Origin of the sequence: Neptunicella marina, from assembly GCF_014270035.1 — a bacterium.
GTDB lineage: Bacteria > Pseudomonadota > Gammaproteobacteria > Enterobacterales > Alteromonadaceae > Neptunicella > Neptunicella marina.
The window spans coordinates 1-115,343 of record NZ_JACNEP010000002.1; the positions used below are offsets into that span (position 1 = coordinate 1).

Genomic DNA, 115,343 nt, shown 5'->3' on the forward strand with positions numbered 1-115,343 from the left:
GCTAGTGCTCTTGTAGGTTTGGCGACTGATCAGATCGCTAAAAGCCATGAATGTTCAATTTTGTGGGGATTCTTCAGGTTCCAGACGAATTTGTCGAACCTCGAGGGTTCTCATCCGTCGTCCACCAAAAAAGAAAAGGCCCATGCAAATGCATGAGCCTTTTCTTTTATAATGGCGGTGAGGGAGGGATTCGAACCCTCGTTAGGGATTAACCTAAACACACTTTCCAGGCGTGCGCCTTCAGCCAGCTCAGCCACCTCACCAAATTCTGTAAGAACAACATCGAACTATGTTCTGAGGGCGCGTATCTTATGGAATTCACCCTTTTATATCAAGCACTAATATCCTTTTAGGTTTAGTTTGAACGATAATTCATCAAACAAGGTTATTAAGCGTTGCCCTTAACCTGCATTTTTAATTGTTGAGCGAAATCAAGCATACGATCTAACGGAATTAACGCTTTATGACGTAATGCTTCATCTACAAAAATCTCATGGCCTGAGCCATCCGTTAACGCACTCTCAATCGCTTGTAAGCCATTCATTGCCATCCAGGGACAATGTGCACAACTACGACAGGTTGCGCCATTACCGCCCGTTGGTGCCTCAATAAAGGTTTTCTCTGGAGCAAGTTGTTGCATCTTATAAAAAATACCGCGATCAGTGGCGACAATAAAAGTCTCGTTATCCATTTTCTGGGAAGCGGCAATCAACTGCGACGTTGAACCAACAGCATCGGCCATTTCAACAATATTTTGTGGCGATTCAGGGTGAACTAACACCGCAGCGTCAGGATATTGCTGTTTTAGATTAGCCAGGGCTTTAGCTTTAAATTCGTCATGCACCACACAAGCCCCCTGCCACATCAACATATCTGCGCCGGTTTGTTTCTGAATATAACTTCCTAAATGGCGATCGGGCCCCCAGATAATCTTTTTACCTTCAGAATCAAGATGCTCAACAATCTCCAGCGCGATACTCGAAGTCACTACCCAGTCAGCACGCGCTTTTACTGCAGCCGATGTATTGGCGTAGACCACCACAGTGTGATCTGGATGCGCATCGCAAAATTCACTAAATTCATCAACCGGACAGCCCAGATCCAAAGAACAAGTTGCCTCGAGTGTTGGCATTAATACTTTTTTATTAGGGCTTAAAATTTTAGAGGTTTCCCCCATAAACTTCACACCAGCGACTATTAACGTATCAGCTTGATGATCACGTCCAAATCTTGCCATTTCTAGAGAATCAGCCACACAACCATTGGTTTCTTCTGCTAACGCCTGAATTTCAGGGTCAGTATAATAATGCGCGACCAACACAGCATTTTTTTCACGTAATAAAACTTTAATACGTTCTTTATATGCTTGTTTTTCCGCATCAGTTAGCGGTTGTGGTTTAGGAGGAAATGGATAATCCAGCATATCCAGATTAACGGCCTGATTCATGGTACAACTCATATAATAACGGAACCTTGCATTATACAGCATTCGCTAAAGCTTGGAAATCAAAGGCTTTAAGGCACAATTATATGAGTTAGATTTCTTTAGAATTACAAAATACGTCCTGTATTTTGCCTTGCGGGCCGCACACAAATGAGTATGGAACTCATTTGAATAGCTTCAGCTAGCCTGCAAAGCAGGTGAGCTACATGGATGGTGCGAATAAAAGTGCGTTAAACAAATATTGTCTGGAACGATATATAACAGCTTTAGCTGGCCTGCGAAGCAGGTGAATGACAGGATGTCATGAATAAAATTGTTCCAGACAATTTTTTCGTATCAGCTTCGCTGATTCTCATCCAGATTAACATTGAAAATAAAATAAAGTGGTGGGTCGTGCTGGATTACAAAATACGTCCTGTATTTTGCCCTGCGGGCCGCACTCAAGTGCGTTAAAAATTGTTCCAGACAATTTTTTCGTACCAGCTTCGCTGATTCTCATCCAGATTAACATTGAAAATAAAAGAAAGTGGTGGGTCGTGCTGGATTCGAACCAGCGACCAATTGATTAAAAGTCAACTGCTCTACCAACTGAGCTAACGACCCACTTAAACAACTTGGAAAGAATGTTGTATTGTGATTGCAACTGATTACTAACAAATCAAATTGCTGAAAATTACTAAGAGTGGTGGGTCGTGCTGGATTCGAACCAGCGACCAATTGATTAAAAGTCAACTGCTCTACCAACTGAGCTAACGACCCATCTTAATTAATTTTACTGACGCGCGAAACTGAGGGAGTGGTGGGTCGTGCTGGATTCGAACCAGCGACCAATTGATTAAAAGTCAACTGCTCTACCAACTGAGCTAACGACCCGCTCTGTCTGTCTCGACGGCGGCATATAATACTTATTTATGCCCTCGACGCAACCTAAAACAAACAAAAATATCAGATAAGTGTTTAACTGCCGAAAATAGCATCAAAAAAGCCAGCTATTTGATATTTTTTAATCGACTCTCAGCAAGTTTAGCTGCGGTAGTGCCGGCATATTCGCTTACAACCTGATTAAATAATTGCTCTGCTTCAGACAGATTATTTTGTTTTTGCGCAATCATGCCCAATTTCAAAATAGAATCTGCACGCTTAGTTGAATCAGTGTAGGTTGCAACCAAATAAGAGAATTTATTCTTAGCTTCAGACCAGTTTTGCTTGTTAAACAACAACTGTCCTAACCAATAATATGCATTTGCAGCATAGGACGAGTCAGGATATTTTTGCAAAAAGGCTTCAAACATCGGAATAGCATCATCGTAACGCTTTTCCTTTAATATGAGGTTAACAGCCTGATCGTAAGCTTCGCTCTCACCTGCAACCGGATCAGGCGCAGCTGGCGTCGTAGACGCAGGAGAGCCATCAGGTACAGGTAACATTGGAGTTAAAGCAGGTTTTTTCTGCATAACAGACTCTATGCGCTTATCAATTTCCTGATAAAGCTCACGTTGCCGTTCCAGAATCTGCTCAAGTTTATGAGTGTGTAGTTCAACAGAACCTCGCAGCTCGTTTACTTCATTCTGCACAGAATCAAGCTGCTGCTGCATTTGCTGTTGCATTTGGGTTCGGGTACCAACCATTCTCTCTAAAGTAGAAAGACGCTGTTCCAGATTACCACCATTAACGTCCACAACGGGTGCAGGCCCTGCACTTATTGCAGAGCCTGAAACCAACAAGGACAACAAAACAAGGGTGTTTTTGCTCATCCTGTTATCTTAGTTTTGGTAAACCAAAACCCCACGACGGTTCTCAGCAAACGCTGCTTCAGTGTGAGCAGGATTCACTGGTTTTTCTTCACCGTAAGAAACAACAGAAATCTGACTTGGGCTTACACCAGCATTTTGCAGGTAAGTAGCAACAGATTTCGCACGACTTTCACCCAAAGAAATGTTGTATTCTGGTGTACCGCGCTCGTCACAGTGACCTTCAATTACAACATTTACATTGTGGTGCTTCACTAAAAATGCAGCGTGTTTATCCAAAATTGAATAAGCATCTGAACGCAACGTGGCACGGTCAAAATCAAAATAAACCACCTGTTCTTGTTGCATCAGCATATTTTTGTCTTCACGCAGCTGCTCTTCTGGGCTCATTGTTTTTTCAATTGCACCAACCTGAACACCTGAATCCTGTGATTGAGAAGAAGATTGTGCCGCAGCATCGGCATTAGTATCAGCTTGTTCCTGAACACCGGAATTAGAAGAACATGCCATCATGGTCATCACCGGTAACGCAATAATTAAGCCTTTTAACACTTTGTTAAGTTGCATCCTGTAGATCCTTATCGTTATTCAAGTTGTTTATTTAATTATCATTGCTATCCAGCTACGGATAATACTGAATAGTGTCATACGTTATCGTAAAAAGGGTGACCAGCTCGGTGACTTCACTTGCCCATTTGCCGCGGGGAGTCTCGCTTTGAAACGCCCATCAAGTGACACTAACGACAACACCTGCTTTCCACCATCTAACGTACTGTACATGATCATACTACCGTTTGGCGCAATGCTTGGCGACTCGTCCAATTCGGTTCTGGTTAGAACCTGCATTGCCCCAGACTGAATATCTAATCTAGCGATACGGTAATCGCCTCTTGTTCGATTAACCAATACCAGCTGACGACCATCCGGTGTAAAGGTCCCTCCCAGATTCATTTCGCCGTCAAAAGTCAGACGCCTGACTTGTCCTGATGCTAAATTTACTCGATAAATCTGTGGTTTACCACCCCGTTCCGAACTAAAAATGATGCTTTTACCATCAGGTGCCCAGGCTGGCTCTGTATCAATATTGCGGTTTTTAGTTAAACGGCGCATTTGTTTGCTGGCAAGGTCCATTACATACAATTCAGAATTACCATCTTTCGACAACACCATAGCCAGTTGTTTGCCATCTGGAGAGAAAGCGGGCGCACCGTTTATTCCAGGAAATGAGGTCAAGCGCTCACGCTGCATGGTATAGATATCCTGCATAAAAATTTCAGAGCGTTTATTTTCGAAACTGACATACGCCAGTTTATTACCATCGGGCGACCAGGCGGGTGACATTAATGGTTCACGCGAACGTAATAACACAGACTCATTAGCACCATCGTAGTCAGCAACGACTAATTGATAGGGATACTCATTTGTCGCACGATCCCGCACAATCACATAAGAAATACGAGTTAAGAAAGCCCCACGAATACCGGTTAATTTTTCAAAAATAATATCGCTGATACGGTGCGCATATTGACGAAACTGATTGCCGTTAATTACCGTTTTACGACTATCTAAAATATGATCATTTGATTTTACCAGACGACCATTACTTAACATTTGCGCCTGACCACCGGTGATCTGACCACGTAAAACATCAACCAGTTCAAAGCTCACGGCATAGCGGTCAATTGAAACTTCCTCAATTTTCCCCACCACCACGGCCTCCACCCCGGCAGATGCCCAGGCCGCATAATCGATATCACCATCTTCACCGGGGAATTGTGGCATATGTGCCGGATTCATCGGATTAAATTTACCACTGCGGCGTAAATCAGCAGACACCACATCGGCTAAGGTTCCGGGTAACTGGCCTTGCCCAACAAATTTAAAAGGGACAACCGCTATTGGCCGGGCTGAATCAACCCCTTCAGTGATCACAATTTCCAAGGCAGCAAAACTGCTTACACTAAATAAGCTCAGTATTAATACACTCAGTCTCACAAAGGGTTTGAACATCATAGCTCCGGTTCTACTGTTAAATTGATATTACGTAATTGTTCATATATATCCGGCTCTGATGATACCGGTAAGGTTTCCGATTTCAATACCGCTCGTCGTGCTGCTTCGCAAACGATTGGGTCACCGCCTAAAACTTGTACACTGGTTACGAAACCTGTTGTCGCTAAACGAATATTCAAACGACACTTTTTACCATTCATCGAGTCATCCACCAATAAATTGCGTTGAATGGTGGTGTAGATTAACGACTTATACTTCTCTACCTCTGACAACACTTGCTGACTACGCGCTCTTTGACGTGCGGCCATTTCTGCCTGTAATTGCTCAGCCATTATTTTTTCCTGCCGCGCTTGTTCCTCAGCCGCTTTTCTCTTGCGTTCAGCTTCTGCTTTTTCACGTTTTTTCTTTTCTTCTAATTCTTTTGCTTTACGCGCCTCTTCTTTATCACGTTTTATTTTTTCCTGACGCTCGCGTTCACGCTTTTCTGCAGCTTCTTTTTCTTTACGCTTTTTTTCCTTCGCCTGAGCCGCTATACGTTCCTTACGTTTTTGTTCTGCCACCCGACGACGTTCCGCTTCCTGAACTTTCCGCTGCGCTTCTTCCCTTGCTTCACGTTTGACATCCTCACGTTTTTGACGTTGTTGCTCGACCGTTTTTGCATCAACCACCACGGCTTTTACGATTGGCATGGATAATTCGGCTGGTTTTTGTGGTGTAGAGCTGATATCAACACTTAACATCAGCAGAGTCACAATCACAACATGTAATAAAGCCGATTTCCAAATCGAGCCTGATAATGCACTCATACTATTTTTTCTGTTCCGGAGAATCCGTCATTAAACCCACAGAAGGTACGCCCGCTCGCTGCAATAACACCATCAGTTGTACGACCTGATCGTATGCCACGGCCCCATCTCCCTTAACTACCACAGGTATTTCAGGATCTTTTTGCAATTGTCTGGCAACTAACGTAGCTAAATCTTCCGCAGACATGGGTTTATCCTGACTGTCACCCACACTCAAATAATACTGGCCTTCCGCATCAACAGTCGCGATAAGTGGCGGTTTACTCTCATCTTTTAATGGCTCCGCGGACGCCTTGGGTAAATCGACTTTGACCCCTTGAGTAACCAGTGGAGCCGTTACCATGAAAATAATCAACAACACCAACATCACATCGATGTATGGCACCACGTTAATTTCAGAAACAGGCTTGCGCTTTTTACGGATATACATTTATTACCCCTCGCGCACTGTGCCTTCAGATGACAAGGTCTGACGATGTAAAATGCTGGAGAATTCTTCCATAAAGTTACTGTAGTTGTTTTCCAGTTTTTCAACCTGATGGCTAAAGCGGTTATAAGCAATAACAGCCGGAATGGCTGCAAACAAGCCCATAGCGGTAGCAATCAATGCCTCGGCAATACCCGGAGCAACCATGGCCAACGTTGCCTGTTGCACTTCACCCAAAGCAATAAATGCCGTCATAATGCCCCAAACTGTGCCAAACAAACCAATGTATGGACTGATAGAACCAGCCGTAGCCAGAAACGCCAGATTTTTTTCCAGTTCATCAATTTCGCGCGAGAGCGCAACACGCATTGCCCGATAGGTACCATCCATAACTGCATTTGAGGGTGTTGTTGGGCTTTTACGTAAGCGGATAAACTCCTTAAACCCCGCACAGAATAAACTTTCCATACCCAAAATTACCTGGCGTGCGGAAATTTCCTGATACAAGCGATTGAGGTCAACACCGGACCAAAATTTATCTTCGAACTTACGCATTTCCCGTTGCGCATTACCTAGCGTTTTACTGCGCTGGAAAATAAATGCCCAGGATACAATCGAAGTAAGCAATAAAATTAACATTACCAGTTTTACCAGCAAACTGGCTTGCCAGAATAAATCAAAAAAAGATAATTCAGCAGACACGCAGGAGTTCCTCTCTTATATGGCTTGGTATCGCGATCGCTCGCATTTTGGCTAAATCAACACATGCGATATGAATGGTCGCATCCACCAAAAGTTCATTTTGTTGATTGAATATTTGCTGATGAAAAACAAGACTGGCTTTTTTTAACTGAACAATTCGGGAACGAATAACCAACTGCGCATTAAATACCGCAGCTCTGAGATTATCCATATTTACCTGCCTTACGACAAAGCCGATATGACGGGTTAATAGTTCGTCCTGCTCAATACCTAACTCCCTTAACCATTCTGTGCGAGCTCGCTCCAAAAACTTAAGGTAGTTGGCGTAATAAACTATGCCACCAGCATCCGTATCTTCATAATAGACCCGGACACTGAATTCGTGTTCATCCCTCATACAATCTGACGTCAACCATGTTAATTAACACAAGGTAACATATATTTATTCGCTTGTGAGTAGCCAGTTACCGATGATTTTATACTGATTAACTTGAATAAATTATGAATATTTATGCATATTCAATAGAAACGCCTAAAAAGCGATAAAAGTTTTTAATAAAAATTATGTAAAAAGAAAGGCTTAGTTAGATAATCATCCTCTTATGTTAGCGCTAACTTAATCAAATACCTCACATTTAGATACATTGCGTTAACAAGTTCATATAAAACATTTACAAAATCACAGATTTAGCAAAACTATTTCTAATGGAATAATAATTAACCACCCGTGCGGACTTGATCATAATAATGCATTTTTAAAGGGTTTAAATAAAACCAATAGACTTAAATAAAGCTTGATAAAATAATTATGGATTAGATTTTCTAATGACAAAAATGTAATTTTTCTCAATTGATGAGAATTTATTCGCCACTATAATGACACTCGTTTTCTGAGCTAGCGCAACGATGGGTAACCATCATAGCCAGATTCCCTGCTTTATCCTTCTTGCGATAAACAGACATGTTCCCTGGAATTGTAATTCCCTTATCAACTTTGTTGTTTTGCCCGCTCATTGAGCGGGCTTTTTTTTGCTTAAAATGACGCAGCGTATACCAATTTCTAGACAGTCAGCACTTTATTGACAGGTAGATCACGGATACGTTTTCCGCACGCGTGATAAATCGCATTAGTAAGGCTGGCCGCAACTGGCGGAACACCCGGCTCACCGACTCCACCAGGTGGATGATCATTTTCCAGAATATAAACTTGCATGGGAGGGGATTGAGGCATGCGCAAAACAGGGTAGTCATGGTAGTTAGATTGCACCACGGCTCCCTCTTTATAGGTGATTTCGCCCATCAAAGCCAGCGACAAACCAAATACCATCGCCCCTTCCATCTGCGATTTAACCCGGTCTGGATTAACAGCCAATCCACAATCGGTAGCCAGATGCATTTCTAATACGGTCAGTTTGTTATTTTCCACTCGTACTTTAGTGGCGACAGCACAGTAGGAGACAAAACTGCGATGCACACTAATGCCCCACGCTTCATTTTTAACAGTAGGTCCCGCTGTATTTGCTTCTTTACATACCCGATTTAACACCGCTTTTAGACGCTCACCATCGATAGGAAAGGTTTCCTGCGGATCACCATAATTGCCGTATTCATAACCTTGTTTGTTTGGATTGGTAATTTTGTTTTCACCCAGCAAAGTCAGCCACATTGACTGAGTATCCTGCTTTGACGCTGAGGCTAATTCGTCAACAAATGAACCCAGCGCAAATCCATGTTGAATATTGCATACCGAACGTAACCAGCCAATTCGGGTATGTCCTGTGGCCTTGTGAGTCTCACAAGATAGATTGGCTACATCGACCGGTACATCACCAAAACCTAAGCCCAGTTCGCCTCCAGATGGTTCGTCTGTGGTACTGGTAAAGGTCCAACTAATTGACGGGAAGCTAGTGCGCTGGATCCAGGCAGTGACTTTGCCACTTTCATCCATACCAGCTTCGAAAAACTGGCTGCTTATGGCGTGGTAATAACCATTTTGGATATCGTCTTCCCGCGTCCAGCATACCTTTACCGGTTTGCCTGTTTGCTGTGCCAGATATGCCGCTTCCACCGAAAAATCAGGTTTGGATTTACGCCCAAATCCGCCACCTAACAAAGTCACATGTACTTTCACCTTATTTTTATCCAGACCTAAGATGCTAGCGACGGTATTTTGCGTGCTCTGCGGTGTTTGAGTGCACGCCCAGATTTCCATCATCCCGTCTTTGAATTGAGCGGTAGCTGCTGGCGGCTCCATTGGCGCATGCACCAGATAAGGCACATTATATTGTGCACTAATCCGTTCACTGGCAGATTCCATTGCAGTATAAGCATCCCCCGCGTGCCGAAACACTTTGCCTTTAGACACAATGCGTTTTTGCATATCGGCATGAAAAGCAGCTGAATCGTGTTGTTTATTCGCACCGGTATCCCAGTCTAATTTTAGTTTTTTACGCCCTTGTATCGCAGCCCAGGTATTGGTTGCGATCACAGCCACACCGGGTAGCGGTTTAAACACTGCAGGCAAGGTTTGATCGGGCATTTTTATCGTTTTTAAAACGCCTTTTACTTTCAGGCATTCACTGTCATCAACACTAACCAACTTAGAACCTAACACTGGCGCACGTTCGATGCTGGCATACAACATTCCCGGTAACTGAACATCCTGGCCGTAGGTGGTATTACCCGTTACAAACGCTGACATATCCACACTGGATAAGCCTTTTCCGATATATTTAAAGTCAGCTGGTGATTTAAAGGTTAAATCCTGTTTTTTGGGTGCTTCGAGCAATGATGCAGCACGAGCCAGCTGTCCAAAGGATAAACTCTGACCATTGAGTTTATTCACCACCTGATGATCCAGTGCTTCAACCTGATCACTCGCAACGCCCCAGTTATTGGCCGCCGCTTGTTCTAACATAGCGCGAGCCGATGCGCCCATTTCTCGCATGACAGAATAAAAATGGCGCATGGAGCGAGAACCATCGGTGTTTTGACTACCGTATTCCTCGTTAGCCAAGCCTTGTATTACCTCAATTTTGCTCCAGTCAGCCATCAATTCATCGGCAAGCACCTGCGGCAATCCGGTGCGAATTCCCTGCCCCATTTCGCTGCGGTGACAAATAATTTCGACCGTATTGTCGGTGCGAATACTCACAAACAAATTTAATGCATTGGCGCTGCCGGTTGCTGCCCACGCTGGCGCCCAGCCCGGCATACTTGCCCCCAAGACTAAACCACCGCTAACAATCCCGGTTTGTTTTAAAAACTGACGACGCGATAAGTTATTGATATCACTCATGGCTAGGCTCCCATTTTTTGACGGCGCTGGCCGCAGATTTAATCGCAGCTTTTATACGCGGATAGGTGCCGCAACGACAAATATTGCCCTGCATGTGATTATCAATATCAGCGTCTGTTGGATTGGGATTACCTTCAAGCAAGGCAACCGCACTCATGATTTGACCAGACTGACAATAGCCGCATTGCGGTACGTTGTGCTCTGCCCAGGCTTGTTGCACAGGATGACTGCCATCCGCAGGCAACCCTTCGATGGTTGTTATATTTTTATTTGCCACTGCCGACACCGGCATAGTGCAGGCACGAATGGGCTGACCATCCAAATGCACGGTACAGGCACCACATAACGCCATACCACAGCCATATTTTGTGCCGGTCATATTGAGCATATCGCGGATAACCCATAGCAAGGGCATGTCCGCTTCTGCATCAACCGTCACAGGTTTATTATTGAGATTAAAACTAATCATGTTCTTGTCTCCTTTTGGCTGCTTAGCCAGTTTTGCAAATCAGTTTGAGTATCGATATCCAGCCAACCTTGTTGCAGCGCTACTGAACGAATTTGTTGTGGATATTGATCAATGATTTTTTTCGCGCCGTTATCACCTGATAAAGCTAATAACCCTTTAAAAAACTGCCGGGGGAAAATAGCCGGAACACCTTCAATACCTTCATACTGACTGACAATAATATGTGCTGGATATTGCTTTGCTGCATCACATAACTGCTGAATATGTGTTGCAGACACGCTGATGTGGTCAGCCAATCCAATTAACATATGTGTACACTTTTCAGGCAAATTATTAACACCTTCAACAATACTGGTACTTAAACCATGTTGCCAGTTTGAATTCTTAATCACTGGTAAGGAAATGTTGCACTGCTGCCGAATCTGTTCAGCATTTGCTCCCAGCACAAGACTGATATCTGGCATGTCAGCATATGCCTCAAGGCAATATTGCAACAAACATTTACCTGTTGAATTAACCTTTGCTAATTGCTTAATACCGTTAAAACGCTGACTTTGTCCTGCTGCAAGTATGACTGTACAAATATGAATCATGGCTCATTACCAGATATATCTTTTTGACTGGGTTTATCTCTGCCATTAAACATAACGCTATGAAGCTCGGCTAAAGTAGCCAGCGCAATCGACTCGGGCAACTCTCCACCTAACGCAAACCCCATTGGGTTAGATAACAGCACAGGCAATTGCGCTTCAGAAATGCCTGCTGTTGCTAATACTTTTTGTGTTCTATGGCCTGGGCCTAATAAACCTAAATAGTGCAAAGGAGCATTTTTAAGTAAGTTTAAAGCGTTAGCATCCAGTTCAATATGATGATTCATTACTATTGCAGCATCGACACTGCCGAACCATGGCTCGTCAGCAATATCAGACAAAGGTAAGCGCACAATGCGAGTTGCGTTTTTAAAACTCACGGCACGGGTATCCGTCATGCGCGAGTCACACAGAGTAATTTGCCAGCCAAATTCAGTGGCCATATTCACCAGTGGTAATGCATCAAGTCCGCCACCAAATATTGCTAAATGTACCGGTGGCTGTATCCGGTGCGATAAGATAACCGGTACTGTTTTTGCGCTTGTATCTGGTCGCTCTAAAACCTTGTTAACATAACCATGTGAATGCCTTTCAATTTGGTAATTCACAGCATTATGCGACAACATGTTTTCATGAAGTGTGATCAATTCAAGATGGTGATTTTCGGCGGTAATAGGTTGCAATAAAATAGTGACTTTCCCCCCGCAGCCCAAACCTAATTGCCAGGCGAAATCACCTTCATCAGAGCTGTCATATTCAATGATTCGGGCTTGATGACTATCCCAGCATTTTCGGGCCTGACGCAAAATATCAGCCTCTAAACAACCACCACTTAACAGACCATAATATTGCCCGCTGTCGTTTAACAGCATCATGGCACCGGGTTTACGATAACAACTGCCTTCAGTGGCAATAATAGTGCCTAACGCCCAGTTACATTCATTTTTACGCGGTGACCACTGATTTAACAGGTTGACAATATGATTCACGACTGACTCCTGTTATTCACAGGACTAAGAAGCATATTATGTAAACTGGCTGCACCGATGCCGTTTTCAGTTATTCCGGCTTCGATATCACGCACTAACTTAACCAATCTACGATTCACCGGCGTTGCAATATCAACCAATTCAGCCTGTTTTACCAATTGCGAATTCAAAAAATCAATTTCGGTGCGTTTATTATTTTTAATGTCCCACCACATAGAGGTATAAGCATCCTCATCTATTTGCAGCATTTGATTTGCCACTCTTTTGAATAACCAATCAGGCAAACTTAATATGCCCGGCAGCCAGCTGGCTTTAACGCGGGTAAGTTGCGGCAATGTAAGCTGTTTTTCGTTTGTAACGGCTAACAATTCGCGCATTAATTGCGCAATAATTTGGCGATATGGACGCTGTAATAACATTTGTTTAACTGGAATATCAGCCACAGCATTGACCGCATTGGCTAAATTTAATTGCAGCTTTGCCCATTGCATTGCTTCAATATTATCTATCGATTTCGCTAAAAACAAAGGATGATTAAACAGGGAAGCTAACTGCTCGCCTTCACGTTTATCACCTGTTTCAAGGTATAAATCACCTTCGGTTGATTTGTGCAATCCGCTATCCGTTTTAACCACATTAAAACCAACAATGGCTTTAAGTAATTTATTAGCTGGAAAAAATTGCTGAATAAGCACATCACTGCCCAGGCCATTTTGGCAGGCAACAATTGTTGTATCGGGATGAACAAAAGGAATAAGCTCATGCAATGCAGATTCAAGTCCGGTGCATTTAACAGTCAGCCATACGATATCCGCTTTTTTAAGTTCTTTGTTGCTCACTTGCTTACCGGCGAGATCTTGCCAGTTGGGCAACGCTGTTAATAACTGATGCTGCTGATAATCAGTTAATGAGAAAGTACTATCAAACTGCTCAAGCCATAACTGGCGCCCGATTAAGGACACTCTGCAGCCCATTTCATTTAGCATGCAGCCTATATAGGTGCCAATTAGACCTGCACCAAATACCAGATGTTGCTTCATCCATGTGCCTGTTGTTTTTTTATTTTTTATCACTCTAGCGTTAATGCCAAGTTCGCTGCAAGCCAAGTTGCATCACAGGCATAAAAAAAGCGCCCTGAGGCGCTTTTTCTAAGATAAATAAGGTTTAAGCTTTACGACGGCGCAAACGAACCAACCCCATTGCCGCAATCACAAATAGTGCAAGTAAAGAAGGCTCAGGTACCTGACCGTTTGTTGCATCTTTAATATTAAGACCGATTGAGGCGTTGCTAAATGAAATTGATTGAAAACCACTAAAACCTTCATTGGCATCACCCAATGTAGCACTGGTTAATAAATCAACTAAACCAGCCCCTAACGCCTTAAAAGTTAAGGTCGCCAGTAAAATATTAGAGCCCAATACAGGAGGTACACTTGGAAAACCAGCTAACAAACCACCCAGACCGTCGTCAGATACAAAAGGAGGAATAAAATTCGGTGCGATTAACATGCTTTCTAAACTTACTAATGCACTATCAAAATTAAGGTCTAAACCCCAACCTAAAAATGCATCGCCATCGAACTCAGTAGAGGCGACAAGATTAACGGTGATAGATTCGCCTACGTTTACATCTGTAGAAGTCGTAGGTTGAAAGGCTAATATCACATCAGCATTAGCGACGGTTGTTACTAAACTGGTTGCAGCCAGAATCGCTGCTGCAAATAAATTTTTAAGCTTTAACATTGTTATTTTCTCTCACAAAATTTTGTCATTGCGCTGCCACCATGGGCAGCGCGTTTCAATTAATTACCCGATAAAAACTTTTGATACCAAAGGCTGATATCTGCAAAAGAAATCAAACCATCGCCATCAAAATCAGCCGCTGGATTGAAACTCGCAGAACCTTCAGTTGCACCAAGGATCATGGCAATTGCCATGTAGTCATTCATATCAACATTGCCATCACCGTTAACATCTGCTGATTTTTCAGAGCTTTTCAGATTCAGTGAAATAACTACCGGATCATGGTCTGAAATACGGTAAGCATCGGCGGCATAGAAGTCGTTAATTTGCGCTTCGGTTTTATCTTCCATGTTGTAATCAAGCTTCGTTGGCTCATCGGCATTAATGTGCCATTCAACCGCATCAACCACTTGAGGCAACAATTTACTGTTAGCTAAACCGTGATCTAAGTAACCAAACTCACCACCATAGGTATATGAATAGGCTTCATTGCCGTTGAAGTGATGCATCAGATTGGTGTATCCGGCCTGCTCGATTTGGCGAATTGGGTCCTCTTTTGCATTAGAGTTCAAATCACCGATGATCAAAGCTGCGGTATCAGGGAATTCCTGCGCAATAAAGGTAGTTAAAGCTTGTGCCGCTCGTGTACGAGTTAAGTTACAGCTACCCTGACCATTCGTTGAGTCATCGCCTGCACCACAACCGCTGCCTTTAGATTTCAAATGGTTAACGCTAACCACCAGTTTTTCACCATTTTCATTCAGGCTAAATTGTTGGTTAAGAGACGGACGGTTACGATATTCAACTTCAAACAATGGACCATTAGCATCCTGAATCGAGTTTGACTCGTCCAATATTTTGACCGCACCGACTGGCGTCACCACAGCAGGTTTATACAGCATTGCGGTTGCAATAACATCGCTACCAAATTTACCTGCATCAATATAGGCGTAAGTGCCTGCACCTAACTCGGCATTCAGGCGTTCTGTTAATTGTGCGATGGTGCTGAATTGACCTTGATCTGCATCGTTCTCAATTTCCATTAAGCCAACAATATCTGCATTAATGGCTGAAATTGCAGCAACGGTTTTTGTAATCTGACGTTCAAATTCAACGTTAGTATCCGCACCGCGTGACGTAGGGAAACCGCCGCCTTGTCCATCACCATTAAACAGGTTCAGCACGTTTAGGCTCGCTACCTTTACATTACCTGGCATAATTTCCGGCTCAGGTGTGCGTGGATTGGTATTTAAGAAAGTCACATCAGAGGTTGGGTAAATACGGAACTTACTGAATGCGTAATCAAAAATACCATTCACAGAAGCAACTGAATCGCCAGTACGAACGGTATTGCTTGCAGATAATCCACCTGTTGGCCAAATGATATCCGCCGGGTTACGACCACTCATATTGTCATCAAGTGTGACTTTATTGAGTTGGTTGGTTGCCGCCAGGGCAATCGCTTCAGCAGAGCCGGGCAAATAAAGATTGGTTGGTGTGAAAATACGGCCATTCGATAGCGTCAAATCACCATATGTACCCAGATCGTAGCTATCGGTTACCATTAAATCCTGAATGGTAGTAACGTACATACCTTCAAGCGCTTCACGAGCTTGCTCAGAAGCAAAGGGTAAACTAATCTGCGTTGCTGCAATGGTGCCAGTACCACAATCAGTGATAACAGCATCTTCATTGATTTCGGTTTTTTCGTAATATTCTACAACTTCACCTTTAACACGAACAATTGATCCAGCAACCGGCAAACTAGCTGCATTGGAATAGACCAATACACCTTCTGATGTTAACGGATTGCCATCTTCATCTGATGCTTCTTCCTGTACATAATAACCTTTGCTTTGTGGGAAGCTTGCGGTAACTACCCCTTCGATAACCACAGTTTGATTTACTAATGGCGATTCAAAACCGTCACCTTGAACGGCACTGATTAAAGTGGCAGGGTCAAAACACGCACCTAACTCGGCAACAGGAGGATCGGTTGGGTCGGTAGGCTCAGAGCTGCCCGAACCAAAGGTTTGCTCAGCATTAATCAACCCATAACTTTTTGCTGCGTTTGCAACCCACGAGAAATCTGCAGATTTGTATCCGTTGCCGGTTAACTGCATTGACTGGCCTATTTGAGTAGCGCCACTTTCTGATACACCAATATCTGTAGACGTCATACCTTGCGCAGGTCCGTTTGCAGCAGTTAACACCCCTTCATAGCTGAGGAATTCAATAACGGAACCGTCGATATCAACCAGCGCTACGCCATCTTTACTGCCATTTTGTAAACCGTTACCAGGATAAATAAATGCAACTGCACCAAATCCATTACCTTCATCAGGAATAACTCCCGAAAGCGCTAATGTATTATAAGTAGAATTGTTGCTACCGTTGTATAGTACCAACGACATGCCCGCCAAATCGGTACCTGCAACACCAGCAATTTCAATTGCCTCATCTACATCAGTACTGTCATTGTCATAATGAATTTCATTAATAAAGGGTTTTGCTGCAACAAAGGTCTGATCGCTATTAATGCTGCCAAATGTGCTGTTTTTTGCTTCAGCCCACGTGAAATCACTCGACAACGCGCCTGTACCAACTAACTGAAGTGAATAACCCACAGGGGTGCTTCCCGGCTCTGAGACACCGATATCGGTGCTAGTCATGCCATCGGCAGGGCCGCCAACAGCAACCATCTCACCTTCATAGCTAATAAAGCTAATGACTGTGTCACCTTTTACCAATGCCAGTCCGTCAGGACTACCATTTTGGATACCTGCCACATCAAAACTCGCGGTACCGAATCCATTTAATTGGTCAGTCAGAACACCAGATAAGGCAACCGTTTTATAAGACGCCCCACCATTACCGTTGTAGAAAACAATAGAGTATTCAGCTAAATCAGTTCCTGCGGGACCTGCGACTTCAACTGCTTCACCGGCATCTGTACTGCTGTTGTCGTAATGCAATTCGTTGATGAAAACACGAGAACCTGTGCCGGAGTCTGGTGTTTGACCAGTATCTCCACCTGTATTACCCCCGGTGTCTCCGCCCGTATCGCCACCTGTATCACCGCCAGTGCTGTCATCGATGTCCGGACAATCCGTTGCAGTAAATAATTTACTTACCCACTCCGGGTGATCAATAAAGGGGTTACGGTTCCCTTGTAATTCATAAATACGGTTATTACGCGTTTGCTCGAAACTGTCTACCGGATCGGCATTGTTCCATTCAATCAAACGACATAGACGGCCTAATTCTGGCGCCGTGCTGCCTTTGGTAGAGTATTCAACCAGATTCAAATCAGGTGTTACATCAAACCCTTCATAACGCACATCCATGTACATCAGCATACGCGCAACGTCACCTTTCACCGCATCACGTGGCTCGAAGGAATTAGTATCTTTGAAATTTTCAGGCGCTTCGGTTACTGGATTGGCACTTTTATCAAAATCCAGGTTACTGCGCTCACCGTTGATTGAAACATCTGACGGACGTAAGTGATGGATATCGGTGTAAGCTTCATTGGCTTGTGAACTAAAACCATGACTTTTAGCCCAAACGTGTTCACGATTCCAACGATTTTCATCGTCAGATGCATTGCTACCTGTCGCATTCGACATCTTGGCGGCTGATACACCTTTATAAATCAGAATGAGATTATCTGAGTTGTTAGGATCTTCATCGGTATAAGTCAGTGCTGACCAAACTTCATTATATGTCAGTACTTTTTCATGTTTTATCGCATCACTGAGGGCTAATTTGATTTCAGCCTTAGAGTGTTCTGCATTAATTTCGCTGTACACATTAGCGTAGTAGCTGGCGTCATCAAACTGGCTACTGTCTTTTATTTTAGTCAGCTCATCACAATTAACACACACTGACGCCGGGACAGTATCCGAATTATCGCTTCCGCCTGTCTCACCACCGGTATCACCGCCAGTGTCTCCACCCGTTGCATCTGTTGCAAAACTATTTAAAGGAAAAGGGGTGGTTGCACTACTGTTTTTGCTTTCACCATCATTGACATTGATGCCGCTGAAAGTCCAGTCACTTAAAGTAAATAACGCACCAGAGGCATCGGTGTTCGCTTTACGATAAGCCCAACCATCAAGATATTCCCAATCTTTACCTGAGCCATCAACACCAACCTGACCATAAACATCAACAACCTGATTGTTACAGTAAAGTTCGATCGCATCATCACCATTTATATTGGCAACACTACTGCTGTAATCTGCCGCTTGATCAAAATAAGCCTGGAATTCATCAGCACCATAAACAATGTGGATATACTGACCGGCAGCCGCTGGTACAGCATCAAACACCAGTTTAGGACTTCCATTGGAAACAGCACCATTGTTTGAGTTGCTAACGCCACACTGACTCAAATCGGTGATATTATTTTTAACGTAAACTTCAATAACTTTGGGTTTACCGCCCGAAAGCGGGCCATCGAATACGCCACTGATAAGCATATCTGCAGCCTGTGACACAGGCGCACAAATAAGCCCAAGTAGCAACGGATACTTGAGTTTCATCTTCTCTCCTAACGTGTAATTTTATTGGGGTACGCCATTTTTTATGGCTTCTTATTGTCGTTTCTTCCGAGTTACAGAATAAAAGCGAAATATGACTCTAGGATGACAAGTCAGCTCACTATTTAAACTATTAATCGGCTGTTTTTATTTTGCACTGAATACTATCAAAAAACAGATGGAAAACAGTAAAATTAGTGACCAATTTTCAGGTATGAAAAATGTGAACAAATAAAACAATTGCCACTCGATTCAGTAATCTGATTGACAAAGGTGACACGCAAGCTGCACCATAAATAGCAACTGACCAAGAAATACAACAAAAAGACAGGTATCCCACATGGAGATGACACAAGAAGACGTGCAGCACTTAATGAGCGATAGTGCACAAAACGCCATAGAAACCACCCGGGAAGAATTCAATATTGAGCTGGATAACAGCGTGGAAAGTGTGGGCTTAGTTGATGATATTATTTTGAGCTGGGTAGCAAAGTACCGGGATCAGGTGTTGGAAGATCAAGCCGTTTTTACGCTATGTAATATTTATGGCGCTTATGTAGGGGAAATTTTCCGCCAAACTTTGGGTGGCCAGTGGCATTATGATAATTCCAACCCGGATGCACCTTATATCGTACTGGAATACGCCGGGCACTCCTATGCGTTTGCAGGAATCTGTTATCAGCGCTTAGTCAATGACAGCAATGTTAGCGTTAAAAACTATTTTGAAGCGGCTGTATCTAATAATACTCAATAATCTCATTCAGATTGGCTTTGCGGATTGGGAAGTCGCCAGTCCGCAAAAAGCCCTTTCAAATAACGGCTGTTAAGCAGATACAATACCCACAGTAAATCTCCCACCAAAACCAACGCCAATAGCCAACTAAATGCCCACTGCACACCTAGTGCCTGTTGAAGATGTATAAACAGATCAGCTATCAAACTTATAATAAGAAGAGGCTTACAACAATTGAAGGGCCAGTATAGGTTGTTTTTCCACAGCTTTTGGCGATAGCTAATAATGACCAAACTCAGCAATGGCGGGATACCTAACATTAGTCCCAGGTAGAAGTCACTTTTAAGTGGATACAGTAGTTTTAAAATATCGTTACCACTTTGGCGAGTTGCCAGCGCAATAACCAACACCAGGAAAGCACGTAATAAAAACAAATGACATATAATCAAAGCTTTGGGCGGTATTAGCCGCCCTTGCTCATCATAACACTCGAGCGGAAAAAGCAGTTTCACAAGCGCTTAGGCGAGATTATGTTCAGCAAATAATGCCAGTAACTGTTGCTCATCAAGAACCTGAACACCTAACTCCTGAGCTTTACTCAGCTTGGAACCCGCTTTTTCGCCAGCCGCTAAAGCATGGGTTTTCGCCGATACACTGCCTGCGACTTTAGCTCCCAGCTCCTGTAATTTCGCTTTCGCTTCGCTACGTCCCATCACGCTAAACGTGCCGGTAATCACCCAGGTCTGGCCGTCGAGAGGTAATGACTCTGCATCGCGTTTTTCAAGGGCAGGCCAATTAACGCCTGCATCTATCAGTCCGTTAATCACGTCCAGATTATGTTGCTCGGCAAAAAACGCTAATACATGTTTTGCGACCACTTCACCTACATCCGCTACTTCCTGTAACTGCTCCAATGACGCCTGCTGAATGGCTTCCAGAGTCAAAAAGTGGTTCGCCAAATTAGCCGCCGTCGCCTCACCCACTTCACGAATGCCCAGTGAATAAATAAAACGCGGCAAGGTCGTAGTTTTGGCTTTTTCCAACGCGTTAATTAAATTAACCGCAGATTTTTCACCCATGCGTTCCATAGACGCCAGCGCCGCCAGTTCAAGTGAGAAAAAATCAGCTGGAGTTTGTACTTTACCGGCATCAACCAGTTGTTCGATTAACTTGTCACCTAAGCCGTCAACGTCCATGGCTTTGCGTGAGGCAAAGTGTTTCATTGCTTCTTTACGCTGCGCGCCACAAAAAAGACCACCGCTGCAGCGTGCCACGGCTTCGGTTTCAATTTTTTCTACCGCAGAGCCACAAACCGGGCATTCGCCTGGAAACACAATATCTTTTGCATCAACTGGGCGACGCTCGGCCACCACCGCCACTACCTGCGGGATCACATCCCCTGCACGGCGAATGGTCACTGTATCACCTATTTTGATGCCTAAGCGTTCAATTTCATCCTGATTATGTAAAGTGGCATTTGAAACCGTCACTCCACCAACAAACACCGGCTCTAAACGCGCTACAGGTGTAATGGCGCCAGTTCTACCTACCTGAAATTCAACGTCCAACAGGCGGGTAAGTTCTTCCTGCGCCGGGAATTTATGCGCAATCGCCCAACGGGGTGCGCGTGCCACAAAACCTAAACGTTCTTGCAGGCGAATATCATCGACTTTAAACACCACCCCATCGATTTCATATTCCAGTTCAGAGCGGGTGTCCAGAATGTGCTGATAATAATCGATACATTCTTTGCCACCATGCGCAACGCCAACCGCTTTACTCAGTGGTAATCCCCAGTCTTTTAACTGCTGTAACCGACCAGAATGACTCGGTGCCAATTCAATATTATCGCCCTCCACTAACCCTAACGAATAAGCATAAAACATAAGTGGACGCGAGGCTGTAATGCGCGAATCAAGCTGACGTAAACTGCCAGCTGCCGCGTTACGCGGGTTAACAAAAACTTTTTTACCCTGCTCGGCCTGGCTTTTATTCATTTTTTCAAAGCCAGCCAATGGCATAAAGACTTCGCCACGTACTTCCAGACGCGTTGGGAAATTTTCACCACGTAGGGTCAGAGGCACATTTTTAATGGTTTTAACGTTTTGCGTAATGTTCTCACCGCTATAACCATCACCACGCGTTGCCGCTCTGACCAATTTGCCGTTTTCATACAGAATCGACACAGCCAGACCATCCAGCTTCGGCTCACAGCTAAAATCAAGTTTTTGGGTATTGCCTAATCTGTCATTGATGCGTTTTACAAAAGCATGAAACTCCTGCTCATCGAACGCGTTATCCAGCGACAACATGGGCACTTCATGAGTGACCTCATCAAATGCATCTAACGCTTTACCACCCACTTTTTGCGTTGGAGAATCGGCTGTCAGTAAATCAGGATGAGCCTGCTCAATCGACTTTAACTCATTGATTAACCTGTCGTATTCGGCATCAGGAATAGTTGGATTGTCATCCACGTAATACGCGTAATTATGTTGATTAATTTCATTTCGCAGCTGTTCGGCGCGTTGACTGGCTGACATAGTCATTGAGATTTACCTGAATAAAAGCAATACGCCCTGCAGTGCAGGGCGAGATGTAATGGACTTAACAAAGATGGATTATGACGATTTGCGCAACATGCGGCGGCGTTCAGATTCACGGATCTTTTCCATGTATTGTTGCAAACCTTGCTTGGTCAGGACTGAACGACGGCCATCAAGAATTTGCCCACCAAATTCGTCTGATATTTTACGTGCTGCATTATGCATCATATTAAATACCTGACGCGGATCACCTTCAATCGGCAATACCATAAATAACGATACGCCCTGGGTGGTGAAGTTTTCCATATTGTCGATATCAAATACGCCGGGACGGAACATATTGGCCATACTAAATAAAATAGGGCCTTTACCGTTACTGTTAACATGGCGATGGAAGATATCCTGATCACCAAACTTAAAACCAAGTGTAAGTAACAGTGGCAACAGTGCAGAACCCGGAATTTTTTGCCCTTCAGCTACTTTCACATTCAGAATCAATACTTCCTGTTCTTCTGCAGGTGCGGGCTGATTGGCCTCACCTTCGGTTTGTGGGCTTTCCTCGTCTTCAAAATCAATACGCAGCTGATCTTCAGCTAATTTGGGATCTTTACGGCGCCCGCGTTTAAGCGGCTTTTCTGCTTTAGCCACTTTAGGTTGTTCATCAACCTCGCCAAAACTGGGTTCGCGACGCCCTTGTGTATCTGTTGTGTCATCCAAAAACTGACTTTGCTGGATCACAGGTTCGACTTTTTGTGCAGGCTCTGACATATCGGATGAAGGTTTTAGCAAAGACGCTGGCGGTTCCGGATATTCCCCCTTATCGACACTCTGAAATGGCTCTTTTGAAGTATCTACAATAGGTTTTACATTAATTTGCTGTTCAGATGCGTCGATCTGACTAAAACGTTCGGGATTTACTTGTGGCTCAGGATTTTCCCGGACAGATTGAGATTGCTCTGATATCGGCATCTCATCAGCCGGCTCTTCAACATCAGGCTCAACCAACTCTTTCGGCACCACACGCACCTGACCAATGCCATCACTGTCGTATCCCTGATTGGCACGGCTGGGGGTGTTTTCATCGTCCAGTTGTTCGGGGTTATCACTGGCTTTTTTAACCGAGCCCCAATCAGCCGATTTATTCGAATTTTTACGGATGGTCCATAAGCCATGCACCAGTATCCCGGCAATGGCAAATCCCCCTAAAATAATTAACGCGAGCTGCAAATCCATTAATTTATCTTTTTATGCTTCAGCAAGAGCGACAGCTTCTTCTACATCAACGGCCACCATGCGTGATACGCCCGGCTCTGCCATTGTGACACCTGTTAGGTGGGTTGCCATCTCCATCGCTATTTTGTTATGAGTAATATAAATAAACTGTACGCTTTTCGACATTTCCGACACCAGTTTACAGAATCGCATTACGTTTGCATCATCCAAAGGTGCATCAACTTCGTCCAACATACAAAAAGGCGCCGGATTTAACCGGAAAATCGCAAAGACCAATGATAAAGCGGTCAGCGCTTTTTCTCCACCAGAAAGAAGATGAATTGTGCTATTTTTCTTGCCCGGTGGTTGCGCCATAATGGTCACACCGGTTTCCAGCAAGTCATCTTCGGTTAATTCAAGTGATGCGGCACCACCGCCAAACACTTTGGGAAACAGCATTTGCAAGTCTTCATTTACCTGCGTGAAGGTGTGCTTAAAGCGGCTGCGAGTTTCGCGATCTATTTTACGAATGGCGTCTTCCAGTGTTTCCATGGCACTGGTTAAATCTTCATGCTGGGTATCAAGATGGCGTTTGCGCTCTGATTGAATCTCAAATTCTTCCACCGCGGCTAAGTTTACAGCACCCAAACGGCTCACCGACTGCTGAACTTTATCTAAATCTTTTTGCCACTGACCTTCTTCGGCTTCGGCCGGTAAATCTTCCAGCAGCTGTTTTAGTCCCATATCAATTTCAGGTAGTTGTTCTAACACTGCGTTAGCACGAACACGATGACCTTCACTTTCCACGCGTAAGCTTTCTTGCTGCGAACGCAACTGGCTAATTTGCTCATTAATTGCCTGCTGACCTTTTTGACTATCGGCCAGAACCGCTTCCACTTCCGATAATTGCTGCGCGACTTCAATACGCTGGCTTTCAAGCCCGGCACGCTGTTCCAGCCAGATTTGCATTTGCTCTGCCTGTTCTTCCATTGGCAAATGCAGTTCCTGCTGTTCACTTTGCAATTGCTGGTGACGTTCACTTAACTGCATTACCAGTTTTTGCGCGCGTTGCATTCCTTCACGACGAGATTGCAATTGGCTGTTCACGGTTTGCCAGTTGAGCGCATGTTGATGTTGTTGCTGTTTGATTTGTTCAGCTTGTTGTTTGGCCAGTGTCAGGTTGTTTTCTGCCAACTCTTTTTGTTGCTCAAGTTCAGGTAATTGCATAGCCAGCTCTTCGGCTTGCATCGCAATTTCCTGCAACTGTTCAGACATGTCTTCCTGCTGCAATTGTTCCTGTTCAAGCTGCTCGTTGGTAAGCTCAATATCCTGATGTAACTTATCCAGCCTTTGCTGACTTTGTTGCTGTTGCTGACGTGCAACCTGCAATTCGGAACGTTTTTCAGTTAACTGGCTGTATGCCTGTTGCTGCGCATTTTGCTGTTGCTGACGCTGGCTTTGATTTTGTTGTTGCAGCTGCTCGTTTTGCGCTAACTGCTCATTGAGCTGCTCGATATCGCCATGCAATTTTGGCAAGGTATTTTCGAGTTCTTCAATTTTTGCAGCACGCTCTAACACGCCACTTTGATTATTTTTACTACCAAATAATGCCCAGTCCTGACCTCGCCAATAACCATTCTGGGTGATCACTGATTGTCCGGGCTGCAACACTTGCTGTTCTGCCTGCTCAATATCTGGAGCAAGCAGAATTTGAGTTAACAAGTTTGGCAGTTTGTCACTGGTGACCTTGGATGCCAGCGTATTGGCTGGTTTATCGGTTGTCATGCTGTGTTCAAACAGTAACTGGCTACCGGGGTTAGTGGGTAATCGCAAATACTCAGCTACTACCGGGCTGGCAATAACATGTTGCAAGGCTGTTTCCAGTGCGCTTTGCCATTGTGGTTCTACCTGCAATATTTCCCATAAAGGCCTGGATGCAAGTTGCTGTTGCTCCAGCCACTGATTAAAACTGTTATCCTGCGATGCAGCCTGCAAGGTTTTAAGTGATCGCAGTTCTGCGTTAAGTTCAGCCAACTGCGATTTTTGCTCATTTAACTGATTATTTAATTCGCGCTGTTGTTCGCCTAATTGCTGATGCTGCGCTTGTAATGCTTCACTGGCATGTTGCATCTCATTGTATTTGGCTTCTGCCTGCTCAACCGCCTCTTCCAGTTCAATGAAATGTTCATCACTATCAACCTGTTGCAGTAATTGCTGCTCTTGTTGCAATTCCATAAGACGCTGCGAGGTACGCTGCTGCATGGCGTTGAGTGAACTAAGCTGAGTTTCCAGTAGTTGTTTGCGTTGCTCACACTGCTGTTGCTGTTGCTGAGACTGACGCCAGTTAGCTTGTTTATCATCAAACTGCTGCTGTTTGCTTTCCAGTTCAGTTTCCAGTTGCTCCAGCTGCATTTCCAGCATTTCCGTTTGCGGCTCGAGCGATTCAGCCTGCATTTCCAGCTCTTCAAGCTGCGCTTCATCGGCTTGCTGATGGGCCTGTTGTTCACCAATATCAAAGGCTAACTTATCGATTTCCTGGCTAATTTGTTGGCGGCGCATTTTTTGATGCAGCTGATTTTGCTCAAGCCGGGTAATTTCGTTACTTAACTTAAATAACTGCTGCTGGATATCATCCTGCTGTTGTTTGAAATCAGCTTGTTGCTGCTGATATTCCAGCATGCCTTTTTCACTACCACGCTGCTTGGCCACAAAAGCCTGCAACTGGTTTTCCAGCTCTTCAATGCGTGTTTCAAGCCCTTCACACAAATCACTGTATTTAACCCAACGTATGGCGGCCAGTTGACCTTTCAGTGTGCGCTCTTGTGCTTTAAGTTCTTTATACCGCCTGGCAGCTGCGGCCTGGCGTTGCAGTTTATCGATTTGCTGACCCAGCTCATCCCGCACATCGGTGAGGCGTTCTAAATTATCTTTGGTGTGACGAATACGATTTTCGGTATCGCGGCGACGTTCTTTATATTTAGAAATACCGGCCGCTTCTTCGATAAAAATACGTAAATCCTGTGGCTTGGATTCGATTAAGCGGGAAATCATGCCCTGCTCGATAATGGCATAACTACGCGGACCCAACCCGGTGCCTAAAAACAGATCAGTTACATCACGGCGACGGCATTTATTGCCATTTAAATAATAGGTTGAAATGGCTTCGCGGGTGACAACACGTTTTATCGATAACTCATTGTATTGGGCATATTCACCCTCTATGCGATCACCTGCGTTCTCAAAAACCAGTTCCACACTAGATTGCGAAACAGGTTTACGCGCTGTCGAGCCGTTAAAAATAACGTCTGTCATGGCATCGCCACGCAGATTCTTTGCAGAGGACTCACCTAATACCCAACGCACCGCATCGATAACATTCGACTTGCCGCAGCCATTAGGGCCGACGATGGCAGTCATGTCATCCGGGAACGGAATGTTGGTGGGGTCGACAAAGGATTTAAAACCAGCCAACCGGATTTTTTTCAGGCGCATCTATTATTATTTTTAAGGCTTTAAAAAAGCTATGCCACATGTTTGTGACAAATAATGGGTTAATTGATGAAATGTATCAGAAGTCGTTATTTGTAACAATTGGTCAGTTGAGGCGAAACGCGCACTCATTATACTTAGCTTAATTTCTTATAAGATCATAAGGTTACTATGCAACCGACTCGACAACCCAATATCCCGCGCAGTGGTATCAGTTATTTTTTTCAGGGATTTGAGCTTATTCAGGTAAAAGGTTTAAAACGTTTTGTACTGGTTCCCCTGCTGGTTAATCTGATTTTATTTATCAGTGCATTTTACTATTTGTTTGGTGAAATCAAACGTTTGATGGACTGGATGACTGCCAGTATCCCCGATTGGCTTAGCTGGTTGTCCTATATCGCCTGGCCCGTATTATTAATTGCGGTATTAGTCTTATTTAGTTTCATTTTTACTACATTGGCCAATTGGCTGGCAGCCCCGTTTAATGGTTTACTGGCTGAGAAAGTAGAACGCCATTTGTCCGGTCAGGTAATGGGGAGTGACGGCCTAACTGCCATTATTAAAGATATCCCCAGAACACTGGCCCGCGAATGGCGTAAACTGGTTTATTACCTGCCAAGGGCGGTTGGTTTTCTGATTTTATTCTGGCTTTTACCGGTCGTTGGGCAAATTATCTGGTTTTTGTTTTGTAGCTGGATGATGGCAATACAGTATTGCGATTATGCCTTTGATAATCACAAAGTAGGTTTTAATCAAATGCGGGATGTTATTGGCCGTGACAAATCGAGTGCTTTTGGTTTTGGTGCTGTAACCTGTTTATTTGGCATGATCCCAATCGTTAATTTTATTGTCATGCCCGTGGCAATATGCGGTGCCACCGCCATGTGGGTTGACCGATATAAAGCACATTTTAAGTAACCAAAAACGTTAAGGAAACAAACATGCAACCCAACCACAGTAAATTACTGGACGCCAAAGAAAAAGATTTAGGTGAAATGACGGTAAGGCGAACCATTCCGGCTGTGGGTTGCAAAGCCATTGGTCCCTGGGTGTTTTTTGATCATATGGGTCCAGTCACTTTTAACGCAGGCAATGGTGTTAATGTGCGCCCTCATCCTCACATTAACCTCGCGACCGTAACCTATTTATTTGAAGGTGAAATTCTGCATCGCGATTCACTGGGCTCTTACCAACCCATTACACCAGGCGCGATAAATTTAATGGTGGCTGGCAAGGGCATTGTTCACTCTGAACGTGAGCGTGACGAAGTGAAAAACCAGCAACATTCATTACATGGACTACAACTTTGGATGGCATTACCTGAAGAAGACGAGCAAATGGAACCGCAATTTCACCATATCGATGCCGCTTCTATTCCACAATTTAACCATGAAGGAACTGACGTTAGACTGTTAATGGGCCACGCCTACAGCCAGCAATCACCAGTCAAAACATTCTCCCCAACGCTGTTTATGCAACTGGATATCCCACAGGGTAAAAGCCTGACCTTGCCATCGAATCAACAAACAGGAATTTATCTGATCAACGGCGACGTATTAATAAATCAACAACCCCTTGCCCAACACCAAATGTATGTTAGCGAAGAACAACAAATAGCCATACAGGCAGAAACACATTGCACAGTAATAGTGATAGGTGGCGATAATCTTGGAAAACGCTACCTTGACTGGAACTTTGTCTCAAGTAATCCCCAACGAATTGAGCAAGCCAGAAACAAGTGGAAAAATGGGGGCTTCCCTATTATTGAAGATGACAATGACGAATTTATCCCATTACCAGAATAAAAGCTGGCTACTATTTTAGTGCCCAGGGCATACCTGTGGACATGGCAGGTAACAGACTAAATTATATTAAATTCTGAGTTAGGCTAGAGCGTGTTGATCTTTGCTGTATATTTTTGCAACGAGTTGCGCGGTATTTAAACCATGAAGCACGAATGTGGTGTAGTTGTTCTACATAAATGCGTGCTGAAGCAGTAGAAATGCCGCACAAACGTTGCCCGAAGGGTTCGTCCTAAACACTTTTCACTCTTTGTTGCTTATTTTTGACTTAATCCATTAGGCCTGCAAATAAGCGTCGCGATTAAAAAGTGTTTAGTTAGAACAAAATTCATACCGCAAAGATCAACACGCTCTAGTTTTTAGCAAGTTTTATTTACAAGCGGATAAATTATAAGCTAGTGTTTGAATTAACAGGGAATTGTTTATCGATAAGTCATACCGCATACAGGGAGTTTGCAATGGAGTTAACACTGGATGAGTATCGTCGTGATTTAAAAAAACGCCGTTTTATGGCACTACCTACGGCAGGTGCTATTGTATGGCTAGTGGTAGCACTGTCCAGTGTATTTGCCACTGACGTTGTCACTTCTCTAATAATGGTAACCGGAACCTGTACTCTGGTGTATTTCGCTTCTGCCATTGCCCATTTCACCGGCGAACGTTTCATCACACTGCATTCCCCTACCAATCCATTTGAACAGTTACTGGTATATTGTTTTACCGGTTCACTTTGTGCCTACGCGCTAATTATTCCACTTTACATGCAGGACATCAGCACCCTTCCTCTCACAGTGGGAGTGCTCGCCAGCCTGATTTGGTTACCCTACTCATGGATTATTGAACATTGGGTGGGTGTGGTTCATGTTGCAACCCGCATGTTACTTTTACCTCTGGCCTGGTATTTCTTTCCCGAATATCGTTTTACACTTATTCCTATGCTTATTTTTGCGTTATACGTATTTACCGCCATGGTGCTGGAACACAGATGGCGATATTTAGAATACTTTGCCTAATGCCTGAAAATAACCAAGTCCCATGCAAACGGTACAAATTTATATAATATTTTAAGAAGTGAATAATATTTTCCCGCCGCTGTCTCTGACATTTGACAAATCAGCCACTACAATATTTGCACCAATATCAAAAAACAAATGATTTAGTTTTTTTTGTTATTTTTCATAACCTTAAATTAAATTTAAAAGAAACCAGCCATCACCAGCCACAAAACTAAGCCGATTTTATTATATTTTTTGCTAAACATTTTATAACCTATATTAGGCTTAAAGGCGTAGTCTCATTAACAAAATAATTACATTTATGTCCAACCTATTGCCAGGAGCAGAGATGGATAAAGTACGCTTAGGATTAATTGGCGGCGGACCAGAGGCTTTTATTGGTCAGGTCCACCGATATGCGGCCTTTATGGATAATCAATACCAGTTGGTGTGCGGGGTTTTTAGCCGTGACCAACAAAAAAACCATGAAGCCGGTGAGCAACTGCTGGATAATTCCAGCCGGGCTTATTCATCTATTCATGAACTCATAGAGAAAGAATCGGCCCTCCCAGAAGCACAAAGAGTGGAAGTCATAGCAATTGTCACGCCGAATATAAGCCATTTTGAATTTGCCAGTGCCGCCATACAAGCCGGTATTCATGTATTTTGTGAAAAACCTGCCACTTTCACACTGGCGCAGTCAAGACAACTGCAACAACAACTTGAACAATCGCCAGTATTATTTGGTCTGGCCCATACCTACATTGGTTATCCTCTGGTTCAGGAAGCGCGTCAACGTGTGATCGCAGGTGAGCTGGGTGACATTAAAAAAGTCGTGGTGGAATACTCACAGGACTGGCTGGCGGCCAAACTGAATAATCAGGATAGCAAACAAGGTAGCTGGCGACTTGATCCAAACATGGCTGGTGTAAGTTGCTGTGTGGGTGATATCGGTGTACATGCCGCTAATTTGGCAGAATTTATTTGCGATATGCCAATCACCCGCATTTTAGCAGATTTAGCCTCGGTTGAAGATAACCGACAACTCGATGACGACGCCGCTATATTAGTCCGCTTTAAAAATAATGCACGAGGCGTATTAATTGCCAGCCAAATTAGTGTCGGTGAAGAAAACAATCTCAGTATTCGTGTATACGGCAGCAAGGCCGGTCTACATTGGCAACAGCAGCAACCTAACTCATTACGGATTATGCCAGGCGACCAACCGGCACAGGAAATTCGTACAGGCTTTGATTATTTAAGCGATGAAGCAAAACGTTTTACTCGCACACCAGCGGGACACCCGGAAGGTTATATAGAAGCCTTCGCCAATTTGTACAGTGCTTTTGCCGATGCGGTAAAACGAGCGCGAACACATTCAGTTAAACATTCAAACGCCAATGGTGTGCCAGGCATCACAGAAGCGCTGGCAGGAATGCAATTTATAGAATCGAGCGTAAAAAGCAGTCAGTCAGGTAACCAGTGGTTAGCACTCGACACATTCGACCCAGGGAGTAATAAATAATGAAAGGACCAGCGATCTTTCTGGCACAGTTTTTAGGTGATAGTGAACCATTTAACACACTGGACGGCATTCTTCAATGGGCGGCATCACTGGGTTACAAAGGTGTTCAAATCCCTACCTGGGACAAACGTGTATTTGATTTAAAACAAGCTTCCAGCAGTCAGGCTTATTGTGACGAATATAAACAAAAAGTCGCCTCTTATGGTCTGGAAATCACTGAACTGTCTACTCACTTGCAAGGCCAGCTCGTTGCGGTACATCCAGCTTACGATTTAATGTTTGACGCATTTGCCCCTGAAGAACTGAGAAACAACCCGCAGGCCCGCACCGACTGGGCAGTAGAACAACTGTATTTTGCGGCTAAGGCCAGTCAGAATCTCGGCTTAAAAAATCATGCGACTTTCTCTGGCGCCTTGTTGTGGCATACCTTTTATCCGTGGCCACAGCGTCCACCGGGCCTGGTTGATGCAGGGTTTAAAGAACTTGCTGCGCGCTGGAAACCGATCTTAGACGAATTTGATCGCTGCGACGTTAATGCCTGTTACGAATTGCACCCGGGCGAAGATTTGCACGATGGTGTCACCTTCGACCGTTTTCTGGCAGAGCTGGATAATCACCCACGTGCCAATATTCTGTTTGATCCAAGCCATATGGTGTTACAACAATTGGATTATCTGGGTTTTATCGATATTTATCACGACCGTATCAAAGCCTTCCATGTAAAAGACGCAGAATTTAAACCCGATCCGCGTTGTGGTGTTTATGGAGGCTACCAAAGCTGGATAGACAGACCTGGGCGATTCCGGTCATTAGGCGATGGTCAGATCGATTTCGGCGGCATTTTTAGTCGCTTAGCAAAATACAACTTCGATGGATGGGCGGTACTGGAATGGGAATGCTGCCTCAAACATCCTGAAGATGGTGCCCGTGAAGGTGCACCTTTTATCCAGCAACATATGATTCGAAAGGCTGAGAAAGCCTTTGATGACTTTGCTGCGGTGGATACAAACGAGCAGTTAAATAAACGTATTCTGGGTCTTTAATTTTATAATAACCATAACGGGGATTTCCCATGGACAATACCGCTAAACTTTTCCGCGCCAGTTGCCTGGCTTTAATTGTCACCGCAATGACATTTGCCATCCGGGCCGGCATTTTAACCCAGCTTAGTCAGCAGTTTACCCTCAACGATACTGAGCTTGGCCTGATTAACAGCATGGCTTTTCTTGGTTTTCCGGTTGCCATGATGGTACTGGGATTACTGTACAACCTGATTGGTGCCAAACGTATTTTAACAATGGCGTTTATTTGCCATCTGGCCGGATTATTACTGACCATTTATGCACAAGGTTTCTGGGGATTACTTATTTCCACTTTCCTGATTGGTTTTGCCAATGGCGCGGTAGAGGCAGCATGCAATCCTTTAATTGCCGATATGTACCCGGATCGCAAAACCACTATGCTGAATCGCTTCCATGTATGGTTCCCAGGCGGGATCGTTATTGGAGCCTTAGTCTCTGAATTTATGACAATGGCGGGCTTGAGCTGGCAATTACAAATTGCGGTAATGTTAATTCCTACCGTGATTTATGGTTATCTGGTATTTAGCGAAAGCTTCCCCCCTACACGCCATATTGAATCGTCAACCCGCGTAAATATCACCAGCCTGTTATCACCTTTATATTTATTTATGATTGTTTGCATGACGCTGACTGCGACCACCGAGTTAGGCACTCAACAATGGGTTGGACGAATTCTGGCTGAAAGTGGTGCGTCACCCATGATCATTCTGGCACTGGGCACCGGCTTGATGGCTGTCGGTCGTCAGTTTGCCGGACCGGTTGTTCACGCACTCAATCCAAGCGGTGTATTGTTAGTGTCGGCAATTGTTGCGTCAGTGGGCATTTACCTGCTAAGCATTGCTACAGGTCCGATGGTTTATCTGGCCACTATCGTATTTGCCTGTGGTGTAATGTATTTCTGGCCAACCATGATTGGTTTTATCGGCGAATATCAGCCTAAAACCGGTGCTTTGGGTATGTCGTTAATTGGCGGAGCAGGCATGTTTGCCACCGGCATCTGGAATCCGGTTATTGGCAGCTGGATTGACCAACATCGCGCAGAAGCAATTAACAGTGGACTAACTGGCAGTGCAGCGGAACTTGCAGCCGGCCAGTCAACCTTAAGTAATATGCTGCTGTTCCCACTGACATTAGTGGTGCTGTTTACTGTTTTATATATATTCAGACAGCGTTTTGCCCATTTCCGTGTATCTCATCAAACTGGCGCACAGTAGTGCGCCGTGGAGACCCGCATGGAGATGCTGAATAACGTTTTCGAATTTTATCAAATACATGATCTGGAGCGTCCCAGTGCCTTGTTTGATTTAATTGATGACGCTTTCTATTTTGCCAAGGACAGACAGGGTCACTTTGTTTATGCGAATCGATTGTTGCACGAACATTACGATTTGGATGACCCTTCAGATGTTATTGGCAAAACCGACTATGACTTTTTTCGCTTTGATATTGCAGAACAAATCCATATGGATGACCTCAAAGTGATGAATGAAGGTTTGGTGATCAATAACAAACTGGAACTGGTTCAGGATGGCAAAGGAGATGTGCACTGGTTTTTAACCAGTAAAACAGCGCTTAAAAACAAAAAGGGCGAAGTGATCGGCGTTGAAGGTTTTAGCCGTGATGCCAACCGCTCACAGAGCAATTTTGAACCCTACAATGTTTTTCGCCATTGTATCGACTTTTTGCAGCATAACTATATGAATAGCATCAGTATTGATGAACTTGCCAAGTTGTCCTGCATGTCATTAAGTACCTTTGAACGTCGCTTTAAACGCCAGTTTGCCATGACACCCAATCAGTATCTTAAGCGACTGCGCATTCATAAAGCCTGCGAGTTTTTATCTGCAGGCTATAGCATTCAGCACGTCACCATGGCTTGTGGCTTTTGTGATCAGAGCTATTTTACCCGCGAATTTCGTGTCACTATGGGCATGACGCCACGTAAATACCAGCTAAAAGCCCGCGAAAATAACAAGCAAACCGTGCTTATTACTCAGTAAAAAGGACCATTTATGCAATCTAATAACAATAGTCGCCGTCAGTTTTTAAAAATGTCGCTGGCCGCTGGTATCGGTGCCAGTTTATTTCCGCAACTGGCTTTTGCCTCCCCAAATCGTGCCTTTAAAATTTCATTAGCTCAGTGGTCACTGCATCGTGCTTTTAAAAGCGGGAAAATGGACGCGCGTAATTTCGCCAGTATTACGCGTAAATTATTTAATCTGGATGCCATTGAATATGTTAACCAGTTTTATTTCGATAACCTGTCTGACAAATTAGTTGCTGGCTTAAAACAGCAAGCTAAAGACGAAGGTATCGAAAGTCGTCTGATCATGTGTGATGGCGAAGGGGCATTAGGCGATCAGGACAAAAATAAACGTCTGCAGGCGGTTAAAAACCATTATCGCTGGGCAGATGCAGCAGCTGAGTTAGGCTGTCATTCCATCCGCGTTAATGCACAAAGCAGTGGCAGCTACGATGAGCAACAAAAAGCCGCAGCAGATGGCCTGAATCAACTGGCAGAATACTGCGATAAGTTAAAGCTAAACGTAATTGTGGAAAACCACGGAGGATTGTCCTCTAACGGTAAGTGGTTATCAGGGGTGATGAAGCTGGCTGATAATCCACGTGTGGGTACCCTGCCCGATTTTGGTAACTTTGTGCTCAACTATCAAACGGGTGAACAATACGATAAATATCAGGGCGTTAAGGAACTAATGCCTTATGCCAAAGCGGTGAGTGCCAAAACAAATCGAATCGACGTGCATGGCAACGAACCAGACATTGATTACTTCAAAATGATGAAAATCGTAACCGATGCCGGATACCACGACTATGTAGGCATAGAGTACGAAGGTGATGACTGGCCCGAAATTGAAGGTATACATCAGACTATTGCATTGTTAGAACGCGTTAACCGCGCGTTAGTTGAAAAAGCTTAGTAATAAAACGGATTTATCAAAAAAGGGGCCAGTGGCCTAATGCCAGTCAGTTAAGCTGACTGGCATTTTTCTTTTTAGCTGGGTACTTGCCAGGCTTAGGTTTAACACATCTAGGATATGACCTGTCCTCTCGCCTTGTCGGGAGCACGTAGTAAGTCAGTTGATTAATGAGATTTTCATACAATACCGGCAGCTTGCCAGGGCTCGTAAGCCCTGTTGTAAGAAGGAATGCAACCACTGCGCTTGAGCATCCGCTAAAGCTTAGTTGGTTTGGCCAGATACCTTTGCGTGATGCGGCTTCAGTCATTGCCACTCGTATCAGATTATAGGCAAGCAGTAATCCCCATAACTCTTGCTCAACCATATCAGGTCGTTTACTTCGAAGCGTGTATTCACTGTTTAGTAACGTCTGCTTCATTTCACGATACCCTAATTCAATCTCCCAACGGTGACTGTATAAGTCCACAATCTCGTCACTGGGATAACGCATTGCATCGGTAAGCGATGTAAGAATTCGACATTCTTTTCCTTTAACTTTCTTCGTAATTAGTCGCGCTTCAATCTCATTGGGAAGCCTGGGGAACTTCTTTCTCGCTTGAGGTGTAGTTGTCAGTCTTACCCGTTTATCTACTCGGCTATAGCTTTCTAGTACATCAAACTGGAGCCCATTTCTGGCGGGTATCATCCAGTGCCTTTCTTCTCCCGCTTTTTGCCATTGATGGAGTAAGCCTAATGAGTAAAAACCGCGGTCAAACATGGTCAGTGAATGATTGGGCGTGTCTTCAATTAGCTGCTCTGCTAGCACCATTTCATTGGACTTATACTTATCGAACGCACTACTTATAAGCTGATGACTTGTCAGCTCCATCTGGCAGACCATGCGGATCTGAGGGAACGCTGTATCACCGTATTGTGTGCTACCTGACCCGTATTTTTCCCGGTTTTCAACGGTATCTACCGTTCGCCAAACGACGCCATCTACACCAAGTAAATTCAGGCCGTTCCATGTTTCGAATTTATTTTGCTGATACCAATGTTTAGCCATCTTTTTAAAAGACTGTTCGACGGCCTCGGTTCCTAGGCGCTGTCGCGCTTGAACCATCGCACTTGGCGCTACTAACGGTGCTTTACCAGGAAGTGCTATATCCATTTTAGCAGCAATGTTCCACACCGACTCTTGTCGGAAAAGGCTCATTCCCATGACACACCACATCACCGACTCAAGAGGTAATCGGCGCTTTCTGACAGTTGCTACACCCGCTTCAAAAAAAGCCTCATCTATAATTGATGGGTCTAAGAAGGTTGAGAGCTTTTCAAATGAGTGAAACTGAGTGCTGGCATTAAACGCGGTGTCTAAAGCTGTTTTAAAATCCATAAAAAAATCCGATGGCAAATTGCTCATCGGATTTTTACATCTATAAAAGATCGGTCAACCGATCGCTAAATTATTTCTTAACTGATCGGCATTAGCCAGTGGCCCCTTTTTAAGTATCTAAACCAGCAAAACCTACAGTGCTTTAAAACGAATGGCGGTTCCGCCACTGGTAGCTAAATGCAAATCCAGTTTATCTGTCGCTGTGACCTTTTTCTTTTCAATCACATAGTCGTACGGATTAGTCAGCCAGTCGGCATCTTTACCATCACGGTAAATTTGCGCTTCATAGGTTTTACCTGGCGCTAAGAAATCCAAAGCAACAGTCACGTTACGTGCTTTTTCATCGGTTAGAGCCCCCAAATACCAGTCGTCAGCATCACGCTGCTGACGAGCGAATACAACATAATCACCCACTTCACCAGCAATGGCTTTACTTTGCTCCCAGTCAGTTGGCACATCTTTAATAAACTGGAACGCATCCGGGTGTTTTTTATAATTACGTGGCAGATCCGCCGCCATCTGAATTGGGCTATAAATCACCACATACAAGGCTAACTGCTTGGCTAAGGTAGTACGTGGACGATTCATACCATCCAAACCATTAAAGCTCATATCAAAAATACCCGGGGTAAAATCCATTGGGCCGGATAACATGCGGGTAAAGGGCAAAATAGCAGTGTGCTCGGGGGGATTGGGCGGTGAACCCCAGGCGTTAAATTCCTGACCACGCGCACCTTCACGTGAGATCCAGTTTGGATAAGTACGACGTAAGCCTGTATCTTTCACTGGTTCATGGGTATTAATACTAATATGACGTTTGGCCGCTTCAGTAACAGAACGTAAATATTCCCCCACCATAAACTGACCATCATGCCACTCATGACGTACTAAGCCATTTTCATCCACACGTTTTATGTCACCATCATCTGCCACGTAACCGGTTTTGACCATGGTCACGCCATGTTTTTTATATAAATCAAAGGCATCGCCCATTTGATTTTTGTAATTCGTCACGCCGCCAGAGGTTTCATGGTGACCAATTAAACGCACGCCTTTTTTAAGCCCGTACTCGGTGACACCGGCTAAATCAAAATCAGGATAAGGTTGAGTAAAACTGAACACATCACCATTGCTGTACCAGTCACCATCCCAGCCTTCATTCCAGCCTTCAACTAATACACCGTCAAAGCCATTTTCGGCAGCAAAATCCATGTAACGTTTAGTTTCAGAGGTAGTGGCACCATGTTTAGGGCCACTGCCCCAGGTGTTTTCATTGAGGTGCATGCCCCACCAAATACCGACGTATTTACCCGGCTTGATCCAGGAAACATCGCCAAGTTTATTGGGTTCGTTAAGGTTTAAAATCAAATCAGAGTTAAGTAACCCTTTAGCATCAGGTGAAACCTGCACTGTGCGCCAGGATGATTTAAATGGCACCTGAGTTTTAACCAACACGCCATCAGACCAGGGGGTTAATTCTGCTTTAAATTCACCGTCATGCTCGGGCTCAAGGGTCATGGCCGCCCAATCAATCAGCGCCGCTTCATGAATACTCATGTGCACACCAGACGATAATTTAAAGGTGAAAGGCGTATGCAGTTTTTCCGCTTTGTGTAATGGTGTGGTGTTATACACGTATTCGTAACGATTGTGATGACGAGCCGGGATCCACCAAGCCGTGGCATTGTGGCTATCAGGCATACGGAATTCGGTGTCTTCGTCTATCACTTCAACTTTATCGAAACCTTTTTGTTTCGGGAACTCGTAGCGAAAGCCCAGGCCATCATCAAACATGCGAATGCGAATATTAAAATGACCACGCTTTTTATCGGCCAATACCACATTCAATTCGTTGTGTTTGTCTTCAATGGTTTTACGCTCACCCCACGGCTGCTGCCAGCTCTCTTGTACGCTAGTACGCTGACTATCGGTAATTTTAAAGCCATCACCAAATTGTCCTTGTTGTTTAAACTCAAGACCCAAAGGCGATGGCAAAATAATGCGCTGTCCTTGGTAATCCAGCCAATATTCGGTCTGGTCTTTATCATCCGACAAAGTAAAGGTTAATTTTCCATCAGGTGAACTTACTGCTACTTCGGTTGCACTGGCAGTACCAGCAACCAATAACAGGGGTAAACACCACGTTTTCAATCCTGCCATCCTAACCTCCGGGGTATATTGATGTATGTCAGCTCAAATTGTAGACAATTGTAACTTGTCTATTACACAATATTAACTTAAACGTTTCAGATAAGATTTTCAAAGGGTTTAACGCATTTTTATTACTTATTATTTTAGGGTTTTATGCTGCGGATATTTGCAAGCAGGAGTCGGGCTAACGTAAAGTCTTGATTTTATTAGTTACTCAGAACCTTCAAGATGAGTCTTCATCCGAATCCACAGCAAAAAAAGCGCATGCAAAAAGCCTGTTTGCGCTTTAATCAGGATCCAAACAAAAATCACCTTAATCAGCTATTGGCACAATTAGCGAACAAGGGTGATAAAACCTTAATTGAGCCGCCCATCTGGATTGAGTACGGTGAATACCTGCAACTGGGTGAAAACTTTTTTACCAATACCGGTCTGACGATTCTGGATGCCGGCGGCGTGACAATCGGTGATAACGTACTGATTGGACCCAATGTACAAATTTATACTAACAATCATCCGCTGGATGCCGTGCGTCGCTTAAGCGGTGAGCAACACTTATTGCCTGTAAGCATTGGCAATAATGTCTGGATTGGTGGTGCTGCGGTTATTTGTCCCGGCGTAAGCATAGGTGACAATGCGGTTATTGCCGCTGGCAGCGTGGTATGTAAAAACGTTGAAGCCAATACCTTAGTGGCTGGCAATCCGGCGAAGCCTGTTCGCCATTTATAAAAAAGCCGGCGCTAAGGCCGGCAAACTGAGGAGAAGTGGCAGTGAGAAAAGCGACGTTTAGGCCGCTTTCTCACTGGCATCATGTACCGGCAGGCGAATCAGATAATCAAATGCACCCAACGCAGCATTTGCTCCACCACCCATCGCGATAATGATTTGTTTATAAGGCACATTGGTCACATCACCTGCGGCAAAAATACCAGGAACTGAGGTTTCACCACGGGGACCTGTGACAATTTCACCACGGTTAGTCAGTTCAATTGTGTCTTTTAAAAACTCTGAGTTAGGCACTAAACCGATTTGTACAAAAATACCTGCCAGTTCAACTGCTTTGCTATCACCACTAACACGGTCGGTATAGGTTAAACCTGTGACCTTTTCGCCGTTACCAGTCACTTCTGTGGTTTGCGCATTAACAATAATGTCGATGTTCGGCATGGATTTGGCTTTACGGATCAACACTTCATCCGCACGTAACTTGCTGTCAAACTCCAGCACGGTTACATGAGACACGATACCCGCTAAATCAATTGCGGCTTCAATACCTGAGTTACCGCCACCAATTACCGCAACAGGTTTGCCTTTAAATAACGGACCATCACAGTGCGGGCAGTACGCTACGCCACGACCACGGTATTCTTTTTCACCCGGTACGTTCATTTCACGCCATCTTGCGCCAGTGGCCAGCAATAAGGTTTTGGTTTGGGCCTTGGCACCGTTTTCCAGTTCCACTTCAATATAACCACCTTCGACCGCTGCAGGTGTTACTTTTGCCACGCGCTGGTTATCCATAATATCCACGTCGTAATCTTTAACGTGCTCTTCTAATCCCTGAACCAGTTTTGGCCCCTGGGTGGCTTTTACCGAAATAAAGTTTTCAATCGCCATGGTGTCCATCACCTGGCCGCCAAAACGTTCAGCGATTAAACCGGTGCGAATGCCTTTACGTGCACTGTAAATCGCAGATGACGCGCCGGCAGGACCTCCACCGACCACCAGCAGGTCAAATGCTTGTTTATCGTTAATCGCCTTGGCATCACGTGCGTCCGCACCTTTATCCAGCTTCTTAAGGATTTCTTTTAAGGTAATTCGGCCTTGCGCAAACAATTCACCGTTTAAGTAAACCGATGGCACAGCCATGATTTTGCGCTCGTCCACTTCCTGCTGGAACAAGGCGCCGTCGATCATCACGTTTTTAATCGATGGGTTGATTGCCGCCATCATATTCAGTGCCTGAATCACATCCGGGCAGTTCTGGCAGCTCAGTGATACGTAAGTTTCAAAGTTAAATTCATCATCAAGGTTTTTAACCTGCTCAATTACCTCCGCATCAAGTTTTAACGGATGACCACCACTATGCAGCAAGGCTAAAACCAAAGAGGTAAATTCGTGACCTAAAGGCACACCGGCGAAGCGCATTTCTGAGCCCGAGGCAGCCGAACGAATTAACATAGAAGGCACACGTTCGTTACTATCACTGCCATCGGTTACAGTGATCAGCGTAGATAGTTCGCCAATTTGATCAATTAACTGATTGAGTTCCTGAGATTTCGCGCTGTCGTCAACAAATTTGACCAGTTCAACAGGCGTTTTTAAATTCTGTAAATAAGTCTGTAATTGGTTCTTTAAATTTTGGTCTAACATAACGTTTTTCCTGTTGTTTGATGACGGTTCAGCAGACGCAGTGATCTCTTACGGCTGACTGAATGCCCGCAAAATTTAATAAATTAGGTGTTGGGTTGGCACTGCCCGGGGGAAATAAGGCAGTGCCGTATCAAGTATGCAAAAAGCTTAGATTTTGCCTACCAGATCCAGTGAAGGTGCTAAGGTTTCTGCACCTGGCTGCCATGCAGCTGGGCAAACTTCGCCGTCGTGCTCAGCAACATATTGAGCTGCCTGAACTTTACGAACCATTTCTGATGCGCTACGGCCGATACCTAAATCGTGAACTTCAGCAACCTTGATTTCACCTTCAGGGTTGATAACAAAAGTACCACGTAGTGCCAGACCTTCTTCTTCGATCATCACACCGAAGTTACGTGAAATCACACCCGTTGGGTCACCAACCATTGGGAAAGTGATTTTACGGATAGTGTCTGACGCATCGTGCCATGCTTTGTGAGTGAAGTGAGTATCGGTAGATACAGAGTAAACTTCTACGCCCATTGCTTTTAACTGCTCGTAGTGATCAGCCATGTCACCTAATTCAGTAGGACATACGAAAGTGAAGTCCGCTGGGTAAAACATAACAACAGACCATTTACCTAATAAATCCTGGTCAGTTACTTCGATGAACTCACCGTTATGGAAAGCAGTTGATTTAAACGGAAGAATTTTGCTATTAATGATTGATTGGGTCATTTCTCATTTCCTTTAGTTGTTGGGTTAACGTTTTAAGTTGGTAGCTATACTAGACCCCACATCACAATTCGTATAATCGATAGTTTTAATTAATTTAATAGATAATACCTATCGTTTATTTTTCATTCTTATGCTGCTGATAAATAAGGAAAAATGTGAGCGTATTACGAGCGGAATTTCTTGAGTCCGGGCAAAACAATCAGGTTGTAATAGAAAATTCATATTGGCAGCAGCAAAAAGGACAACATTGGGCCTGGTTTGGAAACCAGCAATCACATAAGTCGCAACTCGCTGAAGTACTGGCCGGCGACAAACTAAATCACCACATTGAGATAACCTGTGATGGACAGGTACAGCTGGTATCAGCCGCTAAGTTGGAGAACTGGTTTGAACAGGAAAGACAAAAAGATTTAGCTGATATTTTAGATGTAGTGCCGAACCCAACCACGGTTGAACAGCTGATATGCATGGATATCAGCCAGCCCGATATGCCGCTTTATACCCAATTGCTTGAGTTATTTAACCTAAGCGCTTTGACTCAACAAGCCTTTACGACACTCTCCACCGGTCAGTTAAAAAAGATGCAGCTCATCAGAGCGTTATTGTTAAAGCCCGATATTTTAATTTTAGACGACCCCTATGCGGGTTTAGACACCGACAGTTGCCAGCAGGTAAATGGATTATTAGAACAGATATGTGATGAGACCAGCATTATTATGCTGCTGGACAGAATATCCGAACTGGCTGATTTTATTACCCATATAGCCTGGGTCAAAGATACACGCATCGAGCTTGCTGAGGATATAAATCGCGGATTGCCACATGTTGAGCAGCTCATGCATTTACAGCAAAGTGAATTATCCTTGCCACAGTCAGTGGGTGAACAACATGCCTTTGCGGTTGGCAGTTCACTGGTAAAACTAACTCAAGCTAAAGTGCAATTTTCCGATAAGGTCATTTTTGACCAGCTTGACTGGCATATTATTGCGGGACAACACTGGCAAATTCATGGCCCTAACGGTTCAGGCAAAAGCTGTTTGTTAAATTTAATAAGTGGCGATAATCCACAATGTTACCGCAACCAGATTGAACTGTTTGGCATTACCCGCGGGCAAGGTGAAAGCATCTGGCAAATCAAACAACACATAGGTTATTTAACCAATCAGTTTCACCGCGATTATCGGGTAAATTGTAAAGTGCTCGACTGTATTATTTCAGGCTTTTACGATTCCATCGGACTTTATCAAACTGCCACGTTTGCTCAGCAGAAAATCGCGCGGGAGTGGTTAAATGTGATTGGCCTGGCATCATTGGCCAATAAGGGGTTTAGGGAATTAGAAACCGGTGAACAACGCATGGTTTTGATCGCCCGTGCGATGGTCAAACATCCTCCATTGTTGATTTTGGATGAACCCTGTCAGGGACTTGATAGCATCAACCGTCAAAAAGTATTGGCGCTGGTTGAATTACTCTGCCAACAAAACACCACCACCTTACTTTATGTTAGTCATCATGGCGAAGACAAAATATCAGCCATTGAACATCACTTGTCTATGCCCGACTATCACCCCTAAACTAACTTTTGTGCATAAAGCTAAACATCTCTCCTGCGTAAAATCCCCGTAAATAAAGGGCTACAGACTCGACAAACTTATGATTAATCAGGTTCAATGGCTGATGCTTTGCAAGCAAACTACCTTAGTATGGTTGCTGCAAAATAATCATAATCACCATTAGAGCCTGTTGAGCGTTGCAAAAATATACATCAAAGATCAACAGCTCTCTAAATACATGGTGCACAAAACACAAAGGGGATAAGAGTGAAAAAATCACTACTTGCTGCCGTCGTAGGTAGCGCACTGGCGTTCAGCCAGTTTGCCAGCGCTGATATTCCAGCACCGGTTGATAAGCCATATTTTGGCACCGTAAAAGTTAATGTTGATGCCACTGATTTAGCGCACCGCATTTTTAAAGTAACCGAAACCGTACCGGTTAAACCGGGTGCGATGACCTTGCTTTATCCGCAGTGGATCCCGGGTCATCACTCCCCTACTGGCCCTATCGATAAAGTGGCAGGTATAACCATTACCGCTAAAGGCAAAACCATCAAGTGGGAACGTGATCCCGGTAATGTTTATGCGTTTCAATTTGATGTGCCCAAAGGTGTAAAAGAAATTGAAGTTAAATTCGATTATTTATCACCACAGAACGGTAACCGTGGCCGTGTGGTGATGACACCAGAAATGCTGAATATTCAGTGGGATGCGATGGCTATGTATCCGGCCGGTTACTACACCCGTCAAATTCCGTTTGAAGCAACGGTAACGCTGCCAGACCAGTGGAAATTCGCAACAGCCTTGGAAACCGATAAACAGCACGGTAATACCGTGACCTTTGACGACATCGACTTCGAGAATCTGGTCGATTCTCCTATGTTTGCCGGTAAATACTACAAACAATTTGATTTAGCCCCGGGCGCAGAAACCCCTGTTAAACTCAATGTATTTGCAGATAAAGCCAAATATTTAGAAGCCAGCGATGAAGCCATTGAAATCCACCGCAAGCTGGTTGAACAGGCTTACAAAGTCTATGGTGCTCACCACTACAATCATTATGACTTCCTGTTGGCACTAACCGATAAACTCGGTGGTATCGGTTTAGAGCATCACCGCAGCAGTGAAAACAGCCAAAAACCAGATTATTTCACCGAGTGGGATAAAAACTGGTTAGGTCGTGATTTGTTAGCACACGAATTCAACCATTCGTGGGATGGCAAATATCGTCGACCAGCCGGCATCTGGACACCAACTTATAATCAGGTCAAAAAAGACCATGGTCTTTGGGTGTATGAAGGACAAACACAATACTGGGGTTACGTATTCTCAGCGCGTTCAGGTTTAATTGACCATGATAAAACCATGGATATGCTGGCACGTTTAGGCGCTACTTACGATAAAGGTCGCCCTGGCATCAAATGGCGTACCATTTTAGATACCACTAATGATCCAACGATCGCACAGCGTGCCCCACTGGCTTATCGTAATTATCAGATGAGCGAAGATTATTACTCAGGTGGCCAGCTGATTTGGTTTGCGGTTGATGCTAAATTACGTGAACTGAGTAACAACAAAATTAATCTGGATAACTTTGCCAAAGCTTTCTTTGGGGTGAAACCAGGTGACTGGAAAGTGAATACTTATGAGTTTGATGATGTGATTAGTACCTTAAATCAGGTTCAAAAGTACAACTGGACGGACTTTATCAATCAGCGTTTACGCGGTCATGTTAACTTATCTGAATCATTAGCCGACCAAGGCTGGAAGCTGGTTTATAACGACAAACCATCTGATGCAGTTAAAGCGATTGAAGGCCGTTTCAAGGGCACTGACCTGACCTATTCATTAGGTATTTTTATCTCTGGCAAAGGCACCATGCGTGATGTGTTGTGGGATAGCCCGGCGTTTAACGCAGGTTTATCACCCAGCATGACGATTGTTGCCGTTAATGGTGAATCTTACTCGGGTGATGCGATTAAAGATGCCGTTACTGCCGCCAAAGACAGCAAAGCACCCATTGAATTGCTGGTAAAAGATTTTGATCAATACAGCACCATCAAAATCGACTATCACGGTGGCCTGCAATACCCGCATTTAGAGCGTATTGAAGGCAAACCTGACTATCTGTCGCAAGTACTGGAAGCACGCTAAACGTTTGAATTGTAGAAATTCCACCTACTACACGGGTGGGTTTTAGATCTAAAAAAGGAGCCGTCAGGCTCCTTTTTGCTAATTATCTAAGCTTAAAAATTAATGCCCTTCCGATACCTGATTAACTGTATATTTAGGGATTTCTACCACCAGGTCTTCATCTTTAATAATGGCCTGACAACCTAAGCGTGACTCAGGCTCCAAACCCCAGGCCTTGTCCAGCATATCGTCTTCCAGTTCATCACTTTCATCCAGTGAATCAAACCCTTCGCGTACGATCACATGACAGGTGGTGCAGGCACAGGATTTTTCACACGCGTGTTCGATATCAATGCCGTTGGCTAACGCAACATCCAGTACAGAGGTGCCTTCTTCGGCCTGAATCACTGCACCATCCGGGCATAATTCAGGATTCGGTAAAAATATAATTTGTGGCATAAATAGGATCCTGTTAAATGTCGTTTACTTTATGGCCCGCCAGAGCCTTTTTAATCGATTTATCCATGCGACGCTGGGCAAATTCCTGTGTTGCGGCATCAACGCCTTCAATGGCTTGTTTGATAGCTTGTGTGTCGTCACCCGCTGCAGCTTGCATCATGGCATCAATGGCTTGCGTAATCTGTGCAATTTCGTTTTCAGACAATAACTCGCTGCCATCTTCCTGCAGCGCACTCTGAATAGCTTCGCGCACACGATCCGCTTCAACCTGCTGCTCTTTTAACATACGCGCCTGCATATCGCCTTTGGCGTTTTGCATTGAGGCTTTTAGCATGTCGGTGACTTGTTCATCGGATAAACCGTATGACGGTTTTACTTCTACCGATGCTTGCACGCCACTGGATTTTTCCATAGCGGTCACACTAAGCAACCCGTCGGCATCTACCTGAAACGTCACTCGAATATGCGCCGCGCCCGCGGCCATTGGAGGAATGTCCTGCAATACAAAACGTGCCAGAGAACGACAATCATCCACCAGTTCACGATCACCTTGTAAAACATGGATCATCATCGCAGTCTGGCCATCTTTAAAGGTGGTGAATTCCTGTGCTTTCGCCACCGGAATAGTGGTATTACGTGGAATGATTTTTTCCACCAGTCCACCCATAGTTTCAATCCCCAGCGATAACGGCAATACATCCAGAAGCAGCATTTCGCCATCGGGTTTATTACCCACCAGAATGTCGGCCTGAATCGAGGCCCCAATCGCCACCACTTTATCCGGATCAATTGAGGTAAGCGGCGTGCGGCCAAAGAATTCACCCACTGCATCACGAATGGCAGGCACGCGGGTTGAACCACCCACCATCACCACTTCAATCACATCGTCTTTATCGATTTCTGCGTCTTTAACCGCGCGACGACACGCTTTGAGTGTTTGTTTAACCAAGGGCGCAATTAATTGCTCAAAGTCATCACGGCTGATATTACAGTTGACTGTTTCGTCCTGATCATTCTCAACACTAATTTCCACACGTTGTGCAGAGCTTAACGCTTCTTTCGCACGTCTGGCTTCATCCAATAACTGACGATGCAAACGCGCGCTGAGCTTTTCACCTAAGTTAAGTGCTTGTCGAATGTGAGTAACAAGCAGATGATCAAAATCATCACCACCTAGTGCTGCATCACCACCGGTTGCCAGTACTTCAAATACGCCTTTGGATAATCGCAGAATTGAAATATCAAAGGTTCCACCACCTAAATCGTAAACGGCAATCACCCCTTCCTGCCCGGAATCCAGGCCGTAGGCAATCGCAGCAGCAGTTGGCTCATTTAATAAACGTAAAACATTTAAGCCGGCTAATTTTGCGGCATCTTTGGTGCCCTGACGCTGCGCATCATCAAAATAGGCTGGTACCGTGACAACCACGCCAGTTAATTCATCACCTAAGGATTGTTCTGCACGCTGTTTAAGTGCGCTTAAAATATCTGCCGATACCTGAATGGCATTAACTTTGCCGCCGGCAGTATTAATTGAAGGGACCGCGTCTTCCACCTGGCAAAAGTCATAAGGTAAATCCGGATAGCTGGCGGTGATATCGTTAAGCGAACGTCCAATAAAACGTTTTACCGATGAAATGGTGTTGGCCGGATCGCGACTGGCGTTGTCACGCGCCTGCCAGCCGATAGTTTTGCTTTGTGCTGCATAGTGCACCACAGAAGGTAAAATATGCTGATTGTTTTCATCGGCCAGAGTTTGTGCTTCGCCACTTCTTACCGTAGCAACTAACGAATTGGTAGTACCGAGGTCAATGCCCACGGCCAGTTTGCGTTCATGCGGCGCAGCTGTCTGCCCCGGCTCTGCAATTTGAAGTAATGCCATTAGTCTTGTAATGTCTCTTCTATCTGTGCAATCTCATTGCGTAATTTATATAAAAACTTAAGTTTGCGAATTAAGTCAGCAACCTGCAGTTCCTGCCCTTCGGTTTCCAGTCCTTTGTGCACCCTTTGCAACTGCTGCTTAATTTCAGTCGCAATTTCGTCATCCATCTCTTCCAGAGCATCAATATTTTTGCTGGCAGCAATATCTTCGAGCTGTTCTCGCCACTCCATTTGCTGCATTAAAAACGCACCATCCTGCAAGGTGGAGGTTTCGTGTTTCAAATCTACCCCACGTAATTCAAGCAGGTATTCAGCGCGCAATAAGGGAGATTTTAACACCTGATAGGCATCATTGACCTGCGCATTTTTTTGCACCGCTAATAAGCGCTGTTGCTCGCTGGCCGTGGCAAATTTATCCGGATGAGTAAGTTGTTGAAGATGCTGATAAGTTTTTGCCAGTTGACTGAGATCCAACTCAAACTGCGGGGTTAAATCAAATAATTCAAAGTGATTCATAATGAACTAACAATCCACTTAACTTATTGCGATATAAATGAAAAGTCGGCCATTGGGCCGACTTTATAAACTGTCGTCCTGCAACGACCAGACAATTAAACGTTAAAGCTTTCACCACAGCCACACTCACCGTTGGCATTAGGATTATTAAACTGAAAACCTTCGTTTAAGCCTTCTTTGGCAAAGTCTAATTCGGTGCCATCCAGATAAACCAGACTTTTGGCATCGATAATAATTTTTACGTTATTATCTTCAAACACCTGATCGTCGTCGTTTAATTCATCAACAAACTCAAGTACGTAAGCCAGTCCGGAACACCCTGTGGTTTTTACACCCAGACGTAAACCAATGCCTTTACCGCGATTCGCTAAAAAAGTTCTGGCTCGATTTGCTGCTGCATCTGTAAGAGTAATTGCCACGTTTTATCCTGTTATGCGCTGTGTTTAGCTTTGTAATCTTCCACTGCGGCTTTAATGGCATCTTCAGCCAAAATTGAGCAGTGAATTTTTACTGGTGGTAAAGCCAGTTCTTCAGCGATATCAGTATTTTTAATTGCTACCGCTTCATCAATGGTTTTTCCTTTAACCCACTCGGTTACCAGTGAGCTGGACGCAATGGCTGAACCACAACCATAGGTTTTGAACTTCGCATCTTCGATAATGCCATTCTCACCAATTTTAAGTTGTAACTTCATTACATCACCACACGCAGGAGCCCCTACCATGCCAGTTGCAATGCTTGGGTCGTTTTTATCGAATCCACCTACGTTACGTGGATTTTCATAATGGTCGATTACTTTGTCACTATATGCCATGACTAATACCTCAATGTTGGGCGCCGCTTTTTCAGCCACGCCGTCGTATGCTTAATTAGTGGTGAACCCACTCAACTTTTTCAAGATCAACGCCGTCTTTGTACATTTCCCAAAGCGGTGACATTTCACGTAATTTATCAATTGCACCTACGACCACACTAATAACATGGTCGATTTCTTCCTCGGTGGTGAAACGACCAATACTGAAACGAATTGAGCTGTGAGCCAGTTCATCGTTCAGACCTAATGCACGTAACACATAAGACGGTTCTAAACTGGCCGATGTACAAGCAGAACCAGAGGATACAGCCATGTCTTTCAGTGCCATAATCAATGACTCACCTTCCACATAAGCAAAACTTACGTTCAGGTTAGACGCCACGCGCTGATCTAAATCACCATTTACATAAACCGCTTCGATGTCTTTAATGCCATTCCACAAACGATTACGTAACATCAAAATACGTTCGTTTTCAGCTGCCATTTCTTCTTTGGCAATACGGAAAGCTTCACCCATACCAACAATTTGGTGTGTAGGAAGTGTACCTGAACGCATACCACGTTCATGACCACCACCGTGCATTTGAGCCTCCAAACGTACACGTGGTTTACGACGTACATATAAAGCACCAATGCCTTTAGGACCGTAGGCCTTGTGACCAGAGAAAGACATCAGATCAACCTTAAGTTCCTGCAAATCAATCGGTACACGGCCTGCGCTTTGCGCGGCATCTACATGGAATAAAATTTTGCGAGAACGGCATAACTCACCGATTTTCTCGATATCCTGAATCACACCAATTTCGTTATTAACGTGCATCACTGACACTAAAATGGTGTCATCACGCATCTCAGTTTCCAGTTCAGCTAAATCCAGTAAACCGTTTGGCTGAGGTGTCATGTAGGTTACTTCAAAACCTTCACGCTCTAACTGGCGGCAGGTATCAAGCACCGCTTTATGCTCAGTTTTTACCGTAATAATGTGTTTGCCCTTTTTAGCGTAAAAATGCGCCGCCCCTTTAATCGCAAGATTGTCAGACTCAGTTGCGCCGGAGGTAAACACAATTTCGCGCGGATCGGCGTTAACCAAATCAGCAATCTGGCTACGGGCGATATCCACCGCTTCTTCCGCCTGCCAGCCAAAACGATGCGAACGTGATGCTGGGTTACCAAAGTTACCTTCAGTGGTCAGACATTCCATCATTTTTTCAGCTACACGCGGATCAACCGGTGTGGTAGCCGAATAATCCAGATAAATAGGTAATTTCATTACTTGCTCCAATTACAACTGCAAGGTGACGGAGATTTGCGATTCCGCCGATGACTTGTGTTTGTTCTGACGTTCAGCGACTCGCTGTACGTCATTTTTATCCATGAGTTCGCCTAAGGTGATACCATTCAAAAAAACGCTGATACGGTCACTTAAGTCAGTCCACAAGCTGTGTGTCAAACAGCGTTCACCGCCCTGACAATCTGATAAACCATTGCAGCGCGTAGCATCAACCGATTCATTCACGGCATTGATTACTTCGCCTACTGCAATGTCGCTTGCGTCACGTCCGAGCTTATAACCGCCTCCGGGTCCACGTACGCTGGCAACTAATTTGCGCTTACGTAAACGTGAGAACAACTGTTCCAGATAAGACAAGGATATCCCCTGCCTTTCTGAAATATCAGCCAGTGATACCGGATTAGATCTGGAATGTAAGGCTACATCCAGCATTGCGGTAACAGCGTATCGTCCTTTAGAGGTTAATTTCATCGCGAAACCCATCGTTTAACATGGGGCGAATTTTCACATACCTGAGTATTTTAGTCAAGTATTAGCCAGAATTGAAAAAAGGCGTAAAAGACCCGGATTATATGCCCGGGTCAAAGGCATCAGCCTGATTTTTACGTTCTTCACAGGCTTTTTCTTCATCCTCGGTGAAGGCATCAAGTTTTAGGCTGGGTAAGGATTTTTCACAGACATCCCCACCCATTTTATTAATCGCTTTGCACATATCAGCCACCTTGGTGTCGATGAGATGCACATGATCCAGCATGGTACCAATCGCATTAGCAACCGGATCAGGATTATCCGGCGATACCGCGTAAGCATCAAAACCATATTGCTTGGCAATTTTTTCGCGTTGGTTGTTTTTACCTTTATCCTGCCGGGTATTAACAATACGACCGGGAATACCGATAACAGTGGCGTTATCAGGCACGTCCTTAACAACAACCGAGTTAGAACCTACCTTACCGTGATTTCCAATGGTAATGGGTCCCAGTACTTTAGCGCCAGCACCAACTACCACGTTGTTTTTTAAGGTGGGATGACGTTTACCTGCGTTCCAGCTGGTGCCACCTAAGGTCACACCATGATAAAGCGTCACATCATCACCAATTTCAGCGGTTTCACCAATCACTACGCCCATACCGTGGTCAATAAAAAAACGACGGCCTATGGTTGCCCCCGGATGAATTTCAATCCCCGTGATCCAGCGATTAAAAGTAGATAGTGAGCGCGCCAGCCAACACCAGTTCGCTTTCCATAAACGGTGTGCCAAACGGTGCATCCAGATGGCATGTAAGCCCGGATAATTAGTTAACACTTCCAGTGTGGTGCGTGCCGCAGGGTCACGACTGAATACACTGGCGATATCTTCTTTCATGCGCTCAAACATGGTGTTGTTACTTTTCCTTATTGGCAATCGATTTGTCGATTGAAGCCAGAATCCCACGCAGAATGTTAAGCTCTTCACGCTCGGGTCGTGCGCGGTTATACAGGCGTCTTAATTTGGTCATCACCATACCCGGATGTTGCTTCACGATAAAAGTCGTTTTGGTTAGGGTTTGTTCCAGATGAGTATAAAAACGCTCTAAATCTTCTACCAGAGGATATTCCTGTTCAACTTCAGGTAAACTCGTCTGGTTTAAAAATGCCATGCGTACTTCATAACATAATGTTTGTACAGCGGCGGCTAAATTCAATGAGCTGTAATCAGGATTGGCCGGAATACAAACGTGAAAGTGACATTGCTGCAGTTCTTCGTTGCTTAAACCATTATTCTCACGGCCAAACACTAATGCCACCGGATAATCCGCAGCTTCAGCCACTAATTTTTCGCCACATTCACGTGGTTCAAGCATTGGCCAGGATAAAGTACGTGAGCGTGCACTGGTGCCAATTACCAACCCACAATCAGCCACCGCTTCTTCCAGCGTTGAAACTATTTTTGCGTTGCCCAATACATCCGTAGCCCCTGCCGCAAGAGCACTGGCTTGTCCGTCGGGTTCGCTGACTGGATCAACTAACACAAGTTGAGATAAGCCCATAGTTTTCATGGCGCGGGCAGTTGAGCCAATATTACCGGTATGTGAAGTGTTCACCAGTACAACACGTATTTTATCTAACATGCGCTTTAGTGTCTGATTTGCTGGGAAAATTAGGGCGCGAATTGTAGCACATCCGCACGCACTGTCATCACTACGGCGCTTTTTGCTTGCCTTTTTAAACTGCTCTGTTACACTTCGCGCCGTTTTTTTGAGCACTCAACTTAACTCTTAGGTGAGTGTGATTTTCGTTCTTTGACAATTGGTGGATCATTTATGCATGCAATGCTGAATATTGCGGTGCGCGCTGCGCGTACGGCCGGTAGTATTATTGTTCGTGGTTTTGAAAATCGTGATGACTTAGCAACAGAAGTAAAAGGTACTAACGACTACGTTACCCGTATCGACAGAGACGCCGAACAGGCAATCATTAAAAAAATTCAGCAATCTTACCCTGATCATGGTTTTCTGGGAGAAGAAGGCGGCATAATTAATCCGGAAAGTGACTTTCAGTGGATTATTGATCCGCTGGACGGCACCACCAATTTTGTAAAAGGCATTCCTCATTTTTGTGTTTCTATTGCGTTAACCTTCAAAGGCCGTTTAGATCAGGCGGTGGTATTTGATCCTATCCGTGGCGAATTGTTTACTGCATCTCGCGGTAACGGCGCGCAATTAAATGGTTACCGTATCCGTACCGGCAATGCCCGTGATTTAACCGACACTGTGTTAGCCACTGCATTCCCATTCAAAAACAAAGAAAATACTCAGGAAGCCGTCGACAGCTTTAGCCGTATTTTCCGTCAATGTGGCGACGTACGTCGCTCAGGATCAGCCGCACTGGACATGGCTTATGTTGCTGCAGGTCGTTACGACGGCTACTGGGAAAAAGGCATCAACGCCTGGGATATTGCCGCAGGTGAATTATTGGTTAAAGAATCTGGTGGTCTGGTATCCGACTACCAGGGTGGAACCAACCCAATGAAAAGCCGCAGTGTCGTCTGCGGTAATCCTAAGGTAGTTCAAATGTTAGTGAAAAACATCAACGCCTAACCATCTGGTTAACATAAAAAAAGCCGGCAATTAGCCGGCTTTTTTGTCTTTATTTTTTTACTTAAAGTAACGGATCCTGATCCGCGCCTTCTTTTTCCACTTCTGTAGGCATCAAATCTTCTTTGCTTAATCCCAACATGATAGCGATGGCGCTTGCCACGTAAATTGACGAATAAGTACCAATAAAAATACCGAACAATAACGCTGTGGCAAAACCATGGATCAAAGCACCACCTTTAAAGAATAAGGCTGCTAATACCAACAAAGTGGTACCAGAAGTAATAACGGTACGGCTCATGGTTTGGGTTAATGAAATATCGGCCACTTCTGGTGGCTCAGTTTTACGCAGTTTAAGGAAATTTTCCCGAATGCGGTCAAACACAACGATAGTATCGTTAAGTGAATAACCTATCACCGCGAGAACAGCCGCCAGTACGGTTAAATCAAATTCCAGTTGTAAAACTGAGAACAATCCTAACGTGATAATAACGTCGTGCGCCAGGGCAATAACCGAGCTAAGGGCCAGGCGCCATTCAAAACGCAGGGTAACGTATAACATGATACATAGCAGCGCAGTTAACATAGCTAACCCACCCTGCTCTGCCAGCTCATCACCTACGTTAGGACCAACAAACTCGATACGACGCATATCAACCTGATCGCCACCTTCACGCAATACAGATAAAACTTCGTCACCCAGTTTCGACGCCTTCACCCCTTCACGAGGTGCCAGACGGATTAATACATCTTCACTGGTACCAAAGTTTTGCACAACCGCATCGGCAAAACCGGCTGCTTCAAGTTGCTTACGAATATGATCCAGTTTCGCTGGCTTCTGATAACCCACTTCAATTAGGGTACCACCAGTAAAATCCAGCCCCCAGTTCAGGCTATTGGTAAACAAGCTAAACAGGGAAACAATTAACAATGCCGCCGAGAAAAACAGCGCCGGCACACGTAACTTCATGAAGTTGACGGTTTCTTTAAAATTCAGAATTTGCATCTTCGTCACTCCACTAAATTGATAACTTGTCGATTCGTTTACCACCCCAGACTGCGTTAACAATCACACGGGTAACCACAATCGCGGTAAACATCGAGGTAATAATGCCGATAGCCAATGTTACCGAGAATCCTTTAATTGGACCGGTACCAATAGCAAACAGAATAATGGCCGCAATTAAAGTGGTAATATTGGCATCTAAAATAGTAGAGAAAGCACTGTCATACCCCTGATGGATTGATTGCTGCGGTCCCCGACCATCACGCATTTCTTCACGAATCCGTTCAAAAATCAGTACGTTAGCATCTACCGCCATACCAACCGTTAATACGATACCCGCCATACCTGGTAGTGTTAGGGTTGCGCCAGGAATCAGTGACATTACACCAACAATTAATACTAAGTTGGCCGCCAGCGCAAAATTCGCCACTAAACCAAAACCACGGTAGTACATCGCCATAAAGGCCAGTACCAAAACAAACCCCCAAATGATGGCTTGCATACCTAAATCGATATTTTCCTGACCTAAACTTGGGCCTACGGTACGCTCTTCAACTATCTGAATGGGTGCAATCAAGGCACCGGCACGCAATAATAACGCCAGATTTTGTGCTTCTTGTGGAGAACCTACACCAGTAATACGGAAACCACCGCCGCCCAAACGAGACTGGATAGTTGCAACACTGATGATTTGTTCCACTTTCTCAAAGATAGGTTTATCGTTTTTATCTCTCTCAGCTAAAGGTTTGTATTCAATAAATACCGTCGCCATTGGCTTACCGATATTGCCTTTAGTACCCAAAGACATTTTATTGCCACCTTCAGAATCCACAGAAATATTTACTTGTGGACGACCATATTCATCCAGAGAACTGGCCGCATCAATAATGTGATTACCCGACATCATGACCTTTTTCTGCAGCAAATAAGGCACACCTTTTTGATCTTTAACTAAATCAGCACCGGGAGGAATACGTCCGGCAACAGCGGCTTGCACATCGTGCTCTGTATCCAGTAAACGAAAATCCAGTGTTGCTGTGGCATTTAGAATTTCTTTGGCACGAGCGGTGTCCTGAATACCCGGCAATTGCACCACAATGCGATCCGCACCCTGGCGCTGGATCAAAGGTTCAGCAACACCTAACTGGTTAACACGATTACGCATGATGGTAATATTTTGTTTTACCGCATAGTCACGAATAGCCAGTACTTTTTGCTGAGACATCTTAGCCGAAACAACTAAGTTATCTTCTTCTTCAAACAACCAGTCAGGGTTGCGGCTCTTTAAGTAACTTAAACCTTGATCCAGAGTTTCCTGATCGCGGAACTGCACTTCTACCGAGTCATCCAGTTGACGCACACCGCGATAACGGATTTTTTCTTCACGTAAGTTAGTACGGAAACTGGTTACTGTATCTTCCAGCGCTTTGCTCATCGCCAGATTCATGTCCACTTCCATTAAAAAGTGCACACCGCCACGTAAATCCAGACCCAGTTTAATCGGCTCACCGCCAATTGAAGCTAACCAACTTGGTGTATCCGGCGCCAGGTTCATGGCAACGTAATAATCGCCACCCAGTTGTTTTTCCAACACTTCTTTAGCCATTAACTGACTTTCGGAATCTTTTACACGCACCAGAATTTGCTGGTTTTCCATGGTGACACGTTTGGTATCAATCCGGGCATCAACCAGAGATTGTTCAACTGTTTGTAGGGTTTGTGTGGTCACAGTGGTGTTGCGGCCCGCGGAGATTTGCACCGCATGGTCCTCACCAAAAATATTTGGCAACGCATATAAAGCACCGACGGCGAGAACAAAAAACACCATCAAATACTTCCACATGGGGGTTTTATTTAACACAAGATATTCCTTTTACTGGAAACTAAAAGGGCAAGCGTGTTATCGCTTGCCCTGAATTTCACTTAACCCTTACAGGCTTTTCATTGTGCCTTTTGGCAATACGGCAGATACCGCAGACTTTTGCACAACGATATTGGTGGTATCGTTTAATGCAATCTCGATGAAATCTTTTTCTTCAGTTACTTTTACGATTTTGCCAACCATACCACCCTGAGTTAACACTTCATCGCCTTTACTTAACGAGCCAATCAGGTTTTTATGTTCCTTTACACGCTTCGCCTGTGGACGATACAGCATGAAATAGAAAATCAAACCAAAAATACCCAGCATAATCAGCATAGACATTCCGCCATCCTGAGCACCGCCCGGCGCAGCCTGAGCGTAAGCGTTAGAGATAAATAAACTCATGTTTTTCCCCTAATTTAATTGTTGTAATTTTAACTATCAGAGCGCCGGTACCGGCATTCCTTTTTGTTGATAAAATTCGGTTACAAATGCATCCAGCTCACCGGCTTCAATTGCATCACGCAAACCTTGCATAACACGCTGATAATAACGCAGGTTATGGATAGTGTTTAAACGCGCGCCAAGGATCTCGTTGCACTTATCTAAATGATGTAAATATGACCGTGAATAGTTTTTACAAGTGTAACAATCACATTTTTCATCCAATGGACCGGTATCAGTTTTATATTTAGCGTTACGGATTTTGACAATACCTTCAGTCACAAACAAATGACCGTTACGCGCATTACGGGTTGGCATTACACAGTCAAACATATCAATACCGCGGCGCACCGCTTCAACGATATCTTCCGGCTTACCTACGCCCATTAAATAACGAGGTTTGTCTGCAGGTGCTTTTTCAGCGATGTGATCCAAAATACGGATCATATCTTCTTTAGGCTCACCCACCGATAAACCGCCGATGGCATATCCATCAAAACCAATTTTCACTAAGCCATCAAGTGAGATATCACGCAAATCTTCATACATACCGCCTTGCACAATACCAAACAAGGCAGATGGATTGCCTTCATGGGCTTTTTTACTTCGCTCTGCCCAGCGTAAAGACAATTCCATCGATTTACGTGCGGTGGCACGATCAGCCGGATAAGGCGTACATTCATCGAAAATCATCACGATGTCTGAACCCAAATCACGTTGTACTTCGATGGACTTTTCCGGTGTTAGCAGAATTTTTTCACCATTAATTGGGGAGCGGAAAGTTACCCCTTCCTCTGTGATCTTGCGTAAATCGCCAAGACTGAAAACCTGAAAACCACCGGAATCGGTCAGAATAGGTTTATCCCAATGCATAAAGTCATGTAAGTCACCGTGTAACTTCATGATTTCAGTGCCTGGACGCAACATTAAGTGAAAGGTATTACCTAAACAAATATGTGCGCCGGTATCTTTTAACTCTTCCGGCGTCATGCCTTTTACCGTACCGTAAGTGCCCACAGGCATAAATGCAGGGGTTTCTACCACACCACGTTCAAAGGTCATGCGACCGCGACGGGCCTTGCCGTCTGTCGTAACTAATTCAAATTGCATAAAATTTCCTATCAGCAGACCGGAAAACAGTCCAGAGCCGAAAAAACAAAGGCCGGATTATACCCGAAGCATTCAGTAGTTTCTAAGTAAAAGCACGGTAAATTTTACCCTTTGCGTGCCTCAATAAACATGGCGTCGCCGTAACTGAAAAAACGGTATTCCTGCTCAATGGCCTGTTGATAAGCCGCCATCACATTTTCCTTACCGGCAAAGGCACTGATTAACATAATCAGGGTCGATTCGGGTAGATGGAAATTAGTCACCATGGCATCCACAATTTCAAACTGATACCCGGGGTAAATAAAAATATCGGTATCGTCAAAGAACGGTTGTAACTCATTATTTTGCTCTTTGGATGCCTTGGCAGCCGACTCCAGAGAACGCACCGACGTGGTGCCTACCGCAATCACACGCTTACCACGTTGTTTGGTCGCTTTAATAGCATCAACCACTTCTTGTGGCACTTCGGCATATTCGGAATGCATTTTATGTTCAAGGATATTATCTACCCGCACCGGCTGGAAGGTACCGGCGCCCACATGCAAAGTGACAAATGCCAGCTCTACACCTTTGTCTTTTAACTGCTGCAAAATCGCATCATCAAAATGTAAGCCCGCAGTAGGTGCCGCCACGGCGCCTGGTTTATCGTTATAAACTGTTTGATAACGCTCTTTATCGGATTCTTCGTCCGGGCGGTCAATATAAGGCGGAAGCGGCATATGGCCGTACTTTTCCAGCACCTGCAACACCGGCTCATCCGCAATAAATTTCAATTCGAATAAAGCGTCATGGCGTGCCAGCATTTCCACTGTCACCGCCTCTTCCAAAATTAATTGTGTGCCGGGTTTTGGTGCTTTACTGGCACGAACATGCGCCAGCACACGCTCATTATCTAAAATACGTTCAACTAATACTTCAACTTTACCGCCAGAGGCCTTTTGCCCCAGCATTCGGGCCGGGATCACGCGTGTATTGTTAAATACTAATAAGTCCCCTGCTTCAACCAACTGCAGAATGTCGGTAAATTGTTTGTGTGCTACTTGCCCACTATTACCGTTTAAATGCAATAAACGGCTGGCAGTACGATCGGCCATTGGGTATCTGGCGATCAGTTTTTCAGGTAAATCGAAGTCAAATTCAGAAAGTTTCATTTAATATTTTATATCCGGATTTTCGAATGCCGCTTGCCAGTTGGCCTGCGGAACTTTAGGTATTTTTTTAATACCATCAAATAGTTATTAATACCGACATCACTAAATTAACGCGATAGTCTACATCCAGTTTCTTCCATAAGCTTTAACAGGTACTTGTTTCCTGTCTAACGTGTTCGCCCGGTTCTGCCGGGCTTTTTTTTACCTTAAATCTGGCAAGGCAATACAAACTAGTCGTCAATTTTAACGCCCATATCGGCAAAAATCTCCAACATATCTTCACGCTCGATGCGACGCACATTTAATACAAACATAATTTGTAACAATAGATCGGCGCCCAATATGCCTTTGTTCACTTTATTTCTCAGGTTGTCTGCGCTTTGATCGATCCCCATACTGGATAAGCGATCGCTAAGATCCTGATATTTAACGCCCCGGCGTGACATTTCAGCCTTAAGCAGACGTTGAACCAGTTGTCTCCACTGGGCGGTAGCTGGATGTTTCTGCATGCTATAACCTCGCACTCAAATGTGACGTATAATTTACATTAATAATATTTTTTATTCAAATGAATTAAAAATAGTTTGACAGTCAAAATTTTTGCTGGCTAATATATCAATCAACAGATGAATAGTCAGTTACTTAAAAGGAGAGTAAACATGACGTGGGATCTTGATCAACTTGAGGCCCTGATTAGTGCAAACGATGACTATGTTGTCACCAAAGAAGAAGACTGTTTGCTAATTGCTAATACCGACGGGATAGATGCTTGGCTGGCCATTAGCGGAGAACAAATTTTAGTTGAGTCGTTATTGTTTTCAGCTGATGAAGTCAGCAATGCCAGCGCCTTAAACGAGGAAATTTTAAAATCACATATGATTTTCCCGTTAAGTACCATTGGTATTTCGAATATTTCGGGTAACGACTATTACATCGCCTTTGGCGCACTGAGTTCTCAGTCCAAAGAGCAAAGTATTTTAATTGAAATTGAAACCTTATTTCAGAATGTCGCCGGCTTTTTAGATGCCTACCGCGACCATTTGAAATAACAACGTCACTAGCGAGGAAACCAAGATGTCTGTGTGGAGAAAATTAGTTACAGCGGTAAAAGGCGGCGTAACCGAAGCTGCGGAAGCGGTGGCAGATAGTCAGGCTATCCGTATTCTGGAACAGGAAATTCGAGAAGCAAAAGATGAATTGCGTCAGTCCGATCACGCACGTACGCAAATCTTAGCCAAGTGCAAACTGGCACAACAAAAAGTAGATAGCTTAAATGCGTCTATTGCCCAGTATGAAGAACATGCACGTAAAGCCGTGGAGACTGACCGTCAGCTCGCGCTGGATTGCGCACAAAAAGTGGCGGAACTTAAAGGTGAATTAGATACCGAACAACAGTATTTGGATCAGTTTACTCAGTCTGAAAAACAGCTGGCACAAAATATTGCCCAGGCCAAAAACAACCTGCGTCGTTTAGAGCAGCAAGTGGATATGGTTAAAGCAACAGAATCCGTGCAAAAAGCACAGGTTTCAGTATCATCGCGTCATATGGGTGCCAACAGTAAAATGAAAACGGCAACCGAATCGCTGCAGCGCATTCAGGAAAAACAAAACATGCGCAATGCTGAATTGCAGGCAGCACAGGAACTGGCAGCCGATGAGTCAACCGACGATTTAGAGAAACGTCTGGCCGATGCCGGTATTAAAGGAGGCAAAAGTTCAGCAGATGATGAACTGGCCCGTATCTTAGGCAAATAAGGATAGTTTTAATCAATGCAAATGGTTCAGCTGCTCAGAAAACTGATACTGAAACATTTTATCCATATGCGCTGGTACTCTGTGGTACTGGCGCTTTTATTTTATGCATTCAGTAGCTGGATATTACTGGAAGCGGCGCAGGAACATGCCCTCACCCGCTGGCCGGATTTTTTATACTGGTTATTAGTCACGGGCTCAACCGTAGGTTATGGTGATCTATCACCACAAACCGATGCCGGTAAATTAATCACCAGTTTATTTGTTATCCCCTTTGGTTTAAGTATTTTTGCATTGATTGTGGGACGCGCGGCCGCCTGGCTTTCGCAGCACTGGCAAAGAGGAATAAAAGGCATGAAAAAAATCGATCTGTCACAACATATTGTGGTGATTGGCTGGCAGGGTGAACGCACCATGCAACTGTTAAAACTGCTGATTAAAGAACGTCAGGATGCCAATCGCCAGCAGGGGATCCTGTTGTGCGTAAAAGCAGATATTGAAAACCCAATGCCCGGTCAAATTGAATTTGTACGAGTTGGTTCATTTTGCAGTGAAGACGATATGCAACGCGCCAGCATCGATGATGCGGCGGTGATTATTATTGATCATCCACAGGATGATGAAACCATGACCACCGCGCTGTATTGTCATCAGCGAAACCCGGAGAATCACCTGTTGGTTTATTTTCAGGATGAGACTCTGAGTAATCTGCTTAAACTGCATTGTCCCAATGTGGAATGCACGCCGAGCGTAGCGGTTGAAATGCTGGCCAAATCAGCATTTGATCCTGGCTCCAGTGCATTACATCACGACTTACTCAGCGTGGCAGATAATGGTCAGGCACAATATTCCACCACCATCCCTTTGCTAGAAAAACCACTTAATGTGCAGCAATTATTCAGCGGGTTAAAGCAACACTACGACGCGACCTTTATTGGTCTGGGTGATAGTCACAAACAAATCAAATTAAATCCCTCCTTTGAAACCGTGGTTAACAGTGGTGACAAGGTGTTTTATATCGCGTCGCAGCGTTTAAAAAGTATCGAATGGGAACGTTTTTATGTTTAGCAAATGGTTTGGTAAAAAAGAGCAGGACAACAAAGTTAAAACCCCGGAAATTATGGGTTTGTATTTAGGTGGTTCGTTTGAATTAGATGCCCTAAAGCTACGCCTGATCCAGCCTAATTTAATTATCGACAACGCCGCATCCCAGCAAATTATTCAGGCAGTGGGTGAAGTCAATCTGGATACCGGCGGTAAAATACTGCGCTTTTATACCGATGACGATGCCTTTATTCAGGTGGCACTGGATGGTGGCGATACAGAAAATCACATTACCGATGTCAAACTCTGGTATTTCTACGAAACCCAAACGGTCGGTTCCGACAGCCAGTGGCAGCAGCTGCTAAAAAGCGGAATTTCAACGGCTGAATACAGTCTGGAAGGTCACCAGTTTAGCCGGGTGTGGAATGCCATAGGCAATGATTCACCACCAGTTGCCATGACCGAAAAAACCTATGAAGAAGATGGCGATACCAGCGAAACCGACCAGTTTATGATGTTGTATGAACGCGATATCGGTGACGAGCAATTTGAATTTTTAATGGTAAGCGGTGAAGAAAAACAAGTGGGTGATAATCTCGACCGCTGTCTGGTCATTAGCACCGGATTTAATTTGCAGCCAGCCGACATCCGCATTAACGGCTAACACGAAAACATCAACTCAAAGGATATTCTTATGGAACAAATACTTTCTTCTTTATCTGGCCTCGGCAACTTCGCTCTGTATTTCATCAGCGCCATTGTTTTATTGTTTGTTTTTAAAATTCTGTACGCTTTTGTTACCCCGCACGATGAGTGGAAACTGGTAAAAGAAGACAAAAACGAAGCAGCCGCCATTGGTTTTGGTGGCGCCATGATTGGTTTTTCACTGGCACTGGCCAGCGCTGCCAGTAACTCTGGTTTTTTAGTCGATTTTATTGTTTGGGGTGCAGTGGCACTGGTAGCACAGTTGTTTGCCTTTGCGTTATTACGCTTCACCTTTATGCCCAAAATTGTTGAACGCATTAGCAACAATGAAACCTCGGCCGGCATTATGTTAGCGGCAATGTCGATTGCAGTGGGTTTATTAAACGCAGCCTGCATGAGCTACTAAGGAGAGTTCACTGTGACATCGAGCAAACGTAGCCAAGGCATAAACCTAAGCCGGATGCGCAAGTATTTTGCGCCACGCCCGATTGCGATTGGCGTGACCGCGATTATGTTAAGTGCCTGTGGTGATAAACAAGAAGCCACCATTTATACCAATGCCGACGATTGTGCAGATGCCAATCCAGGACAGGAAGCACAGTGCAAAGCCGCCTTTGAACAGGCACTGGCCGATGCCGAGCGTACCGCCCCCAAATACAAAAGCATGAGCGACTGTGAGTACGAATTCGGTTATGACCGCTGCCATGCGGTGAATAACAGCTCTGGGTCGTTTTTTATGCCTTTTATGGCAGGTTACATGTTAAGTAATTTGCTAAATCCGGGGCCGTATTATTCGCAGCCAATGTTTACCTCTTATTCGCGTTACTCGCCCTACCGCAATCAGTGGATCACCACAGACGGTCGTAATTATGGCAGCTTAAGCAATCGCCATTACCGCGTGGATAAAGATGTTTTCAAACCCAAACCTACTGTAAATCGCACCATGAAACGCGGTGGATTTGGCTCTAGCGTGCGCGCTAAAAGCAGCTGGGGCAGTTCAAGCCGTGGCGGTTGGGGCGGCTAACGCCAATCCAGTAATTATGTTCCGAATTCCAATTACTCCCAGAGCGGGCTGGCAGCAGCAAGCCCGCGATTTTGGCTTTCATTTTCATACCATGTACGGTGAACCTTACTGGGATGAATCTGCCTATTATCAGTTTTCACTTAAGCAAATCGAAAACGATTTGGAAGATCCCAGCGCCGATATTCACCAAATGTGTTTGCAGGTGGTGGATGAAGTAGTCAAAAGTGAAGAGCTGCTGACTAAATTCAGCATTCCACAGGCATTTTGGCAGCCCATTGCTGATTCATGGTTTAGACAAGATCCGAGCTTATATTCACGGCTCGATTTTGCTTACGACGGCAAATCCGCCGCTAGGCTGTATGAAAACAACGCAGACACTCCAACCTCCTTATACGAATCAGGATTTTGGCAATGGCTGTGGTTACAAGGTCAGGTTAATGCTGGTTTAATCAACCGCCGCGCCGATCAATTTAATTCATTACAGGAAAAGCTGATCCAGCGCTTTGCCCAAATAGCGCAGCACTATCAGCTAAATCAAATGCACTTTGCTTGTTGTCAGGATACCGATGAAGATCGCGGTACAGTGCAGTATTTGCAGGATTGCGCAGCCGAAGCGGGCTTAAAAACCGACTTTGTATATATTGAAGATATTGGACTCAGTGAAGATGATTATTTCACTGACTTAAACGACAGCGTCATCAACAGCCTGTTTAAGCTCTACCCGTGGGAATTTATGCAGCGCGAAGAGTTTGGCCAGCATATTGAGCGCGCCAGTATTAACTGGTTAGAGCCGATGTGGAAATCGGTATTATCCAATAAAGCGCTAATGCCGATGTTATGGAAACGCTTCCCTAACCACCCTAATCTGCTGCCCGCCTGGTTTGAAGATGAACTCAGCAAAGCCGATTGTTCACAGCTGGTAAAAAAACCGATTTTCTCGCGTGAAGGAGCTAATGTAAGCGTAATTAAAAATGGCGAGACGGTACTCGCGGCCGACGGCCCCTACGGCGAGGAAGGCTTTATTTATCAGGCATGGCATGCACTGCCTAAATTTGGCGATAACCATACCCTGATTGGCTCATGGCTGGTGAACGACCAACCGGCAGGTATCTCGGTACGCGAAGATAAATCCCTGATTACACAGGATATGTCGCGTTATCTGCCCCATGTGATTTTGTAGAACGACATCAAGTGCAAAAATTTATTCACACCACTAAAAATAATACGGACATTATTCCTTATACAGATTAAATATAGAACCAACTATTGATACTACATTAATCTATATATAACTTTCTTCCTCCCGTTAATAAAACACACTACTGATACACTAAATGTTTCAAAGCGTACTTCGATTTTGTGGTTTTCAAAGCAATGTCGTTACTTCCGAAAAACTTGTCGCCACATTAGGCAGTCTGGTGGCTATTTCCTTATGCTTATGCGTAACCGCATTTATCACTGATACAACAGGAACCATGGCGATTTTACCCTCCATGGGTGCTTCGACCGTACTACTTTTTGCAGTCCCCCATGGCCAGTTATCCACTCCGTGGGCTGTTCTTGCTGGCAATGTATTTTCGGCAATAGTCGGCGTAACCTGTGCTCAGTATATTGACAACATCTATATTGCTGCACCTCTTGCCGTTGCTGTTGCCATTTTTGTGATGCACTTGTCACATTGTCTGCATCCCCCTGGTGGTGCCACAGCATTAGCCGCAGTCATTGGTGGTACCTCAGTACATCAACTGGGTTATTGGTATGTCATCACGCCTACGCTGATAAATTGTCTGATTCTTTTAAGCGTTGCGATTGCGTTTAATAACCTGTTTTCCTGGCGCCGTTATCCACAACACCTTATGCGCTATCAGGAAGTCGGTTACCACCCGGATACACGTCGAATAGAAATGCGGCACATTCATGAAGCAATCGCCCGGTCAGAGCTGGTGATTGATGCAAGTGACAAGCAAATCAAACACATCGTTGATCTAGCCGATGCCATCTTGCATGAAGAACTGAGCGCAGGTTTTAAACTTGAATCTGGCGCATTTTATACCAACGGAAAACCCGGTCGATTATGGTCAGTTCGTCAAATCCTGGAACTTCATACAGACACCAACAGTGCAAAACACCTTGTCATTTATCGAGTGGTTGAAGGGGATAAAAAAGGGGAATCTGACTACTGTAGCATGCAAGAATTTGTCGAATGGAGCAGTTCTAAAATGCAACCGAAAAAGGTACAACAAGAAAATTCAGCAAGATAATAATCAAAGCCAGAGAGTGTTTATCTTTGTTCATGTTTATGTTGTAAGCTGAAAGGCTACAAGCCAAACCAGAAATGATAAAGACGTAAGTTATTTTAGTTTAAATACGCCTTAAACCAGCTGACCAGTTCTTTTACTGCGGCTGGTTTATTCACCGATAAAAAGTGATTGTCATCGGGATAAAGCGCTAATAATGTTTGATGCATGTGTTTGCGAGATAAATAGGCAGGTTGTGAGAATAAAAATAAGCTTTTTCATTAGAATTCCATTTCTAAAAAAGGGTTGTGAGGTTTAAGACAACTATTCAGCTCAAAGTAAAAGAATTAGGTTAATAGCCCATTAAACAACATACCGGGCATAAAAAAGCTAACAGCAAAGGTTGTTGAACCGGTTAGTAACAATGCAGCACAGCAAAATGAGGCTTGCACCGCGAATACCCGAGGTTGGGTAGAAGCACTGTTTATCATGGCGATACAGGCTATTTCAGTAGTAGTTTTAACACTTTGGAACCAATGTTGAAGGTGCTTTAAAACCGGTACTAAATACACCGTCATAATGGCAAAGACCACTTCAACCCCGCCAAACTGAAAGGCCAAGGCAATTTCAGGCGCGAACCAACCTGCAATACCAATAAACAGCCAAAATGCCGCTTTTTGGTATCGGTTTAAATCCTGCCATTTGATCATGTCTAATCCTTAAAATTACCTGTTACATTGGTGATATTAGCCAGTAAAACAGAGCGTATAATTTGCGTAAAAACAGTATATTAAATCAATATATGCATAAAACAACTGATTTCAACTCAGCCGTTGCAAATGGGATCAAAAAGATAAAGCAGACTTAACAGAACTAATCTTGCCACTCACTACGCAGCAACGAAAACTGGTTTAAATCAACCAACTTACCTTTGAAATAACGCGCCTGACGCAAAGTGCCTTCAAAAGTAAAACCGGCTTTTTTCAGCATATGCTCTGATATTTGGTTACCACTAACGGTTACCGCCTGCAGACGATTAAATGAACTCGATTCAAACAGTAATTTAAGCAATAAATTTAATGCTTCACTGGCGTAACCTTTACCGCGTGCGCCACTAAAAATACGGTAGTAAATTTCACGGCCATCGATGTAATGCGCGGCTTTAAAGCAGCCTACTTCACCAACAATCCGGCCATTGTCGTCTTCTACAATCAACTTACCGGCGTGATCCTGCCAGAATCCATTTTCAGCAAATTGTTGGTTAAAAGCAGTTTCTGATTGCAAACCCACAGGCATAAACTCACCCGCATCCTGAAAATCAAACGACAAGGAATAGAGTGAGTTTAAATCCGTTTTACGCACTGTGCGGATATAGATGTTTTTTCCTTTAATCACGACCATTCCCTGAAAAGCAAATAATAAAGATAAATTACTGTAATTTATCCAATAAAATCAGATAGCTAGTTTAGATTAGCTTTTACAGCTATGTTGTAGCAAATTGTAGAAACTGAGTCGAATGTTTTGGTTTTACATGTGGGGCAAAACCCTATTCGCCCCCTGGAAAAGATTAGCAAAGGCGCTTTAGTAGATATCGCGGCGATAGCGCTGTTGATTGATCAGCTTTTCAAACTGGGTCTGGCTTAACATTTGTTGCAATACGGCATCCACGCCATGCGCCATGCCTTTGCGGCTGCCACACACGTAAATAACCGCCCCCTGTTCCAGCCAGCTTAAAAACTGCTGTTGTTGTTGCAACATCACGTCTTGTACATAGTCTGGATTTTGTTCATCACGCGAAAACGCAAGGGATAGCTGCAAACCTTGTTGCTGCCATGTTTGCATCTCGCTTTGCAGCCACGCATCTTTTTGTGGATCGCGCTCACCAAATATCAGCCAGCTTGTTGCCAGAGGTTGCTCACCTACCGCTTGCGCCCGTTCAAGAATATGCGCTCGCAAGCCCGCTAAACCGGTGCCACTACCAATAAAAATGGCAGGCACAGTGGCATCAACAGCGTAAAACGCAGGGTTCGGTTTAATTCTTAACTCAATCTGGTCTTGCAAATCGGCATGCTGAGTTAACCACCCAGAGCCAATACCTAAACCACCTTCAGCAAAACGGTGCTGACGCACGATTAATTCGATGATGTTTGCTTTGGCTACACTGGCAATGCTGTAGTGGCGAATTTCCCCACCGGGAAACTTAAGCTCTGCAATATCGCCCGCTTGCCAGTCAAAGGCTTGTTGAGTTTGCAAACTAATAAAAAACGCAGGGGCCCCTGGGCTGCCCGGATTTAACCAACGTCGATTAATTAGCTTGGCTGGCACAAATTCGCGCTCAGTATTTAAAAGCGGCTCTTCTAAAGGAGCATCACTATGAAAGCCGGATAATATCTGCCACTGGCTAATTAGCTGCTGTGGATTGTGTCCGTCACTGGCACAGGATTCTAACGGAGGCGTGAGTGCAACCGCACCTAACTCAGTGAGCCCTTGGTATAACTGGTGACCAAATCCGCAAAATTGCTGATACAACTTATCGCCCAGTGCCATGACGCTAAATTGCAAATGCGACAGATCCTGTTCGAATGTGCCTTTTAGAAAATGTCTGGCAAAGGCAGCGCCGTTATCGGGTGGTTCGCCTTCACCATAGGTTGAAACCACAAATAACGCCTGACGCGTATTGGCCAGTACATCTTCGTTTACCTGATTCAACGGCAGCAACTGATACGGCGTATTGCCATCCAGTTGTGCCGCACTCTGTCGAGCCAACGCTTCGGCAGTACCGGTTTGACTGGCATATGCCACCAATACCACGCCTTCATCGCTGATAATTTGCTGCTGCGTACGTTTATTTCTGCGTACATGATTTAACCAGCTCAATACACAAATAAATACATAAACCGCTAACGCCAGCAGTACCAGCCAAACACGTTGAGAGTCAGATATCATATAAATTACTGCGGCAACACTTCGAAGGTGGCGCTGTAACCACCGCGGCGATTGGTTGCTGGTGCTTTAGCCTGGTTATCTTCATAGCTTGCACTTAACCAGTACATGCCCGCTTCTGGCCAGGCAATAGAAATATTGCCCTGCTCATCCGCTACCGCTTTAATTTCATTTTGTGCGCTGCGATAACGCATGCCACCTGGCAAAACAATCACTTCTGCACCGGCTGCCGGTTTGCCATCCATTAACAGGGTAAATTGTGCGCTTTCACCGGCATATAAATCATTTGGATGGGTCACAGGCACCAATTCCAACCCCTGGTTAGTTGGCTTAAACACCTCAGTACTTGGTGTACCTGCCGTGATAAAGGTTTCTGTACGACGAGAAAACTGGCTCACACTTAAGTTTTTCGCATCTTTAGGTACCACTTTATCGAATTCGGCCATGTCCGCTTTTTGACCACGACGCGGCCAGCCCTGACGTTTACCGTTTGCATCTTCCCAACGAGCACGAAGTCCGCTACTGGCGCTGAAAATTTTATAAGTGCCTTCATCCGTTAATTGCAGATCGAAGTTACTGCGATGTTTACCTGTATTAGTATTTTGCAATTCAACCTTATTGCCTTTAGGACCAACAACACTCACTCCATTTAAACGATAGGCAGCGTGATCGGCATGGAAAATATCGTTAGATACCGCCGCATCAACCGTTACCCAGGCATTATCTGCAGATAACACAGTGGCAGCAGGCAAAAACCACGCACGGTGAGCTTGAGAGGCAAATGGAATGCTCAGTGCCAGTGCACCGGCCAATAAAGTAGAGACTGTACGTTTCATGTTTATTCCTTTTAATTTGTTATCGATTAACTCAATTACCAGCCGGAATTAAGGTTTTACCGTCAGGCTCACCTGACCTAATTCGCTTTTACCCTGCAGGGTTAGTGTTAGTGCTTTATCTGCCGGTAAGGTAAAGGGCACGGATAAAACTTCACGACCGCCCACTTCACGCACGGCTTCGATATAAAACTTGTATTCACCCGCCGGCAGGTCAGTTAATCCTAATTTGGCAGAATCAAAACTCAGCTGATAACTGCCCGAAGTTTTGGTTGCGCCAGTAAACGCATCCGCTGCAGCTGGCATATCTAAACCACGGCCACTACGACGCCACCATTGGCGCAAATCTTTTAACCACTCCTGACCTTTACCTTTGGCTTTATCATGGTCATACCAAAGCGCGAGATTTTTAATGGTTTTGCGATCGCTACTTTGCACCCACATAGCTAAATACGGCGCGTGATATTCCGCCACATCCAGCTGTGGTAATTCCACATTGGCTTCAAAAGTTGTTGCGCTTAACGGCAAACTCAAAGCTAACAATGGCAACAGTTTTTTCATACTTACTTTTCCCTTTTAAGGATGTACAAATAAAATCACCACTATCACCGGCAATAACACACCCAAACCGACCATAGGCCAGGTTGTGGGACGCGCACCGGCATAGCGATACAATAAAACGAATCCAGTTAAACAAAACACCACGCAGGCAATTGCAAAGATGTCGATAAACCACATCCAGCTTTTGCCGGTATTTCGTCCTTTATGTAAATCATTTAAATAAGCCACCACACCGCGGGTGGTGCGCTCGTAAACCACATCACCGCTGTAGCGGTCGATACTCATCCATGCATCACCGCCAGGCTCCGGGAGAGACAAATACAATTCGTCTTCATTCCACTCCACTTTATTGGCAGCTTTGATATACAGGGATTTTTCCTCGGCTAACCACTTTACAATTACCGTTGGCAGTGGCCCTTGTTGCAAATTTTGCAGCTCGTCTAACAACTGCTCTGGCATTGCAAATTCGAGAGTATTAATTTTTACGTCGGCGGGTATATCCGCAGCGTGATTTAAGGTAATGCCGGTGACAGAAAACATCAGCATCGCTGCCAGACAAATCGCCGAACTTATCCAATGCCATTGACGAATAGAACCAAACGACAATCGTGATTTTTTTTTAACCACTAACAGAACTCCAGGCTAGATCACGATGTGTACTGAGACTGATTTACCAGTTGCTCAAGTTGACGAACATTTTGCTGAACACCGGCTCGGTCCGGATCAATATCCAGTGACCGGCGCAACAACTTCAGAGCACTCTGGTAATCTTTTTGATCAATTTTAAGTTGCGCATGTGCCAGTAAAGCTAATATCCGGGTATCCTTTAAACTGGCAGCCCGCACTAAATATAATTCGGCTTGCTGAGGTTGATTTAACTTACGATAAACATCAGCCAACGCCAGAATGGCCTGCCCATTTGCAGGATCTTTATCCACTGACTTTTGTAGATAAACCCTGGCTTTTTTATAATCGTGCTGAGCTAATGCAAGTTTTCCATTCCAAACATTGAGACTGTCTTTTTGCAGTCCTGTTAATGACGCTTTTTCAGCAATTGCAATCAGCTTTTCAGCCTGTGGGATTTTGTTCTGGTCGATCAACCACGGCAGGGTCTGATCAAATACAGCAATTACTTGCTCACGGTTTGTTTTATCCAATTGCTGCAGACTTTGTGATAAAAGCGCCACTGCACGCTCTGGACTGCCTTCACGCACATGCAAGCCTACAGCCGTAAGGAGATTACTAATGTTACTATCTCCCAGCCGGATAGCGGCCTCCAGGCTGGCCAGTGCCGTTTTGTATCTTTTTTGCTGCATGGCAATCTGGCCACGCATAAGCCAGAACTGGGGATCATCACTATGAGCAGCTAACTGCTGTTGTAACAAAGCACTGGCGGTATCCCAGGCATGTGTTTGAATTAGTACATACAACAACCCCTGCAACCATTGTTCGTTGTCTGGCGACAAGTACATCGCTTGTTGGTATCCGGCAATAGCAGCATAGGGCTGGTCATTACGGAAATTAAGGTATGCCAGCTGACCATAGGACTGTGCATCAGACGTCCCTAATTCAATGCTGCGTGAAATATGCTTCTTAGCCTGCTTATAGTCTTTTTTTAACATATACAGCATGCCCAGCGTGCGGTGTGCCAATAGCAAATCGGGCATATCTTTTAATGCTGACTTCAGGACAGTCTCGGCTTTGTCATAGCTTTTAAGACTCAGGTAAACTTGCCCACGTAACACTTTTAGTGCGGGGCTATCAGTTCGAAAATCTTTGCCATAGAAATTGTCCCGTTCCTCAAAAGACCTGATAACAAGACGATACTCCTGTTTTTGCAGCAGAGGCTCTATCGTTTTAGCAAACTCTGTTTCTCCTGGGGATATTTTGGCAATAGTTTGATTCAATGCTGGACGCTGAATAAAAGTAAAGTCGGGTTCGGCAAATTGAATCACAATGTCGCCAGCCTGTACCTGAGTGGTCAGTAAAGAGCCCAGAAGCAGAACGGTTTTTGTCAAAATTGAAAATTTATTCATAACGAACACTCACGAATTAATTGCTATGGGCCACACAAACCGGGCCCTGACAGGCACACCATCTTTCATCGGTGCGCTAAAGCGGCTGTTTTGCACCATCTTTTTTATTTGCGGTAACAGCTCGGGGTAGTCATTCTCAAGAACTTCCAGCAGCGTAATGCTGCCATCCACATCAATTAACACTCTTAAAGAAATCATGATTTTACTGACGCCTCTTAACGTTGCTCTACGAGGCATTTTTATACGTAATGGCGTTAATAACATCGGCAGACCATCAAGGTTGTCCAGCTCAAAAACTTGGATATCGACACCAACTGACTGCCACTCGGGCATGCTGGTGTCTATTCTGGGAACGGTAGGCAATTTAATACTTAATTGCGACTGAGGAATATCCACAGTCACCACTTTTGCCTGCTGTCCTTCAACCCTCAAATGCAGGCTCTGCTCAGTCTGCCTCTGTTGCGTCTTTGGAGGAGGGGGAGGAGGCGGTGGTGATGGCATAACATCAACTTTGCGAACAGTGACACTGTCTTTATGTTCAAACACAGCTGAGCGACCTAACCACATCACTAACAAAGCTAAACTAAAGGTCGCCAGACTAAACAATACAGAAAGAGTACGGAGAGATTTCATCAGTACTACTCGTTTTCCGTGGCCAGATTGACGACTTTGGCTCCTGCCAGCTTAACTTCGTCGATGACTTCCACCAGCTGCTGTGCCGCGACATTCTTGTCGGTCTGAATAACGACAGGTCTGTCGTCTGTTTGTAAAAGCTGTTCGAGTGTACCGCGAATACCCGCAACACCTATGTTGTTACCATCGTAATACACCTGCCCATCATCGGTGATAGCCAGCAGAATGACGGTTTGTTCCAATTGCTGTGCGGTTATCGATTGCGGTTTATCAACTTCAACACCGGTTTCACGTACAAATACCGTTGTAACGATAAAAAAGATAAGCAGAATAAACACCACATCCAGCAAAGGTGACATATCAATGCCATTTTGCTGTTGTTGTTCCAGTTGCTGTTTTAGGCGATTTTGCATCAGTTCATCTCCGTCAACAGTTTTGGCTGACTTTTACGACGGAAATACCCCAGCAATGCGCTGTGAATTAACCAGGCAGGCACTGCACAAACCAGTCCCATTTGTGTGGTTAGCAGTGCATCTGAAATACCACCACTTAGCAGAGCCCCACTTGCCCCTTGCACTGAAATTCCTTTAAAACAGGCCAGTAAACCAATAATGGTTCCCAACAATCCAAGCAACGGCATAGCGCCAATCATGATCAGTATGGTTTGCTGGTTGCTACTGCGGTCACAATATTCGCCGTATTTCACCTGCAATAGGGCCAAAAACAATTGCTGGTAACACCCCAACGCCAGTATAGCTATTGCCCAACATACCCAGTTATTGAACATATCGTTTAACATGCGCCGGCCGCCCTGACAGGTTTTTCATGTTCACTGCTGTGCAGCGGTTTGATATTACTTTCGCTCAACTGACTGATTTGTAGTGCAAAACTTTCCAGCTGCTGGTAATAATTTTTTGCACGACGTGATAATAGCGCGTTAAGGATAAGTGCAGGTATTGCCACCACTAACCCTAACTCAGTAGTGATAAGTGCCTGTGCAATACCACCGGATACCACTTCCGGATCCCCCGAACCAAATAAGGTCATCATCTTAAAAGTTTCGATCATTCCACTGACCGTTCCCAACAGACCTAACAGAGGTGATATTGATGCAACAACCGCAATCGCCCCTAACCAACGTTCCAGTCGATATTTACTGAGTTGTAACTGGTTGAACAACAAATCATCACGATGCGCGATATTAGGCTCTTGACGGGCAATTTGCATAAGGGATGCTTGCATTCCATCGAGGCTGTTATCCTGATTTAAATCCTTCTGACTTATCCACTCTGCAAGCTTGGAACCAGGAAGCAATTGTATTTTTGGTAATCTGAATAATTGCCAGCTTTTAGCGATTGCGATAACCAGTGCAAATAGCGCGAAAAACAAAATGGGTATAGCCCACAATCCACCTTTACTAATATGCTCGATGGCGCTCTCATGCTGCCTGGCCATGGCAATTGCTTTACTGTTACTGGGGTCAAAGCTTATGCTACCCCGTCCCGTTTTAGCTAAATCCAGTAAGGATTGTCGGGATGCACCTTCCAGAGACAAACTGATTTTCAATCCATTATTACCTGACTCGAGTAATCCCGCCTGCTCACCATTGACAAACAACATGACAGGCCCGAGCGCTAATACGTCAGCCTGTTCAATAACACCTGATTCGGTGATTACCGCTTGTGGGTTAAAGGTGGGTGACAATTGCGCCAGAAGCGTCTCGCTGTGACGTAAAATACTACCAAGAGAGCCAGTTTTTTCTGGAACAGGCAGATCCTGCTGACGAATAAAGCGGTTGATAAGATTTTGTTGAAAATTATGTTGTGCACGCCAGCCGTCAATACGTTGCTGTAACTGAGTCAGGCCCAGTGTATTTTCATCCTGCGCCCGGCGTACCACCGCCGTTTTTTCGCGCTGCGTTAAAACCTGACGTTGCAACACAGATAGCTTTTTAGCAATAGCAGCCCGTTCAGCTGCCACTTTATCCTGCGCACTTTTTAGCGCCTGTTGCGCTTTTTTAATATCAGACAAAATAGATTTATCGACTGCTTGTGCTTGCACAAATAGCGGAGCAAACAAGATAAAAAGAAGGGTAACTTTTAATAATTTCATTGTATTGCCTCCACCGCAGAAAGCGTCAGTGGCAAACTAATCAGTTCGGCTTGCTTTTGTTTCTCAAAAATAGCAACGGCTTTAGCAATTTCAGTTGCATCCAGATTGGAATCAAATGTCCACTGCCAGCCATCTGCGGTTGCATGTCCTGTACCTGCCATCGTATTGTCGTGGTTAACAAACCATGCCTGACCCACGCCGAGATATAACTGCTTAACCAAGACCAACTGGCCATTTTCGGTAGTAACAGTACCTTCATTCACACTGATGCGATTGGCAAATTCAGACAACTTAGATAATTTAGCCAGTGCAACCTGCAATTGTTGCGAAACATTCGTTTCATCAGTTAGTGCTTTATCTTCTTTTTGCCAACTTTTCAGCATAACCGGCGGTAACTGCCCTTTGAGTTCGGATAGCGTTTGATTCAACCTGGTAACAAATTCACCAATAGTTTGCTGTTGTTGTTCTAACTCACTTTGTTCGTTAAGCAAGCTGGTTCGCTGTTTATCTACTTCAGACTGAACATCCTGACTTTTATTCAATATCTGCTGTAACTGCTTATATTCAGCATTTAGCAAGGTAAGACGTTGCTCCAACATTGGTTTTTCTTCCTGCCACTCGCTATTTAATGCCGCGGTCTGGCGTTCAATATCCAACCATTGCCCCACCAGTTTTTCAGTTTTATCTACTTGTTGTTGCGCTTGAGTTGTCGTTGTTGCAGCTAATGAAAAAAGACTTACAACACTGCTGAGAAGAATGATATTTCGCCTGATAAAGATCACATTTAGTTCCTACTTTAAGATGACTGGAATATTTCCTTATGAATCAAATACTACAATCAAATATATCAAAAAACAATCACAAATGATAATCGTTTGCATTTACATAATTATTATTATAATCTCCCTAACACTCAACTTCGAGTGAAATTTTATTGACGTGCATTTTTTACTTTTGCGTGAATAAAACTTCGCACACAACATCTAACTGGAGATAAAAAGAATGGGTCGTACCAACCACTTAGTTCGCCTAAATGGTTTTCATCAAACTGCCTTAGCGGTTGCGATTACTGCATCCTTACCTACTTTAGCGTCCGCTCAGGAGGTTAAACAATTACCGATGGCTCAGGCACAGGCGCAAACCGAGCAGGATTACAAAGTTGATCAATCCACGTCATATAAAAACCCCTTGCCACTGGTTGATACCGCTAAAACGATCGACATTGTTCCTCAATCGGTTATGAAAGACCGTAATGTCGATAACCTGCGTGACGCATTGCGTAACGTACCGGGTATTTCTCTGGCGGCGGGTGAAGGTGGTGCGCCCCCGGGTGATAGCATGACCATTCGTGGTTTCGATGCGACTAACGCAATTTTTATTGATGGCATTCGTGATTTAGCGGGTTACAGCCGTGATACGTTCAATACCGAAGCAGTAGAAGTAAGCAAAGGTGCGGGCTCAACTATCGCGGGTCGAGGTACCGGTGGTGGTAGCATAAATATGCAAACCAAAACGGCTAAATTAGATGATTTCGCTGATGTAAGTGCGCGTATTGGCAGTGAAAGCGATTACCGCGCAACACTCGATTACAATACCAAAATGTCAAACAGCAGCGCGTTACGTATTAATATACTCAGTGACGATGGAGACGTTGCGGGTCGTGACAATGTATCTAATGGTACAGATGGTATAGCCGTATCTTATATGTCGCAGCTAAGTGAGAAAACCACACTGGCATTCAATGCAGATATGTTGAAACAAGATAATACGCCGGATTACGGTATTCCCTGGGTAAGTGCAGGCTTGACCGAAGGCCCACTTAAAGATTACGCGGGTGGACCGCCACCGGTTGATTTCGATAATTTCTACGGCAACCTGTACCGTGATTTTGAAGATATTGATGCGAAATCTTTCACGTTAAAATTTGAACATCAGCTAAGCAATCAAACCTCGTTACGCGTTGTTGCGCGCAGTGCATCGGTTGATCGTGAAAATGTGGTAACGGCACCTCGCTTTATTAATGTATCTGAAAGTACAGATATTCGTATGAGCGATGAAAAAACCCGTGATACCAGTAATAGTATCAATATTATTCAGGCAGATTTAACGGGCCGTTATCAGACCGGTTCAGTGACTCATAATGTTGTTGCTGGAGTTGAGCTGGCTAAAGAAAAGTTTGAACGTTGGGGATATGTCGCATTAATTGCCGACAATCTTAATGACGACCCAGGTCTGAACGATTTATACAACCCAGACCCCTATTTAGAATTTACTGGTCAGTATGGCCGTGACGGAACAAAAACTTACGCCGACGGTGATAGCAAAGCAATTTATGCTTTGGATAACATCGAACTAAACCAGCAATGGTTAATCGGCTTAGGTGTACGTTGGGACGATTTTGAAACCAAATACCACAATGATGATGAAGACCTCTCTTCTTTCATCGGTATTTCCTCAAGCAAAGTAAGCTGGAATGCCAACCTGAGCTATAAGCCTGCTGAAAACGGCACTATCTATCTTTCTACTTCAACCGCATTTACGCCAGTATCGACTAACTTAACCGGTGGCAGCCGTGGTAATCAAAACGAGTTAGATCCTGAGAAAAACGAAAGCATTGAATTAGGGACTAAATGGGAGTTACTTAATCAAGATGTTCTGGTTAGCGCCGCCATTTTCCGTAACGTAAAAACCAACGGTTATGTACGTTCACCAGAAGATCGCAACTTGTATTCAATGGATGGAGAGCAAAAAGTTGAAGGTCTAGAGCTAGGTGTAACAGGTCGCATCACTGACGCGTTCTCGATTACGGCGGGTTACGCCTATCAGGACAGTGAAGTGACCGCGGGTGCAGAAGCAGAGTTAGGTTTCCCTCTGGCACGAGCACCTAAAAACTCTGCGAGTTTATGGGGCCGTTATGACTTAAGTAAACAAATATCTGCTGGTTTAGGGGTGGAATATGTAGGTGAGCGTTATAACGGCACTTCTGATACCCGCCGTAAAGCTAACAGTTATACCTTACTGGATATGATGGTGTCTTATCAGGTTAATGAAAAATTCGCCGTGCGCTTAAATGGCAGTAACCTGACGGATAAAGATTACATAGACCAATTGGGCGGTGGACACTTTATCCCTGGCGTAGGACGTCATATCTCATTGAGTGCGACCTACAGCTTTTAACAGGCGTAATAAGTGGTTTCGGGTGCTGCGGGTAACTGGTCGCTCGCGGCATCCAAACCACTTATCCCCTCTTTTCTGCTTTTAGTTATGATTGCCCTGCACTATGCTGTAGGGCATATTTGTTTTAAACAGACGCGATAAGATTGTTCTATGTTATTGAAAATCCAAAATGTTCTTTCTCAGGAACAGGTTAAACACGCTAAACAAATGTTACTTGAGGCCGACTGGACCGATGGCAATGTCACCGCAGGCTATCAGTCGTCTCAAAGCAAAAATAACCTGCAATTACCAGAAGGCAGTGCCACAGCCAACCAACTGGGTGAAATGATTTTGCAGGCACTGGGGCAATCCAATATGTTTATGTCAGCGGCGTTACCACTTAAGATTTTCCCGCCTTTGTTTAACTGTTATCAGGGTGGTCAGTCCTTCGGTACTCACGTAGACAACGCCATCCGTCAGGTACCAGGTATGCCTGTTAAGGTACGTACCGATTTATCCATGACAGTATTTTTCTGTGATCCCGATGAATACGATGGCGGAGAGTTAGTCATTGAAGATACCTACGGCTCACACAAAGTAAAACTACCCGCTGGCGATATGGTGCTTTATCCATCCACCAGTTTGCATCGTGTTACACCCGTTACCCGTGGTCGCCGTATTTCCTCATTTTTTTGGTTACAGAGCATGGTCGCCAGCGATGAAAAACGTTCGATTTTATATGATATGGATATGGCGATTCAGTCATTACGTGCTCAGGTTCAGGACAGCCCTGAAATCGTGCAGCTTACAGGTGTGTATCACAATCTGTTGCGTCAATGGGCGCAAACCTAAACCTATTGTTAATAACAGCTTCCCAACGTAACGCCGCTCATAATTTGTAGCAATTTAAGCGGCGTTTTTTGTTGTGAGCCAAAATCAATTATGTTCCGATAACTCAACGCCTTAACAGCAGGACTGTGTATTATGCTTTTAAACGGTAAACCCCTGAGCTTTAAACAGGAACTCAAATTAGTCGGCATTGTGGTCGGCATTGTCACTCTGGTGGAATTTATTAACCTGATAACCCAGGGCTGGCTCAATCAGTTTGGTTTAGTACCAAGGGAAGTACACCAGCTTTTAGGCATATTTTTCAGCCCCTTTCTGCATGGCAGTCTGGCCCATTATTTATCCAATATTCTACCACTGGCCATCTTTAGTTTGTTGCTGCTGCAATATGGTAAAAAGGCCTATTTTATGGTGACTTTGTGGTTAATTGTCACATCAGGAATACTTGTGTGGTTATTTGGCCGTACCGCTTATCACATTGGTGCCAGCGGACTTATTTATGGTTATTTTGGTTTTCTGATTCTGGCCGGTTTTATGGCTAAACAACTCAAATTAATTGTGATTTCAATTGCTGTGGCATTTGTATACGGTGGTCTGGTGTGGGGGGTGTTTCCCAATCCACAACGCTTTGTTTCATGGGAATATCACTTGTTTGGTTTTGCTGCGGGTTTAGTAGCAGCCCGTTACTGGCAATATAAAAGAACTTAAATAATCTCTACCCTTTCTCTTCCAGTTTTTGGCGCATACGCTGCTGCGCCACATCCACTAATAAATCAGGCTGGAATTTAGATATCAGACGATCACACCCGACTTTGTCCACCATAGCCTGATTAAAGCTACCACTCAGCGACGTATTAAGTGCAATAAACAACTTGTTCATGCGTGCATCACTGCGTACTTCAGCGGTTAAACTGTAGCCGTCCATTTCCGGCATTTCGGCATCGGTAAACATCATCAGGATTTCATCAGTTACCGTTTTACCAGCATCCGCCCAGCTTTTAAGTAATTTAAGCGCTTGCAGTCCGTCATTGCGTTCAATAATATCCAAACCAAACTGCTCCAGTGTGTCGCGAATTTGTGCACGAGCTGTGGCTGAATCGTCAACAATTAACACCTTTTGCCCTTTTAGGTGCTCAATAATGTCCTTATCAAGGATCTCAGGTGACACTTCGATGTCGTACTCAACGATTTCTGCCAGAACTTTTTCAACATCAATAATTTCAACCAGCTGTTTACGCCCTTCTACTTCCACCTGAGTAATGGCGGTTAAATAGGCCGACTTACCAACAGAGCTGGGCGGTGGCTGGATTTCACTCCAGGACGTATTCACAATCGACAGTATCTGACCAATTAAAAAGCCCTGCACCGAACGGTTATATTCGGTAATAACCACATTGGCGTTTGCTTCTATTTCACGCGCGGGCATTTTAATCGCCCGACGTAAGTCAATAATCGGAATGGAAGAGCCCCGGTAATTGGTCACCCCTTTCAGATTAGGATGAGAGCCGGGCATATTATTGAGTTTAGGTAGCGTAATAACTTCTTTGACTTTAAACACATTGACCGCAAAAACCTGACTCGAATTGAGTTTAAACATCAACAATTCGAGTCGATTCTCACCGACCAGATTGGTGCGTTGGTCTACCGACGCTAAAATTCCTGACATAGGGTTGTGTACTTATTTTAACCAAATGGATTAACTATTATACCAAAGTGTTTTTTGCCATGCTCGCATTCACGGCTAAACTTGCTGTTAATTTAACTTTTCACTGACAAAAACACTTCAGCTCTATACAATTCAACAAAATTATATCGTCCAAAAAACTTATTAGTTTAATGAATATTGCAAAAATCGATTTAAACCTGCTGGTGTATTTTGATGTATTAATCCGTGAGCAATCGGTCACCAAAGCCGCCAATCAACTTAGCATCACTCAACCTGCAATGAGTAATGGTTTAAAACGATTGCGTGATTTATTTAATGACCCCATTTTGGTACGCACCAGTGAGGGTATGACCCCTACCAAACGCGCGCTGCAGCTTCAACCGGTAATTCGCGATGCCTTATCCAGACTCGAATCAGCCATTCAGCCAGAAAGCGAATTTGACCCGGCCAATAGCCAACGTACTTTTCGTATTATGGCCAGTGATTACGCTGAATCCACTTTATTGTTTGAAGTGATCCGCGAGTTAAATCAACAAGCCCCCAATATCGTGTTAGACGTGATCACGCCAAGTGATGTGACATTTTACGATGTGGAACACGGCAAAGTGGATATGGCCATCAATCGTTTTGAACAACTACCGGTATCCTTCCACCAAAAAGTACTGTGGCAGGATGATTTTTGCTGTGTGCTCAATACCGCTAACCCAATCGTGCATGAATTCAATTTAGACACCTATTTAGCCGGACAACATATCTGGGTAAGTAAAACCGGTTTTGGTGTGGGGGTGGGTATCGACCCTAAAGAAGTACAAAAACTGGGGTGGGTAGACGAAGAACTGAATAAACTCGGACACAAACGCCACATCCGCACCTTTACCCGGCATTATCATGTGGCACTACAACTGGCTAAAGTACAAAACCTGATTGCAACGCTCCCCAGCCGTGCAGCACATTTGTATCACGATGATCCCAATGTCACTATATTGCCACCGCCTTTTGCTATTCCCCCCATTACCTTAAAAATGGCATGGAGTGCGCTACTGCAACATGATGCCGGCCATATCTGGCTGCGTCGTATGATTGCCGATATCGCAAGCAGGCTTTAAGCCTGCTCTTTATTTAGGCTGCTAAATTAGCTGAGCCAATGTTTATTGGGTAAAAAGTACTGTCTCAAGGCTGGCACCACTGGTGAGTTGTTTAAACGGCCATTGTTGTTCAAAGCAAACAGCCATTAAGGTAACCGGTAAATCAGCGGCAATATCAGTATCAAAGCTAATCAATATTTCGGTGGCTGACAAACTACGCACCTCAGTGACGCCTGTTAACTGGGATATTTTCTGTTCAATCTGCGGGTCTTTTTTAGCTAATACTAAGGTCAACTGACGCACATTATTAGTTTGAGTCTGAATACGATGCTCACGTAATTGACCATGCTCCAATAGCAAAACCTGATCGCACAAGCGCTCCAGTTCGTGCAGATCGTGGGAACTAAGCAAAAACGTGATATCAGTGGATAGTTGCTGAATCAGTTCACGGATTTGTCTGGCATGCAAAGGATCGAGTCCCGCTGTTGCTTCATCGAGCAACACCAGTTTAGGCGCGCCAATTAAGGCCTGTGCGATAGCAACCCGTTTTCGCATACCATGCGACAAAGCTGTAGGTTTTGCTTTGATACTGTCCTGCATAGAAACCAGCTCTAACACTCGTTCGGTTTCCGATTGTTGCTGTTTGGGGCTCATGCCCTGCAGCCGGCAATAGAGCTTTAACTGCTCACCTACATTAAAGGCAGGATCGAGCTGAGCATCCTGCGGTAAAACCTGCATCTGATTTTTTACCGCCATCGAACCGGGTGGCTGACCCAGTATTTCAATACGTCCTTCACTGGGTAAGATGAATCCACTCATCAAACTAAATAAAGTGGTTTTACCCGCACCATTAGGTCCAACCAGGGCAACTGGCGCACCGGCTTCGATATTAAAACTAATGTCATTTAAAACCTGTTTACTGCCATAGCGATGAGACAAATGTTGGCAATGGACTAATGTACTCATAGCGCATTCCTTTGGCTGATATAGCTGGCTACCGACAGAAATACAATAACTTGCAATGCGGGTTGCCAGTAACTTTGAAGTAACTTTGCGGGAATAGCATACAACTGCATAAGATCATTACCCGGTTGGATATAAGATACAAACTCCAGCCAGGGTTGCCACCATACTAAAAACGAAAACAGCACTGTCATTAACCCCATCGACAATACCGTCACAAGCAATACTGAGCGTGCCGAGCGTAACAAGGTATTTAACATGGTCATAAAGGCAATATACGGAATTAACGCCAGCATCAGATGCAACCATAAAAAACCAGCCTGGGGAACTGCGCTACTAAGTAGTGAAGTGTCGCGCAGTCCACCGTAGACAAGCGCAGCAATAAAGGTTACCGCGCTTAACAACGCCATCAGCAACACTTTACCTAAAAAGCGGCCAGCCAGAATTTGCTGACGACTTACCCGGGACAATAAATAACGCAAGGTACCACGCTCGCGGTCTGAAACCGTCTGATCGGCACTAAAGGTAATGCACAAAAAAGGAAACAAATAAATCGCCAACATCCAGAATACGGTTAGTTCCGGCATCGGCCAGTTATACAATTCACTAATGCCTAACTCGCCCATCACGCTATGCGCCATTCGTGAAAACTCCTGCGAATATAAGGTTTCGGCGCCATGCGAGATGATGTAATAAAACAAAAGTCCCCATACCAGCGAATACACGGCAAGCGTTAACCAACCCCGGGGTGAAAAAAACAAACGTTTTAACTCAAATAATGCGAGATAAAAAACAGGTCGCACAAAGGCCATAAAAAATCCCTATTTCAATAACTTAAATGATATTAACAAGCTCTGGCTAGTGCTGCGAATGGCATTTGTAACAATTAATCTGTGGTGTTTTGACGTAGTGTTAAAAGATTAGATTCAGCCAGCAACTGGTCAATCAACTCCATTTGTCGCCCGGTTGCAATTGCGCGTCTTGGGTAAAGTGGGTTTTGGCGATCATTCAACCAATGTTGATTCCAGGTACAGGTGGTTTCAATAAATTGCCGGGCGAAGGTTTCACCGCCGGCTTCTAAGCAACCGACTAAACAGGTATCAACATAAGACTGCATCACCGGGTGATCGCTATTTGCCTCGAGTATCAACAGTGATTCACAAATCATCACTGGCGCGTCGAGCTCAATCGGTTCACCCGATAGCAATGTAATCTGCTCTGTTGCTACCTGACTAAAGCGATAATCTTTTTCGCGTTGACGAAGATTATCATCAATATGTGGCACCTTGATCAACACGCCATTCATCGCGGCGTTCACATTGGCAATTGCGCCGACATGAGATTGTTTTTCCTGAGGATTTTGCGTAATCCAGCTGCGCTGCCAACCAGTTAATGTAACTGGTTCAGCCTGCTCTGACAGTTGACTATACTGGGTACGGCTATGTGTGCTGAGTAAACTGCCGTACCCAAGTAAATAATGATAATACTGACTCACGCGCTTAAATAACTGACGCGCTGGCAGTTAAGCCAAGATAAATGCACATAATCCCGCACACCAGTAACAAACCAAAGGTCAGTGCCGCTCCATATTTGCGTCCGGCCGCCCAGTTGGGTGTATAGGCCAATGCATAACCATGTAAAACGCGTGCCAGCACTAACAAAGAACCAAGAATATGAATGGTTAACACCGGGAAACGCCCTAATTCCAGCATACCAATCATGATGAGTAATAAAGGAACATACTCAGCAAAATTAGCGTGAGCACGAATGCGGCGCTGCATGCTTTCATTACCACCATCCCCTAAGCTAATGCCCGTAAAACGCTTTTGCACCACTCGCACACTCAGCAATAAATAAAATAATGCCAGAATACCGGCGTAAATTGGGGTAATTAACATGCTACGCTCCTTTTAAATTGTTTATACAATAACGACTCCATGCGTTTTTACGCTCGAATCAACGCCAGTAGCTCGTCGGTTTTTTGCTGCATGAGTTTATTATCTCCGCGCGTTTCGACGTTCAGGCGAATAACGGGTTCGGTATTCGACATTCGCAGGTTAAAACGCCAGTGGTCAAATTCCAGCGACAAACCATCGGTGCGGTCTTCCATCTTCGCCTCATCTTTAAATACCGCATACACCTTTTCAATGGTCGCTTTGGCATCAGTAACTTTGCTATTGATTTCACCGGGCGACGGAAAACTCGCCATACGTTGCTCAACCATTTCAGTCAGACTTAAACCTTTGGACGAAAGCAGATTAACCACAAGTAGCCAGGGGATCATACCGCTGTCGCAATAAAAGAAATCACGGAAATAATGGTGAGAACTCATTTCACCACCGTAGGCAGCATCCTGATCACGCATAATCTGTTTAATAAACGCATGACCGGTTTTTGACATCACAGCCTTACCACCGCCCTGCTCTACCATATCGATGGTATTCCAGGTTAAACGCGGATCATGAATGATGGTGGCGCCGGGTTGCTTTTCCAAAAACGCAGCAGCCAATAAGCCAACCAGATAATAACCGTCGATAAAGCGACCTTTGGCATCCCACAGGAAACAACGGTCAAAGTCACCATCCCAGGCAATCCCCATATCGGCACCCTGTTTTACCACTGCATCGCCAGTTACCGCTTGTTGTTCATGCAATAAAGGATTAGGAATACCATTGGGGAAGGTGCCATCCGGCTCATGATTAATTTTAATCATTTCAATTGGCACATTACGTTCATTAAACGCTTTTTCTAAACGATCAATGGTTGGCCCTGCCGCGCCATTACCGGCATTAACCAATAATTTCATCGGTTTTACTTGCGCCAAATCCATATAACCAAGCAAATGTTCAATATAGGCGTCTGCCGTCTCTACCTGTTTTAAGCTGCCTTTTTGCGCGCCATCAACAAACTTCCCGCGCTCTGCCAGCAGTTTAATATCCAGCAGTCCATTGTCATTACTAATGGGTTTAGATTGCTCTCGTACCAGCTTCATGCCGTTGTAATTAATTGGGTTATGTGAAGCGGTGACCATAATACCGCCATCGGTATTCAGATGACTGGTGGCAAAGTAGATCTCTTCGGTACCACATAAACCAATATCCAGTACATCCACACCGGCATCCATTAAACCTTCGGCCAGAGCTTGTTTTAATTCATTTGATGTCAAACGAATATCACCACCCACCACAATAGTTTTTGCCTGCAAAAAGTCACCAGCTGCACGTCCAATACGATAGGCCACATCAGTATTCAGTTCTGTTCCCAGTTCACCACGAATATCGTAAGCGCCAAAACAAGTAAGAGAAATCGGTTCCATTGTCATTCCATGAATTCGCCAGAAAGGCTATTTAGGTTGAAATCAAAGTGTTTATTTTATGCCGCAAGCCTACCACAGCATAGATATGAATAAGAGCAACAAGCGTATTTATAAAGCAAAATGGCACAAAAAAGGCGGATTATCTATCCGCCTCTTTAATAATTGAAAATGTGGGGTTTTACACTGATGCTTTGCGCAGTAACAAACTGCCGATTGAATAACCTGCGCCAAAAGAACACAGCACGCCAATATCACCAACTTGCAAATTATCCTGATGTAAATGGAATGCAATTAATGAACCGGCTGACGCAGTATTAGCATAGGTATCCAGCACGATGGGGGCTTCTTCTGCACTGGCATCCCGACCCAGTAGTTTTTTGACGATTAGCAGATTCATATTGATATTAGCCTGATGCAACCACCAGCGAGTTACACCTGGAATCTCAATATTATGTTGTGCCAAATGCGAACTAATATGTTCGGCCGCCATTGGACAAACTTCTTTAAACACTTTACGTCCATGCTGATAAAACAGCTTATCAGCCGCGGTGGGGTCAGAATCGTTAGCATGATTCACATAACCAATATTGGCGCGAATGTTATTTGAAAAGACAGTTTCGGCTTTAGTACTAATAATCTCAAACCAGCTATCGCTATGACAGTCGTCTTTACCTTCCACCACTGCCGCGGTTGCAACATCACCAAAAATAAAGTGGCTGTCGCGGTCGGTGTAATTCACCAGAGGCGATGTCAGTTCAGGATTGATCACCAACACAGCTTTGGCGGTGCCTGCTTTGACCATTTCATAGGCGCGGTGCAAACCAAAGGTTGCTGCGGAACAGGCCACCAACATATCAAAACCAAAACCTTTGATACCTAATTCCTGTTGTACTTCAATCGATATCGCAGGAAAAGAACGCTGGGTAATGGCGCAGGAGACAATCACTGCGTCAATATCTTCGGCTGATTTATTGGCCGCTTTAAGTGCCAGTTTGGCCGCATTAACCGCCATTTGCGCCTGATCGGAAATCATGTCTTCGCTACGCTCAGGAATACGGGGACGCATACGTGAAGGCTCTAAGATGCCATCTTTAATATACACATGGCGCTGCCTGATGCCTGAGGCTTTTTCGATAAATTCGGCACTGGAATGAGGTTTTGCCGCAATGTCGCCCTGCTCTATTGCCTGTTGATTAGCAGCATTAAATTGATCTGCCCAGGCATTATAACTTTCAACCAGCTCCTGATTGGTAATAATATGCTCCGGCGTCCATAAGCCAGAACCACTGATAACAACGTCGCTCATTGCACAATCCTGTTATTATTTTTTAACCAGTTTAACCTGAAGTTAACACATCTGACCAGTATTAGTCACGGGGCGCGCATAGTACCGATTTATACATGACGTGATCAAGTCGGATTAACAAACTTCGGCAACGTTTAAAGCGGTTCATTGTTAGGATAAAGTAGCCCGCATCCTGTGTACACGATTGAAATTCAGCAGTCAGTTAAAAGGATTTTAGATTTGCGTCGTTTTGTTATTTTATTCACGCTATGCCTGAGCTTGTATATCAGGTTCAGCGCTAATCAAAACAGTACTGCGGTGGCGCAAAAATCACACTTGGAGCCCCAGACCAGTCAACCAGTATCAAGCCATACTTTGTCTGATAACGGCATAGTTAAACCGCAGCTAACAGCTAACGAAATCGAACAAGCGGAACAGCTGTTTTACGACATCAAGCAGCGCTACCAACAACATCAGTCGCAGTAGATTGTTGCGGTTGGTGATATCGGTTTAAACTCAGTATCGCCATCACCGCCAGTACATACCCTAATACTGGCCCGGCGCCATAACCCAGCAAGGGCGCAGGTGTAATGCCAAACACCGAAGCAATGAATATCACTACATAATAAGCCGCCAGCGGATATAACCATGTGCGTGATTTGGCACAGGCCACAAAACATACGACCAATGCCGCGGCAATTGCGATAATTACACTCCCGGTAATAATGTGATGTGCAATAGCGGTTTTAAACACTTCCTCAACATAACTAACCGGTTTAAGTGGATCATTTTTAAGTGCAGCCCAGAGTGTACTGACCAAGGTTAAAAGAAGTAAAAAGCGAATGTGACGTTTTGAGCAAGTTAAACGGGTTAACACAATTAATGCTGCCAGCCAGGCGAGTAACTGCGCAAGATCCGGCTGCACAGCTAAAACAATAGCAGTAACGCCGGCAAGAACAACAGCCAAAATATCAGATTTGGTCTGAGTTAAAACAAAACCTGTTATCACGATTAATGGTGGCATCACTACTGCCGCCATATACAGATTAAACCCACCCAAACTGAGCCAGCGTGCGGGATAGACATGACTAAAAACCGTACTCAGTAATCCCGCCAACAGTAAAATCAAACAGGGGATGAGCCAGTCAGGGGAGGCTTTGTGAGGATTAATAGCTGAATATTTACCACGCCAACTATGCACGGCAATTAACAAAATGATCGCAGCACCATAAACCGCGGCTTGCACCAACAACAGGTTGTCACCCACCCCACTTATTGCCAGCACAAAAAAACTACCTAATGCGCTGACCAGCAAAATAATCATAAAAGGTAACAAACGCCTGTCTCCTGCAACCCTAAAGCCAGCACTTTATTCACTGGAACAGGTTATTCGCAGCGATGTGATTGCCATAAGGCTTGCAGCCTTTTGGTTGGCAATTGGTTATTATTGAACTGTTTAATTTGCTTAAGCACTTTACATACCTGTGCCCGCGCCTTTTCCACCTGAATTCCCTGCTGCACATCGTCTAACGTCTTGTTTTGCAAAACCGCAATTAATTGTTGGTTATGTTGCTCAATTTGCGCCAGCAAGGTTTGTAGCAAAACATCATCAATGACGCTTTCAACCTGCTTTGTACCAATTTTCAACGGTTGTTCCGCTCTTTTTTTCGCTTTTCTTAACGTACTTTTACTGACGTTTTTATGTTCGGCACGCGCTGTATAAAATGCCTGAATTAAACTACCAAGCGCGCTTAATCCAGAGACAACCAATCCAGCGATATCCACAACCAGTCTCTACTTTTGACGCATAAACGCGACGGCAACACCTGAGCCAACAAAGGTCAAACCAGCGCCAATATTCAACCCACTGACTACCTTTGGTCGTGCGCGCAACCAGCCAGCCAATGAAGACGAAAATATCCCCATTAATGCAAACCCTACAGCGGTTAACAGAGCAAACCATAATCCATACCCCAGCAATTGCAGGGTAACCGAGCCCAGAGCAGGGTTAACAAACTGTGGTACAAATGCCAGAACAAACATACCCGGTTTAGGGTTAAGAGCAGCAGATAAAAAGCCGGTAGTAAAAATGGTTTTAAGCGGCTGACGTTTTGCGGGCTCAAGGTTTATCAGGCTTTTGCTGCGCAGAACTTTAACCCCCAGCCAAATCAAATAACAAGCACCAATGATTTTGACCACATAAAACGCCACCACAGAAGTTTGGATCAACAGGGTAAGACCAAAGGTGGCCGCTAATACGTGGAAAAGGATACCTGCACCAGAGGAGAATCCTGATATCAACGCAGCCATTCGACCCTGACTCAATCCACGTCCGATTGCTAATAAGTTATCAGGGCCTGGTGCAATTACCAGCAGTAAGCAGGCAAGCGTGTAAGTGATCACCACATCCATTGGAAACATGTTTACTCCTTTATTCAGACTTGTTTTTGGGTAGCTAAAACACACTAAAGCGATGTTTTATCATGCAATTACCTTAATACCCAGTCTCAAATTGTAAAGACTTATTGCTCGTAATTGTGCTGCCAACGCCCTTTCAGTGCGCGTCAGCCGGTAAAATGCAGCCTGACATAGGCAAACTACAAACTTTCTGGCAAAGTGTGGAAAACCGTTCAAATGTTAGACAGCTGGATAAGGAATTCATTATGTCTGCCGCCATGCGTAAAAAGACATTCAGGCGATATCTGCGTCTGTTTTTTATTTTATGGGCCGTCGTATCGGTAACTTATCTGGCTAACTCGGTGCGTACACAAGGTGTATCTGACACATTACTGGCATCCACTGACCGGGTGGATGTGATTAATACCAACAATCAACTTTTCTTTATGCCCGGGCAAACACAAAGCAGTGCCCTGATTTTTATCTGTGGTTCAGGTATTACGCCCGAGGCTTATGCTCCCCTGCTCCACCCGGTTGCAGAGCTGGGGTACCCGGTTTTTATCGTGGGTTTACCCTGGCGTTTTGCCCCATTAGACAGTCATAAACAGCAAGCATTGAAGTACCTGGATACAATCCTTAAACACCATACGGATATCAGCCGCTGGGTCATTGCTGGTCATTCACTCGGCGGCGCACTAACAGCACAATTTGCAGCCAAACCACACAGTGAAAACTTAAGTTACGTGTTGATTGGTACAACTCATCCCAAACAGCAGGATTTATCCCATTTGCAGGCAGAAGTGAGTAAGGTGTTTGCCACGCAGGATGGCATTGCCCCCGCCGATAAAATTTTGCTCAACCGAAAATTACTCCCCGCCAGTACCCATTGGATCAGAATTGACGGCGGTAATCATTCGCAATTTGGCCATTATGGTCATCAACTGTTTGATGGCCATGCCACCATTAGCCGCGAGCAGCAACAGCAAATGACCCGCGACACCCTTATTGCCCAGTTAATGGGGGTGTAACGTTAGCTAAGCATGCAAAAAGGCCGCTAAAAAGCGGCCTGGATTGTTGTTTAATACAATGCACTTTCGTGATGTTGCTTAATACCCGCGCTTAAACAGCCGCGAATCTTTCACCACGTTTTTCACCATGCGACCGAACTGCTTATCTTTGGCGCGAATTTGCTGCAAGCTGGATGCATTATGTGCCTGCTCACGCAGCAACTTGTGGTAATTATGCAAACGACGCAAATCGAGCAAACCATCATCTATCGCCTTTAATACGGCACAATTTGGCTCAGAAAAATGTAAACAATCGGCAAAACGGCATTGTTCAGCTAAGGCATCGATATCAGCAAACGCTTGCCTGATCCCTTGCTCACAGTCTGCCAGCTGCAGTTCACGCATCCCGGGCGTATCAATTAATACCGCACCATTCGGCATAAAATGCATAGAACGTGCTGTGGTGGTATGTCGGCCTTTACTGTCATCTTCACGGATACCGCTGGTTTTCTGCACCTCATTACCCATCAAGGTATTCAGCAACGTCGATTTACCCACACCCGATGAGCCTAACAAAGAAATGGTTTTCCCTGCTTTGCATAACGACAATAAATTTGCGCAGCTTGTAGCATCCAGCCCGTTGACCATTTCAATTTGCAATAAAGGGTCAAGTGCTTGTAAGGCATCAAATTTACGTTGTGCGTCATCACATAAATCCAGCTTGGTTAGCACCACAACCGGCTCGGCACCGGCCTCGTGCACCAGCGTTAAATAACGCTCAATACGGCTTAAGTTAAAGTCGTGATTGAGTGAACAGACGATAAGCACCGTGTCCACATTCGCCACAATCAGTTGCTCTGCCAGTTTGGCACCTGCAGCTTTTCGGCTAAACAGTGATTTACGTTCCAACATACGAACAAACTGCTTTTCTTCATCAAGCAATAACCAGTCACCAACGGTCAGGTGTGGTAACGAAGGGGTTATCGCCAAATGATCAAAACCGTATTCACTTCGTAAAACATATTCACTGCGATGATGCGCGATAACACGTGCAATGGTGTTTTGTTGTAGTTCTTCGAGGTTAAGTTGTAATTGAAAAAACGCTTGCCAGCCCAGTTGGGTTAATGACATTTGTGTACTCATGATATTTCCTTGCGCACAAGCTAAATACAGTTGTGCAAAAACAAATAAATGCAGCAGCAAAATTACAGACGTAAAACATTACTGCCGGTTTGAGAACACCGGGCGAAGACGTATTAAAAGTGAAAAGAGTTTAAGACAGGGAGGGTTATATAAACCTGTTTAAGCTGACGTCTTCACCGGGTGGGATTTCAATACAAACATCAATATATCTCCTAAATTTCTAACAAATGTGAGCCTGCATACTAGCAGCAATTTTTAGCCAGTACGAGAATTAATCACCGGCTTTTATCCCGTTAGTACGCAGCTATTTGGCTTAGGTGTTAGCGCTTTAATTCGCGCACAAGACGCTTTTGAGCCCGCTTAAACAAGGCACTATCCTTGCCGAGCTTAACAATATCCCGAAGTCGTTGCACAGCAAGCTCACTATTTTGCCCACCAGCAATATCCAATAACAACTCAGCAATATCCAAATTCTGTTTAGTCGGTAAACGGTAGGTCTTTAACAGCAGATTAAGTGCCTGCACACCAGATTTTGGCAACAATTGCTGTTTTTGACTAAATACCGCCACCTGATAACAGGCATTGATCCACTTAATTTCGCGATACCACTTTTGTTGCGGACGATTTTCACACGCCCGAAAAAAATGTTGCTGTGAGCTGGATATATCATCAATCGTCCAGTAATACTGCGCCACACGTTCCAACACCACAAAATCGGCAGGGAAATCCTCTACCGCTTGTTGCGCTGCGGTTACTCCAAGTTGTTGATCATCGGTATTTTGCGCATAGTTTAGTCTTGCAACATAGCCCCACTTTTTATCCAGTTCTATGGCTTTATCAGTAAGCGGTTTTTGCAAAGAATCATCCGCGCCATAACTACTGCCATGCGCCGATGCTCCCGCCCGCAGTGCAACATATTCAGCGCTGTTTGGCGCCACTTCCCCCGCGCGTAACTTAGCCTTCACTCCTTTTTTGTAAAAGCCAAATTTGGAAAAAATACTGGCCTGATGCCCAATATCCCGCCATGCATCGGCCGCAAAGGCAAAAGTATCGGGGTTATGCGCAAAACGCGTTTCAAAGGTGAGTAACCTGCGCTCGGCAGCGTCCGTATCTTCCAGTTCTATTTGCAGCATAATATCCAGTTTACTTAGTTCTGGATTTTGCTGTTTTGATTTATTTTGCTCAGCTAACAACCTGGCAGCCAACGAAGTATCACCTTGCACCAGATAATGGAAAGCGGCATTAACCTGCTCTGTTAAAACGGCATTTTGCTCAACATTTTTAGCATTGCCTGCAGCACATACCACCAACCCCACCACTGCAACCAATGCTTTTATAAGCTTATTAATACAACCCACATACCCTCCAGTTAATTTGTCTAATTCTTGATACGGGAAACATAATGCGGCGGATTAAAAAATTGTCAGGCAAAGTATGATGAAGAGGTAAGATTTGATGATAAAAGGATGAATACGCATTGCAATATCAGCAAAAGCAGGCTTTGCATTAGTATTTGTGCTCCCAAAGTTGCTTTGCAATAAATAGTTATTTACTGTTTGATTTTATTGCCTTTAATATGAATTCAGAGCGTGACCAGGATGTCGGGTAAGGAAATGGATTTTAAACATTCAAAAAATCTCACAAAGTGGGTCAGATACATACTGTGTGTGCAAATTGTGCTGGCAATAATATCGATTGGCTCAAACTTTCTTGAATATCAGCTACTGACTGATTTACAAAATGGAGCATACGTTTCTCAGATAGAAGCCTTCGATGATGCAGAGTCAAGTGATCGGCGTCAGCAGATCCTCAATGTAATTAATATTATTGTATTTATCATATCCGGGCTGCTTATTTTGATATGGATTTATCGCGCCAATTATAATTCGCATCAATTAGGAGCAAAGGATATGGATTTTACTCCTGGCTGGTCAATTGGTTACTTCTTTATCCCTATTCTTGCGCTTTGGAAACCTTATCTGGCAATGAAGGAAATTTGGCAAACAAGCCATAATCCAAACAACTGGGCATTAGAACAAGCCGGCACAATTCTGAGGGTTTGGTGGTTTTTCTGGATAGTCTCCAACATAGTCGCTCAGATTGGGTTTAGAGTGTCACTCGAACCAAAAGAACTACAAGATTTTATTAATAGTAATATTGTTATGCAGATCTCAGATCTACTTACCATTCCGCTGGCAGCATCTACTTTAATACTGATTAGCTCAATCTATAAAGCACAATATGCCGCGTTAAAGGCCAAACAAACAAACGAGGATAATTAGATTTATCAGTCAGTATTGCCACCTCAAACCATCCCTGAACCTATAAAACATAAGATATCTCTCCCCAAAAGCTCATAAGGGTATTGCACTTAAAAAATAAAATAAGCTTATTAAATGGATTCATAATCGTCATAAGGTTCTATTTTTCTCAGAATTTTAACAAATTGTTAATATTTACAGCATTAGTGGAAATCGATGACATGTCCATCACAACAAAAATCACCATCATCACAAGAACCGTTCATCATATACTGTTGTGTGCATCTGTTTTTGCCATAACAGCATGCAGTCAAACAACTCATGAGAGTCTTCAAGGCGCAAAAAATCCCCCACCCACCCACTTTGACAACCCTATTATTAAATACGACACCCAAGATCCGACACATGAAATTGGCGAGTTGATATTTACCGCAGATCCTGCGGCGATGGTCTTAAATGACACGGTATACCTGTATACCACCCACGATGAACAGTCGATCGATGGCAATGATTACCGCATGTACGACTACCGTCTGTGGACAAGTAAGGATATGGTGCACTGGAAGAATAAAGGTACGGTGCTGCGCTATTCCGATTTTGCATGGGCAAGAGGCGATCAAAAAACAGGTAATGCTTACGCACACCATGTCATTCACCGTAAGGATCAATCAGGCAAATCTAAATATTATTTTTATGCCGCCGTTGAAGGCGGGCAAAAAGACGGAAAGTTTGGCTTTTCAATTGGTGTAGCTGTATCCGACAACCCACAAGGACCGTTTACAGACCCTCGTGGTATGCCGATGATTTTGCTCGAAGACACGGCCCAATATAAAGACCACACATGGCGCAATATTGATCCGGCAGTATTTATCGATGACGATGGCCGCGCCTACCTTTACTGGGGCAACCAACAGTTATGGTGGGTTGAGCTTGAGCCCGATTTAATTCATCTCAAAGGTGAAGAATATACGCTCGATACACAAGGAAAAATGCACAACCGCGATGCTCGCAATGTCAGGATTCATGCGGTTAATTCCCTGCCAAATTTCGAAGAAGGTCCATATGTATCCAAACACAATGGCATGTATTATCTGGTGTATGCAGCAGGCTTTCCGGAGAGTATTGCCTACGCAACCAGCACCTCTGCAACCGGTCCCTGGAACTATCAGGGAATCCTCATAGAGCCATTACCGGGTACCACCACTATCCATCCTGCGATGTTTGATTTCAAGGGCAACACCTACCTTGCCTACCACAATGCCGGACTGCCGGACTGCCGGGGGGAGGAAATTACAGACGTTCAGTATGTGTAGACAGGGTCTATTTCAATCAGGATAAAACCATTAAAAAACTTGTTTTGACATCGGAAAAATAAACGTAAAAGGAGTCTGTTTACATGAAGAAATTTAGCCAACAATGGATAAATAACGTGCAAAGGGTGTTAGCTGTATTTTCTTGCAATATTACACAGAGAGCATTAAAAAGAACTGTCTGTCGCAAGCCGGCCAGCACTGGCATCACCAGGCTTAGTCCCCACCTGATCGTAGCAATTTGCTTGTTTATGCCAAAGACATTTGCGCAAATCAACGACAGCATGACTGCCATTCCCATCCCCGAACAACCAAATGCAATGGAACTGGGAACTCCCCCATTGCCTGATGCTAAAAACCACGAAGCCTGGCATTCGCAATACGGTAGTCGATTTGCTCGTAATGTAACGGTTGCCACTCTAACCCCATTTCTACCAGACCCAACTAAGGCCAGTGGCGCCGCAGTAATTGTTGCTCCTGGAGGTGGCTTTATGACACTGTCGATGGAAAACGAAGGTTGGGATGTTGCACGCGCGCTTGCAAAACGCGGTATTACAGCCTTTGTACTCAAATATCGTTTAAACCAGACACCGGCTGATATGACAGAATTCAAGCGCTCAATGGACGCCATGTTTTCCGGCACAGGACGTAAACCTCCCCGACCAGATCCAAAACAGATGAAAATCCGTCTTGCCGCCCAACTGGAAGATTCACACGCTGCTTTTGCGCTGCTGCGTAGTCGCGCAGGTGAATGGAACATCGACCCAAATAGAATCGGTATGATAGGTTTCTCTGCCGGTGCAATGCTCACCATGGCAACAGCACTGACAGATGAACAGGCTAAACCGGCTTTTATCGGTAATATCTACGGCCCGTTAAATGCAGTGGACGTACCAGAAAATGCGCCACCTTTATTTGTTGCCATCGCCGCTGACGATCCATTTTTCTCAAAAGGTGATTTCGGCCTGATTCAGAGCTGGTTTACAGCGAAAAAGCCAGTTGAGTTTCACTTTTATGAACAAGGTGGGCATGGTTTCGGCATGTATCCCAAGAAAACAACCAGTACCGGCTGGTTTGATGCTTTTGTCAGTTGGCTAACCATGCATGGTATGCTTAACGATAAATAGTGCTTTGTAGCACCGCTAATCTTTTATCATAACAGTTAAGAATAAGTGTCTGAATCAACAGCAATTCAACAGAGGGGGAATTATCCCCCCTTTTACAGCATAACGCCGGGGTGAAACTACCCAATATGCGGTGCCTGACAATGAGAGTTTGATTTTACTTCTTGTTTTTTTTATTTAACGCCTGAACTGAGATATATTTTGACTTTACTGAATAAAGTCTATACCTTGTACCCAGCTTGAATGTAAGTCTATGTTTAAAACCTCCATTTCGTCGCGTTCCTTGTAGTTCTTCGTACTGTAGTTTCTAAATTTCAATTTATATTTCCGCTTATTCGTGCCTCACGAAGGCATCCTTATACTTTTATAAACAGGATATTTATTATGTCTACTACAACTACTGGTACCGTAAAATGGTTCAACGAATCTAAAGGTTTTGGTTTTATTGAGCAAAAATCTGGCCCAGATGTATTTGCACATTTCAGTTCAATTGTTAGCTCAGGTTATAAAACTTTGGCTGAAGGCCAACCAGTTGAGTTCAACATTACCCAAGGTGCTAAAGGCCCTCAGGCAGAGAATATTGTAGCTGTCTAATAGCTGCTAATTCTTATAAAAGGCAAGCTTTGATAGCTTGCTTTTTTTATATCTTGAATCCAGTAAAAATTCAAAAAACGTATCGTACTCCAATTCATTTTTCCTCCTGGCACAGCATATACCCGGTCAAAACAAACTTGTACAAGACAGGCTATCGCTATAATAAACGTCTTTTTAATTGGAAAAATAAAACAATGTCATGACTGGAATGATAACCAGTTTAAAAACATTTATCTCATATTCAGCAAAATAGTTTGAATTCGCTAACCCTTTAATTGGTAAAGCATTTATTAATCTGATACTAATAAGTCGAAAGACCAAAACGAGACAGATTGCGGTAAAAAAACGCTCCAATAGCTCATCGTTAAATTTTAGGTTTCCAGCGGGTTTATTACTGATTTGGTAAGCGCTGCCGTAAAGACCAACAGATCCATTTAGATGGACTCAAAAATAACCGCATCCCTCTGTTTTTCGCCCAATACTGGCGGCGTTATGTAATACACTAATTGGAGAATTTGTGCCAAATATCCTATTCCTATGCAGCAAAAATAAACTAAGAAGTCCAACGGCTGAGGCTGTGTTTAGTGATATTGAAGGCTGGAATGTTTATTCGGCGGGCATTAGCCATGATGCAGAGGTTCATGTTTCGTTAGAAGATATTGAGTGGGCTGATTACATATTTGTTATGGAGAATGTTCACAAGAAAAAGTTATCACAAAAATTTGGTAATGCTATTAACAGACAGCATGTGATCTCTTTAGGTATTCCAGATGATTACGAATACATGGATGACGTTTTAATAGACATATTAAAATCTAAAGTACCTGAATATGTGAAATAAGCGATTAACCAGCAAACTAATAACAAACGAATTAATAATTAGGATGATTTTTACCACTAGCACAACATACACATTTAAACCCAAAGGACTGAGCGTGAAAAAACTATGAATGGTAAAAGACCTACAATAAAAAAGCCCACCTAACGGCGGGCTCAAAACTATTGATAGCAAATCACGTTTTGGGAGAATTAAAACATATAACTCTTGGCGGCTTTTAACAGTTGATCCTTAGTCATGCGTTCAGCGACACAGCTTTTAATATCCTTGTTGTTGAACACATAAACACGATCCAGGTCCTTATCATTTTCGTCTTCACCAAAGCCCTCAAGAATAAAACTGACATGCTCACCTTCTGGCATGGATTTAACCCCCATACCGTATTTACATAAGGTTTCGGCCACTGTGTCTTCAAACTTAGCTAAAAAGGCGCGGGTGTTTTTCATCGCCATTTCTCTGCTGGCCTGCATGCTTTTTTGCTGCTCTGCTTCCAGTTTTGCCGCGTATTCATCAATCTTTTTGCGTTTTTCGGCCAATTCCTGATTTTGCTTGTTTAGCTCGGCAATTTCCTGTTCCAGTTCTTTTTTATCTTCTGCATCAGCATGGCTCTTTTCAAACTCTATATCGCGACGACGACGCTCATATTCACGCTCATCCCAGCTAAGTTGACGACGTTCGTCACGTAATTCACGTAATTTGTCGCGGACATCACGCATCGCATCTTTGGCATGTTCCATCGCCTCTTCCATTTCGTTCTCGAAATCATCGGTATCAAAGGTGATGACGATATTCTTTTCTGCCAGCTTTTCTTTAACTTTTTGCCCGGGTACAGGGGCAACAGGTGCCACGGGGGCAGCGGGGAAAAACTCACGCAGGCTGCCAAAATCAAAGTTAAAATTCCAGCGGCTTTTGCTGGTGCTCACTTCAAATACCACGCCTTGATCAGCCAGATAGCTCATATCGAGATTGTGGAAACGGATCGCAGCTTTATCATTATTTTGCTGCAAGGACGTTTTTAAAATACTCGACATAATTTGCATGTCCTTGCTCAGTTCCGCCATTTGAGTGGCAGCACCCGCCGTGGTGGCAAACATTGCGGTGGTTAACAGGGTTAAAATTGATTTTTTCATTAGTATTACCTCTTAAAATCTGGCTTGTACCGGCATTATTGCGCTGGACGACTAGCCGGTCTTTGATACAAATCCTGCTGTAAATCGTTTAATTGCTTTGCGTAATAAAGCTGATCATCACTACGCTGGTCATTGATGTATTTAATCAGCTCAACAAAATCTTCACGGCGTTCTTCACGGTTTGCCGTAATCAAATAGTTACTTAGCTGTGCGTTTGTCTCTTTTTGCTGGTCAAACAATTGTTGTGATAGATCCTTCATTGCCAGTTGTTGTTGCTGTTCATAGGCATCGACCCTTTCATTGACCAGTTGCGCAATACGCTGCTCCTGCTGCTTACCGGCAAAACTCACAGTAAAACTGCCATCGGAGACATGAATATCCACTTTGAACAACACCATACAAATCGCTACAAATGACATTGCCATGGATAATCCCGACTGCCACTGCCAGCGCGAAGGTGTGACATTGGCCGCTTCAAACGTGGCTTCACGATTCCAGTTCGGCACCGGTTGCTGCTCGGTATGAGAAGCCTGATGCATAAAAGCACGGGCGGCTTGCATGCGCGCTGCCATTTCCGGCAGCTGTTCACATTGCTGCTCAAATTCGCGTTGTTGTGACGGACTTAATTTGCCATCCAACCAGCGTTCAAATTGTTGTTCGAGATCAGACATATTCCATCTCCACTACTTGTTTTAACTTGTCCAGACCGCTGTATAAACGGGATTTCACCGTATTGGCTGAGATGCCCAGCTGGTCAGCGATTTCATCAAAGGTGAATTCGCCAAAAAATTTCAATTCAATTACCGCTTTTTGCGCAATCGGCAACACCTGCATGGCTTGCACCAGATTTTTATTTTGCAGGCTGGCCATATGTTCATCTTCGGTTGTTTGCTCGTGAGCGGTTTCAAGTTCCAGCTCATCATCTATGCTCTGCATCGGTTTTTTACGCCGGTAAAATTCAATAGTGCGGTAGTTAGCGATGCGGAATAACCAGCTTTTAAAACTGCTTTCTCCACGAAAGCTTTGCAGGCTTCTAAATACAGAGATAAAAATATCCTGCATTAAGTCCATGGCATCGTCACTATTCCCCACCATTCGCAGACCATAGTTATATATTTGTTTTTCATAGCGTTTAATAAGTTTGCACCAGGCGCCTTTATTGCCTTTTAGTGCCTTATTAATCAGCTTTTCATCGGTTTGTTCGAACACTCAACTGCAGTCCTTTGGTGTTTTTTTGTTTTCGTTTGTCATTAAAGTCGAGCCGGGTTTAAAAATAGTTTGAATAGATTTAAAAAAATTTAAATTTTTTAAATCTTACAAAATGAGAGTTTCAACGTCCTGCCATTCATCTTGTATTGTTTGGTCTGTATACTGCCGTGCTAATTTTCACCATAGTTGATAATCCATGTCAGACAATAAGGTTACTATCGGGCTTGTTAATCCCAAAAGTCCAGCCAATGTTGGCAGCATTTTAAGGGCTGCGGGCTGCTTTGGTGCCAATAAGGTACTATACAGCGGTCAGCGCTATGCGCGCGCTAAAGCCTTTCATACCGATACCAAAAATGCGCAAAGTGCCATTCCAACACAAGCGGTGGATGATTTATCCCAACATATTCCCGCAAATGCAACTGTGGTGGGTATTGAATTGGTCGAAGGTGCTGAAGTATTAATCGATTTTCAACACCCCGAAAACGCATTTTATGTGTTTGGACCAGAAGACGGTTCTTTAACTCAGGAACAATTAAATTGGTGTGACAAGGTGGTTTATCTGCCCACCAAAGGTTGTTTGAATCTGGCCGCCACCGTTAATGTGGTGCTGTATGACAGAGCAGCTAAACACCCCGACACACCGCGCGACGATGAATTAATCAGGCAAAGTCGCGATACCAATAATCGCGTAAAAGTCATCAAAAAATAGCTACAACAAAAAGGCTCATGATGTTAAACAAAATAATAAAAGATCCCTTACTGCACTTTGTCATTTTAGGTGCAGCGCTATTTGCACTAAATCAGTTATCTGGTGAAGAAGAGCAGGATAACCTGATTGAGGTTAATGCAAATACGGTTGCACAGTTAATTAATAACTGGCATCAAACCCATGATGAAACGCCTAACAACAAACAGCTGCAACAGCTGATAGATGATTACATCAAACAACAGGTGTTATACCGCGAAGCTATCGCGCAAGGTTTGGATCAAAACGACCCTGTTATCACTGAACGTTTAGTGCAAAAGCTTAGCGACCAGATTGAAGGCTTTACTCCAGCCACCGAACCAAGCGAACAACAGCTAAAAGATTTTTATCAGCAGCATACAGAGTTATTTAAAACCGATGCGCAAATTAGCTTCCAACAGGCGTTTATCAATCCGGCTAAACACGATGATATTCAAGCCACCGCGCAAAGCTGGTTATCCCAGCTACGCGCAGATGATCAGTTAGTGTTAGGCGACCAGCGCGGTTTTAAAAATGCATTTCGTGATTTAACTTATGCACGTGCAGTCAGTTTGTTTGGTGATGCCTTTGCCACACAATTATTTAATTTAACTGGTGATAGCTGGCAGGGTCCGGTGCAATCGCAAAATGGTCTGCACCTTGTACGTATTGTAAATAAAACCGACTCTCTATTACCGGCTTTTGAGCAAATTCGCGATGCGGTTGCCATTGCCTATCAAAATCAGTTACGCCGGCAGGCAATTGACGATTATTATAAAAGTTTAAAAAGTGAGTTTGTAATTAAACGCAACGATTTAACCGCAACCGGAGCTGCTCAATAATGCGCTGGCTTAAATATTTATGCCTGGTGCTTTTACCATGGCATGCCGCGGCAGATGAAATTAAGCCGGGGTTTTTATCCTTGCTTGAACAGGCTGACAATCAATATCAGGTGAGTTTTACCATTCCGTTTCACAGCAGCTTACCCTTAGCAATCAGCGCCGAGTTTCCTGCTGGATGTGAAAAAACACCAGTTGTTACCCTGCCTGGCAACAATAGAGTAACTCTAAAATATCAGCTTAAATGCTCGCATACTTTAGGTGGTGAGCAGCTGACAATTAAAGGTTTACAACTAACTGCCACCGATGTGTTATTGCGCGTGGAATGGCTAAACGGTGAGTTAAATATGCAGCGCTTTACGCCGCAACAAACCTCACTCAGCCTGGATAAACCGGGTGACAGTGCGGCTATAGCCGGACATTACACTGTAATGGGCATTGAGCATATATTGATTGGCTGGGATCACCTGTTGTTTATACTGTGTCTGGTGTTTATTGCGCGTCAGCCCAAACGCATTATCGTCACCGCAACCGGTTTTACTCTGGCACATTCACTCACTCTGGTGGCCACCTCGTTAAACTGGGTGAGCGTGCCCATTGCACCGGTTGAAGCGGTAATAGCACTGAGTATTTTATTTTTAGCCACAGAGCTGTGTAAACATCATCGCAACAGCCTGACCTGGCGATATCCGGCGTTGGTAGCCAGCACGTTTGGCTTAATTCACGGTTTTGGTTTTGCGTCGGTACTCAGTGATTTAGGTTTGCCAGAGCAAGGCTTTGCGATTGCCTTGTTGTTCTTTAACGTCGGCGTTGAATTAGGCCAGCTGATATTTATCGCCTTTTTACTTTGTGTGGCGTGGTTGTATATGCGTTTTTTACCGGTCAACGTACGTTTAAGCGAACAACTCACAGCCTATTTTGTTGGCAGTATCAGTGCCTTTTGGGTAATTGAGCGAACCTTAAGTTTTATATAAAAAGGCACAATCAAAAAAGCCCCTTACACGGGGCTTTTTTATGAAAAAACTTAGAACTTCTGCTCAAGACCAATAGCCAGCCAGTCGGAATCGGGATCGTTTTCCATATTACGATCAGCATAAAACGCAAAGAGTTTGGTATTTTTGCCCAAACTATAATCCGCGCCAACGGAAATCACTTTATCATCTTCCAGTGTCTGAATTTGTGCCTTGTAGGTTAGTTTATCAACTGCATAAGCGGCACTAACCAAATAACCATTTTTGGATACCCCGGTATCAACAGCTTCCTGACGTTGAAAAATGGCGCCAATTTTCAGGTCATCCAGTTTAGTTTGCATACTCACCCGGGTGGTGTCGTACCCTTTAACATCAAAGTCGACACCAACAGCAGCAAAAACTTTGCTTTTCTTAAGCAATTTGTCGCCATACATTAAGGATACCGAAGAAGCACTGTCACCATCAGCTGACTCCTCTGCCACATAGGTTGCACCGACTGAAAAGTCCCCCAGTTTAGGTGAGACGTAAGTCACAGTGTCACTTAACCGGTTTTCACCTTTCCATAACTTTCCGATATCCATTTCCAGATGATTAAACTGATCGATTTTGCCCTGCGCCTGTTTAAGCATGGTATCGTTGCGGCCAATAAGGACCTTACCGAATCCCCCCTGCAAACCAATATACTGGTTACGTCCGGTAATATTATCTCCACCTGAAAGGTCAGTTACATCCACCTTCCATTCAAGGTGATAAATAGCCTTAAGGCCATCATCCAAATCGTAAGTGCCTTTCACACCTACACGGCTATTATTGCTTTTGGTTTCAGTAAAGCGGCCATCTCCGTCATCCGTGCTTTGAAAGGTGACATTCACCAAACCAAAAAAATCAACGGGATCATCATTGGCCAGAACAGGCATGGCGCTACTTAACAGGGCGGGTGCTAACAATAAGCGTGATACATTCATCAGAGGGTCCTCTTGATCGTCACATTTCAAGAAAAAACTAAATTTATCAGCGCATTAATTAAAAATATCTGCGTGTCAAATTGGCACAAATATTACCATAAAATGACATTTTTATTTCTTTTTTATTACATTATTTGTGTAATTTATAAGCTATCAAAAATAAAAAAGCTGACAAAACTTACGCTTTGTCAGCTTTAAAATTGAATTGAGACGAACGTTTAAGCTACAAAGATCGTCTTAGTAATATAGAAAAAGATTATAGATAGTCCAGCGCCAACCGGTAATGTGATTACCCAGCTTACAACGATATTACGTACAACACCCAGATTTAATGCAGCAATACCACGTGCCATACCAACACCTAAAACCGCTCCAACTAAGGTTTGAGTAGTAGAAATAGGCAAACCTGTACCTGATGCGATAACCACCGTACTGGCTGCTGCAAGCTCAGCCGCAAAACCACGACTTGGTGTTAAGTGCGTAATGCCTTTACCTATGGTTTGAATAACACGATGACCGAATAACGCCAGACCAGCCACTATGCCTAAACCACCTAATGGCAGGATCCACCACACCAGAGCTGCTTTCTTGGCAATTTCACCACCACTGTTAACCACATTTACCACAGCAGCCAACGGACCAATGGCATTAGCCACATCGTTAGAGCCATGCGCAAATGCCATACAACATGCAGTGACCACCATTAAAATAGCAAACACTTTTTCCACACTGACAAATTGCAGCGAGTGGTCATTTGAGGGGTCAAACTTAATACGGTTGATAAACAAACGCCCAACGACACCAACAACCACTGCGATAGCAATCGCGATAAGGATGTCTTCACCTGCGGGAATATGTAATCCAACGTGTTTTAATCCTTTTTTGATGGTCACCAGTGACAGTACAAAGCCTGCCAGTCCCATATAAAAAGGCACATAACGTTTGGCATTTTTAAACGGACTATCGGTATCAAAAATTAAACGCTGGGCGCTCATAAAGATGAGATAGGCAATAATGCCCGATATAGCCGGTGTTACAATCCAGCTACCAACAATACCGCCCACTTTACTCCAGATAACCGCATCAGCGTTGACACCCACAGCGGCAAAACCAATAATCGCACCGATAATAGAGTGTGTAGTTGAAACCGGCCAACCAAGATAGGATGCGACCGCCAGCCATAATCCAGCAGCCAACAAGGCTGAGATCATGCCGAACACCAGTAACTCAGGTTGATCAACAAAATATGCACTGTCGATGATACCTTTACGAATAGTAGAGGTAACTTCACCACCAGCCAGATAAGCTCCGGCAAATTCAAATACCATAGCGATAATAATGGCTTGTTTGATGGTTAGCGCTTTAGAGCCAACCGAGGTTCCCATTGCATTGGCCACATCGTTTGCACCAATACCCCAGGCCATTAAAAAGCCCACAATCGCAGCTACGCCAATTAGCATAGCGCCGTAAGTTGATAATATATCCATCGATAATTGCTCGTTTAATCAGCTAACATTAACTCGAGACGTGACCCGACTCGCTCGGAGATATCGGCGAGATCACCTACCCACTCGATAATGTTGTATAAGAATATAACGTCTACAGGATTGAGTGATGACTCCAGTTTGCGTAACTGTTGACGCAATTTAACCTGCATCACGTCGGTATCATCTTCGATTTTGTCCAATTCCTGAATCATACCTTCAACCAGACGGACCTCGCGTCCTTTAAAGCCTGCTTCAAGTAATTCATCCAGTTCATTGATAACAATTTTTGCTTGATTGGTTGCATCCAGACAACGATTCAAATAAGCACGAAAGTCGTCTTGCATGGCGTGTGGGATTTCCAGTTCCCTGCCAACTACCCGTCCGGAAATATCTTTGGATTTATTGGCAATTTTGTCTTGCTGTGTCAATAAATCCAAAATGTCCTGGCGATTAATCGGCATAAAAATACCGCCTGGCAAACTCATACGTAGATCACGCTTTAATGTGTCCGCCTGCTTTTCCATTTGAGATATAGTTCTTTGTTGTTCAACGGCTGTTGGCCAGTCTTTTTCAAAAACAGCATCAAAAAACGATACGAGTCCCTGCGAACATTGGTGAACCACATTAATGTGTTCTTCCAGTGGTTTTAGTGGTGATTTTGCAAACACCCCTAGAAATGAATTTGATGGCATAATAACCTCGTTTTGACTCTTGTTTAGTCGGGGCGCATCATACAACAACATGCCCCTAAAACCCAGAAAAATGGCTTATTTACGGCATTTAATTGTACACCAACTTTTCCAAAGCCAGTTCAGTTTAAGAAATGCTATAGTTGCACAAAATCATCCTAATTTAATGTACATTTTGCATTAAATTAACTAGGGTCTGTTTAACGTTATTCCGGGGTGTTGTGTTGGTGTATTTTTGCACGACAAAAACATCCATCCCCTGTATTTTCCTTTTGCACAGTGAGGTGTTATGAAACAAATAGTCGTTACGCTGGTTGGTTCGGATAAACCCGGTATCGTAGACCGCATTTCAAAAACCATTTATCAGCATCAGGGCAACTGGCTGGCATCCAACCTGAGCAAAATGGCCGGGCAGTTTGCCGGTATTATTCAGGTCATGTTACCTGAAGAAAAAATTGAACAGTTCGAAGTGGCAGTTAATCAAATCAGTGATTTACGCTGCGTGGTTCATGCCGATACAGAAACCGATACGTCAGCGGAATTACGCACGGCCTATATTGAGCTGGTTGGCAATGATAAACCGGGTATAGTTCAGGAAATTACCTCGGCCATCCATCAGGCCGGAGCCAACGTAGTAAAAATGCATACCTTGTGTGAAAGCGCACCGAACTGGGGTGGTGAACTGTTTAAAGCAGAAATTGTGATTGCCTTTCCACTCGATTTAAATGCCGAAAAAATTCAACAGGAACTGGAAGCTGTTGCTGATGATTTGGTGGTGGAATTAACGGTAAAACCCGCCTGATAAAAACATCTAACACTTAATTAAAAAAGGCGTCCGTTGGACGCCTTTTTTAATATTAACTTTTTATTTAATCGAGAAACGGTAACCCGCTCCACGCACAGTTTGAATTAACTCGTCATGACCATGCTGTGAAATCGCTTTACGCAAACGGCGAATATGCACATCGACCGTACGGTCCTCCACATAAACATTGGTTCCCCACACAAAATCGAGTAATTGTTCGCGGCTGTATACACGTTCCGGGTGAGTCATAAAGAAATGCAACAGACGAAATTCCGTCGGCCCCATATCCAGCGCTTCACCGTTTGCTGTCACACGGTGTGAAACCGGATCCAGTTTAAGGCCTTTAAACTCAACTTCTTCATCTAAACTGGTGGGTGAAACACGACGCAATACCGCTTTAACCCGCGCAATTAACTCTTTAGGCGAAAAAGGTTTGGTGATGTAATCATCGGCACCGACATCCAGGCCTTTGATTTTATCTTCCTCTTCACCACGAGCCGTTAACATAATGACCGGAATATTACGGGTAAAGTCACTTGATTTAAGTTGTTTGGCAAACTGGATACCGTTACCGCCCGGCATCATCCAGTCCAGTAAAATCAGGTCAGGCAAAGGCTCGGCCACTTTTTCCATGCCGGTATCAAAGTCTTCTGCTTCAACAGCCTGAAATCCATGTTGCTCGACAATAAAGCCCAGCATTTCACGGATAGGCGCTTCGTCTTCAACAATCAGAATACGTGTTGTCATACGGGTTCTCTACTAATAAGACTATGATAAGTATCTAAAAATCATATGACACAAATATGACATAATGACAGATTTTTTACACCTTTCACTTTTTCATAAATCTGTCATCAAATACAACAAAGGGGCGTAACGCCCCTTTGTTTAATCGTATTAAAACAATATTAATTAAGCACCAACAGCCGCCAGTTGACTGGCTTGTTCCTGCTCGGCCTTTACATAACGTTTCCATTGTTTGGCCATACGCTGGCTGTTTTCATATTGCTCGGCTAATCCAAGATTATGCATGGATGCCACATAATCTTCCTGATTGTAAAGTGCCATGCCCAATACCAAATAAGCAGTACCCGGGTTGCTTAAGCCACCTTTTTCAATGGCTTTTTCGATTGCAGCCACTGCTTCAGGCCATTTTTCCATGTTTAAGTAAAGCTGACCCAATTGCGCGTTCAGGTTACCGTCTTCTGACATATCTGCCGCGGCAATCATCACAGGAATCGCTTTATCCTGTTCCTGTGCCAGGGACCAGGATTGGGCCAGGAATTTCATATTACGCAGGTTCTTTTCGACTACGCCTTTTTGCATGGATTTTTCCAGCAGTAATGCGCCTTTGTATGGTGCACCATGGTAGTAATACAGTTGTGCCAGATTATTAATGTCACCGGCCGAGGTGATATACCCTTGCTGATAAGCACTTTCCATTACAGCCAGTTGCTGTTTTTCCTGCCCCAGTTCGCCGTACATACCAGCCAGTTGAGTCCAGTATTCAGGTTTGTTGTATTCCTTAACCAGTTTAACCAGCACATCTTTTACTTTTTCCGGCTGTTTTAACTCATAAAAAACAGCACGTTGCAGTATGTACCAGTTTTCTTCCGCCACTTTATCCTGACTTTCGATACTGGCGATTGCCTGACCTATATAATCAGCCGCTTTAGCAAAACTCTTCTGCTGATACATGGCCTGTGCTTTTAAATAGTTATTACTGGCAGGCACTTCGCCTTTATTCAGTACTTCCCATCGTTCTAAATAAGAAATGGTTTTATCAAAGTTACCCTGCATCATTTCCAGTTGTGCCAGTGAAAACAAGGTTGTCATTTCAAATGGCTCAGGAATGGGCTGTTCAGCAATCGCTTTTTCAAAGTTGGCGATCGCCTCCGGCACCCGTTCTTTCTGGTAATAAATAAACGCGTAGAAGTTCCACATCATGGCACGCTCATAGCTGTTCATTGAATCAGCTTTGCTTTGCACATTGTCCAGCGCTTCGATGGCATCCGGTACTTTATCTTCGTCAGCAAGAGATTGAGCGCGGGCCAGTTGTTCATAAACTTTAGCCCGCAACGCAGGTACCTGACGGGTTTTAACTTTCGAATATTGTTGCTCTGCAGCCATGCTCGGCGTAAACGCCGCTGCGACGCTTAATGCTGAGACCATAATCAGATAAGAAATGACTTTGCCAGTTAAATTGCGTTTCATCTTGTTATCTCACTTAACCATTCATTTTAAAGGTAATGCGGTTTTGTACACCACTTACCGCAGTTTCTTCGCCGTTAACCACACGCGGCTTGTATTTAAATTTGAGTGCAGCATCAATTGCCGCCTGTTCAAACATGCCTTCCGGATTTGCTTCAATTACGATGGGGTCTTTTACCGTACCGGCTTTGGTTACGGTAAATTCAACAATCACGTAACCTTCGATCCCTCGCTGCAATGCACGACGTGGATACACCGGCGCTACTTTTACGATGGGTAGATATTCCCCATCAGCAGAATCGAGCGAAATACCGCCTTCCAGTGAAACATCACTTGCAACATCTGCGGAAAAACTCATCCCCGCGTTGCTTGCATCAGGAGAAGGTGAATCCATCTGCGGCTGCTCCATTTGTGGAGGCGGATCCGCAGGCTTGGGTGGCTTCTTCGGTTTACGATCTTTTTTCTGTACTGTGTCTTCCTGTTTTAAGCGAATAAACTCCAGCACATTGCCCTCTGGGGCTTTCATATCTTCACCGCCACCGGACTGAATCAGCGCCTGCATTAAATAAAACAGGCCTAATGTAATCCCGGCTGCCAGTACAAAGGCTACTAAGACTCTGCTCATGACTTAAGGCTCTTGTGCCGCAATGGAAACATCATAAACACCGGCCGAACGTGCAGAATCCATGACCTTAATTAACACCTCGGTAGTGGCTTTTTTGTCTGCCTGGATCACCACAGTACCTTGTGGATTTTCAGCGTGTAAACGCTCAATATTGGCCTGCACCGCACGTTGATCGATGCGACGTTTGTTAATCCAGATTTCCCCCTTGTCATTGATCGCCACCAGAATATTGGCACGGTCTTTTTTGACTGCCGTAGCGGCTTCCGGGCGATTTACGTCAATACCGGATTCTTTAACGAAAGACGCCGTAACGATGAAGAAAATCAACATGATAAATACAACGTCCAGCATGGGCGTTAAGTCAATTGTTGCTTCTTCTTCATCTACCAGATTTTGAAAATGCTGTTTCATTTAAATCTCACTCGTAACTGTGGACTTAGCCTTCATGGTCAAGGCTAATAACGTCTTCAATATGGGTTTTCTCAACTTTGGCTTTACGCGCTAACCAGGTGGAAGCAAATACCCCGGACAGCGCCCCAACCATTCCCGCCATCGTTGGGATGGTGGCTTTTGACACACCGGATGCCATGGCTCGCGCATTCCCTGATCCCAGCATGGCCATACTGTCGAATACTTCGATCATGCCGGTAACCGTGCCCATTAATCCAAGTAACGGACACAAAGCAACCAAAGCCTGAATAACAGGAATGCTTTGGCTAAAGCGCATGGTTAATTGAGAAATCACCTTTTGACGAATTTGTTCGGCATACCAGGAGGACTTGTCACTTCTGGCGTTCCATTGGGCAATACATTCTTTTTTGAACTGACGGTGGCCGATAAAGGTATACAGCACCCGTTCCAGAATCAGTAACCACATCACGAAAATCAGGAACCCGATGACCAGCAGAACCTGGCCACCTGTTTCTGTAAAATCGCGAATCGTTTCAAGGAATTCCATGGTCAACCTCAGGCCTGAGTGGCTTGTTCAGCTTTTTCAGCACGTTCAGCAATAATGCCTGACGCCTGTTCCTGCAGGATGAACACGATATTTTTACTGCGTGTATTTAACATCGCATAAAGTAAGGTAGTTGGAATGGCTACAACCAAACCCAGAACCGTGGTTACCAGTGCGGTAGAAATACCACCCGCCATGATTTTCGGGTCACCGGTACCATATAGGGTAATGTCCTGGAATACGCGGATCATACCGGTTACCGTACCTAATAGACCCATCAGAGGTGCAACAACTGAGATAATCTTAATCACAGTCAGGTTACGACCCAGTTTTGGCACTTCACCTAAAATCGCTTCAGTCAGTTTTAATTCCAGTGTTTCGGTATCAGCGTGAGGGAACTCACTTTTCACTTTGATCACACGACCCAGTGGATTGTCATTGCTGGCAGTTTCATTTTTCAGCTGACGATTAACCTTATTACGAATAAGAGTCAGGGATACCAGACGCTCAAGGGCTAACAATAAACCGATTGCACCAACAACCAGAATGATATAACCCACGGTACCGCCCTGTTCAACACGCTCCTGATAAGAAGGCTCCTGAACTTTCAGACGTAATATACTGCCGCCAGTTGGATCCAGACCAAATTCGACTAATTCACCGTGTGAATTTTCCAGAGCATTAACTGTGTCCAGATAACGTTGTGCAGGCTGGCGCACCAGTTCAGCTACGTTCTGGCTATCCAGTAAATATTCCAGATACTTGCCATCCGCTACCAGTGCAAATGAACCAACACGTATTGCTTCTTTGTTAACTTTATTACCATTGGCTTCAACCACATCGGTTTTGAAACGGGTAATTTTGCCTGACTCAGTCATTTCACGTTGCATTTCAAACCATACGCGCTCGATTTCATTAATCGATGCCAGCTTGGAGCTGCTACCCATTTTCTGAGCCAACTCATCAAGGAATTCAGCACGACCTGGAATTTGAGCAGAAATAACCGAGTTCTGGAATTTACCTTTGGTATCACCAGCCACCTGCTGCAACACACCAAATAATTCCTTTAATGAACCCAGACGGCGATTCATCGCTTCGTTTAAATCTGCCAGCTTAAATTCATTTTCTTCAAACTGGGTTTCCAGTTTTTCACTGTTTTTTAATTCCTGATCACGACGAGACATTGCTTCTTTTAGCATGCGATCCTGCTCGCCTGCTTTTGCCACAAACTCTTTTTCGCGTTCTTTATTTTGTTTGCTTTGCTGGATTTGACCTTGCTCCAGTTGTTTTAACAACTGATCCAGATCCAATGCTTTATCTTCCTGCGCAAAAGCAGGTGTTTGCATCAGGGTCGCCAATACTGCAACCGAACATAATTTAAATACGTTTTTCATTGTCATTTAATCCGATTAGTCAGTTAAGGCTACAGGCAGAGTTAACAGGTTTGGTGCCAGCTGTTTCTTGGCAATACGCAGGCCTTTGGTTACCTGAGTACGATAGCTGTTATCCAACGCTTCCCACTGTTTGCTTTTCTTGTTCCAGATACCTTGCAATGCGGCATCACGTGTTTGATAAATCAGGGCAATACGACCGATACGCAGGAAATCCACATCACGCTCAGTACCTTCAATTTTTTGAATACCGCTGTACGCTTCAATTGTGCGGCCATAGTCCATTTCAACCTGATAGGCTTCCATCACACGGCGGAATTTTTCCGATGGCGCCACATCGGCTCTGTCCATCATTTCACGCAGACTAGCGATACGTTTTTGGCGCTCTTCAGGTAAGAAAGGTACGTCCAGTCCGATAAATTGTTCCAGACCGTCAACCATTCTCATCATTAACGGGGTGATTTGACGCTCAATCACGCTAACTTCATCGATAGACGCGTTAAGGTCGGCCATTTCATCAAGCTGATTTTGAATTTGTTTACGAAGTTGGTTGTTATAAACCACTAACCCATCGGTTTCTTTATTGACTGCTTTAAATTGCTGTAATTTAGAATCAATCTGACCAGTAATGGAGTTAATTTTTTCCTGCGACTTGATGGCAGACTGGTTGATTTTATCAGCCGACTTCACCACAGGTTTTAGATAGTCATCTTCCTGTGCATTGACGTAACTTGTCATTATTGTTGCTGAGATACAGGCAACGGAAAATGCTTTGAAAAGCCTCATACATAAACCCTAAATTCACAGCCCGACACAACGCCAGACTTAAACGGAGCACGATAATAAGGCAGTTTTATGACAATTTTATTAAATGTGGTTAAAGCGAATGCATTTTTTAAAAAAGCAGCTTATGCCGCCAAGTTTCTCGCCCAAGTTGAAAAAATTACGCTAGAGTATGCGCAAAATGTCTGTTTTAACTTTGTATCATGATTGACAACTACTCCTGGCGAACACCGCTTAAAAATCTGGTGTTGTTTTTATTACCCTGGGTAATTATTGGCTATCTGACCGATCACTTTTTATTATCCATGGTCATTGCGCTTACCTGGCTGGTCGGCTGGCATTATTACCACCAATGGCAGTTATTTGTATGGTTATGGCGCACGCGAAGCCTTACACCTCCCGTAGCGAATGGGGCCTGGGCAACCATTTTTGATGGTATCTATAAACAACAAAAGGCCAATCGTAAACGCCGTCGGCAATTAGGTGATTTAATTAAGCGTTTCCGCGAAGGTGCGCAGGCGTTACCTGATGCCACCATTGTTTTTGATCATGAAAACACCATCATTTGGTCAAACAAACTGGCGCATCAGTTACTCGGCATTAAAAATTCTGATGTAGGTCAGCGACTCAATAACCTGATCCGCAATCCTAATTTCGAGCAATATCAGAAAAAAGGCGATTTTAAAGAACCGATAATTATTACGTCACCATTAAATCCCCAGTCACTTTTAGAGATTCGTATTATCCCTTATGCCGAGCAAATGCTGTTTATCGCGCGGGATGTTACCAAATTGAAGCAGCTGGAAAATATGCGTCAGGACTTTGTTGCCAATGTTTCACACGAGTTACGCACTCCACTGACCGTGATGTTGGGTTATCTGGAAATGATGGAAGAACCGGAACACACGCCACCGGCCATGATAAAAAAAGCCATTGATGAAATGAGTCAGCAAACCGTGCGTATGCGTGATCTGGTAGAACAGTTACTGGTGTTATCGAAAATTGAATCCGGCGGTGAGGAAGTCTTTAAACAAACAGTCAACGTTGCCAGCATGCTTAGTGTGGTGCAAAGTGAAACCAGTTCATTAAATGCAGTGAAAGGTCACCAGATTAGTTTTGATATCGATAATGACTTGATTGTATATGGCAGCGAAACCGAATTGCGCAGCGCGATGTCAAATCTGATATTTAATGCCATTCATTACACCCCCGATGGCGGTACGATTGCCGTAAGCTGGAAACGTACCAAAGAAGGCGCACTGTTTTCGGTAAGCGACAACGGTGAGGGCATTTCTCAAAAACATCTGGCGCGTATCACAGAACGCTTTTACCGGGTGGATAAAGCGCGTTCACGAAAAACCGGCGGCAGCGGATTAGGATTGTCCATCGTCAAACACGTATTGGCACGCCATTACTCGGGATTAAAAGTGAGCAGTCAGGTGGGTAAAGGCAGTACATTTAGTTTTACATTGCCTAACAATATGATCCCTGAAAAAGATCAAAAGGCCAGTTAAGCCTGTATTTTACAGATTTTTTACTATAGTTATCAAAAGGATAGCGAACGTTATTTTTGTCATATTATTGCAACAAAAAGTTCATTTTTGTAATGAATGTGTCATTAAATCGCTATAGTATCAGCTAAGACAGTCAGGGTTCTGACACAGGTCTGGCCTTCTATGGAGTCCCCTAATGAAACTTAACACATTGATTAGCGCAGTATGTCTGACGATTTTAAGTGGGTTATCAAGCCCGCTAATGGCGTTGGAAAGCGGATTACCCGCCTACAAAAAAGTGTCAGGTGTTTCCGGAAGTTTATCGTCTGTAGGTTCCGATACACTGGCCAACTTAATGACGTTCTGGGCGGAAGAGTTCAAACGCACCTACCCTAACGTCAATTTTCAGATTCAGGCTGCAGGCTCGTCAACCGCTCCCCCAGCCTTAACCGAAGGCACCTCTAATTTTGGCCCGATGAGCCGCCCAATGAAGTCCAAGGAAATCGAAGCCTTTGAACGACATTTTGGCTACAAGCCCACTGAAATCAGAGTCGCCATTGACGCTCTGGCAGTATTTGCGCATAAAGACAATCCCATTAAAGGATTAAACCTGCGTCAGGTTGATGCCATTTTTTCCTCTACCTTAAAATGCGGTTCAGACAAACCGATTGAACGCTGGGGAGAACTGGGGTTAACCGGTACCTGGGCAGATAAAGATGTTCAGCTGTTTGGCCGTAATTCGGTATCTGGTACCTATGGCTATTTTAAAAGTCGCGCACTGTGCAAGGGAGATTTTAAAAATTCGGTTAATGAACAACCCGGCTCAGCTTCTGTGGTGCAATCAGTGTCAGCGTCATTAAATGCGCTTGGTTATTCAGGTATTGGTTATAAAACCTCTGGTGTAAAAGCGGTACCACTGGCCAAAAAAGGCAATGATTATGTAGAAGCCACCACGGATAACGCCGTTGTAGGTAAGTATCCCCTGTCGCGCTTTTTGTATATTTACGTGAATAAACATCCCAATAAACCACTGGCGCCCAAAGAAGCAGAGTTTATGAAAATGATCCTGTCAGAAACCGGGCAAAAAATTGTCGAAAAAGATGGTTATGTACCATTGCCAACCCGAGTCGTTGCACTGGAACACAAAAAGCTGGGACTTTAAAACACCATTCCATACCAGG

114 protein-coding genes and 4 tRNA genes are annotated in these 115,343 nt (G+C 44.2%); 39 read left to right on the forward strand and 79 right to left on the reverse strand.

The genetic code is table 11. The features are described from left to right. Positions 1–172: 172 nt before the first annotated feature. The 19 genes from H8B19_RS02375 to H8B19_RS02465 all read right to left on the reverse strand — a co-directional run bounded on the left by H8B19_RS02375 (position 173) and on the right by H8B19_RS02465 (position 18,779). Positions 173–263, reverse strand: a tRNA-Ser gene (locus H8B19_RS02375). A gap of 125 nt (positions 264–388) precedes the next feature. Continuing rightward, positions 389–1,447: a quinolinate synthase NadA gene (gene nadA / locus H8B19_RS02380; RefSeq protein WP_186505190.1), complete on the reverse strand. Its 1,059-nt coding sequence runs from the start codon at positions 1,445–1,447 to the stop codon at positions 389–391. A gap of 524 nt (positions 1,448–1,971) precedes the next feature. Next, positions 1,972–2,047 (reverse strand) — tRNA-Lys (locus H8B19_RS02385). Positions 2,048–2,127: 80 nt separating this feature from the next. Then, positions 2,128–2,203 (reverse strand) — tRNA-Lys (locus H8B19_RS02390). A 38-nt stretch (positions 2,204–2,241) separates the two neighbouring features. After that, positions 2,242–2,317: transfer RNA gene (locus tag H8B19_RS02395), tRNA-Lys, on the reverse strand. A 116-nt stretch (positions 2,318–2,433) separates the two neighbouring features. Then, positions 2,434–3,198: a tol-pal system protein YbgF gene (ybgF, locus tag H8B19_RS02400; RefSeq protein WP_186505191.1), complete on the reverse strand. Its 765-nt coding sequence runs from the start codon at positions 3,196–3,198 to the stop codon at positions 2,434–2,436. A gap of 9 nt (positions 3,199–3,207) precedes the next feature. Beyond that, positions 3,208–3,762: a peptidoglycan-associated lipoprotein Pal gene (gene pal / locus H8B19_RS02405; protein ID WP_186505192.1), complete on the reverse strand. Its 555-nt coding sequence runs from the start codon at positions 3,760–3,762 to the stop codon at positions 3,208–3,210. Between the two features lie 84 nt (positions 3,763–3,846). After that, positions 3,847–5,205 (reverse strand): Tol-Pal system beta propeller repeat protein TolB, encoded by a 1,359-nt coding sequence (gene tolB / locus H8B19_RS02410; protein ID WP_186505193.1) that lies wholly within the window; start codon positions 5,203–5,205, stop codon positions 3,847–3,849. Next, positions 5,205–6,014, reverse strand: coding sequence for a cell envelope integrity protein TolA (gene tolA, locus H8B19_RS02415; protein WP_186505194.1), 810 nt, complete (start codon positions 6,012–6,014; stop codon positions 5,205–5,207). Before tolA ends, tolB begins: the two co-directional genes overlap by 1 nt. A 1-nt stretch (position 6,015) precedes the next feature. Then, the gene (tolR, locus tag H8B19_RS02420; RefSeq protein ID WP_186505195.1) at positions 6,016–6,444 is read right to left on the reverse strand and encodes a protein TolR; all 429 of its coding nucleotides are present in this window, start codon (positions 6,442–6,444) and stop codon (positions 6,016–6,018) included. Between the two features lie 3 nt (positions 6,445–6,447). Then, positions 6,448–7,143: a protein TolQ gene (tolQ, locus tag H8B19_RS02425; protein ID WP_186505196.1), complete on the reverse strand. Its 696-nt coding sequence runs from the start codon at positions 7,141–7,143 to the stop codon at positions 6,448–6,450. Next, positions 7,133–7,540, reverse strand: a complete 408-nt coding sequence (ybgC, locus tag H8B19_RS02430; protein WP_186505197.1) for a tol-pal system-associated acyl-CoA thioesterase — start codon at positions 7,538–7,540, stop codon at positions 7,133–7,135. The genes tolQ and ybgC overlap by 11 nt, the downstream gene beginning before the upstream one ends. A 663-nt stretch (positions 7,541–8,203) precedes the next feature. Further along, positions 8,204–10,441 (reverse strand): xanthine dehydrogenase family protein molybdopterin-binding subunit, encoded by a 2,238-nt coding sequence (locus H8B19_RS02435; RefSeq protein WP_186505198.1) that lies wholly within the window; start codon positions 10,439–10,441, stop codon positions 8,204–8,206. Beyond that, positions 10,434–10,910 carry a (2Fe-2S)-binding protein gene (locus H8B19_RS02440; protein WP_186505199.1) on the reverse strand — a complete coding sequence of 159 codons (477 nt, stop codon included), beginning with the start codon at positions 10,908–10,910 and terminating at the stop codon, positions 10,434–10,436. Before H8B19_RS02440 ends, H8B19_RS02435 begins: the two co-directional genes overlap by 8 nt. Then, positions 10,907–11,503, reverse strand: a complete 597-nt coding sequence (locus H8B19_RS02445) for a nucleotidyltransferase family protein (protein ID WP_186505200.1) — start codon at positions 11,501–11,503, stop codon at positions 10,907–10,909. Before H8B19_RS02445 ends, H8B19_RS02440 begins: the two co-directional genes overlap by 4 nt. Next, positions 11,500–12,489 (reverse strand): XdhC family protein, encoded by a 990-nt coding sequence (locus H8B19_RS02450; RefSeq protein WP_186505201.1) that lies wholly within the window; start codon positions 12,487–12,489, stop codon positions 11,500–11,502. Before H8B19_RS02450 ends, H8B19_RS02445 begins: the two co-directional genes overlap by 4 nt. Then, positions 12,486–13,529, reverse strand: coding sequence for a 2-dehydropantoate 2-reductase (locus H8B19_RS02455; protein WP_186505202.1), 1,044 nt, complete (start codon positions 13,527–13,529; stop codon positions 12,486–12,488). The genes H8B19_RS02450 and H8B19_RS02455 overlap by 4 nt, the downstream gene beginning before the upstream one ends. Positions 13,530–13,653: 124 nt before the next feature. Next, on the reverse strand, positions 13,654–14,232 hold the full coding sequence (locus H8B19_RS02460; protein ID WP_186505203.1) for a PEP-CTERM sorting domain-containing protein: 579 nt from the start codon (positions 14,230–14,232) through the stop codon (positions 13,654–13,656). Between the two features lie 59 nt (positions 14,233–14,291). Then, positions 14,292–18,779, reverse strand: a complete 4,488-nt coding sequence (locus H8B19_RS02465) for an ExeM/NucH family extracellular endonuclease (protein ID WP_186505204.1) — start codon at positions 18,777–18,779, stop codon at positions 14,292–14,294. A 337-nt stretch (positions 18,780–19,116) separates the two neighbouring features. Here H8B19_RS02465 and H8B19_RS02470 point away from each other — a divergent pair, with 337 nt between their 5' ends. Next, the gene (locus H8B19_RS02470; RefSeq protein ID WP_186505205.1) at positions 19,117–19,530 is read left to right on the forward strand and encodes a hypothetical protein; all 414 of its coding nucleotides are present in this window, start codon (positions 19,117–19,119) and stop codon (positions 19,528–19,530) included. 2 nt (positions 19,531–19,532) lie between these two features. Here H8B19_RS02470 and H8B19_RS02475 read toward each other — a convergent pair whose 3' ends face one another. The 4 genes from H8B19_RS02475 to smc all read right to left on the reverse strand — a co-directional run bounded on the left by H8B19_RS02475 (position 19,533) and on the right by smc (position 26,759). After that, complete coding sequence (locus H8B19_RS02475; protein ID WP_186505206.1) at positions 19,533–20,021, reverse strand: DUF2919 family protein; 489 nt, start codon at positions 20,019–20,021, stop codon at positions 19,533–19,535. A 6-nt stretch (positions 20,022–20,027) separates the two neighbouring features. Next, the gene (gene ligA, locus H8B19_RS02480) at positions 20,028–22,058 is read right to left on the reverse strand and encodes an NAD-dependent DNA ligase LigA (RefSeq protein WP_422121141.1); all 2,031 of its coding nucleotides are present in this window, start codon (positions 22,056–22,058) and stop codon (positions 20,028–20,030) included. A 72-nt stretch (positions 22,059–22,130) separates the two neighbouring features. Further along, the gene (gene zipA / locus H8B19_RS02485) at positions 22,131–23,288 is read right to left on the reverse strand and encodes a cell division protein ZipA (RefSeq protein WP_186505207.1); all 1,158 of its coding nucleotides are present in this window, start codon (positions 23,286–23,288) and stop codon (positions 22,131–22,133) included. A gap of 12 nt (positions 23,289–23,300) precedes the next feature. After that, positions 23,301–26,759 (reverse strand): chromosome segregation protein SMC, encoded by a 3,459-nt coding sequence (gene smc / locus H8B19_RS02490; RefSeq protein ID WP_186505208.1) that lies wholly within the window; start codon positions 26,757–26,759, stop codon positions 23,301–23,303. Between the two features lie 207 nt (positions 26,760–26,966). Between smc and cysZ the strand changes: the two genes are divergently transcribed. The 8 genes from cysZ to H8B19_RS02530 all read left to right on the forward strand — a co-directional run bounded on the left by cysZ (position 26,967) and on the right by H8B19_RS02530 (position 35,099). Then, positions 26,967–27,674, forward strand: a complete 708-nt coding sequence (gene cysZ, locus H8B19_RS02495; RefSeq protein ID WP_186505586.1) for a sulfate transporter CysZ — start codon at positions 26,967–26,969, stop codon at positions 27,672–27,674. 23 nt (positions 27,675–27,697) lie between these two features. Beyond that, the gene (locus H8B19_RS02500) at positions 27,698–28,561 is read left to right on the forward strand and encodes a pirin family protein (RefSeq protein ID WP_186505209.1); all 864 of its coding nucleotides are present in this window, start codon (positions 27,698–27,700) and stop codon (positions 28,559–28,561) included. Positions 28,562–29,016: 455 nt separating this feature from the next. Beyond that, complete coding sequence (locus tag H8B19_RS02505; protein WP_186505210.1) at positions 29,017–29,571, forward strand: DUF7010 family protein; 555 nt, start codon at positions 29,017–29,019, stop codon at positions 29,569–29,571. 331 nt (positions 29,572–29,902) lie between these two features. Continuing rightward, on the forward strand, positions 29,903–31,078 hold the full coding sequence (locus tag H8B19_RS02510; RefSeq protein ID WP_186505211.1) for a Gfo/Idh/MocA family protein: 1,176 nt from the start codon (positions 29,903–29,905) through the stop codon (positions 31,076–31,078). Next, positions 31,078–32,121, forward strand: coding sequence for a sugar phosphate isomerase/epimerase family protein (locus H8B19_RS02515; protein ID WP_186505212.1), 1,044 nt, complete (start codon positions 31,078–31,080; stop codon positions 32,119–32,121). The genes H8B19_RS02510 and H8B19_RS02515 overlap by 1 nt, the downstream gene beginning before the upstream one ends. A gap of 29 nt (positions 32,122–32,150) precedes the next feature. Next, positions 32,151–33,374 (forward strand): MFS transporter, encoded by a 1,224-nt coding sequence (locus H8B19_RS02520; protein ID WP_186505213.1) that lies wholly within the window; start codon positions 32,151–32,153, stop codon positions 33,372–33,374. An 18-nt stretch (positions 33,375–33,392) separates the two neighbouring features. Beyond that, on the forward strand, positions 33,393–34,160 hold the full coding sequence (locus H8B19_RS02525; protein WP_186505214.1) for an AraC family transcriptional regulator: 768 nt from the start codon (positions 33,393–33,395) through the stop codon (positions 34,158–34,160). Between the two features lie 12 nt (positions 34,161–34,172). Further along, positions 34,173–35,099, forward strand: a complete 927-nt coding sequence (locus H8B19_RS02530) for a sugar phosphate isomerase/epimerase family protein (RefSeq protein ID WP_186505215.1) — start codon at positions 34,173–34,175, stop codon at positions 35,097–35,099. 46 nt (positions 35,100–35,145) lie between these two features. On the opposite strand, the gene H8B19_RS02535 is transcribed toward H8B19_RS02530, so the two are convergent. Further along, complete coding sequence (locus H8B19_RS02535) at positions 35,146–36,474, reverse strand: IS4 family transposase (protein WP_186505216.1); 1,329 nt, start codon at positions 36,472–36,474, stop codon at positions 35,146–35,148. Between the two features lie 132 nt (positions 36,475–36,606). Further along, complete coding sequence (locus H8B19_RS02540; RefSeq protein WP_186505217.1) at positions 36,607–38,634, reverse strand: glycoside hydrolase family 97 protein; 2,028 nt, start codon at positions 38,632–38,634, stop codon at positions 36,607–36,609. A 219-nt stretch (positions 38,635–38,853) separates the two neighbouring features. Here H8B19_RS02540 and H8B19_RS02545 point away from each other — a divergent pair, with 219 nt between their 5' ends. Next, positions 38,854–39,354: a sugar O-acetyltransferase gene (locus H8B19_RS02545; RefSeq protein WP_186505218.1), complete on the forward strand. Its 501-nt coding sequence runs from the start codon at positions 38,854–38,856 to the stop codon at positions 39,352–39,354. A 57-nt stretch (positions 39,355–39,411) separates the two neighbouring features. Here the strand turns inward: H8B19_RS02545 and ahpF are convergent, their stop codons facing one another. After that, a complete protein-coding gene (gene ahpF / locus H8B19_RS02550; RefSeq protein ID WP_186505219.1) occupies positions 39,412–40,998 on the reverse strand; it encodes an alkyl hydroperoxide reductase subunit F in 1,587 nt (528 codons plus the stop codon). Between the two features lie 147 nt (positions 40,999–41,145). Further along, complete coding sequence (ahpC, locus tag H8B19_RS02555; RefSeq protein WP_186505220.1) at positions 41,146–41,715, reverse strand: alkyl hydroperoxide reductase subunit C; 570 nt, start codon at positions 41,713–41,715, stop codon at positions 41,146–41,148. A gap of 155 nt (positions 41,716–41,870) precedes the next feature. Here ahpC and H8B19_RS19185 point away from each other — a divergent pair, with 155 nt between their 5' ends. After that, positions 41,871–43,289: an ATP-binding cassette domain-containing protein gene (locus tag H8B19_RS19185; RefSeq protein WP_186505221.1), complete on the forward strand. Its 1,419-nt coding sequence runs from the start codon at positions 41,871–41,873 to the stop codon at positions 43,287–43,289. Positions 43,290–43,535: 246 nt separating this feature from the next. After that, entirely contained in the window at positions 43,536–45,422 is a 1,887-nt protein-coding gene (locus H8B19_RS02565; protein WP_186505222.1) for a M61 family metallopeptidase, read from the forward strand. Positions 45,423–45,521: 99 nt separating this feature from the next. On the opposite strand, the gene fdx is transcribed toward H8B19_RS02565, so the two are convergent. The 9 genes from fdx to trmJ all read right to left on the reverse strand — a co-directional run bounded on the left by fdx (position 45,522) and on the right by trmJ (position 52,473). Beyond that, positions 45,522–45,860 carry an ISC system 2Fe-2S type ferredoxin gene (fdx, locus tag H8B19_RS02570; protein WP_186505223.1) on the reverse strand — a complete coding sequence of 113 codons (339 nt, stop codon included), beginning with the start codon at positions 45,858–45,860 and terminating at the stop codon, positions 45,522–45,524. A 13-nt stretch (positions 45,861–45,873) separates the two neighbouring features. After that, a complete protein-coding gene (gene hscA / locus H8B19_RS02575) occupies positions 45,874–47,742 on the reverse strand; it encodes a Fe-S protein assembly chaperone HscA (RefSeq protein ID WP_186505224.1) in 1,869 nt (622 codons plus the stop codon). Further along, positions 47,742–48,257, reverse strand: a complete 516-nt coding sequence (gene hscB / locus H8B19_RS02580; RefSeq protein WP_186505225.1) for a co-chaperone HscB — start codon at positions 48,255–48,257, stop codon at positions 47,742–47,744. Before hscB ends, hscA begins: the two co-directional genes overlap by 1 nt. A 95-nt stretch (positions 48,258–48,352) precedes the next feature. Next, positions 48,353–48,676, reverse strand: a complete 324-nt coding sequence (gene iscA / locus H8B19_RS02585) for an iron-sulfur cluster assembly protein IscA (RefSeq protein WP_186505226.1) — start codon at positions 48,674–48,676, stop codon at positions 48,353–48,355. 11 nt (positions 48,677–48,687) lie between these two features. Beyond that, entirely contained in the window at positions 48,688–49,071 is a 384-nt protein-coding gene (iscU, locus tag H8B19_RS02590) for a Fe-S cluster assembly scaffold IscU (protein WP_186505227.1), read from the reverse strand. A 55-nt stretch (positions 49,072–49,126) separates the two neighbouring features. Continuing rightward, entirely contained in the window at positions 49,127–50,341 is a 1,215-nt protein-coding gene (locus H8B19_RS02595; protein WP_186505228.1) for an IscS subfamily cysteine desulfurase, read from the reverse strand. A gap of 12 nt (positions 50,342–50,353) precedes the next feature. Further along, positions 50,354–50,833, reverse strand: coding sequence for a Fe-S cluster assembly transcriptional regulator IscR (gene iscR, locus H8B19_RS02600; RefSeq protein WP_186505229.1), 480 nt, complete (start codon positions 50,831–50,833; stop codon positions 50,354–50,356). Positions 50,834–50,930: 97 nt separating this feature from the next. After that, positions 50,931–51,740, reverse strand: coding sequence for a serine O-acetyltransferase (gene cysE, locus H8B19_RS02605; protein WP_186505230.1), 810 nt, complete (start codon positions 51,738–51,740; stop codon positions 50,931–50,933). A gap of 7 nt (positions 51,741–51,747) precedes the next feature. Then, on the reverse strand, positions 51,748–52,473 hold the full coding sequence (gene trmJ / locus H8B19_RS02610; RefSeq protein WP_186505231.1) for a tRNA (cytosine(32)/uridine(32)-2'-O)-methyltransferase TrmJ: 726 nt from the start codon (positions 52,471–52,473) through the stop codon (positions 51,748–51,750). Positions 52,474–52,665: 192 nt separating this feature from the next. On the opposite strand from trmJ, the gene suhB reads away from it, so the two are divergent. After that, entirely contained in the window at positions 52,666–53,442 is a 777-nt protein-coding gene (gene suhB, locus H8B19_RS02615) for an inositol-1-monophosphatase (RefSeq protein WP_186505232.1), read from the forward strand. A 61-nt stretch (positions 53,443–53,503) separates the two neighbouring features. Here suhB and secF read toward each other — a convergent pair whose 3' ends face one another. The 6 genes from secF to H8B19_RS02645 all read right to left on the reverse strand — a co-directional run bounded on the left by secF (position 53,504) and on the right by H8B19_RS02645 (position 59,523). Further along, complete coding sequence (secF, locus tag H8B19_RS02620) at positions 53,504–54,445, reverse strand: protein translocase subunit SecF (RefSeq protein ID WP_186505233.1); 942 nt, start codon at positions 54,443–54,445, stop codon at positions 53,504–53,506. A 13-nt stretch (positions 54,446–54,458) separates the two neighbouring features. Then, positions 54,459–56,306, reverse strand: a complete 1,848-nt coding sequence (secD, locus tag H8B19_RS02625; protein WP_186505234.1) for a protein translocase subunit SecD — start codon at positions 56,304–56,306, stop codon at positions 54,459–54,461. A gap of 69 nt (positions 56,307–56,375) precedes the next feature. Then, on the reverse strand, positions 56,376–56,714 hold the full coding sequence (yajC, locus tag H8B19_RS02630) for a preprotein translocase subunit YajC (protein WP_186505235.1): 339 nt from the start codon (positions 56,712–56,714) through the stop codon (positions 56,376–56,378). A 36-nt stretch (positions 56,715–56,750) separates the two neighbouring features. After that, the gene (gene tgt, locus H8B19_RS02635) at positions 56,751–57,863 is read right to left on the reverse strand and encodes a tRNA guanosine(34) transglycosylase Tgt (RefSeq protein WP_186505236.1); all 1,113 of its coding nucleotides are present in this window, start codon (positions 57,861–57,863) and stop codon (positions 56,751–56,753) included. A gap of 104 nt (positions 57,864–57,967) precedes the next feature. Beyond that, positions 57,968–59,014 carry a tRNA preQ1(34) S-adenosylmethionine ribosyltransferase-isomerase QueA gene (gene queA, locus H8B19_RS02640; protein WP_186505237.1) on the reverse strand — a complete coding sequence of 349 codons (1,047 nt, stop codon included), beginning with the start codon at positions 59,012–59,014 and terminating at the stop codon, positions 57,968–57,970. A gap of 230 nt (positions 59,015–59,244) precedes the next feature. After that, positions 59,245–59,523 (reverse strand): DUF6471 domain-containing protein, encoded by a 279-nt coding sequence (locus H8B19_RS02645; protein WP_186505238.1) that lies wholly within the window; start codon positions 59,521–59,523, stop codon positions 59,245–59,247. Between the two features lie 150 nt (positions 59,524–59,673). Here H8B19_RS02645 and H8B19_RS02650 point away from each other — a divergent pair, with 150 nt between their 5' ends. From H8B19_RS02650 to H8B19_RS02685, 8 genes are all read left to right on the forward strand, one after another. Next, positions 59,674–60,063, forward strand: a complete 390-nt coding sequence (locus H8B19_RS02650; protein ID WP_186505239.1) for a YjfI family protein — start codon at positions 59,674–59,676, stop codon at positions 60,061–60,063. Between the two features lie 25 nt (positions 60,064–60,088). Beyond that, a complete protein-coding gene (locus H8B19_RS02655; protein WP_186505240.1) occupies positions 60,089–60,769 on the forward strand; it encodes a PspA/IM30 family protein in 681 nt (226 codons plus the stop codon). 21 nt (positions 60,770–60,790) lie between these two features. Next, positions 60,791–61,834 carry an ion channel gene (locus H8B19_RS02660; protein WP_186505587.1) on the forward strand — a complete coding sequence of 348 codons (1,044 nt, stop codon included), beginning with the start codon at positions 60,791–60,793 and terminating at the stop codon, positions 61,832–61,834. Next, on the forward strand, positions 61,827–62,474 hold the full coding sequence (locus H8B19_RS02665; protein ID WP_186505241.1) for a YjfK family protein: 648 nt from the start codon (positions 61,827–61,829) through the stop codon (positions 62,472–62,474). Before H8B19_RS02660 ends, H8B19_RS02665 begins: the two co-directional genes overlap by 8 nt. 30 nt (positions 62,475–62,504) lie before the next feature. Beyond that, a complete protein-coding gene (locus H8B19_RS02670) occupies positions 62,505–62,921 on the forward strand; it encodes a DUF350 domain-containing protein (protein WP_186505242.1) in 417 nt (138 codons plus the stop codon). 12 nt (positions 62,922–62,933) lie between these two features. Further along, positions 62,934–63,539 carry a DUF1190 family protein gene (locus H8B19_RS02675; protein WP_186505243.1) on the forward strand — a complete coding sequence of 202 codons (606 nt, stop codon included), beginning with the start codon at positions 62,934–62,936 and terminating at the stop codon, positions 63,537–63,539. A 16-nt stretch (positions 63,540–63,555) separates the two neighbouring features. Beyond that, positions 63,556–64,719, forward strand: a complete 1,164-nt coding sequence (locus H8B19_RS02680) for a glutathionylspermidine synthase family protein (RefSeq protein ID WP_186505588.1) — start codon at positions 63,556–63,558, stop codon at positions 64,717–64,719. A 154-nt stretch (positions 64,720–64,873) separates the two neighbouring features. Next, positions 64,874–65,800, forward strand: coding sequence for an HPP family protein (locus H8B19_RS02685; protein WP_186505244.1), 927 nt, complete (start codon positions 64,874–64,876; stop codon positions 65,798–65,800). A gap of 323 nt (positions 65,801–66,123) precedes the next feature. Here the strand turns inward: H8B19_RS02685 and H8B19_RS02690 are convergent, their stop codons facing one another. The 12 genes from H8B19_RS02690 to H8B19_RS02745 form a co-directional block, all read right to left on the reverse strand. Further along, positions 66,124–66,486 carry a hypothetical protein gene (locus H8B19_RS02690; RefSeq protein ID WP_186505245.1) on the reverse strand — a complete coding sequence of 121 codons (363 nt, stop codon included), beginning with the start codon at positions 66,484–66,486 and terminating at the stop codon, positions 66,124–66,126. Between the two features lie 163 nt (positions 66,487–66,649). Continuing rightward, positions 66,650–67,171, reverse strand: coding sequence for a GNAT family N-acetyltransferase (locus tag H8B19_RS02695; RefSeq protein WP_186505246.1), 522 nt, complete (start codon positions 67,169–67,171; stop codon positions 66,650–66,652). Positions 67,172–67,357: 186 nt separating this feature from the next. Next, positions 67,358–68,722 carry an NADPH cytochrome P450 oxidoreductase family protein gene (locus H8B19_RS02700; RefSeq protein WP_186505247.1) on the reverse strand — a complete coding sequence of 455 codons (1,365 nt, stop codon included), beginning with the start codon at positions 68,720–68,722 and terminating at the stop codon, positions 67,358–67,360. Between the two features lie 5 nt (positions 68,723–68,727). Then, complete coding sequence (locus H8B19_RS02705; RefSeq protein WP_186505248.1) at positions 68,728–69,555, reverse strand: DUF4198 domain-containing protein; 828 nt, start codon at positions 69,553–69,555, stop codon at positions 68,728–68,730. A gap of 48 nt (positions 69,556–69,603) precedes the next feature. Further along, positions 69,604–70,113, reverse strand: a complete 510-nt coding sequence (locus tag H8B19_RS02710) for a DUF2271 domain-containing protein (protein ID WP_186505249.1) — start codon at positions 70,111–70,113, stop codon at positions 69,604–69,606. A 15-nt stretch (positions 70,114–70,128) separates the two neighbouring features. After that, complete coding sequence (locus H8B19_RS02715; RefSeq protein ID WP_338401481.1) at positions 70,129–70,740, reverse strand: PepSY-associated TM helix domain-containing protein; 612 nt, start codon at positions 70,738–70,740, stop codon at positions 70,129–70,131. A 20-nt stretch (positions 70,741–70,760) separates the two neighbouring features. After that, the gene (locus H8B19_RS02720) at positions 70,761–72,149 is read right to left on the reverse strand and encodes a tetratricopeptide repeat protein (protein WP_186505250.1); all 1,389 of its coding nucleotides are present in this window, start codon (positions 72,147–72,149) and stop codon (positions 70,761–70,763) included. A gap of 9 nt (positions 72,150–72,158) precedes the next feature. Further along, the gene (locus H8B19_RS02725) at positions 72,159–72,782 is read right to left on the reverse strand and encodes an energy transducer TonB (RefSeq protein WP_186505251.1); all 624 of its coding nucleotides are present in this window, start codon (positions 72,780–72,782) and stop codon (positions 72,159–72,161) included. A gap of 5 nt (positions 72,783–72,787) precedes the next feature. Then, positions 72,788–73,195: an ExbD/TolR family protein gene (locus H8B19_RS02730; protein WP_186505252.1), complete on the reverse strand. Its 408-nt coding sequence runs from the start codon at positions 73,193–73,195 to the stop codon at positions 72,788–72,790. Continuing rightward, positions 73,195–73,581, reverse strand: a complete 387-nt coding sequence (locus tag H8B19_RS02735; RefSeq protein ID WP_186505253.1) for a MotA/TolQ/ExbB proton channel family protein — start codon at positions 73,579–73,581, stop codon at positions 73,195–73,197. Before H8B19_RS02735 ends, H8B19_RS02730 begins: the two co-directional genes overlap by 1 nt. Continuing rightward, on the reverse strand, positions 73,575–74,894 hold the full coding sequence (locus tag H8B19_RS02740; RefSeq protein ID WP_186505254.1) for a MotA/TolQ/ExbB proton channel family protein: 1,320 nt from the start codon (positions 74,892–74,894) through the stop codon (positions 73,575–73,577). Before H8B19_RS02740 ends, H8B19_RS02735 begins: the two co-directional genes overlap by 7 nt. Beyond that, on the reverse strand, positions 74,891–75,676 hold the full coding sequence (locus tag H8B19_RS02745) for a DUF3450 family protein (RefSeq protein ID WP_186505255.1): 786 nt from the start codon (positions 75,674–75,676) through the stop codon (positions 74,891–74,893). Before H8B19_RS02745 ends, H8B19_RS02740 begins: the two co-directional genes overlap by 4 nt. A 220-nt stretch (positions 75,677–75,896) precedes the next feature. On the opposite strand from H8B19_RS02745, the gene H8B19_RS02750 reads away from it, so the two are divergent. The 3 genes from H8B19_RS02750 to H8B19_RS02760 all read left to right on the forward strand — a co-directional run bounded on the left by H8B19_RS02750 (position 75,897) and on the right by H8B19_RS02760 (position 79,604). Beyond that, entirely contained in the window at positions 75,897–78,071 is a 2,175-nt protein-coding gene (locus H8B19_RS02750; protein WP_186505256.1) for a TonB-dependent receptor, read from the forward strand. Positions 78,072–78,221: 150 nt separating this feature from the next. Then, positions 78,222–78,902 (forward strand): Fe2+-dependent dioxygenase, encoded by a 681-nt coding sequence (locus H8B19_RS02755; RefSeq protein WP_186505257.1) that lies wholly within the window; start codon positions 78,222–78,224, stop codon positions 78,900–78,902. Positions 78,903–79,034: 132 nt separating this feature from the next. After that, positions 79,035–79,604, forward strand: a complete 570-nt coding sequence (locus H8B19_RS02760; RefSeq protein WP_186505258.1) for a rhomboid family intramembrane serine protease — start codon at positions 79,035–79,037, stop codon at positions 79,602–79,604. 7 nt (positions 79,605–79,611) lie between these two features. Here H8B19_RS02760 and H8B19_RS02765 read toward each other — a convergent pair whose 3' ends face one another. Then, positions 79,612–80,562, reverse strand: a complete 951-nt coding sequence (locus H8B19_RS02765; RefSeq protein WP_186505259.1) for a chemotaxis protein CheV — start codon at positions 80,560–80,562, stop codon at positions 79,612–79,614. Between the two features lie 170 nt (positions 80,563–80,732). Here H8B19_RS02765 and H8B19_RS02770 point away from each other — a divergent pair, with 170 nt between their 5' ends. Beyond that, positions 80,733–81,668, forward strand: coding sequence for a LysR family transcriptional regulator (locus H8B19_RS02770; protein ID WP_186505260.1), 936 nt, complete (start codon positions 80,733–80,735; stop codon positions 81,666–81,668). Between the two features lie 42 nt (positions 81,669–81,710). Here the strand turns inward: H8B19_RS02770 and H8B19_RS02775 are convergent, their stop codons facing one another. The 6 genes from H8B19_RS02775 to H8B19_RS02800 all read right to left on the reverse strand — a co-directional run bounded on the left by H8B19_RS02775 (position 81,711) and on the right by H8B19_RS02800 (position 87,232). Continuing rightward, a complete protein-coding gene (locus H8B19_RS02775) occupies positions 81,711–82,613 on the reverse strand; it encodes an ABC transporter ATP-binding protein (protein WP_186505261.1) in 903 nt (300 codons plus the stop codon). Next, a complete protein-coding gene (locus tag H8B19_RS02780; RefSeq protein ID WP_186505262.1) occupies positions 82,610–83,422 on the reverse strand; it encodes an ABC transporter permease in 813 nt (270 codons plus the stop codon). The genes H8B19_RS02775 and H8B19_RS02780 overlap by 4 nt, the downstream gene beginning before the upstream one ends. 74 nt (positions 83,423–83,496) lie before the next feature. Then, positions 83,497–84,105, reverse strand: a complete 609-nt coding sequence (locus H8B19_RS02785; RefSeq protein WP_186505263.1) for a gamma-glutamylcyclotransferase — start codon at positions 84,103–84,105, stop codon at positions 83,497–83,499. Positions 84,106–84,109: 4 nt separating this feature from the next. Next, positions 84,110–84,508 (reverse strand): MAPEG family protein, encoded by a 399-nt coding sequence (locus H8B19_RS02790; RefSeq protein ID WP_186505264.1) that lies wholly within the window; start codon positions 84,506–84,508, stop codon positions 84,110–84,112. Positions 84,509–84,555: 47 nt separating this feature from the next. Next, positions 84,556–85,917 (reverse strand): phosphohexomutase domain-containing protein, encoded by a 1,362-nt coding sequence (locus tag H8B19_RS02795; RefSeq protein WP_422121144.1) that lies wholly within the window; start codon positions 85,915–85,917, stop codon positions 84,556–84,558. Positions 85,918–86,104: 187 nt separating this feature from the next. Then, positions 86,105–87,232, reverse strand: coding sequence for a beta-ketoacyl-ACP synthase III (locus tag H8B19_RS02800; RefSeq protein WP_186505266.1), 1,128 nt, complete (start codon positions 87,230–87,232; stop codon positions 86,105–86,107). A gap of 174 nt (positions 87,233–87,406) precedes the next feature. Here H8B19_RS02800 and H8B19_RS02805 point away from each other — a divergent pair, with 174 nt between their 5' ends. Continuing rightward, on the forward strand, positions 87,407–87,697 hold the full coding sequence (locus H8B19_RS02805) for a hypothetical protein (protein WP_186505267.1): 291 nt from the start codon (positions 87,407–87,409) through the stop codon (positions 87,695–87,697). Here H8B19_RS02805 and H8B19_RS02810 read toward each other — a convergent pair. From H8B19_RS02810 to H8B19_RS02820, 3 genes are read right to left on the reverse strand one after another with little or no spacing between them, the layout of a single operon-like run. Then, positions 87,663–88,547 (reverse strand): hypothetical protein, encoded by an 885-nt coding sequence (locus H8B19_RS02810; protein ID WP_186505268.1) that lies wholly within the window; start codon positions 88,545–88,547, stop codon positions 87,663–87,665. The two genes, H8B19_RS02805 and H8B19_RS02810, sit on opposite strands and share 35 nt — an antisense overlap. A 50-nt stretch (positions 88,548–88,597) precedes the next feature. Next, a complete protein-coding gene (locus H8B19_RS02815) occupies positions 88,598–88,996 on the reverse strand; it encodes a hypothetical protein (protein WP_186505269.1) in 399 nt (132 codons plus the stop codon). A 9-nt stretch (positions 88,997–89,005) separates the two neighbouring features. Next, the gene (locus tag H8B19_RS02820) at positions 89,006–89,632 is read right to left on the reverse strand and encodes a LysE family translocator (protein WP_186505270.1); all 627 of its coding nucleotides are present in this window, start codon (positions 89,630–89,632) and stop codon (positions 89,006–89,008) included. Positions 89,633–89,787: 155 nt separating this feature from the next. Here H8B19_RS02820 and H8B19_RS02825 point away from each other — a divergent pair, with 155 nt between their 5' ends. Further along, the gene (locus H8B19_RS02825) at positions 89,788–90,636 is read left to right on the forward strand and encodes an alpha/beta hydrolase (protein WP_186505271.1); all 849 of its coding nucleotides are present in this window, start codon (positions 89,788–89,790) and stop codon (positions 90,634–90,636) included. A gap of 78 nt (positions 90,637–90,714) precedes the next feature. On the opposite strand, the gene rsgA is transcribed toward H8B19_RS02825, so the two are convergent. Both rsgA and H8B19_RS02835 read right to left on the reverse strand, forming a co-directional pair. Next, entirely contained in the window at positions 90,715–91,758 is a 1,044-nt protein-coding gene (gene rsgA / locus H8B19_RS02830; RefSeq protein ID WP_186505272.1) for a ribosome small subunit-dependent GTPase A, read from the reverse strand. A 320-nt stretch (positions 91,759–92,078) separates the two neighbouring features. After that, positions 92,079–93,116, reverse strand: coding sequence for a hypothetical protein (locus tag H8B19_RS02835; RefSeq protein WP_186505273.1), 1,038 nt, complete (start codon positions 93,114–93,116; stop codon positions 92,079–92,081). Positions 93,117–93,371: 255 nt separating this feature from the next. On the opposite strand from H8B19_RS02835, the gene H8B19_RS02840 reads away from it, so the two are divergent. The 5 genes from H8B19_RS02840 (at position 93,372) to H8B19_RS02860 (ending at position 97,888) form a co-directional block, all read left to right on the forward strand. Further along, positions 93,372–94,040: a DUF4328 domain-containing protein gene (locus tag H8B19_RS02840; RefSeq protein ID WP_241737451.1), complete on the forward strand. Its 669-nt coding sequence runs from the start codon at positions 93,372–93,374 to the stop codon at positions 94,038–94,040. Positions 94,041–94,240: 200 nt separating this feature from the next. Beyond that, positions 94,241–95,332 carry a glycoside hydrolase family 43 protein gene (locus H8B19_RS02845; RefSeq protein WP_206683157.1) on the forward strand — a complete coding sequence of 364 codons (1,092 nt, stop codon included), beginning with the start codon at positions 94,241–94,243 and terminating at the stop codon, positions 95,330–95,332. Between the two features lie 248 nt (positions 95,333–95,580). Beyond that, positions 95,581–96,456, forward strand: coding sequence for an alpha/beta hydrolase (locus H8B19_RS02850; RefSeq protein WP_186505275.1), 876 nt, complete (start codon positions 95,581–95,583; stop codon positions 96,454–96,456). A 381-nt stretch (positions 96,457–96,837) separates the two neighbouring features. Beyond that, positions 96,838–97,047 carry a cold-shock protein gene (locus tag H8B19_RS02855; protein WP_186505276.1) on the forward strand — a complete coding sequence of 70 codons (210 nt, stop codon included), beginning with the start codon at positions 96,838–96,840 and terminating at the stop codon, positions 97,045–97,047. A gap of 517 nt (positions 97,048–97,564) precedes the next feature. Then, positions 97,565–97,888 carry a phosphotyrosine protein phosphatase gene (locus H8B19_RS02860; RefSeq protein WP_186505277.1) on the forward strand — a complete coding sequence of 108 codons (324 nt, stop codon included), beginning with the start codon at positions 97,565–97,567 and terminating at the stop codon, positions 97,886–97,888. A gap of 188 nt (positions 97,889–98,076) precedes the next feature. On the opposite strand, the gene H8B19_RS02865 is transcribed toward H8B19_RS02860, so the two are convergent. The 3 genes from H8B19_RS02865 to H8B19_RS02875 are packed head-to-tail and all read right to left on the reverse strand — an operon-like array spanning position 98,077 to position 100,224. After that, positions 98,077–99,015, reverse strand: a complete 939-nt coding sequence (locus H8B19_RS02865; RefSeq protein WP_186505278.1) for a hypothetical protein — start codon at positions 99,013–99,015, stop codon at positions 98,077–98,079. 35 nt (positions 99,016–99,050) lie between these two features. Next, positions 99,051–99,686: a hypothetical protein gene (locus tag H8B19_RS02870; RefSeq protein WP_186505609.1), complete on the reverse strand. Its 636-nt coding sequence runs from the start codon at positions 99,684–99,686 to the stop codon at positions 99,051–99,053. Further along, positions 99,679–100,224, reverse strand: coding sequence for a sigma-70 family RNA polymerase sigma factor (locus H8B19_RS02875; RefSeq protein ID WP_186505279.1), 546 nt, complete (start codon positions 100,222–100,224; stop codon positions 99,679–99,681). Before H8B19_RS02875 ends, H8B19_RS02870 begins: the two co-directional genes overlap by 8 nt. A gap of 196 nt (positions 100,225–100,420) precedes the next feature. On the opposite strand from H8B19_RS02875, the gene H8B19_RS02880 reads away from it, so the two are divergent. Genes H8B19_RS02880 through H8B19_RS02890 form a run of 3 tightly spaced genes read left to right on the forward strand, consistent with a single transcriptional unit; the run spans position 100,421 to position 102,761 of the window. Then, on the forward strand, positions 100,421–100,933 hold the full coding sequence (locus H8B19_RS02880; RefSeq protein WP_186505280.1) for an RNA methyltransferase: 513 nt from the start codon (positions 100,421–100,423) through the stop codon (positions 100,931–100,933). A 20-nt stretch (positions 100,934–100,953) separates the two neighbouring features. Beyond that, complete coding sequence (locus tag H8B19_RS02885; protein ID WP_186505281.1) at positions 100,954–101,790, forward strand: peptidyl-prolyl cis-trans isomerase; 837 nt, start codon at positions 100,954–100,956, stop codon at positions 101,788–101,790. Next, entirely contained in the window at positions 101,790–102,761 is a 972-nt protein-coding gene (locus H8B19_RS02890) for a HupE/UreJ family protein (protein WP_186505282.1), read from the forward strand. The genes H8B19_RS02885 and H8B19_RS02890 overlap by 1 nt, the downstream gene beginning before the upstream one ends. Before the next feature lie 50 nt (positions 102,762–102,811). On the opposite strand, the gene H8B19_RS02895 is transcribed toward H8B19_RS02890, so the two are convergent. The 3 genes from H8B19_RS02895 to H8B19_RS02905 all read right to left on the reverse strand — a co-directional run bounded on the left by H8B19_RS02895 (position 102,812) and on the right by H8B19_RS02905 (position 105,902). Then, positions 102,812–103,723, reverse strand: coding sequence for a porin (locus H8B19_RS02895; protein ID WP_186505283.1), 912 nt, complete (start codon positions 103,721–103,723; stop codon positions 102,812–102,814). A gap of 218 nt (positions 103,724–103,941) precedes the next feature. Further along, positions 103,942–105,210: an inorganic phosphate transporter gene (locus H8B19_RS02900; protein ID WP_186505284.1), complete on the reverse strand. Its 1,269-nt coding sequence runs from the start codon at positions 105,208–105,210 to the stop codon at positions 103,942–103,944. A 14-nt stretch (positions 105,211–105,224) separates the two neighbouring features. Beyond that, entirely contained in the window at positions 105,225–105,902 is a 678-nt protein-coding gene (locus tag H8B19_RS02905; protein WP_186505285.1) for a TIGR00153 family protein, read from the reverse strand. 286 nt (positions 105,903–106,188) lie between these two features. Here H8B19_RS02905 and H8B19_RS02910 point away from each other — a divergent pair, with 286 nt between their 5' ends. After that, entirely contained in the window at positions 106,189–106,701 is a 513-nt protein-coding gene (locus tag H8B19_RS02910) for a glycine cleavage system transcriptional repressor (protein ID WP_186505286.1), read from the forward strand. Between the two features lie 63 nt (positions 106,702–106,764). Here the strand turns inward: H8B19_RS02910 and phoB are convergent, their stop codons facing one another. The 7 genes from phoB to H8B19_RS02945 all read right to left on the reverse strand — a co-directional run bounded on the left by phoB (position 106,765) and on the right by H8B19_RS02945 (position 112,624). After that, positions 106,765–107,451 (reverse strand): phosphate regulon transcriptional regulator PhoB, encoded by a 687-nt coding sequence (phoB, locus tag H8B19_RS02915; protein WP_186505287.1) that lies wholly within the window; start codon positions 107,449–107,451, stop codon positions 106,765–106,767. A gap of 165 nt (positions 107,452–107,616) precedes the next feature. Beyond that, complete coding sequence (locus tag H8B19_RS02920; protein ID WP_186505288.1) at positions 107,617–108,918, reverse strand: tetratricopeptide repeat protein; 1,302 nt, start codon at positions 108,916–108,918, stop codon at positions 107,617–107,619. Positions 108,919–108,931: 13 nt separating this feature from the next. Beyond that, a complete protein-coding gene (locus tag H8B19_RS02925; RefSeq protein WP_186505289.1) occupies positions 108,932–109,540 on the reverse strand; it encodes an energy transducer TonB in 609 nt (202 codons plus the stop codon). Positions 109,541–109,543: 3 nt separating this feature from the next. Further along, positions 109,544–109,951 carry an ExbD/TolR family protein gene (locus tag H8B19_RS02930; protein ID WP_186505290.1) on the reverse strand — a complete coding sequence of 136 codons (408 nt, stop codon included), beginning with the start codon at positions 109,949–109,951 and terminating at the stop codon, positions 109,544–109,546. 25 nt (positions 109,952–109,976) lie between these two features. Then, positions 109,977–110,498 carry a MotA/TolQ/ExbB proton channel family protein gene (locus tag H8B19_RS02935; protein ID WP_186505291.1) on the reverse strand — a complete coding sequence of 174 codons (522 nt, stop codon included), beginning with the start codon at positions 110,496–110,498 and terminating at the stop codon, positions 109,977–109,979. An 8-nt stretch (positions 110,499–110,506) separates the two neighbouring features. Then, complete coding sequence (locus H8B19_RS02940) at positions 110,507–111,841, reverse strand: MotA/TolQ/ExbB proton channel family protein (RefSeq protein WP_241737467.1); 1,335 nt, start codon at positions 111,839–111,841, stop codon at positions 110,507–110,509. A 63-nt stretch (positions 111,842–111,904) separates the two neighbouring features. Beyond that, positions 111,905–112,624, reverse strand: a complete 720-nt coding sequence (locus tag H8B19_RS02945) for a DUF3450 domain-containing protein (RefSeq protein WP_241737452.1) — start codon at positions 112,622–112,624, stop codon at positions 111,905–111,907. Between the two features lie 117 nt (positions 112,625–112,741). Between H8B19_RS02945 and H8B19_RS19105 the strand changes: the two genes are divergently transcribed. From H8B19_RS19105 to H8B19_RS02955, 3 genes are all read left to right on the forward strand, one after another. Beyond that, positions 112,742–112,876: a hypothetical protein gene (locus tag H8B19_RS19105; RefSeq protein ID WP_277816371.1), complete on the forward strand. Its 135-nt coding sequence runs from the start codon at positions 112,742–112,744 to the stop codon at positions 112,874–112,876. Beyond that, complete coding sequence (gene phoR / locus H8B19_RS02950; protein WP_186505294.1) at positions 112,873–114,183, forward strand: phosphate regulon sensor histidine kinase PhoR; 1,311 nt, start codon at positions 112,873–112,875, stop codon at positions 114,181–114,183. The genes H8B19_RS19105 and phoR overlap by 4 nt, the downstream gene beginning before the upstream one ends. Before the next feature lie 175 nt (positions 114,184–114,358). After that, positions 114,359–115,324: a PstS family phosphate ABC transporter substrate-binding protein gene (locus H8B19_RS02955; RefSeq protein ID WP_186505295.1), complete on the forward strand. Its 966-nt coding sequence runs from the start codon at positions 114,359–114,361 to the stop codon at positions 115,322–115,324. Positions 115,325–115,343: the final 19 nt, after the last annotated feature.

Bases quoted from the DNA above. Each gene is read 5' to 3' on its own strand.
- H8B19_RS02645 (WP_186505238.1), bottom strand. From the start codon at position 59,523: ATGCAGAAACATCCAGCTACCGCCCAGTGGAGACAACTGGTTCAACGT.
- H8B19_RS02760 (WP_186505258.1), top strand. From the start codon at position 79,035: ATGCTTTTAAACGGTAAACCCCTGAGCTTTAAACAGGAACTCAAATTA.
- H8B19_RS02725 (WP_186505251.1), bottom strand. From the start codon at position 72,782: ATGAAATCTCTCCGTACTCTTTCTGTATTGTTTAGTCTGGCGACCTTT.
- H8B19_RS02940 (WP_241737467.1), bottom strand. From the start codon at position 111,841: ATGCAAACACCTGCTTTTGCGCAGGAAGATAAAGCATTGGATCTGGAT.
- rsgA (WP_186505272.1), bottom strand. From the start codon at position 91,758: ATGAGTACACAAATGTCATTAACCCAACTGGGCTGGCAAGCGTTTTTT.
- iscU (WP_186505227.1), bottom strand. From the start codon at position 49,071: ATGGCATATAGTGACAAAGTAATCGACCATTATGAAAATCCACGTAAC.
- phoR (WP_186505294.1), top strand. From the start codon at position 112,873: ATGATTGACAACTACTCCTGGCGAACACCGCTTAAAAATCTGGTGTTG.
- H8B19_RS02825 (WP_186505271.1), top strand. From the start codon at position 89,788: ATGCAGCCTGACATAGGCAAACTACAAACTTTCTGGCAAAGTGTGGAA.
- H8B19_RS02465 (WP_186505204.1), bottom strand. From the start codon at position 18,779: ATGAAACTCAAGTATCCGTTGCTACTTGGGCTTATTTGTGCGCCTGTG.
- H8B19_RS02845 (WP_206683157.1), top strand. From the start codon at position 94,241: ATGTCCATCACAACAAAAATCACCATCATCACAAGAACCGTTCATCAT.
- H8B19_RS02800 (WP_186505266.1), bottom strand. From the start codon at position 87,232: ATGAGCGACGTTGTTATCAGTGGTTCTGGCTTATGGACGCCGGAGCAT.
- H8B19_RS02500 (WP_186505209.1), top strand. From the start codon at position 27,698: ATGCAACCCAACCACAGTAAATTACTGGACGCCAAAGAAAAAGATTTA.
- H8B19_RS02935 (WP_186505291.1), bottom strand. From the start codon at position 110,498: ATGGAATTCCTTGAAACGATTCGCGATTTTACAGAAACAGGTGGCCAG.
- suhB (WP_186505232.1), top strand. From the start codon at position 52,666: ATGCATGCAATGCTGAATATTGCGGTGCGCGCTGCGCGTACGGCCGGT.
- H8B19_RS02895 (WP_186505283.1), bottom strand. From the start codon at position 103,723: ATGAATGTATCACGCTTATTGTTAGCACCCGCCCTGTTAAGTAGCGCC.
- H8B19_RS02740 (WP_186505254.1), bottom strand. From the start codon at position 74,894: ATGAAATTATTAAAAGTTACCCTTCTTTTTATCTTGTTTGCTCCGCTA.
- H8B19_RS02790 (WP_186505264.1), bottom strand. From the start codon at position 84,508: ATGTTAATTACCCCAATTTACGCCGGTATTCTGGCATTATTTTATTTA.
- H8B19_RS02890 (WP_186505282.1), top strand. From the start codon at position 101,790: ATGCGCTGGCTTAAATATTTATGCCTGGTGCTTTTACCATGGCATGCC.
- H8B19_RS02525 (WP_186505214.1), top strand. From the start codon at position 33,393: ATGGAGATGCTGAATAACGTTTTCGAATTTTATCAAATACATGATCTG.
- H8B19_RS02445 (WP_186505200.1), bottom strand. From the start codon at position 11,503: ATGATTCATATTTGTACAGTCATACTTGCAGCAGGACAAAGTCAGCGT.
- tolA (WP_186505194.1), bottom strand. From the start codon at position 6,014: ATGAGTGCATTATCAGGCTCGATTTGGAAATCGGCTTTATTACATGTT.
- tolR (WP_186505195.1), bottom strand. From the start codon at position 6,444: ATGTATATCCGTAAAAAGCGCAAGCCTGTTTCTGAAATTAACGTGGTG.
- H8B19_RS02775 (WP_186505261.1), bottom strand. From the start codon at position 82,613: ATGAGTACATTAGTCCATTGCCAACATTTGTCTCATCGCTATGGCAGT.
- H8B19_RS02545 (WP_186505218.1), top strand. From the start codon at position 38,854: ATGAGTCTTCATCCGAATCCACAGCAAAAAAAGCGCATGCAAAAAGCC.
- H8B19_RS02930 (WP_186505290.1), bottom strand. From the start codon at position 109,951: ATGAAACAGCATTTTCAAAATCTGGTAGATGAAGAAGAAGCAACAATT.
- H8B19_RS02440 (WP_186505199.1), bottom strand. From the start codon at position 10,910: ATGATTAGTTTTAATCTCAATAATAAACCTGTGACGGTTGATGCAGAA.
- H8B19_RS02880 (WP_186505280.1), top strand. From the start codon at position 100,421: ATGTCAGACAATAAGGTTACTATCGGGCTTGTTAATCCCAAAAGTCCA.
- ahpC (WP_186505220.1), bottom strand. From the start codon at position 41,715: ATGACCCAATCAATCATTAATAGCAAAATTCTTCCGTTTAAATCAACT.
- H8B19_RS02865 (WP_186505278.1), bottom strand. From the start codon at position 99,015: ATGAAAAAATCAATTTTAACCCTGTTAACCACCGCAATGTTTGCCACC.
- H8B19_RS02850 (WP_186505275.1), top strand. From the start codon at position 95,581: ATGCCAAAGACATTTGCGCAAATCAACGACAGCATGACTGCCATTCCC.
- ybgC (WP_186505197.1), bottom strand. From the start codon at position 7,540: ATGAGGGATGAACACGAATTCAGTGTCCGGGTCTATTATGAAGATACG.
- H8B19_RS02840 (WP_241737451.1), top strand. From the start codon at position 93,372: ATGGATTTTAAACATTCAAAAAATCTCACAAAGTGGGTCAGATACATA.
- H8B19_RS02510 (WP_186505211.1), top strand. From the start codon at position 29,903: ATGGATAAAGTACGCTTAGGATTAATTGGCGGCGGACCAGAGGCTTTT.
- H8B19_RS02755 (WP_186505257.1), top strand. From the start codon at position 78,222: ATGTTATTGAAAATCCAAAATGTTCTTTCTCAGGAACAGGTTAAACAC.
- ahpF (WP_186505219.1), bottom strand. From the start codon at position 40,998: ATGTTAGACCAAAATTTAAAGAACCAATTACAGACTTATTTACAGAAT.
- trmJ (WP_186505231.1), bottom strand. From the start codon at position 52,473: ATGTTAGATAAAATACGTGTTGTACTGGTGAACACTTCACATACCGGT.
- H8B19_RS02820 (WP_186505270.1), bottom strand. From the start codon at position 89,632: ATGTTTCCAATGGATGTGGTGATCACTTACACGCTTGCCTGCTTACTG.
- H8B19_RS02750 (WP_186505256.1), top strand. From the start codon at position 75,897: ATGGGTCGTACCAACCACTTAGTTCGCCTAAATGGTTTTCATCAAACT.
- H8B19_RS02455 (WP_186505202.1), bottom strand. From the start codon at position 13,529: ATGAAGCAACATCTGGTATTTGGTGCAGGTCTAATTGGCACCTATATA.
- H8B19_RS02680 (WP_186505588.1), top strand. From the start codon at position 63,556: ATGTTCCGAATTCCAATTACTCCCAGAGCGGGCTGGCAGCAGCAAGCC.
- H8B19_RS02665 (WP_186505241.1), top strand. From the start codon at position 61,827: ATGTTTAGCAAATGGTTTGGTAAAAAAGAGCAGGACAACAAAGTTAAA.
- H8B19_RS02520 (WP_186505213.1), top strand. From the start codon at position 32,151: ATGGACAATACCGCTAAACTTTTCCGCGCCAGTTGCCTGGCTTTAATT.
- H8B19_RS02900 (WP_186505284.1), bottom strand. From the start codon at position 105,210: ATGGATATATTATCAACTTACGGCGCTATGCTAATTGGCGTAGCTGCG.
- H8B19_RS02905 (WP_186505285.1), bottom strand. From the start codon at position 105,902: ATGCCATCAAATTCATTTCTAGGGGTGTTTGCAAAATCACCACTAAAA.
- H8B19_RS02595 (WP_186505228.1), bottom strand. From the start codon at position 50,341: ATGAAATTACCTATTTATCTGGATTATTCGGCTACCACACCGGTTGAT.
- H8B19_RS02730 (WP_186505252.1), bottom strand. From the start codon at position 73,195: ATGCAAAATCGCCTAAAACAGCAACTGGAACAACAACAGCAAAATGGC.
- smc (WP_186505208.1), bottom strand. From the start codon at position 26,759: ATGCGCCTGAAAAAAATCCGGTTGGCTGGTTTTAAATCCTTTGTCGAC.
- H8B19_RS02650 (WP_186505239.1), top strand. From the start codon at position 59,674: ATGACGTGGGATCTTGATCAACTTGAGGCCCTGATTAGTGCAAACGAT.
- cysE (WP_186505230.1), bottom strand. From the start codon at position 51,740: ATGTTTGAGCGCATGAAAGAAGATATCGCCAGTGTATTCAGTCGTGAC.
- ligA (WP_422121141.1), bottom strand. From the start codon at position 22,058: ATGACTATGTCAGCCAGTCAACGCGCCGAACAGCTGCGAAATGAAATT.
- queA (WP_186505237.1), bottom strand. From the start codon at position 59,014: ATGAAACTTTCTGAATTTGACTTCGATTTACCTGAAAAACTGATCGCC.
- tolB (WP_186505193.1), bottom strand. From the start codon at position 5,205: ATGTTCAAACCCTTTGTGAGACTGAGTGTATTAATACTGAGCTTATTT.
- H8B19_RS02955 (WP_186505295.1), top strand. From the start codon at position 114,359: ATGAAACTTAACACATTGATTAGCGCAGTATGTCTGACGATTTTAAGT.
- yajC (WP_186505235.1), bottom strand. From the start codon at position 56,714: ATGAGTTTATTTATCTCTAACGCTTACGCTCAGGCTGCGCCGGGCGGT.
- H8B19_RS02655 (WP_186505240.1), top strand. From the start codon at position 60,089: ATGTCTGTGTGGAGAAAATTAGTTACAGCGGTAAAAGGCGGCGTAACC.
- H8B19_RS02700 (WP_186505247.1), bottom strand. From the start codon at position 68,722: ATGATATCTGACTCTCAACGTGTTTGGCTGGTACTGCTGGCGTTAGCG.
- H8B19_RS02540 (WP_186505217.1), bottom strand. From the start codon at position 38,634: ATGGCAGGATTGAAAACGTGGTGTTTACCCCTGTTATTGGTTGCTGGT.
- H8B19_RS02870 (WP_186505609.1), bottom strand. From the start codon at position 99,686: ATGTCTGATCTCGAACAACAATTTGAACGCTGGTTGGATGGCAAATTA.
- phoB (WP_186505287.1), bottom strand. From the start codon at position 107,451: ATGACAACACGTATTCTGATTGTTGAAGACGAAGCGCCTATCCGTGAA.
- tgt (WP_186505236.1), bottom strand. From the start codon at position 57,863: ATGCAATTTGAATTAGTTACGACAGACGGCAAGGCCCGTCGCGGTCGC.
- H8B19_RS02945 (WP_241737452.1), bottom strand. From the start codon at position 112,624: ATGACAAGTTACGTCAATGCACAGGAAGATGACTATCTAAAACCTGTG.
- H8B19_RS02780 (WP_186505262.1), bottom strand. From the start codon at position 83,422: ATGGCCTTTGTGCGACCTGTTTTTTATCTCGCATTATTTGAGTTAAAA.
- H8B19_RS02705 (WP_186505248.1), bottom strand. From the start codon at position 69,555: ATGAAACGTACAGTCTCTACTTTATTGGCCGGTGCACTGGCACTGAGC.
- H8B19_RS02470 (WP_186505205.1), top strand. From the start codon at position 19,117: ATGGAGATGACACAAGAAGACGTGCAGCACTTAATGAGCGATAGTGCA.
- H8B19_RS02735 (WP_186505253.1), bottom strand. From the start codon at position 73,581: ATGTTAAACGATATGTTCAATAACTGGGTATGTTGGGCAATAGCTATA.
- pal (WP_186505192.1), bottom strand. From the start codon at position 3,762: ATGCAACTTAACAAAGTGTTAAAAGGCTTAATTATTGCGTTACCGGTG.
- hscA (WP_186505224.1), bottom strand. From the start codon at position 47,742: ATGGCATTACTTCAAATTGCAGAGCCGGGGCAGACAGCTGCGCCGCAT.
- H8B19_RS02855 (WP_186505276.1), top strand. From the start codon at position 96,838: ATGTCTACTACAACTACTGGTACCGTAAAATGGTTCAACGAATCTAAA.
- nadA (WP_186505190.1), bottom strand. From the start codon at position 1,447: ATGAATCAGGCCGTTAATCTGGATATGCTGGATTATCCATTTCCTCCT.
- H8B19_RS02505 (WP_186505210.1), top strand. From the start codon at position 29,017: ATGGAGTTAACACTGGATGAGTATCGTCGTGATTTAAAAAAACGCCGT.
- H8B19_RS02770 (WP_186505260.1), top strand. From the start codon at position 80,733: ATGAATATTGCAAAAATCGATTTAAACCTGCTGGTGTATTTTGATGTA.
- H8B19_RS02515 (WP_186505212.1), top strand. From the start codon at position 31,078: ATGAAAGGACCAGCGATCTTTCTGGCACAGTTTTTAGGTGATAGTGAA.
- hscB (WP_186505225.1), bottom strand. From the start codon at position 48,257: ATGAATCACTTTGAATTATTTGATTTAACCCCGCAGTTTGAGTTGGAT.
- ybgF (WP_186505191.1), bottom strand. From the start codon at position 3,198: ATGAGCAAAAACACCCTTGTTTTGTTGTCCTTGTTGGTTTCAGGCTCT.
- secF (WP_186505233.1), bottom strand. From the start codon at position 54,445: ATGCAAATTCTGAATTTTAAAGAAACCGTCAACTTCATGAAGTTACGT.
- H8B19_RS02885 (WP_186505281.1), top strand. From the start codon at position 100,954: ATGTTAAACAAAATAATAAAAGATCCCTTACTGCACTTTGTCATTTTA.
- H8B19_RS02670 (WP_186505242.1), top strand. From the start codon at position 62,505: ATGGAACAAATACTTTCTTCTTTATCTGGCCTCGGCAACTTCGCTCTG.
- H8B19_RS02660 (WP_186505587.1), top strand. From the start codon at position 60,791: ATGGTTCAGCTGCTCAGAAAACTGATACTGAAACATTTTATCCATATG.
- H8B19_RS02685 (WP_186505244.1), top strand. From the start codon at position 64,874: ATGTTTCAAAGCGTACTTCGATTTTGTGGTTTTCAAAGCAATGTCGTT.
- H8B19_RS02920 (WP_186505288.1), bottom strand. From the start codon at position 108,918: ATGAAACGCAATTTAACTGGCAAAGTCATTTCTTATCTGATTATGGTC.
- H8B19_RS02765 (WP_186505259.1), bottom strand. From the start codon at position 80,562: ATGTCAGGAATTTTAGCGTCGGTAGACCAACGCACCAATCTGGTCGGT.
- zipA (WP_186505207.1), bottom strand. From the start codon at position 23,288: ATGGATTTGCAGCTCGCGTTAATTATTTTAGGGGGATTTGCCATTGCC.
- H8B19_RS02460 (WP_186505203.1), bottom strand. From the start codon at position 14,232: ATGTTAAAGCTTAAAAATTTATTTGCAGCAGCGATTCTGGCTGCAACC.
- H8B19_RS02535 (WP_186505216.1), bottom strand. From the start codon at position 36,474: ATGGATTTTAAAACAGCTTTAGACACCGCGTTTAATGCCAGCACTCAG.
- fdx (WP_186505223.1), bottom strand. From the start codon at position 45,860: ATGCCACAAATTATATTTTTACCGAATCCTGAATTATGCCCGGATGGT.
- H8B19_RS19105 (WP_277816371.1), top strand. From the start codon at position 112,742: ATGACAATTTTATTAAATGTGGTTAAAGCGAATGCATTTTTTAAAAAA.
- H8B19_RS02910 (WP_186505286.1), top strand. From the start codon at position 106,189: ATGAAACAAATAGTCGTTACGCTGGTTGGTTCGGATAAACCCGGTATC.
- H8B19_RS02925 (WP_186505289.1), bottom strand. From the start codon at position 109,540: ATGAGCAGAGTCTTAGTAGCCTTTGTACTGGCAGCCGGGATTACATTA.
- iscR (WP_186505229.1), bottom strand. From the start codon at position 50,833: ATGAAATTAACCTCTAAAGGACGATACGCTGTTACCGCAATGCTGGAT.
- H8B19_RS02530 (WP_186505215.1), top strand. From the start codon at position 34,173: ATGCAATCTAATAACAATAGTCGCCGTCAGTTTTTAAAAATGTCGCTG.
- H8B19_RS02720 (WP_186505250.1), bottom strand. From the start codon at position 72,149: ATGAATAAATTTTCAATTTTGACAAAAACCGTTCTGCTTCTGGGCTCT.
- H8B19_RS02690 (WP_186505245.1), bottom strand. From the start codon at position 66,486: ATGATCAAATGGCAGGATTTAAACCGATACCAAAAAGCGGCATTTTGG.
- H8B19_RS02435 (WP_186505198.1), bottom strand. From the start codon at position 10,441: ATGAGTGATATCAATAACTTATCGCGTCGTCAGTTTTTAAAACAAACC.
- H8B19_RS02710 (WP_186505249.1), bottom strand. From the start codon at position 70,113: ATGAAAAAACTGTTGCCATTGTTAGCTTTGAGTTTGCCGTTAAGCGCA.